The 108,411-nt window shown below is 62.0% G+C and carries 122 protein-coding genes and 3 tRNA genes (1 of these 125 cut by a window edge); 65 read left to right on the forward strand and 60 right to left on the reverse strand.

Going from position 1 to position 108,411, the window contains the following annotated elements; translation table 11 throughout:
* Positions 1–761, forward strand: partial view of a TonB-dependent receptor gene (locus tag ACI2I1_RS07160; RefSeq protein WP_404678554.1) — the 3' portion only. The gene continues 2,086 nt to the left of window position 1, outside the view; only the last 761 of its 2,847 coding nucleotides appear in the window; its start codon lies off the left edge, out of view; it ends in the stop codon at positions 759–761.
* Positions 761–1,801: a phytase gene (locus ACI2I1_RS07165; RefSeq protein ID WP_404678555.1), complete on the forward strand. Its 1,041-nt coding sequence runs from the start codon at positions 761–763 to the stop codon at positions 1,799–1,801. The genes ACI2I1_RS07160 and ACI2I1_RS07165 overlap by 1 nt, the downstream gene beginning before the upstream one ends.
* A gap of 37 nt (positions 1,802–1,838) precedes the next feature.
* On the opposite strand, the gene ACI2I1_RS07170 is transcribed toward ACI2I1_RS07165, so the two are convergent.
* The 6 genes from ACI2I1_RS07170 to hisG all read right to left on the reverse strand — a co-directional run bounded on the left by ACI2I1_RS07170 (position 1,839) and on the right by hisG (position 8,380).
* A complete protein-coding gene (locus ACI2I1_RS07170; protein ID WP_221542017.1) occupies positions 1,839–2,729 on the reverse strand; it encodes an acyl-CoA thioesterase II in 891 nt (296 codons plus the stop codon).
* A 101-nt stretch (positions 2,730–2,830) separates the two neighbouring features.
* On the reverse strand, positions 2,831–4,984 hold the full coding sequence (locus tag ACI2I1_RS07175) for a sodium-translocating pyrophosphatase (RefSeq protein ID WP_404678556.1): 2,154 nt from the start codon (positions 4,982–4,984) through the stop codon (positions 2,831–2,833).
* A 144-nt stretch (positions 4,985–5,128) separates the two neighbouring features.
* Positions 5,129–5,992 carry a thiamine-phosphate kinase gene (gene thiL, locus ACI2I1_RS07180; protein ID WP_404679150.1) on the reverse strand — a complete coding sequence of 288 codons (864 nt, stop codon included), beginning with the start codon at positions 5,990–5,992 and terminating at the stop codon, positions 5,129–5,131.
* Positions 5,989–6,441: a transcription antitermination factor NusB gene (gene nusB / locus ACI2I1_RS07185; protein ID WP_404678557.1), complete on the reverse strand. Its 453-nt coding sequence runs from the start codon at positions 6,439–6,441 to the stop codon at positions 5,989–5,991. Before nusB ends, thiL begins: the two co-directional genes overlap by 4 nt.
* Positions 6,438–7,727, reverse strand: a complete 1,290-nt coding sequence (hisD, locus tag ACI2I1_RS07190) for a histidinol dehydrogenase (RefSeq protein ID WP_404678558.1) — start codon at positions 7,725–7,727, stop codon at positions 6,438–6,440. Before hisD ends, nusB begins: the two co-directional genes overlap by 4 nt.
* Positions 7,727–8,380, reverse strand: a complete 654-nt coding sequence (hisG, locus tag ACI2I1_RS07195; RefSeq protein WP_221542013.1) for an ATP phosphoribosyltransferase — start codon at positions 8,378–8,380, stop codon at positions 7,727–7,729. The genes hisD and hisG overlap by 1 nt, the downstream gene beginning before the upstream one ends.
* 44 nt (positions 8,381–8,424) lie before the next feature.
* Here hisG and ACI2I1_RS07200 point away from each other — a divergent pair, with 44 nt between their 5' ends.
* Positions 8,425–9,489, forward strand: coding sequence for a DUF2332 domain-containing protein (locus tag ACI2I1_RS07200; protein ID WP_404678559.1), 1,065 nt, complete (start codon positions 8,425–8,427; stop codon positions 9,487–9,489).
* A 43-nt stretch (positions 9,490–9,532) separates the two neighbouring features.
* On the opposite strand, the gene ACI2I1_RS07205 is transcribed toward ACI2I1_RS07200, so the two are convergent.
* Genes ACI2I1_RS07205 through ACI2I1_RS07215 form a run of 3 tightly spaced genes read right to left on the reverse strand, consistent with a single transcriptional unit; the run spans position 9,533 to position 11,420 of the window.
* Positions 9,533–10,423: a pirin family protein gene (locus tag ACI2I1_RS07205; RefSeq protein WP_404678560.1), complete on the reverse strand. Its 891-nt coding sequence runs from the start codon at positions 10,421–10,423 to the stop codon at positions 9,533–9,535.
* Positions 10,420–11,151, reverse strand: a complete 732-nt coding sequence (locus ACI2I1_RS07210; protein ID WP_404678561.1) for a glutathione S-transferase — start codon at positions 11,149–11,151, stop codon at positions 10,420–10,422. Before ACI2I1_RS07210 ends, ACI2I1_RS07205 begins: the two co-directional genes overlap by 4 nt.
* Positions 11,148–11,420: a BolA family protein gene (locus tag ACI2I1_RS07215; protein WP_404678562.1), complete on the reverse strand. Its 273-nt coding sequence runs from the start codon at positions 11,418–11,420 to the stop codon at positions 11,148–11,150. Before ACI2I1_RS07215 ends, ACI2I1_RS07210 begins: the two co-directional genes overlap by 4 nt.
* A gap of 79 nt (positions 11,421–11,499) precedes the next feature.
* Between ACI2I1_RS07215 and ACI2I1_RS07220 the strand changes: the two genes are divergently transcribed.
* From ACI2I1_RS07220 to ACI2I1_RS07235, 4 genes are all read left to right on the forward strand, one after another.
* Positions 11,500–12,090, forward strand: coding sequence for a J domain-containing protein (locus ACI2I1_RS07220; protein WP_404678563.1), 591 nt, complete (start codon positions 11,500–11,502; stop codon positions 12,088–12,090).
* An 83-nt stretch (positions 12,091–12,173) separates the two neighbouring features.
* Complete coding sequence (locus tag ACI2I1_RS07225) at positions 12,174–13,325, forward strand: diguanylate cyclase (protein WP_404678564.1); 1,152 nt, start codon at positions 12,174–12,176, stop codon at positions 13,323–13,325.
* Between the two features lie 77 nt (positions 13,326–13,402).
* Entirely contained in the window at positions 13,403–14,485 is a 1,083-nt protein-coding gene (locus ACI2I1_RS07230) for a PAS domain-containing protein (RefSeq protein ID WP_404678565.1), read from the forward strand.
* Positions 14,482–14,838: a response regulator gene (locus ACI2I1_RS07235; protein ID WP_404678566.1), complete on the forward strand. Its 357-nt coding sequence runs from the start codon at positions 14,482–14,484 to the stop codon at positions 14,836–14,838. Before ACI2I1_RS07230 ends, ACI2I1_RS07235 begins: the two co-directional genes overlap by 4 nt.
* Before the next feature lie 59 nt (positions 14,839–14,897).
* On the opposite strand, the gene ACI2I1_RS07240 is transcribed toward ACI2I1_RS07235, so the two are convergent.
* Positions 14,898–15,743 (reverse strand): oxygenase MpaB family protein, encoded by an 846-nt coding sequence (locus tag ACI2I1_RS07240; protein WP_404678567.1) that lies wholly within the window; start codon positions 15,741–15,743, stop codon positions 14,898–14,900.
* Positions 15,744–15,796: 53 nt separating this feature from the next.
* Between ACI2I1_RS07240 and ACI2I1_RS07245 the strand changes: the two genes are divergently transcribed.
* Together ACI2I1_RS07245 and ACI2I1_RS07250 are read left to right on the forward strand one after the other, a co-directional pair.
* On the forward strand, positions 15,797–16,789 hold the full coding sequence (locus ACI2I1_RS07245) for an AAA family ATPase (RefSeq protein ID WP_221542004.1): 993 nt from the start codon (positions 15,797–15,799) through the stop codon (positions 16,787–16,789).
* 50 nt (positions 16,790–16,839) lie between these two features.
* On the forward strand, positions 16,840–19,044 hold the full coding sequence (locus ACI2I1_RS07250; RefSeq protein ID WP_404678568.1) for a transglycosylase domain-containing protein: 2,205 nt from the start codon (positions 16,840–16,842) through the stop codon (positions 19,042–19,044).
* Between the two features lie 22 nt (positions 19,045–19,066).
* Here the strand turns inward: ACI2I1_RS07250 and ACI2I1_RS07255 are convergent, their stop codons facing one another.
* Entirely contained in the window at positions 19,067–19,489 is a 423-nt protein-coding gene (locus tag ACI2I1_RS07255) for a PaaI family thioesterase (RefSeq protein WP_221542002.1), read from the reverse strand.
* Complete coding sequence (locus ACI2I1_RS07260) at positions 19,482–19,949, reverse strand: PaaI family thioesterase (protein ID WP_404678569.1); 468 nt, start codon at positions 19,947–19,949, stop codon at positions 19,482–19,484. The genes ACI2I1_RS07255 and ACI2I1_RS07260 overlap by 8 nt, the downstream gene beginning before the upstream one ends.
* Positions 19,950–20,273: 324 nt before the next feature.
* On the opposite strand from ACI2I1_RS07260, the gene ACI2I1_RS07265 reads away from it, so the two are divergent.
* From ACI2I1_RS07265 to ACI2I1_RS07275, 3 genes are all read left to right on the forward strand, one after another.
* Entirely contained in the window at positions 20,274–20,960 is a 687-nt protein-coding gene (locus tag ACI2I1_RS07265) for an imm11 family protein (protein WP_404678570.1), read from the forward strand.
* Between the two features lie 86 nt (positions 20,961–21,046).
* Entirely contained in the window at positions 21,047–21,760 is a 714-nt protein-coding gene (locus tag ACI2I1_RS07270) for an imm11 family protein (RefSeq protein WP_404678571.1), read from the forward strand.
* Positions 21,760–21,912 (forward strand): hypothetical protein, encoded by a 153-nt coding sequence (locus ACI2I1_RS07275; RefSeq protein WP_404678572.1) that lies wholly within the window; start codon positions 21,760–21,762, stop codon positions 21,910–21,912. The genes ACI2I1_RS07270 and ACI2I1_RS07275 overlap by 1 nt, the downstream gene beginning before the upstream one ends.
* Here ACI2I1_RS07275 and ACI2I1_RS07280 read toward each other — a convergent pair.
* Positions 21,896–22,795, reverse strand: a complete 900-nt coding sequence (locus ACI2I1_RS07280; protein WP_404678573.1) for an NAD(P)/FAD-dependent oxidoreductase — start codon at positions 22,793–22,795, stop codon at positions 21,896–21,898. The two genes, ACI2I1_RS07275 and ACI2I1_RS07280, sit on opposite strands and share 17 nt — an antisense overlap.
* 108 nt (positions 22,796–22,903) lie before the next feature.
* Here ACI2I1_RS07280 and ACI2I1_RS07285 point away from each other — a divergent pair, with 108 nt between their 5' ends.
* Positions 22,904–23,347, forward strand: coding sequence for an Rrf2 family transcriptional regulator (locus tag ACI2I1_RS07285; protein WP_404678574.1), 444 nt, complete (start codon positions 22,904–22,906; stop codon positions 23,345–23,347).
* 116 nt (positions 23,348–23,463) lie between these two features.
* Here the strand turns inward: ACI2I1_RS07285 and ACI2I1_RS07290 are convergent, their stop codons facing one another.
* From ACI2I1_RS07290 to pyrE, 10 genes are all read right to left on the reverse strand, one after another.
* Positions 23,464–24,135 carry a hypothetical protein gene (locus tag ACI2I1_RS07290; RefSeq protein ID WP_404678575.1) on the reverse strand — a complete coding sequence of 224 codons (672 nt, stop codon included), beginning with the start codon at positions 24,133–24,135 and terminating at the stop codon, positions 23,464–23,466.
* A 119-nt stretch (positions 24,136–24,254) separates the two neighbouring features.
* A complete protein-coding gene (locus ACI2I1_RS07295) occupies positions 24,255–24,392 on the reverse strand; it encodes a hypothetical protein (RefSeq protein WP_404678576.1) in 138 nt (45 codons plus the stop codon).
* A gap of 18 nt (positions 24,393–24,410) precedes the next feature.
* The gene (gene ruvX / locus ACI2I1_RS07300) at positions 24,411–24,881 is read right to left on the reverse strand and encodes a Holliday junction resolvase RuvX (protein WP_224811197.1); all 471 of its coding nucleotides are present in this window, start codon (positions 24,879–24,881) and stop codon (positions 24,411–24,413) included.
* Entirely contained in the window at positions 24,878–26,158 is a 1,281-nt protein-coding gene (locus ACI2I1_RS07305; protein WP_404678577.1) for a DUF3089 domain-containing protein, read from the reverse strand. The genes ruvX and ACI2I1_RS07305 overlap by 4 nt, the downstream gene beginning before the upstream one ends.
* A 1-nt stretch (position 26,159) precedes the next feature.
* Entirely contained in the window at positions 26,160–27,305 is a 1,146-nt protein-coding gene (locus ACI2I1_RS07310) for an AI-2E family transporter (RefSeq protein WP_404678578.1), read from the reverse strand.
* Entirely contained in the window at positions 27,302–28,177 is an 876-nt protein-coding gene (gene lepB / locus ACI2I1_RS07315; protein ID WP_224811200.1) for a signal peptidase I, read from the reverse strand. Before lepB ends, ACI2I1_RS07310 begins: the two co-directional genes overlap by 4 nt.
* Positions 28,174–28,575 (reverse strand): holo-ACP synthase, encoded by a 402-nt coding sequence (gene acpS / locus ACI2I1_RS07320; RefSeq protein ID WP_404678579.1) that lies wholly within the window; start codon positions 28,573–28,575, stop codon positions 28,174–28,176. Before acpS ends, lepB begins: the two co-directional genes overlap by 4 nt.
* A gap of 13 nt (positions 28,576–28,588) precedes the next feature.
* Positions 28,589–29,329 carry a pyridoxine 5'-phosphate synthase gene (locus tag ACI2I1_RS07325; protein WP_221541989.1) on the reverse strand — a complete coding sequence of 247 codons (741 nt, stop codon included), beginning with the start codon at positions 29,327–29,329 and terminating at the stop codon, positions 28,589–28,591.
* On the reverse strand, positions 29,326–30,303 hold the full coding sequence (locus ACI2I1_RS07330; RefSeq protein WP_404678580.1) for a serine hydrolase domain-containing protein: 978 nt from the start codon (positions 30,301–30,303) through the stop codon (positions 29,326–29,328). Before ACI2I1_RS07330 ends, ACI2I1_RS07325 begins: the two co-directional genes overlap by 4 nt.
* An 80-nt stretch (positions 30,304–30,383) precedes the next feature.
* Positions 30,384–30,965 (reverse strand): orotate phosphoribosyltransferase, encoded by a 582-nt coding sequence (pyrE, locus tag ACI2I1_RS07335; protein WP_404678581.1) that lies wholly within the window; start codon positions 30,963–30,965, stop codon positions 30,384–30,386.
* A 213-nt stretch (positions 30,966–31,178) separates the two neighbouring features.
* Between pyrE and coxB the strand changes: the two genes are divergently transcribed.
* From coxB to ACI2I1_RS07410, 15 genes are all read left to right on the forward strand, one after another.
* Positions 31,179–32,264 (forward strand): cytochrome c oxidase subunit II, encoded by a 1,086-nt coding sequence (gene coxB / locus ACI2I1_RS07340; RefSeq protein WP_224811203.1) that lies wholly within the window; start codon positions 31,179–31,181, stop codon positions 32,262–32,264.
* Positions 32,265–32,305: 41 nt separating this feature from the next.
* Positions 32,306–34,024, forward strand: a complete 1,719-nt coding sequence (gene ctaD, locus ACI2I1_RS07345; protein ID WP_221541986.1) for a cytochrome c oxidase subunit I — start codon at positions 32,306–32,308, stop codon at positions 34,022–34,024.
* Positions 34,025–34,106: 82 nt separating this feature from the next.
* Complete coding sequence (locus ACI2I1_RS07350; protein ID WP_404678582.1) at positions 34,107–35,078, forward strand: alpha/beta fold hydrolase; 972 nt, start codon at positions 34,107–34,109, stop codon at positions 35,076–35,078.
* Between the two features lie 67 nt (positions 35,079–35,145).
* Entirely contained in the window at positions 35,146–35,970 is an 825-nt protein-coding gene (locus ACI2I1_RS07355; protein ID WP_404678583.1) for a TolB family protein, read from the forward strand.
* Between the two features lie 29 nt (positions 35,971–35,999).
* Entirely contained in the window at positions 36,000–36,920 is a 921-nt protein-coding gene (locus ACI2I1_RS07360) for a heme o synthase (protein ID WP_404678584.1), read from the forward strand.
* A gap of 123 nt (positions 36,921–37,043) precedes the next feature.
* Positions 37,044–37,607: a cytochrome c oxidase assembly protein gene (locus ACI2I1_RS07365; protein ID WP_221541983.1), complete on the forward strand. Its 564-nt coding sequence runs from the start codon at positions 37,044–37,046 to the stop codon at positions 37,605–37,607.
* A 77-nt stretch (positions 37,608–37,684) separates the two neighbouring features.
* Positions 37,685–38,509, forward strand: a complete 825-nt coding sequence (locus tag ACI2I1_RS07370; protein WP_404678585.1) for a cytochrome c oxidase subunit 3 — start codon at positions 37,685–37,687, stop codon at positions 38,507–38,509.
* A 71-nt stretch (positions 38,510–38,580) separates the two neighbouring features.
* Entirely contained in the window at positions 38,581–39,180 is a 600-nt protein-coding gene (locus tag ACI2I1_RS07375) for an SURF1 family protein (protein WP_404678586.1), read from the forward strand.
* A gap of 51 nt (positions 39,181–39,231) precedes the next feature.
* Complete coding sequence (gene thrC / locus ACI2I1_RS07380) at positions 39,232–40,623, forward strand: threonine synthase (protein ID WP_404679151.1); 1,392 nt, start codon at positions 39,232–39,234, stop codon at positions 40,621–40,623.
* Positions 40,623–41,510, forward strand: a complete 888-nt coding sequence (locus ACI2I1_RS07385; RefSeq protein ID WP_404678587.1) for a class I SAM-dependent methyltransferase — start codon at positions 40,623–40,625, stop codon at positions 41,508–41,510. The genes thrC and ACI2I1_RS07385 overlap by 1 nt, the downstream gene beginning before the upstream one ends.
* A gap of 10 nt (positions 41,511–41,520) precedes the next feature.
* Entirely contained in the window at positions 41,521–41,892 is a 372-nt protein-coding gene (locus tag ACI2I1_RS07390; RefSeq protein WP_404678588.1) for a dihydroneopterin aldolase, read from the forward strand.
* On the forward strand, positions 41,892–42,197 hold the full coding sequence (locus ACI2I1_RS07395; RefSeq protein WP_404678589.1) for a Rossmann fold domain-containing protein: 306 nt from the start codon (positions 41,892–41,894) through the stop codon (positions 42,195–42,197). Before ACI2I1_RS07390 ends, ACI2I1_RS07395 begins: the two co-directional genes overlap by 1 nt.
* Positions 42,194–42,436 (forward strand): MoaD/ThiS family protein, encoded by a 243-nt coding sequence (locus tag ACI2I1_RS07400; protein ID WP_404678590.1) that lies wholly within the window; start codon positions 42,194–42,196, stop codon positions 42,434–42,436. Before ACI2I1_RS07395 ends, ACI2I1_RS07400 begins: the two co-directional genes overlap by 4 nt.
* Positions 42,429–42,902, forward strand: coding sequence for a molybdenum cofactor biosynthesis protein MoaE (locus ACI2I1_RS07405; protein ID WP_404678591.1), 474 nt, complete (start codon positions 42,429–42,431; stop codon positions 42,900–42,902). The genes ACI2I1_RS07400 and ACI2I1_RS07405 overlap by 8 nt, the downstream gene beginning before the upstream one ends.
* A gap of 75 nt (positions 42,903–42,977) precedes the next feature.
* Positions 42,978–43,403, forward strand: a complete 426-nt coding sequence (locus ACI2I1_RS07410; RefSeq protein ID WP_404678592.1) for a hypothetical protein — start codon at positions 42,978–42,980, stop codon at positions 43,401–43,403.
* Positions 43,404–43,409: 6 nt separating this feature from the next.
* Here the strand turns inward: ACI2I1_RS07410 and ACI2I1_RS07415 are convergent, their stop codons facing one another.
* A complete protein-coding gene (locus tag ACI2I1_RS07415; protein WP_404678593.1) occupies positions 43,410–44,090 on the reverse strand; it encodes a Crp/Fnr family transcriptional regulator in 681 nt (226 codons plus the stop codon).
* Complete coding sequence (locus ACI2I1_RS07420; protein ID WP_404678594.1) at positions 44,087–44,614, reverse strand: hypothetical protein; 528 nt, start codon at positions 44,612–44,614, stop codon at positions 44,087–44,089. Before ACI2I1_RS07420 ends, ACI2I1_RS07415 begins: the two co-directional genes overlap by 4 nt.
* A gap of 181 nt (positions 44,615–44,795) precedes the next feature.
* Between ACI2I1_RS07420 and rplU the strand changes: the two genes are divergently transcribed.
* The 3 genes from rplU to ACI2I1_RS07435 all read left to right on the forward strand — a co-directional run bounded on the left by rplU (position 44,796) and on the right by ACI2I1_RS07435 (position 46,281).
* On the forward strand, positions 44,796–45,251 hold the full coding sequence (gene rplU / locus ACI2I1_RS07425) for a 50S ribosomal protein L21 (protein ID WP_221541972.1): 456 nt from the start codon (positions 44,796–44,798) through the stop codon (positions 45,249–45,251).
* A 12-nt stretch (positions 45,252–45,263) separates the two neighbouring features.
* Positions 45,264–45,533, forward strand: coding sequence for a 50S ribosomal protein L27 (rpmA, locus tag ACI2I1_RS07430; protein ID WP_006833595.1), 270 nt, complete (start codon positions 45,264–45,266; stop codon positions 45,531–45,533).
* 208 nt (positions 45,534–45,741) lie between these two features.
* Positions 45,742–46,281: a GNAT family N-acetyltransferase gene (locus tag ACI2I1_RS07435; protein WP_404678595.1), complete on the forward strand. Its 540-nt coding sequence runs from the start codon at positions 45,742–45,744 to the stop codon at positions 46,279–46,281.
* Between the two features lie 66 nt (positions 46,282–46,347).
* Here ACI2I1_RS07435 and ACI2I1_RS07440 read toward each other — a convergent pair whose 3' ends face one another.
* Positions 46,348–47,220: a metal-dependent hydrolase gene (locus ACI2I1_RS07440; RefSeq protein ID WP_404678596.1), complete on the reverse strand. Its 873-nt coding sequence runs from the start codon at positions 47,218–47,220 to the stop codon at positions 46,348–46,350.
* Positions 47,221–47,333: 113 nt separating this feature from the next.
* Here ACI2I1_RS07440 and ACI2I1_RS07445 point away from each other — a divergent pair, with 113 nt between their 5' ends.
* Entirely contained in the window at positions 47,334–47,924 is a 591-nt protein-coding gene (locus tag ACI2I1_RS07445) for a TetR family transcriptional regulator (protein ID WP_221541970.1), read from the forward strand.
* Between the two features lie 16 nt (positions 47,925–47,940).
* Here the strand turns inward: ACI2I1_RS07445 and ACI2I1_RS07450 are convergent, their stop codons facing one another.
* Positions 47,941–48,675, reverse strand: a complete 735-nt coding sequence (locus ACI2I1_RS07450) for a YgfZ/GcvT domain-containing protein (protein ID WP_404678597.1) — start codon at positions 48,673–48,675, stop codon at positions 47,941–47,943.
* Positions 48,676–48,714: 39 nt separating this feature from the next.
* Here ACI2I1_RS07450 and pyrC point away from each other — a divergent pair, with 39 nt between their 5' ends.
* The gene (gene pyrC / locus ACI2I1_RS07455) at positions 48,715–49,761 is read left to right on the forward strand and encodes a dihydroorotase (RefSeq protein WP_404678598.1); all 1,047 of its coding nucleotides are present in this window, start codon (positions 48,715–48,717) and stop codon (positions 49,759–49,761) included.
* On the opposite strand, the gene rarD is transcribed toward pyrC, so the two are convergent.
* Positions 49,739–50,647: an EamA family transporter RarD gene (gene rarD, locus ACI2I1_RS07460; protein ID WP_404678599.1), complete on the reverse strand. Its 909-nt coding sequence runs from the start codon at positions 50,645–50,647 to the stop codon at positions 49,739–49,741. The genes pyrC and rarD overlap by 23 nt on opposite strands.
* A 182-nt stretch (positions 50,648–50,829) precedes the next feature.
* On the opposite strand from rarD, the gene ACI2I1_RS07465 reads away from it, so the two are divergent.
* Positions 50,830–51,291: a glycine zipper 2TM domain-containing protein gene (locus ACI2I1_RS07465; RefSeq protein WP_404678600.1), complete on the forward strand. Its 462-nt coding sequence runs from the start codon at positions 50,830–50,832 to the stop codon at positions 51,289–51,291.
* Between the two features lie 112 nt (positions 51,292–51,403).
* Here ACI2I1_RS07465 and astD read toward each other — a convergent pair whose 3' ends face one another.
* The gene (gene astD, locus ACI2I1_RS07470) at positions 51,404–52,852 is read right to left on the reverse strand and encodes a succinylglutamate-semialdehyde dehydrogenase (protein WP_404678601.1); all 1,449 of its coding nucleotides are present in this window, start codon (positions 52,850–52,852) and stop codon (positions 51,404–51,406) included.
* Between the two features lie 81 nt (positions 52,853–52,933).
* A complete protein-coding gene (locus tag ACI2I1_RS07475; protein WP_404678602.1) occupies positions 52,934–54,331 on the reverse strand; it encodes a protein adenylyltransferase SelO family protein in 1,398 nt (465 codons plus the stop codon).
* A gap of 79 nt (positions 54,332–54,410) precedes the next feature.
* Between ACI2I1_RS07475 and ACI2I1_RS07480 the strand changes: the two genes are divergently transcribed.
* From ACI2I1_RS07480 to ACI2I1_RS07495, 4 genes are all read left to right on the forward strand, one after another.
* Positions 54,411–55,280, forward strand: coding sequence for an alpha/beta fold hydrolase (locus ACI2I1_RS07480; RefSeq protein ID WP_404678603.1), 870 nt, complete (start codon positions 54,411–54,413; stop codon positions 55,278–55,280).
* Positions 55,277–56,380 carry a glycosyltransferase family 4 protein gene (locus tag ACI2I1_RS07485; protein ID WP_404678604.1) on the forward strand — a complete coding sequence of 368 codons (1,104 nt, stop codon included), beginning with the start codon at positions 55,277–55,279 and terminating at the stop codon, positions 56,378–56,380. The genes ACI2I1_RS07480 and ACI2I1_RS07485 overlap by 4 nt, the downstream gene beginning before the upstream one ends.
* Positions 56,381–56,516: 136 nt before the next feature.
* On the forward strand, positions 56,517–57,290 hold the full coding sequence (locus ACI2I1_RS07490) for a tetratricopeptide repeat protein (RefSeq protein ID WP_404678605.1): 774 nt from the start codon (positions 56,517–56,519) through the stop codon (positions 57,288–57,290).
* 17 nt (positions 57,291–57,307) lie between these two features.
* Positions 57,308–58,660, forward strand: a complete 1,353-nt coding sequence (locus ACI2I1_RS07495) for a PQQ-binding-like beta-propeller repeat protein (RefSeq protein ID WP_247710637.1) — start codon at positions 57,308–57,310, stop codon at positions 58,658–58,660.
* Positions 58,661–58,678: 18 nt separating this feature from the next.
* Here the strand turns inward: ACI2I1_RS07495 and ACI2I1_RS07500 are convergent, their stop codons facing one another.
* Genes ACI2I1_RS07500 through ACI2I1_RS07510 form a run of 3 tightly spaced genes read right to left on the reverse strand, consistent with a single transcriptional unit; the run spans position 58,679 to position 61,172 of the window.
* Positions 58,679–58,981: a putative quinol monooxygenase gene (locus ACI2I1_RS07500; RefSeq protein WP_221541960.1), complete on the reverse strand. Its 303-nt coding sequence runs from the start codon at positions 58,979–58,981 to the stop codon at positions 58,679–58,681.
* Positions 58,982–59,004: 23 nt separating this feature from the next.
* Complete coding sequence (locus ACI2I1_RS07505) at positions 59,005–60,375, reverse strand: glutamate--cysteine ligase (protein ID WP_404678606.1); 1,371 nt, start codon at positions 60,373–60,375, stop codon at positions 59,005–59,007.
* A 41-nt stretch (positions 60,376–60,416) separates the two neighbouring features.
* The gene (locus ACI2I1_RS07510; protein ID WP_404678607.1) at positions 60,417–61,172 is read right to left on the reverse strand and encodes a 16S rRNA (uracil(1498)-N(3))-methyltransferase; all 756 of its coding nucleotides are present in this window, start codon (positions 61,170–61,172) and stop codon (positions 60,417–60,419) included.
* 130 nt (positions 61,173–61,302) lie between these two features.
* On the opposite strand from ACI2I1_RS07510, the gene ubiA reads away from it, so the two are divergent.
* From ubiA to ACI2I1_RS07525, 3 genes are read left to right on the forward strand one after another with little or no spacing between them, the layout of a single operon-like run.
* The gene (ubiA, locus tag ACI2I1_RS07515) at positions 61,303–62,220 is read left to right on the forward strand and encodes a 4-hydroxybenzoate octaprenyltransferase (protein ID WP_404678608.1); all 918 of its coding nucleotides are present in this window, start codon (positions 61,303–61,305) and stop codon (positions 62,218–62,220) included.
* Positions 62,220–62,840: an SOS response-associated peptidase gene (locus ACI2I1_RS07520; RefSeq protein WP_404678609.1), complete on the forward strand. Its 621-nt coding sequence runs from the start codon at positions 62,220–62,222 to the stop codon at positions 62,838–62,840. The genes ubiA and ACI2I1_RS07520 overlap by 1 nt, the downstream gene beginning before the upstream one ends.
* 1 nt (position 62,841) lies before the next feature.
* Entirely contained in the window at positions 62,842–63,294 is a 453-nt protein-coding gene (locus tag ACI2I1_RS07525) for a tRNA (cytidine(34)-2'-O)-methyltransferase (RefSeq protein ID WP_404678610.1), read from the forward strand.
* 59 nt (positions 63,295–63,353) lie between these two features.
* Here the strand turns inward: ACI2I1_RS07525 and ACI2I1_RS07530 are convergent, their stop codons facing one another.
* A complete protein-coding gene (locus ACI2I1_RS07530; RefSeq protein ID WP_224811228.1) occupies positions 63,354–63,725 on the reverse strand; it encodes a VOC family protein in 372 nt (123 codons plus the stop codon).
* A 127-nt stretch (positions 63,726–63,852) separates the two neighbouring features.
* On the opposite strand from ACI2I1_RS07530, the gene soxR reads away from it, so the two are divergent.
* Positions 63,853–64,290, forward strand: a complete 438-nt coding sequence (soxR, locus tag ACI2I1_RS07535; RefSeq protein ID WP_404678611.1) for a redox-sensitive transcriptional activator SoxR — start codon at positions 63,853–63,855, stop codon at positions 64,288–64,290.
* A 61-nt stretch (positions 64,291–64,351) separates the two neighbouring features.
* Positions 64,352–64,924, forward strand: a complete 573-nt coding sequence (locus tag ACI2I1_RS07540) for a sulfite oxidase heme-binding subunit YedZ (RefSeq protein ID WP_404678612.1) — start codon at positions 64,352–64,354, stop codon at positions 64,922–64,924.
* Here the strand turns inward: ACI2I1_RS07540 and ACI2I1_RS07545 are convergent.
* From ACI2I1_RS07545 to ACI2I1_RS07555, 3 genes are all read right to left on the reverse strand, one after another.
* Positions 64,909–65,415 carry a hypothetical protein gene (locus ACI2I1_RS07545; RefSeq protein ID WP_404678613.1) on the reverse strand — a complete coding sequence of 169 codons (507 nt, stop codon included), beginning with the start codon at positions 65,413–65,415 and terminating at the stop codon, positions 64,909–64,911. The genes ACI2I1_RS07540 and ACI2I1_RS07545 overlap by 16 nt on opposite strands.
* Before the next feature lie 83 nt (positions 65,416–65,498).
* Positions 65,499–66,026, reverse strand: coding sequence for a SixA phosphatase family protein (locus tag ACI2I1_RS07550; RefSeq protein WP_404678614.1), 528 nt, complete (start codon positions 66,024–66,026; stop codon positions 65,499–65,501).
* Complete coding sequence (locus ACI2I1_RS07555) at positions 66,023–68,773, reverse strand: ATP-dependent DNA helicase (RefSeq protein ID WP_404678615.1); 2,751 nt, start codon at positions 68,771–68,773, stop codon at positions 66,023–66,025. The genes ACI2I1_RS07550 and ACI2I1_RS07555 overlap by 4 nt, the downstream gene beginning before the upstream one ends.
* 101 nt (positions 68,774–68,874) lie before the next feature.
* Between ACI2I1_RS07555 and ACI2I1_RS07560 the strand changes: the two genes are divergently transcribed.
* A complete protein-coding gene (locus ACI2I1_RS07560) occupies positions 68,875–69,981 on the forward strand; it encodes a mechanosensitive ion channel family protein (protein WP_404678616.1) in 1,107 nt (368 codons plus the stop codon).
* A 14-nt stretch (positions 69,982–69,995) separates the two neighbouring features.
* On the opposite strand, the gene ACI2I1_RS07565 is transcribed toward ACI2I1_RS07560, so the two are convergent.
* Positions 69,996–70,700, reverse strand: coding sequence for a TetR/AcrR family transcriptional regulator (locus ACI2I1_RS07565; RefSeq protein ID WP_404678617.1), 705 nt, complete (start codon positions 70,698–70,700; stop codon positions 69,996–69,998).
* Positions 70,701–70,801: 101 nt separating this feature from the next.
* On the opposite strand from ACI2I1_RS07565, the gene ACI2I1_RS07570 reads away from it, so the two are divergent.
* The 3 genes from ACI2I1_RS07570 (at position 70,802) to ACI2I1_RS07580 (ending at position 74,557) form a co-directional block, all read left to right on the forward strand.
* Positions 70,802–71,677 carry an NAD(P)H-binding protein gene (locus ACI2I1_RS07570; RefSeq protein ID WP_404678618.1) on the forward strand — a complete coding sequence of 292 codons (876 nt, stop codon included), beginning with the start codon at positions 70,802–70,804 and terminating at the stop codon, positions 71,675–71,677.
* Between the two features lie 11 nt (positions 71,678–71,688).
* The gene (locus tag ACI2I1_RS07575; RefSeq protein ID WP_404678619.1) at positions 71,689–72,573 is read left to right on the forward strand and encodes an oxidoreductase; all 885 of its coding nucleotides are present in this window, start codon (positions 71,689–71,691) and stop codon (positions 72,571–72,573) included.
* Between the two features lie 355 nt (positions 72,574–72,928).
* On the forward strand, positions 72,929–74,557 hold the full coding sequence (locus ACI2I1_RS07580) for a lysine--tRNA ligase (RefSeq protein ID WP_404678620.1): 1,629 nt from the start codon (positions 72,929–72,931) through the stop codon (positions 74,555–74,557).
* Positions 74,558–74,573: 16 nt separating this feature from the next.
* Here the strand turns inward: ACI2I1_RS07580 and ACI2I1_RS07585 are convergent, their stop codons facing one another.
* A complete protein-coding gene (locus ACI2I1_RS07585; RefSeq protein ID WP_404678621.1) occupies positions 74,574–75,242 on the reverse strand; it encodes a prolyl hydroxylase family protein in 669 nt (222 codons plus the stop codon).
* 100 nt (positions 75,243–75,342) lie between these two features.
* Here ACI2I1_RS07585 and ACI2I1_RS07590 point away from each other — a divergent pair, with 100 nt between their 5' ends.
* Positions 75,343–75,897, forward strand: coding sequence for a cytochrome b (locus ACI2I1_RS07590; protein ID WP_404678622.1), 555 nt, complete (start codon positions 75,343–75,345; stop codon positions 75,895–75,897).
* Positions 75,898–75,964: 67 nt separating this feature from the next.
* Here ACI2I1_RS07590 and ACI2I1_RS07595 read toward each other — a convergent pair whose 3' ends face one another.
* Positions 75,965–76,831, reverse strand: a complete 867-nt coding sequence (locus tag ACI2I1_RS07595; protein ID WP_404678623.1) for an RcnB family protein — start codon at positions 76,829–76,831, stop codon at positions 75,965–75,967.
* 155 nt (positions 76,832–76,986) lie between these two features.
* Between ACI2I1_RS07595 and ACI2I1_RS07600 the strand changes: the two genes are divergently transcribed.
* Positions 76,987–77,574 (forward strand): pyridoxamine 5'-phosphate oxidase family protein, encoded by a 588-nt coding sequence (locus ACI2I1_RS07600; RefSeq protein ID WP_404678624.1) that lies wholly within the window; start codon positions 76,987–76,989, stop codon positions 77,572–77,574.
* A gap of 72 nt (positions 77,575–77,646) precedes the next feature.
* Positions 77,647–78,474 carry a substrate-binding domain-containing protein gene (locus tag ACI2I1_RS07605; protein WP_404678625.1) on the forward strand — a complete coding sequence of 276 codons (828 nt, stop codon included), beginning with the start codon at positions 77,647–77,649 and terminating at the stop codon, positions 78,472–78,474.
* Positions 78,475–78,528: 54 nt separating this feature from the next.
* On the opposite strand, the gene ACI2I1_RS07610 is transcribed toward ACI2I1_RS07605, so the two are convergent.
* Positions 78,529–78,966: a peptidylprolyl isomerase gene (locus ACI2I1_RS07610; RefSeq protein WP_404678626.1), complete on the reverse strand. Its 438-nt coding sequence runs from the start codon at positions 78,964–78,966 to the stop codon at positions 78,529–78,531.
* 295 nt (positions 78,967–79,261) lie between these two features.
* Between ACI2I1_RS07610 and ACI2I1_RS07615 the strand changes: the two genes are divergently transcribed.
* Positions 79,262–80,332, forward strand: a complete 1,071-nt coding sequence (locus ACI2I1_RS07615; protein ID WP_404678627.1) for an endonuclease/exonuclease/phosphatase family protein — start codon at positions 79,262–79,264, stop codon at positions 80,330–80,332.
* Positions 80,333–81,031: 699 nt separating this feature from the next.
* On the forward strand, positions 81,032–81,541 hold the full coding sequence (locus ACI2I1_RS07620; RefSeq protein WP_404678628.1) for a hypothetical protein: 510 nt from the start codon (positions 81,032–81,034) through the stop codon (positions 81,539–81,541).
* On the opposite strand, the gene ettA is transcribed toward ACI2I1_RS07620, so the two are convergent.
* Positions 81,534–83,207 (reverse strand): energy-dependent translational throttle protein EttA, encoded by a 1,674-nt coding sequence (ettA, locus tag ACI2I1_RS07625; RefSeq protein ID WP_221541938.1) that lies wholly within the window; start codon positions 83,205–83,207, stop codon positions 81,534–81,536. The two genes, ACI2I1_RS07620 and ettA, sit on opposite strands and share 8 nt — an antisense overlap.
* Positions 83,208–83,344: 137 nt before the next feature.
* On the opposite strand from ettA, the gene ACI2I1_RS07630 reads away from it, so the two are divergent.
* Positions 83,345–84,706 carry a M20/M25/M40 family metallo-hydrolase gene (locus ACI2I1_RS07630; RefSeq protein ID WP_404678629.1) on the forward strand — a complete coding sequence of 454 codons (1,362 nt, stop codon included), beginning with the start codon at positions 83,345–83,347 and terminating at the stop codon, positions 84,704–84,706.
* A gap of 21 nt (positions 84,707–84,727) precedes the next feature.
* Here ACI2I1_RS07630 and ACI2I1_RS07635 read toward each other — a convergent pair whose 3' ends face one another.
* The 4 genes from ACI2I1_RS07635 to ACI2I1_RS07650 all read right to left on the reverse strand — a co-directional run bounded on the left by ACI2I1_RS07635 (position 84,728) and on the right by ACI2I1_RS07650 (position 88,019).
* Positions 84,728–85,996: an MATE family efflux transporter gene (locus tag ACI2I1_RS07635; protein ID WP_404678630.1), complete on the reverse strand. Its 1,269-nt coding sequence runs from the start codon at positions 85,994–85,996 to the stop codon at positions 84,728–84,730.
* Between the two features lie 106 nt (positions 85,997–86,102).
* Positions 86,103–86,179: transfer RNA gene (locus ACI2I1_RS07640), tRNA-Pro, on the reverse strand.
* Positions 86,180–86,209: 30 nt separating this feature from the next.
* Positions 86,210–86,286 (reverse strand) — tRNA-Ile (locus tag ACI2I1_RS07645).
* Between the two features lie 80 nt (positions 86,287–86,366).
* The gene (locus ACI2I1_RS07650; RefSeq protein ID WP_404678631.1) at positions 86,367–88,019 is read right to left on the reverse strand and encodes a sensor histidine kinase; all 1,653 of its coding nucleotides are present in this window, start codon (positions 88,017–88,019) and stop codon (positions 86,367–86,369) included.
* A 239-nt stretch (positions 88,020–88,258) separates the two neighbouring features.
* On the opposite strand from ACI2I1_RS07650, the gene ACI2I1_RS07655 reads away from it, so the two are divergent.
* Together ACI2I1_RS07655 and ACI2I1_RS07660 are read left to right on the forward strand one after the other, a co-directional pair.
* Entirely contained in the window at positions 88,259–88,720 is a 462-nt protein-coding gene (locus ACI2I1_RS07655; RefSeq protein WP_221541934.1) for an Lrp/AsnC family transcriptional regulator, read from the forward strand.
* A 35-nt stretch (positions 88,721–88,755) separates the two neighbouring features.
* Positions 88,756–89,145 carry a GFA family protein gene (locus ACI2I1_RS07660; protein ID WP_404678632.1) on the forward strand — a complete coding sequence of 130 codons (390 nt, stop codon included), beginning with the start codon at positions 88,756–88,758 and terminating at the stop codon, positions 89,143–89,145.
* Positions 89,146–89,176: 31 nt separating this feature from the next.
* Here ACI2I1_RS07660 and ACI2I1_RS07665 read toward each other — a convergent pair whose 3' ends face one another.
* From ACI2I1_RS07665 to aroQ, 5 genes are all read right to left on the reverse strand, one after another.
* Positions 89,177–89,746, reverse strand: a complete 570-nt coding sequence (locus ACI2I1_RS07665) for a TMEM165/GDT1 family protein (protein ID WP_404678633.1) — start codon at positions 89,744–89,746, stop codon at positions 89,177–89,179.
* A 283-nt stretch (positions 89,747–90,029) separates the two neighbouring features.
* On the reverse strand, positions 90,030–90,464 hold the full coding sequence (locus ACI2I1_RS07670) for an NUDIX hydrolase (RefSeq protein WP_404678634.1): 435 nt from the start codon (positions 90,462–90,464) through the stop codon (positions 90,030–90,032).
* Positions 90,465–90,485: 21 nt separating this feature from the next.
* Positions 90,486–91,835 (reverse strand): acetyl-CoA carboxylase biotin carboxylase subunit, encoded by a 1,350-nt coding sequence (accC, locus tag ACI2I1_RS07675; RefSeq protein WP_404678635.1) that lies wholly within the window; start codon positions 91,833–91,835, stop codon positions 90,486–90,488.
* 10 nt (positions 91,836–91,845) lie between these two features.
* Complete coding sequence (gene accB, locus ACI2I1_RS07680) at positions 91,846–92,337, reverse strand: acetyl-CoA carboxylase biotin carboxyl carrier protein (RefSeq protein WP_404678636.1); 492 nt, start codon at positions 92,335–92,337, stop codon at positions 91,846–91,848.
* 75 nt (positions 92,338–92,412) lie between these two features.
* On the reverse strand, positions 92,413–92,847 hold the full coding sequence (aroQ, locus tag ACI2I1_RS07685) for a type II 3-dehydroquinate dehydratase (protein WP_404678637.1): 435 nt from the start codon (positions 92,845–92,847) through the stop codon (positions 92,413–92,415).
* Between the two features lie 107 nt (positions 92,848–92,954).
* Here aroQ and ACI2I1_RS07690 point away from each other — a divergent pair, with 107 nt between their 5' ends.
* Positions 92,955–93,341, forward strand: coding sequence for a hypothetical protein (locus ACI2I1_RS07690; protein WP_404678638.1), 387 nt, complete (start codon positions 92,955–92,957; stop codon positions 93,339–93,341).
* A 74-nt stretch (positions 93,342–93,415) separates the two neighbouring features.
* Here ACI2I1_RS07690 and ACI2I1_RS07695 read toward each other — a convergent pair whose 3' ends face one another.
* Positions 93,416–93,754, reverse strand: a complete 339-nt coding sequence (locus ACI2I1_RS07695; protein ID WP_404678639.1) for a hypothetical protein — start codon at positions 93,752–93,754, stop codon at positions 93,416–93,418.
* Between the two features lie 471 nt (positions 93,755–94,225).
* On the opposite strand from ACI2I1_RS07695, the gene ACI2I1_RS07700 reads away from it, so the two are divergent.
* Positions 94,226–95,008, forward strand: coding sequence for an alpha/beta hydrolase (locus ACI2I1_RS07700; protein WP_404678640.1), 783 nt, complete (start codon positions 94,226–94,228; stop codon positions 95,006–95,008).
* Positions 95,009–95,374: 366 nt separating this feature from the next.
* On the opposite strand, the gene ACI2I1_RS07705 is transcribed toward ACI2I1_RS07700, so the two are convergent.
* The 3 genes from ACI2I1_RS07705 to ACI2I1_RS07715 form a co-directional block, all read right to left on the reverse strand.
* On the reverse strand, positions 95,375–95,680 hold the full coding sequence (locus tag ACI2I1_RS07705) for a UrcA family protein (RefSeq protein WP_221541927.1): 306 nt from the start codon (positions 95,678–95,680) through the stop codon (positions 95,375–95,377).
* A gap of 190 nt (positions 95,681–95,870) precedes the next feature.
* Complete coding sequence (locus tag ACI2I1_RS07710) at positions 95,871–97,229, reverse strand: ADP-ribosylglycohydrolase family protein (protein ID WP_404678641.1); 1,359 nt, start codon at positions 97,227–97,229, stop codon at positions 95,871–95,873.
* Positions 97,230–97,367: 138 nt separating this feature from the next.
* Positions 97,368–98,288: an MBL fold metallo-hydrolase gene (locus ACI2I1_RS07715; RefSeq protein WP_404678642.1), complete on the reverse strand. Its 921-nt coding sequence runs from the start codon at positions 98,286–98,288 to the stop codon at positions 97,368–97,370.
* Positions 98,289–98,361: 73 nt separating this feature from the next.
* Between ACI2I1_RS07715 and ACI2I1_RS07720 the strand changes: the two genes are divergently transcribed.
* The 3 genes from ACI2I1_RS07720 to ACI2I1_RS07730 are packed head-to-tail and all read left to right on the forward strand — an operon-like array spanning position 98,362 to position 99,977.
* Positions 98,362–98,673, forward strand: a complete 312-nt coding sequence (locus tag ACI2I1_RS07720) for an ArsR/SmtB family transcription factor (protein WP_404678643.1) — start codon at positions 98,362–98,364, stop codon at positions 98,671–98,673.
* Between the two features lie 4 nt (positions 98,674–98,677).
* Entirely contained in the window at positions 98,678–99,196 is a 519-nt protein-coding gene (locus ACI2I1_RS07725; protein ID WP_404678644.1) for a rhodanese family protein, read from the forward strand.
* A 7-nt stretch (positions 99,197–99,203) separates the two neighbouring features.
* Positions 99,204–99,977: a sulfite exporter TauE/SafE family protein gene (locus tag ACI2I1_RS07730; protein WP_404678645.1), complete on the forward strand. Its 774-nt coding sequence runs from the start codon at positions 99,204–99,206 to the stop codon at positions 99,975–99,977.
* Positions 99,978–100,034: 57 nt separating this feature from the next.
* Here the strand turns inward: ACI2I1_RS07730 and ACI2I1_RS07735 are convergent, their stop codons facing one another.
* The gene (locus ACI2I1_RS07735) at positions 100,035–100,730 is read right to left on the reverse strand and encodes a winged helix-turn-helix transcriptional regulator (RefSeq protein ID WP_404678646.1); all 696 of its coding nucleotides are present in this window, start codon (positions 100,728–100,730) and stop codon (positions 100,035–100,037) included.
* Positions 100,731–100,872: 142 nt separating this feature from the next.
* Between ACI2I1_RS07735 and ACI2I1_RS07740 the strand changes: the two genes are divergently transcribed.
* Together ACI2I1_RS07740 and ACI2I1_RS07745 are read left to right on the forward strand one after the other, a co-directional pair.
* The gene (locus tag ACI2I1_RS07740) at positions 100,873–101,223 is read left to right on the forward strand and encodes a DUF1428 domain-containing protein (RefSeq protein WP_404678647.1); all 351 of its coding nucleotides are present in this window, start codon (positions 100,873–100,875) and stop codon (positions 101,221–101,223) included.
* Between the two features lie 24 nt (positions 101,224–101,247).
* Complete coding sequence (locus ACI2I1_RS07745) at positions 101,248–101,619, forward strand: DUF1428 domain-containing protein (RefSeq protein ID WP_404678648.1); 372 nt, start codon at positions 101,248–101,250, stop codon at positions 101,617–101,619.
* 19 nt (positions 101,620–101,638) lie between these two features.
* On the opposite strand, the gene ACI2I1_RS07750 is transcribed toward ACI2I1_RS07745, so the two are convergent.
* Positions 101,639–103,123, reverse strand: a complete 1,485-nt coding sequence (locus tag ACI2I1_RS07750; protein WP_404678649.1) for a sensor histidine kinase — start codon at positions 103,121–103,123, stop codon at positions 101,639–101,641.
* A 201-nt stretch (positions 103,124–103,324) separates the two neighbouring features.
* Here ACI2I1_RS07750 and ACI2I1_RS07755 point away from each other — a divergent pair, with 201 nt between their 5' ends.
* The 3 genes from ACI2I1_RS07755 to ACI2I1_RS07765 all read left to right on the forward strand — a co-directional run bounded on the left by ACI2I1_RS07755 (position 103,325) and on the right by ACI2I1_RS07765 (position 105,709).
* Entirely contained in the window at positions 103,325–103,522 is a 198-nt protein-coding gene (locus ACI2I1_RS07755; protein WP_404678650.1) for a hypothetical protein, read from the forward strand.
* A 158-nt stretch (positions 103,523–103,680) separates the two neighbouring features.
* Positions 103,681–104,976 carry a class I SAM-dependent methyltransferase gene (locus tag ACI2I1_RS07760; protein WP_404678651.1) on the forward strand — a complete coding sequence of 432 codons (1,296 nt, stop codon included), beginning with the start codon at positions 103,681–103,683 and terminating at the stop codon, positions 104,974–104,976.
* 94 nt (positions 104,977–105,070) lie between these two features.
* On the forward strand, positions 105,071–105,709 hold the full coding sequence (locus tag ACI2I1_RS07765) for a cation diffusion facilitator family transporter (protein ID WP_404678652.1): 639 nt from the start codon (positions 105,071–105,073) through the stop codon (positions 105,707–105,709).
* A 75-nt stretch (positions 105,710–105,784) separates the two neighbouring features.
* Here ACI2I1_RS07765 and ACI2I1_RS07770 read toward each other — a convergent pair whose 3' ends face one another.
* The 3 genes from ACI2I1_RS07770 to ACI2I1_RS07780 all read right to left on the reverse strand — a co-directional run bounded on the left by ACI2I1_RS07770 (position 105,785) and on the right by ACI2I1_RS07780 (position 108,353).
* Positions 105,785–107,281 (reverse strand): sulfotransferase domain-containing protein, encoded by a 1,497-nt coding sequence (locus ACI2I1_RS07770; RefSeq protein ID WP_404678653.1) that lies wholly within the window; start codon positions 107,279–107,281, stop codon positions 105,785–105,787.
* A 260-nt stretch (positions 107,282–107,541) separates the two neighbouring features.
* Positions 107,542–107,955 carry a holin family protein gene (locus tag ACI2I1_RS07775; RefSeq protein WP_404678654.1) on the reverse strand — a complete coding sequence of 138 codons (414 nt, stop codon included), beginning with the start codon at positions 107,953–107,955 and terminating at the stop codon, positions 107,542–107,544.
* A gap of 321 nt (positions 107,956–108,276) precedes the next feature.
* Positions 108,277–108,353 (reverse strand) — tRNA-Pro (locus tag ACI2I1_RS07780).
* Positions 108,354–108,411 lie beyond the last annotated feature (58 nt).

Below are 108,411 nucleotides of genomic sequence, written 5' to 3' on the forward strand. Positions count from 1 at the left end.
GCCCCGGTCCCTATCAGCAGGCCCCGCGCTTCGCTGTGGAAGAGGCGGATGACGGCGAACGTGAAGGCGAATTCGGCAATCCCGAATTGCGCCCGGCCGAAGCCTGGAACCTCGACGCTGCTGCCGAATACTACTTCGACGGTAATGGCGCGATCTATGCCTCGCTGTTCTACAAGCACATCGAGGACTTCTTCGTGGAAACCGTCTTCGAAGCCGACGACGGCCCCTATAACGGCAGCTTCCGCGGCATCGACTTCGACGAAGCGACCATCTGGTTCAACGGCGACAAGGCCGATGTCGCCGGGGTCGAGATCGGGGCATCGAAAGCGTTCACCGGCGCGCTGGACGGGATCGTCATCGGGGCGAACTACACCTTCACCGACAGCGATGGCACGGTGACGCTGGAGGCGGCAGAAGGGCCACGCTCGATCACTCTGCCGACGACCAGCAGGCACACGGGCAACCTTTCGCTGGGCTATGACAAGGGGCCGATCGACGTGCGCCTTTCGGGTACCTACCGCGACAAATACCTCGATGAGCTGAGCCCGGAACCGGAACTCGATCGCTATGTCGACGATCACTTCCAGCTCGACCTGAGCGCAAAGTACCGCTTCAACGACAACATCCAGCTCTTCTACGAATGGGTAAACATCAACAACGCCAAATACTTCGCGTACAACAACCTCGGCGATCGTCGTAATATCTTCCAGTATGAAGAGAACAACTGGACGATGAAAGCCGGTGTAAGGATGACTTTCTGATGCTGCGGCCAATTCACATTCTCGCCCTGGGATCGCTCGGACTTGCGAGCGCTTGTGCCACGGTCCCGATCCAGGGAGATCCTGCGGTAGCCGTGTTCGCGAAAGCGGAGACGGCGCCGGTGGGGACTGCCAATGAAGACGCTGCGGACGATCCGGCGATCTGGCGCAATGCGGCGAATCCGGAACAGAGCCTCATCGTGGGGACTGACAAGAAGGCGGGTCTCCATGTCTATGACCTGCAGGGTCGGCAGCTGTCGTTCCTGGAGCAGGGCGGCCTCAACAATGTCGCCCTGACAGAACTTGCCGATGGTCGGATCCTGGTGGCCGCCAGCGATCGGAGCGATCCTCTGGCCGCGCATGTCAGTCTCTCCTTCCTCGACCGCGACAGCGGCGTGTTGTCGCCCGCTGGACGGATCGCCGTCGGTCCGGGCGAGGGGTATGGGATCTGCATCGCCAGGGCAGCCGCGGATGGCTCGGTGACCGTCTACAGCGCCCCCAAGGAAGGGACGATTTATCGCACCCTGCTGAATATGGCAGGTTCCCAGATCACCGGTCAGTCGGCCGTGATCGGCACGGTCGCCAGCCAGCCCGAAGGCTGCGTTTTCGATGACCGCACGAAAATCCTGTATGTCGGCGAGGAAGCAGCGGGCATCTGGGCTTTCGACACGGCAGCAGCCGATATCGACGCCAGCAAGCGCCTGATGGCCCGCGTCGATAATCGCATGCTTGTGGCCGACGTAGAAGGGCTTGCGCTTTTCCCCGAAGGAGAGAAGGGTGGCATGGTCGTGGCCTCGAGCCAGGGCGATAACACATATGCAGTGTATCAATTGCCGGAGATGACACCCGTGGGCCGTTTTCGCATCGCAGCAGACCGCTTCGGCAGCACCGAGGAAACCGACGGTATCGAGCTTGCATCCGGCAGTTTCGGGTCGCTTTATCCCGGCGGCCTGTTCATCGCTCAGGACGGGCAGAACGAGCCCGAGGCGCAGAACTTCAAACTGGTATCATGGGCCGAGGTGATGGACGCGCTCAAGCGCTGATCCCGGCACTGACGCATTTGGAAACCGGCGCGACTGATCAGTTGCGCCGGTTTTTTCGTATCACGCCTTCCTGCGCCACGCTGGCCACGAGTTGGCCTTCGCGATTGAAAATACGCCCGCGATTGAAGCCGCGTCCGCCGCCGGACCAGGGGCTGTGCGTCGCATAAAGAAGCCATTCGTCCGCCCGCGCCGGACGATGAAACCACACGGCATGGTCGAGGCTGGCGCCTGTAAGCTCGTTGCGGGCCCAGCTAAGTCCGTGGGGAAGAGCCGCCGTTCCCAGCAGCGTATAGTCGCTCGCATATGCGATCACGGCGCGGTGCAGCGATCGATCGTCCGGCAAGGGAGCAGCGGCGCGAAACCAGCTGTAGGCACGGGGAGGCTTCTTTCCCGGAGTCATCCAGTGCAATTCACCACTCGTGCGCATCTCGATCGGGTTCGGGCGGCTCATCCAGCGGCGCTGGGCCTCTGAAAGATCGCTCTGGCTGGCGAGGAATTTGTCCCGCATTTCCCGGTCGGTAGGAAGATCTTCGGGTGGTGCCACATCGGGCATCGGGCTGTCTTCGTGCTCCAGCCCTTCTTCTGGACGCTGGAAACTGGCCGTCAGGTTCAGGATCGGCGAGCCGTCCTGGCTGGCCACGACGCGCCTGTTGGCAAAGCTGCGTCCGTCGAAATCGGCAGCGACCGAATAGTCGATGTCGGTGCCTTCGCGCCCACCGCGCAGGAAATAGGCATGGAGCGAGTGGGCTTCCATGCCCTCCGGTGCCTGCGCCTGAGCGGATTGGAGAGCCTGGGCAACCACCTGGCCGCCGAATACTCTTCCCACGCCGCCAGGCTGCTGGCTGCCGGTAAAGGTTTGGGTGCCCGCCGGTTCGACGGTCAAAAGGCGGACAAGGCCGGCAACGAGCTCTTCTGGAGTTTTTGTCATATTCACGCTGCGCGATGTGCTTGCCGTTTACGCAAGGGTCAAGAAAAAGGCGGCGCGATTACCGATCGCACCGCCCGTTTCCGCTAAAACTCGCCGTGTCTTCAGCCAGCTGCGAGAGCAGCCAGCAGCAGCAAAGCGACGATATTCGTGATCTTGATCATCGGGTTGACGGCCGGACCGGCCGTGTCCTTGTAAGGATCACCCACCGTATCTCCGGTTACGGCTGCCTTGTGCGCTTCGGATCCTTTGCCGCCGTGATTGCCGTCTTCGATATATTTCTTCGCATTGTCCCATGCGCCGCCGCCCGCGGTCATGGAAAGCGCGACGAAGATGCCGCCGACGATCACCCCGAGCAGCAATGCCCCGAGAGCCGCGAAGCCGTTTTCCTGACCCGCGATGAGCGTGATGAGGAAATAAACCACGATCGGCGCCAGCACTGGCAGCATCGAGGGGACGATCATCTCCTTGATGGCGGCCTTGGTCACGAGGTCCACCGTGCGGGCATAATCCGGCTTGCTGGTCCCGGCCATGATCTCGGCATCGCCCGCGAACTGTTCACGCACGTCCTTCACCACGTCGCCCGCGGCGCGGCCGACGGCGGTCATTCCCATTGCTCCGAAGAGGTAGGGAAGCAGCGCGCCGAGCAGCAGACCGACGATCACATAAGGGTTCTCGAGGCTGAAATCGACGTCGGCATTGGGAAAGAACTCGGCCAGATCGGTGGTATAGGCCGCGAAGAGCACCAGTGCGGCAAGCCCCGCCGATCCGATGGCATAGCCCTTGGTCACTGCCTTGGTGGTGTTGCCCACCGCGTCGAGCAGGTCGGTCTTTACGCGAACGCTATCGTCGAGACCGGCCATTTCGGCGATGCCGCCCGCATTATCCGTTACGGGGCCATAGGCATCGAGCGCCACGACCATGCCCGCCAGCGCGAGCATGGCGGTGGCCGCATAGGCAATGCCCATCAGTCCGGCGAGCTGATAAGTAACGATGATGCCGGCCACGATCAGGATGGTCGGCAGTGCGGTCGATTCCAGACTGATGGCGAGGCCCTGGATCACATTGGTGCCGTGGCCCGTTTCCGAAGCCTTGGCGATCGAGCGGACCGGGCGATAATTGGTGCCGGTGTAATATTCGGTGATCCAGATGATCAGGCCGGTGATGGCCAGACCCACGATGGAGCAGTAGAACAGCGCCCAGCCAGTGAACGACTTCACCTGTTCCGACACGCCTTCTTCCGATACAGGCGCACCCGGGTCGATATTGACCGGCGCGCCGCCGATGACCGTGTCCAGACCGCCCAGCGCGACATGGATCGCCACGCCGATCAGCGGAATCGACAGGATGGCGGTGATGACGAAGCCCTTGTACATCGCGCCCATGACATTTGTGCCGCCTTTCGACAGCTTGACGAAATAGGTGCCGATAATGCTGGTCAGGATGCACGCCCCGCCGATCAGCAGCGGGAGCGCCATCATCGGCAGCAACAAATCGCCCAGACCCTTCAGCAACAGCGCAGTGAGAACCATGGTCGCACCCACGGTGACGACGTAGGTTTCGAACAGGTCCGCTGCCATGCCGGCGCAGTCGCCGACGTTATCGCCCACATTGTCGGCGATGACCGCAGGATTGCGCGGATCGTCTTCGGGAATGCCCGCTTCCACCTTGCCGACGAGATCGGCGCCGACGTCGGCAGCCTTGGTAAAGATACCGCCGCCCAGACGCGCGAAGATGGAGATCAGCGAAGCACCGAAGGCCAGGCCTACGAGACCGTCGATCACCTCGCGGCTGTTGGCGGCATGTCCGGCAGGGCCGACGAGATACCAGAAGAAGACAGCGATCGCGAGGAGCGCGAGCCCGGCCACCAGCAGGCCGGTGATGGCACCTGCGCGGAAGGCGAGGGTAAGTCCCTGCTGCAATCCACTTTGCGCGGCTGCCGCGGTGCGGACGTTGGACCGTACGGAGATGTTCATCCCGATGAAACCGGCAACGCCCGACAGGATCGCCCCGATGACGAAACCGATTGCGGGAATTATACCGAGAAAGAGAAACACCAGCACTGCGACAACCACGCCGACGATGGCGATGGTCGTGTACTGACGCTTGAGATAGGCCTGCGCGCCTTCCTGGATTGCTGCGGCGATCTCCTGCATCCGTTCATTGCCTGCCCCTGCGGCAAGTACCTGGCGACTGGTGACGAAACCGTACACGATGGCCAGTAAGCCCAACACGATGGATATGAGTACTAGATCCACGAAACTCTCCCCTCCTGCTTATATGTTTCGCTTCCAGTGGGAGACACCGGCGTAGCGTGGCAGGAAGGTATAGGCGGCATGGAATTGCTGGCAAGGGCCTTGCCGCGCAGCGATCCTAAAGCGCCGATCAGATCCAGAGCAATGTCAGTGCGTGTAACCCAGAGAGCCGGACGGCGGGACGCCGTCGAGAAGGACCGGATCGGCGGATTGATCACGCACTTCGCCGATTGCGGTTACCGCGTACTCGCTCGCCAACCCTTCGGGCCCGGTGCACAGCAGCACATAATCGTCGCCCCATCTCGTCGCGTCGTCGAGGCGCCCCTCCGGCGCCAGCGGAGCGATCCTGGCCTGATCGAGCGCCAAGGTCACCTTGCTGGCGGCGGCAATTCGGGATGCGTCGAGCAACAGGCCATCCGAAACGTCCATCATCGCCGACACGTGCGGAGCAAGGGCCTGTCCAAGTTCCAGCTGCGGGACCGGACGGCGATAGGCGCGGTCATCGCCATCCGTGTCATCTCGCATCGCTTCGTAACCCAACAGGGCCATTCCGATCCGGCCACCCAGATAGACGACATCACCCGGTGTGGCGCCGGACCGCGACGGGACCGGTGTGTGTGTTGCGCGCCCGATCGCGGTGCACCCCCAGACGCGCCTGCCCTCCGCCCTGACGGTATCTCCGCCAAGCAGCGGGACATCGAACGCGTTCAGAATTTCATCGAGGCCAGCCACGAAACGATGGTCGTCCATTCCCAGCATGTGGGAAATCAGGACGCCCACTGGCTCGGCGCCCTTGGCGGCCAGATCGGAGAGGTTCACTGCGACAAGCTTCCAAGCAATGTCCGCGGGGTCCTGTCCTTCGAGGATGTGCACTCCATCCACTAGGGTATCGTGCGTCAGGACAAGGGATTCGCCTCCGAACCAGAGCACCGCAGCATCGTCTTCCAGCCCGCGCGCGGCCCGATGGCTGGCAAGCGCGCGGAGAGAAGAGATGAATTCGGCTTCGTTCAGCGTCCTATTTCCTTGGCTACCGCATCGAGAATACCATTGACGAACTTGGCTTCGCGATCGTCGAAGAAGGCTTTGGCGACGTCGACGTATTCGCTGATGGCTGCCGCCTTGGGCACATCGTTGCGCGCAAGCAATTCGTAGGTTCCCGCGCGCAGGATTTGCAGCATCGTCTTGTCGAGGCGGGCCAGCGTCCAGCCGGATGCGAGGCGCGTGATCAGGAGGTCGTCGATTTCATCCCGGCGGGCATCGACGCCTTTCACCACATCGTCGAAGAAGGCGACATCGGCCTCGGCGTATTCCTCGTCCTCAATCACCTTTCCCAAACGGTGCTGGTGGAATTCATCGAGCAGACGGGCGGTCTTGGTGCCTTCCATCTGCTGCTGATAAAGGGCCTGTACGGCACCGAGGCGGGCGGCACTGCGCGACTGGCTGCGGGGATTCTGGCTCACGAAAGCCTCCTAGAAATGGATAGGGCGTGCGCGGGGAGGCCTTCTGCCTCGGCCAGGCGCACGGCGGCAGGGCCGATGGCTTTCAAGGCAGCTTCGGACGCGCCGATGAAGCTGGTGCGCTTCATGAAGTCGAGCACGGAGAGACCGCTGGCGAAACGCGCGCGGCGACCGGTGGGAAGGACGTGGTTCGGCCCGGCGATATAGTCGCCTACGGCTTCGGGAGTCATCCGGCCGAGGAACACGCTGCCCGCATGGCGCAACTGTTTGAAGATCGCCTCGGGATCTGCAGTGGCGATCTCGACATGCTCGGCGGCGAGGCGGTCCGACAGCGCCGGGGCTTCGTCGAGACTGTCCACGAGCACGACCAGCCCGTGGTCATCCCAGCTTTGCCTCGCGGTCTTCGCTGTCGGCAGCTTGAGAAATTCCAGATCGATCTGGTCCATGACCCGGTTCGCCAGGCCACGGTCGTCGGTGATCAGGATGGACTGGCTGGTCGGGTCATGCTCGGCCTGGCTGAGCAGATCGGCAGCCAGCCATTCGGGATCGTTGTCCTTGTCGGCGATCACCAGGATTTCGCTTGGTCCGGCAACCATGTCGATACCGACCACGCCGTAAAGCTGGCGTTTGGCTTCTGCCACCCAGGCATTGCCCGGGCCGACCACGACGTCGACGCGCGCGATCCGTTCGGTCCCGTAGGCCATGGCAGCGACGGCCTGCGCGCCGCCGACGCGGTAGATCTCGTCGACGCCCGCAATGTGCGCAGCGGCGAGGACGAGGTCGTTCATCTCGCCTTTGGGGGTGGGGGTCGTGACCACCAGACGCTCGGCGCCCGCGACCTTCGCCGGGATGGCGTTCATCAGCAGCGAGGAGGGATAGGATGCGCGACCACCCGGCACGTAAAGTCCGGCTGCCTCCACCGCACCCCAGCGCGCGCCGAGACGCATGCCGATATCGTCGGTATAGTCGCGGTCTTCGGGCAACTGGCCTTCGTGATAGGCGCGGATGCGGGCGGCGGCTGTTTCCAGCGCCTCGCGCAAGTCCGGCTCCAGCCCGTCATAGGCGGCGCGGCAGGCCTCTTTCGAAATCGACCAGTCCGCATCGCTTGACAGATTGTGCTGGTCGAACCGGCGCGTGTATTCCACCAGTGCCCCGTCGCCGCGCTCGCGCACTTCGTTCAGAATGGCGGAGACGTCGCGCCCGACCTGTGCATCGCTTTCGCGGCGGTCGCGGACGATTTTGGCGAACTTGGTTTCGAAGTCCGCATCACTCGTGCGAAGAAGCTGCATCAGGCGGCGCTCCTCTGTTCGCTATCGGCGCGGAAAGCTTCGACCAGGGCGGAAACCCGCGGATCGGTCTTGAGCGCGGCACGGTTGACGATCAGCCGCGCGGTGATGTCCATGATATGGCCGGTTTCGACCAGCCCGTTTTCCTTCAGCGTCTGCCCGCTTGAGACGAGGTCGACGATCCGGCCCGCGAGGCCCAGTTCTGGGGCAATTTCCATCGCGCCGTTCAGCTTCACGCATTCGGCCTGGATACCCTGGCGCTCGAAATGGCGGCGGGTGAGGTTCGGGTACTTGGTGGCCACGCGCAGATGGCTCGCGCCGTTGGTCGCGCTGGCGCCTTTCGGTTCGGCCACGGCGAGGTGGCAGTGGCCGATGTCGAGATCGACCGGAGCGTATAGCTCGGCATAGTCGAATTCCTCGATTACGTCTGAACCGACAATGCCCAATTGCGCCGCGCCATGCGCCACGAAAGTCGCCACGTCGAAGGCGCGCACGCGGATCAGGCGCATGTCGTCTCGGGTGGTCGCGAAGGTCAGTGAACGGTTCGCCTTGTCGTGAAAGGCATCTTCCGGCACGACGCCCGCGCGTGCCATCACGGGCAGCGCCTCATCGAGGATGCGCCCCTTGGGAATGGCGAAGGTAAGACTGTCTGTCATTGCGTGGCGGCAGATAGGGATATGGAGCCGAAAGGGCAACGAATATGGCAGACGGCGCAGTGATGGATACCGTTTCGGTGGCGGAAGCGATCGAATGGCAGGCGAACCACGCGCAAAAAGCAGGCGCTCCCGGCACGGCGCAGGTCGTGCGCGCACTGCTGGCGCTGGAAGACAGCGCGGCGGCGACAGCGCGGCGGATCTTCGCATGGCAGGGGCTGTCCCTGCGCGATGCCATGCCGCTGCGCATCGCTGCGGGCCTGCACAATTTGTTGCTGACCGGCGAGGAGCCGCGGCTGGAAGATGTCTACGCCGGGCGGATGCCTGCGCAGGAGCAGGTCGATGCGCTGGTCCGCGAAATCGTAGAAACACATGATTTCCAGCTCATGCCCTGGCTCGATGGGCCGCCTCAGACGAACGAGGCCGGGCGCTCATCCAGTTTTGCCGCGGCGCTGCTCTGGCTGGCCGCCGGGCGAACCACTGCGCAGTTCGAATGGCTCGAAATCGGAGCGAGCGCGGGTATCAACACCATGCTGGGCCGCTATCATTATGATCTAGGCGGGGTCACCACCGGTCCGGGCGCGAGCCGGATGCGGATTGCACCGGAATGGCGCGGCGCGCCTCCGCCGGCGACAGAGATCGGATTGGTCGACGCACGCGGCAGCGATATCGCCCCGGTCGATCTAACCGACGAGGGACAGGCGCTGCGCCTCAAGAGCTACGTCTGGCCTGAAGCGACGGAGCGCATGGCGAGGATCGACGCCGCCATCGCTTTGGCTAGACGGATGCCGCCGGAAATCGAGCGGATGGATGCCGGCGAGTGGGTGGAAAAGGAGCTCGCCAAGCCGCAGGACGCAGGCGTCACCCGCGTTCTCGCGCACTCGATCATGTGGCAATATCTGCCCGATCTGACTCAGGACCGGATCGAAGAAACGCTGGCGACGGCGGGCGAACGAGCGACGAAGGACAAGCCGCTGGCGCTTATCTCGCTCGAGACCAATCGCGAGACTTTCGCGCATGAATTGAAGGTCCGCTACTGGCCCGGCGGCGAAGAGGCGGTCCACCTCGCCAATGCCCACCCGCATGGCGCGTGGGTCGAATGGCTAGCCTGAGCATTCCGCCTCCGGCCAGCCTGCAACTCACCCATGCCGACGTTCAGGGATAGGTGACGGTCTTGGGCGCGCCGTCGGGCAGCGGGATGCGCTCGTCATTGTCCTGCGGAACTTCGGGGAAGCGGCCATTGCGCCAGTCCTCTTTCGCCTGCTGGATACGCTCGCGGCTGGAGCTGACGAAGTTCCACCAAGCATGGCGCTCGGTCTGGAAAGCCTCGCCGCCCAGCAGCACGACCCGCGCTCCGCTCTTGCTCTCCAGCGTCATGTCGCGGCCTGGCTGAAGCACCGCGAGTTCATAAAGCTTGAGCGCGTGCCCATCGACATTCGCCTCGCCGCCCACCAGCATCACCGCGCGTTCGTCGGCATCGTCTTCCAGCGGGATCGCGCCGCCTGCGCCCAGCACGATTTCGGCATAGATCGTATCGGCATAAGTGGTGACGGGCGCCCGCTCGCCCCATAATTCGCCCATGATGACGATGGCCTTTGCCCGACCATCCTCGATCACCGGCAGGTCCGACACGGCTTCGAACGCCGGGTCGATTTCTTCCTTGCCATCGGGCAGGGCGAGCCAGGTTTGCATGCCATAGAGCTTGGGCCCGGCCTCACGTTCTTCTTGCGGCGAGCGTTCGGAATGCACGATCCCCTTGCCCGCCGTCATCAGATTGACCTGCCCCGGCCTGATGGTCGAGAAACTCCCCAGGCTGTCGCGGTGGTCGATGGCGCCTTCGAACAGCCATGTGACGGTGGCAAGATTGATATGCGGATGCGGGCGCACATCCATGCCGGCGCCGAGATCGAGCTGCGCCGGGCCGAACTGGTCGACGAAAATGAAGGGCCCCACCATGCTGCGCTGCTTGGAAGGCAGCACGCGCCGCACCTGAAATTGGCCCAGATCGTGGGTGGTCGGCGTCAGCGTCAGTTCGAATTGGCTCATTTCCCGTCCAGTTCCTCATAATGACGGAAGATGCCGTCCTCGTTGAAGGCAAGGCGTTTATCGCTGGCTAGATACGCTGCCACACCATCGATCCGCGCCACCGCATCGCGCACTGCGACCAGGTGCGGATAATCGCTCTCGACCGATTTCATGCGGTTGGGGAAGGCATAGCGCAATCCTTCGATCAGTTGGAAGAGCGAGGTGTCTACATGGCTCCATCGCTCGCCCGCCATGAAGGGTCCGTCGATCTTGCCACAGGCCGCTTCGAAGTGATCGAAATATTTCGGGATGCGCTCTTCGCGGAATGATTTTGCAGCCTGCGCGGCGGCGTCTTTCTGGTCGTCGTAATAGAGCGATCCGGCGACCGGATGATGCGTGTCATGCACTTCGGCGACGATATCGGTGATCGTCAGCTGCATCTGGATCAGGTGCAGGTCTATGCCGCGGTCGCCAGTGCCGAGATCATAACGGTCGGTCAGCCAGAAGAGGATATGCGCGACCTGCGCGATGGCGAAGTCGCTTTCCCGATCGACGAGATAGGGCGGGGCATAGGGTGCAAATTCCGAGGATTTCTCCCGCGCTTCCATGTCTTCGACCAGCGCCTGTGCATCGCTGTCCCGCGCGCGGTCGCGCCATGCAATACCGGCAGCGGCCATGAACACGCGAACGAATTCGCCGCGGCCCTGGATCGAGGGCCAGTACCACAAATCATAGGGTGCATCCGTCATGGCGTCGGCGCCGATGCCTGGATTGCGAGCGCATGCACACGGTCGCCCGGAATGTCGCCCAGCGCCCGGTTCACGGCGCGTTGGCGTTCGACCCGGCTCATGTCGGCAAAGGCAGGCGCTTCGATCACCACGGTAAAGTGCGATTCTCCGCTGTCATCATCTCCGGCATGGCCGTGATGTTTCGCGCTGTCGTTGACGATTTCCAGCCTGGTCGGGCTGAATTCCTCGGTCAAAAGGCGTTCCATTTCCTGCTGGACCGTTTCGGCCATCGGCTGAATTCTCCTGTTCAAAGCCTTGCTTCGTATCGAAGGGTTTGCATCCGGCAAATCCTTCACCATTCTAGAACGAATGCGCCAGTCAAAGTTTCACGGAAGATATGAACATACCGGCCGGATATGCGATCACCCGGCCTGCAACGAGCCGGGAGAATTCCGCGCACCGGGCAGCGGCCACCGTTTCGACGGGCCCGGCCAATGGCGCTGGATGTGCCTTGATCATGTGCGCGAATTCAATGCCGGCTACGACTGGTTCGAAGGCATGAGCGCGGAGGAAATCCTCGTTGCTCAGGGTCCGGTAAGCGGCTGGCGCACCGAAAGCCCCAGCTTCCGGCCCACTGCGGGCGTCGACGGCATGCCGCGCTGGGCCGATTACACCGATCCCCTCGATGCGATCTCGGCGCGGGCCAGCGGGATCAAGAGCCGCGCCCGGCGCGAGGCGGAAATCGCCATGGACGGAAGGTTCAGCCGCGAAGAGGCCGAGGCGCTCGAAGTGATGGGGCTGGGAACCGATACGGACAAGAGCAGGCTGAGGCGGCGATATACGGAGCTCGTCCGGCGCTATCATCCCGACCGCAACGGCGGCGATCGCCAGTACGAATCCCGCCTCAACCGGGTTGTCGAGGCTTATCAAACGCTTCGCAAGGCCAGTGCCATCGGGTAAACCGGAGGTGCCCGCGAAGTTACCTCCGGGTTTCCCTTTTCACGCTTGCACAAGACGCCGCTTTTGGCTTGGGTATGCCCGGCATGACCGGGGCGTATATTCTCAGCATCAATATGTTCGTTGCGGCCCTGTTTGCCGTCGCCTTCTCCGTCGTGGCTTCTACCAATCCGACAGTGCGCGGGGCGCGGTGGCTGGCTGCGGGTTACGGTATCGGAGTGCTGGACGTTGCTCTGGAGTTCAGCCTCCCATGGCTGGTCCACCCGGATCTTGCCGTCTTCAGCATCTACGTCGCCTATCTTGCGGCGCTGTCCTGCGGCGTAATCGGCGTGGCGACGCATTATGGGGCTAGTCCGCCCACCCGCGCAATCCTGGCCATCTGGATTTTGGCCGCCGGGCTCATCCCGGCAATGATAGGCCTGCCATATGGATCGGGGCCGCGGTCGTTGCTGTATCAGACACCATACGTGTGTCTGCAGCTTCTGATGACATGGGTGGTTCTGCGATCCAGCCGCCAGATGGCGCTGGACAAGCTGCTCGCAACAGTGAGTTTCCTGGTCGCCGGGACCTATCTAGTGAAGGTTGCCGTCGCCTGGCGGATCGGCATTGCAAGCGGGCCGCAAGGCTATCTGTCGTCGGACTATGCGGCAATTTCACAGACACTCGGGGCCGTGTTCCTGATCGCGCTGGCGCTGGTCCTGCTGCTGGTGATCATGCGCGACACGACGCTGGAAATGGTCGTGCGGTCCGAAACCGATCCGCTGTCCGGCCTGCTCAATCGTCGCGGGTTCACAAGGCATGCGGAAAGGCTGGTAAGAAAGGCGAAGCGCACCGGCCTGCCGCTGTCTCTCGTGACGATCGATCTCGACCGGTTCAAGGCCATCAATGACGGTTTCGGCCATGCCGCAGGCGACATGGTGATCGCGGATTTTGCCGGCCTGCTGGCGCAGTCGGTCGATGGCAGCGATCTCGTCGCCAGAATGGGCGGGGAAGAATTCGCCATCCTGCTCCCCGGTCGCGGCGCGGAAGAGGGCGGCCGGATCGCGGAAGATATCCGATTGGCCATCTTGCAGGAATTGCCCCGGCGCGATGGATTGCCCGACACTGTGACGGCATCCTTCGGCGTGGCCGAACTGGCCAATATGGACCAGCTTTCGGATCTCAGTCGTAAATCGGATGCCGCATTGTACAAGGCGAAAACGATGGGGCGCGACAGGGTTTCGATCGCATTGCAATGAGCAGGGTCGGGGCAGACTGCCGCTGTAAGGGAACTAGCCTACCCTTGCGTCATTTGGGTCGTGGAGGAAAACCGTAAATGTCAGACGATACCAGCCGATCGGGACTTAAGTCCTCAAATCAGGCTCACCGACCGATTTATCCATCCGACGCGCAGCGGGATGCCTTCGATGGCTCGTCCGGGCTGTTGTTCGAACAGGCCATGGGGCAGACGCGCATGGCGGTTTGCCTTACCGATCCTCGTCTCGAAGACGATCCTATCGTGTTCTGCAACGAAGCTTTCCAGCAGCTCACCGGCTACCGCGAAGTGGAAATCCTCGGGCGCAATTGCCGGTTTCTTCAGGGGCCCGATACCGATCAGGCGCAGGTCGCCAAAATCCGCGAAGCCATTCGCGATGAACGCGTCGTCGTCGTCGAATTGCTGAATTACCGCAAGGACGGCTCAAGCTTCTGGAACACCCTTCATCTCGGCCCGATCTACGATGAAGAAGGCAATCTGCGGTATTTCTTCGGCAGCCAGTGGGATGTCACCGACATACACCAGTCCCGTGCCGAGGAACGGCATGCGAAGGCGATGGCGAGAGAGGTCTCGCACCGGCTCAAGAACGTTTTCGCCGTAGTGGGCGGCATCGTGAACATAACCGGCCGGTCGATGGATTCCCGGGATGTTGCGAAAAAGATCAACGAGCGCATTCAGGCGCTTGGCCGCTCCTACGAACCGACCCTGGACGAAGCCTCGCTCGGCACCATTCATGTGGGGCAAGCGATCCGGTCCGTTCTGGCACCCTACGATCCCGAAGGCGACCGGTTCATTTTCGAAGGGAATGGCGTGCGGACCGAACCCAATGCGATTTCCGCAATCGGGCTGACGCTTCACGAGCTCGCCACGAATGCGACCAAATATGGCGCGCTGTCCAATCGCGAGGGCACCATCACCGTCCATTGGCAGCACATCAAGGACAAGATGGACAATTCCGCGCTGGAAGTGACCTGGATCGAACAGGGCGGACCGCGGATCGAGCGGGAGCCGGACATGGACGGCACCGGGTTCAATATCTCCAAGACCCTCCTCAATCATGCGCGCGGCGTGCTCGAAACTGAGTGGCCTCCCGAAGGACTGCAGGCGCGCATTCTGGTACCTCTCACAAGAAGATCGCTATGAGCCTCACCTACCTGGTTCTCGAAGACGAACCGCTGATTGCCATGGACCTCGAATTTGCAATCGAGGACATCGGGCATCAGGCCGTCATCGCGGTGAACAATGCCGAAGCGCGCCAGGCGGTGGCGGATCACACCATTGCAGGCGCCATTCTCGACGTCAGTCTGGGTGATGGCGAAACCTGCGAACCGACCGCGAAATTGCTCAGCGAGGAGAACATTCCCTTCGTCCTCCATACCGGCGATCTTGACCGTGTGGGCGAACACCTTCGGGCGCTAAACGCCCCGGTCCTGCCCAAACCGCAGGCTGCGGACGATGTGATCGAAAAGCTCGTCGGGATGGCGGAAAAGGCCTAATTGTCCGCGCGGCGGCGATCGGCAGCCAGCGATTATCCGGTAACAATTACCCGGCCTCGTCAGCTCTGGCGGAAGGCCCACCGCAGGGTCTTGGCCGTGCCCCAGGTCATCGCCCGGGCCGACAGGGCCCCCAGCGCGGGGCGCTTGAGACCCAGCATCGACCGGGCAAAGGGCGGCAGCAGCGCCACGCTTTCGCTGACGATCGCTTTCTGCAGCGCGGGCGGGGCGCCTTCGGGCTTTATCGACACCACGAATTGCGCGACCTCGCGCGCCTGCGGGCTGGTGCGCAGATCCTCCCGCAGCTCGCGGAAAATCGCTTCCGCTTCCCTGCGGTTGGTGGGAATGGGATCGGCACCCAGCGCCTCGGCAACAGCTGCGAACTGGCGGTAATATTCGTCCTGCTCGCGGCCTGGCATGTCGGGGCGGGTCACGCGCATGTAGCCCGCAAGGAAACTGGTCGCCTCCGCCACATGGACCCAGGCCAGCGTGCGCGGATCGATGGCGGAATAGGGCGAACCGTCGGGCAGGGTGCCTTTCACGTGTCTGTGAATGCGATTGACCCGCTCGATCGACTGCATGGCAACCTCGCGGTCGCCGAAAGTCGTGTCGGTGATGAAATGGGCGGTGCGCGCCAGCCGGCCGTGCATATCGCTGCGGAAATTCGAATAATCGAGCACACCCTGCAGCGCATGCGGGTGCAGCATCTGCAGGAACAGCCCGCGAATCCCACCCACCATCATGCCCACGATATCGGCGTGGACCATGCGGATCGGGCTGTCCTTTTCGAACAGGGCATCCTCCGACACCGGGCGCGGCTGGGCCTTGGCATCGCCTTCGTTGAAGGTGGCGCGCACGGTGCCGACTATGCGCTGGCGTAGAAATTCGAGGGGATCGGGCCGGTTCACAATCCCAATATAGGCTTGGCGTTGCCGAGATAAATGCCTAGGTCGCTTGAGCGATGAACGATATGACCGACAAGAGCTTCGAACCTTCCGAAAAGACCGTCCTGCCCGCGCCCGACATCGAGGTCGATGTGCGCGAGACTTTCGGGATCGATATCGACTGGAAGGTGCCCGCCTTTTCCAAACCCGATCCGCGCACGCCGGACCTCGACGACGCCTATGTCTTCGATGCCGACACCACGCTCGCCATCCTGGCCGGTTTCGCGCATGATCGCCGGGTGATGGTCCAGGGCTATCACGGCACGGGCAAGTCGACCCATATCGAACAGGTTGCCGCGCGCCTCAACTGGCCGTGCATCCGCATCAACCTCGATGCCCACATCAGCCGGATCGACCTCGTCGGCCGCGATGCCATCGTGCTGCGCGACGGCTTGCAGGTCACCGAATTTCGCGAAGGACTGCTGCCCTGGGCGCTCCAGCACCCGGTCGCATTGGTGTTCGACGAATATGACGCGGGCCGCCCCGACGTTATGTTCGTGATCCAGCGCGTGCTCGAACAGCAGGGCAAGCTGACCCTGCTCGACCAGAACCGCGTGATTCGTCCCGATGCCAATTTCCGCCTTTTCGCCACAGCCAACACGGTCGGGCTCGGCGATACGAGCGGGCTCTATCACGGCACGCAGGCGATCAACCAGGGCCAGATGGATCGCTGGAACATCGTCACCGCGCTGAACTATCTGCCGGCCGAGACCGAGCAGAAGATCACCGAGGCGAAGAACCCCGATACCGATCCCAAGATCCTGGCCGACATGATCAAGGTGGCTGATCTTTCGCGCCAAGGCTTCATCAATGGCGATATCAGCACGGTGATGAGCCCGCGGACCGTCATCACCTGGGCGCAGAACTATGCCATCTTCAAGGACGTGGGCTTCGCCTTCCGCCTCTCCTTCCTCAACAAATGCGACGAGGAAGAGCGGATGCTGGTGGCCGAATATTACCAGCGCGTCTTCGGTGACGATCTGCCCGAAAGCGTCGTTGGGAAGAGTTAATCCTGCTGCCACTATGCATAACTGTGTTATTAATATAGCACAGTGAAGCCATGGCCTTGTTTGATTCCATCTTCCGCAAAGAGCGTACCGAGCCGGAGCCGCCCGCGCATCGGGGCTATTACGCGCTCAGCGACGACTGGGACGATGACGATGCGTGGGACGACCGGCTCGACGATCTCGACCACGCCGCCGCCGCCGAGGAACGCCGGCGGCTCAAATGGTGGCAGCGCGATCATTGGCTCGGCCGCCGCAAGCGCTGGTGGATCGTCCGCATCCTGGCCGCGCTGGTCGCCCTGTTCATGGTGCTGGTGGCCTGGCTGGCGATCACCGCGCCGCTCAACAAATCGCTCGAACCGATTGCCGCGCCGCAGATCACCCTGCTGGCATCCGACGGCACGCCCATCGCCCGCAACGGGGCCATCGTGGATGAGCCGGTGGATATCGACACGCTGCCGCCGCATGTGGTCGAAGCCTTCCTCGCGATCGAGGATCGGCGGTTCTACGATCACTGGGGCGTCGATCCGCGCGGGATTGCCCGTGCGGCCTTCACCGGCACGGGCGGCGGCTCCACCATTACCCAGCAGCTGGCGAAATTCACCTTCCTGACGCCCGAACGCAGCCTGTCGCGCAAGGCGCGCGAGGCGCTGATCGCCTTCTGGCTCGAAGCGCGGCTGACCAAGGACGAGATTCTCGAACGCTATCTGTCCAACGCCTATTTCGGCGATAATGTGTACGGCCTGCGCGCAGCCAGCCTCCACTATTTCTACCGCAAGCCGGAAAACCTGCTGCCCAATCAGGCGGCCATGCTGGCGGGCCTGTTGCAGGCGCCCAGTGCCTATGCGCCCACCCGCCATTATGACCGCGCGGAAAAGCGCATGCAGCTGGTGGTCCAGTCCATGGTTGCGGCAGGTTACATCACCGAAGCGGAAGCCAGGGCCATGCGCCCGCCAGCGCTCGACGTGCGGCTGAAAAGCGATCTGCCCACCGGCACTTATTTCGCCGACTGGGCGCTGCCCGAGGCGCGCAAGCTGTCGGAAACCGGCTATTCGCGCCAGGCGCTGACCACCACGCTCGATGCGCGATTGCAGAACATCGCGCGCCGCGTCACCAGCCGCGCGCCGCTGGGCAATGCGCAGGTGGCGCTGGTGGCGATGCGCACCAATGGCGAAGTCGTCGCCATGATCGGCGGCAAGGATTACGAAAAATCGCCCTTCAACCGCGCCACGCAGGCCAAGCGCCAGCCGGGATCGACGTTCAAGCTGTTCGTCTATCTCGCCGCGCTGCGCGATGGCTGGGACCCTGATGATACGATCAGCAACCGCCGGATCGAACAGGGCGGCTATCGCCCGGAAAATTCGGGCGGGCGCTATTCCGAAAGCCTGACGCTGCAGCAGGCCTTCGCGCAATCGAGCAACGTCGCCGCCGTGCGCCTGTTCGGCGAAGTGGGCAGCGCCAAGGTGATCGAGACCGCGCGCGACCTAGGCGTCACATCGCCGCTGGCCAAGGGCGATCCCAGCATGGCGCTGGGCACCTCCACCATGAGCCTGCTCGAACTAACCGCGGCCTATGCAGGGGTGGCAGGCAATGCCTTCCCGGTCGAACCGCGCGCCTTTGCCGTGCCCGAACGCGGCTGGCTCGAACGCATGGTCGATGGCCCCTCCAGCCTGTCGGGCTCGACCGCGCGCAAGATGGAGCAATTGCTGGGCGGCGTGATCGACGGCGGCACCGGGCGCAGCGCGAAGCTGTCCATGCCCGCTTTCGGCAAGACCGGCACCACCCAGAACAACCGCGATGCCTTGTTCGTGGGCTATGCCGGGGATCTGGTGGTCGGCGTGTGGATCGGCAACGATGACAACACCCCGCTCAAGGGCGTGTCGGGCGGCGGAATGCCCGCGCGCATCTGGCGCGATTTCATGAGCCAGGCCTTAGGCACCAGCGCTGCCCCCAGCCGCCCAGCACCGACCGACCTGCCCGATCCGGGCGGCCCGGTCGAACCGCTCGACGTGCCCGATCTTGGCGATATCCCCATCGGCGACGGCAATTCGCGCGTCCGCATCAGCAATGGCGAAGCCGTTTTCTCGACCGAGATCGACGGCGTGCCGGTGGATATCCGCGTGGGCGAAAACGGCATCGGGGTCGATGAACAGGCGATCGAGGAAGCCCGCCGCGCCGCCGAACAGCGGCGCGAGCAGGCCGAACAACGCTATGAAGATGTCCGGCGCGAATTCGACCGCGAGCTTACCGAGGGCAATTAGCCCCCAGCATCAGCCCCAAGCATCAGCCCTCAGGCTCGGCCATCAGCACATTCATTACCGCCGTGGCGATGGGGCGGGACCGGTCGTCCTGCCATGCCTCGACCGTCAGATTGGCGCTCCGCCGCCCCAGCTTGGTGATGCGCCCCTTGGCGAAGCTCGCCTGGCTCTTGCCCGCGGCCAGATATTGCACGGTGATGTTGATGGGTTTGAGCACCGCATCGCGCCCGATCCGCGCCAGCTCGGTGCGCAGCGCGGCATAGCCCGCCGTCTCCAGCAGCCCGCCGGTCGCGCCGCCATGGAAATGCTCGGGGCGGCCCTCGACCGCCTCGACGAATTCCACCGTCATCACCGGGGCATCGTCTTCCCACTCGGACAGCTTGATGCCCAGCGACCTTGCATAGGGCGTCAGCAGCTCGATATCGGGATGGTCCTTCGCCTCAGCCACCGGGCACCTCCCGTTTCACATTGGCGCTGATCTTCATGAAGACGCCCTGGATATGCGCGACCGGATCATCGGCATCGCCGTCATGCGCCAGCCCGCGGACGAAGGCGGCGCTGCGCGTGATCCGATAGCATTGCGAGCGGCCGAACACCGCCGCACCGGCGCGGGCAGGGCGGACGTAATCCACCCGCAGATCGAGCGTGGCAATGGGTTCGAAGCGGTCCGCGGCCTTCCAGATCGCGATCCCGCTGGCCATGTCCATGAGGCTCAGGATCGGGCCGGATGCCAGCACCTGCTGCCCTTCCTCGCCCAGCAGATCCTCGCGCCAGGGCAGCTCCAGCTCGACCCAGTCCTCCCCGTGATCGGCATAGCGCATGCCCAGCCAGCCGGGATGCCCGCGGCTGGTCAGGAACGGGGTCGCCGTGACGGGATCGAACTTGGGCTGGTTCACGCTATCATTCATTTTTCAGTCACTTGCGTTGGCAAACCCACGTAAATTCAGCCCAGTAGCTCTGCGGCATTCGGGGCCTATTGTCCAACCTCAAATGCCAGCTTCCTTTCCCTGGTTGCGGAATATCCACGCCCGGCAGGTTAGCGTGGCAAGGCCCCCCTTCAGCATCTTTGCCGCTTGCGCACCGCCGGACATCGGGCTTTATAGAACCGGTATCGAATTGGGGGGAATTGGTGCAGGGGGCGCTCTCTCAGCGCTGAAAACTGGGTTCGCAAAGCTGCTTCCGAATGCGCCGTGTGCATGCGTTCGGCGGCTGGTCGTCGCTTTTTGCGTACATTGGGTTGGGGTAAAGGCATGGTCTATTCGCTGGGAGCGAAAGGCGTTTACGAGTTCACGCCGCGTTCGGCGATCCTGGGTAACGAGCAGCGGGGCTGGGATCAGCTCCAGTATCTCGAACCCGAAAAGGTCGATCGACATGCTGCTGCGCGCAGGCGATTCGTAATCGGGTATGGCTATGCCGTTGATCCCGATACCGCACCCCATAAGGTGCTGTGGCCGGACAAGCGCAAGCCGCCGCCCGATTATGCGCTGGGCAATAATGAGATCATGCTGGTCTCGCCCCGCTTTCGCGATCTGGTCGAGCGTTTCGAGCCGGATGTGCACCAGTTCCTGCCGGTGCGCATGCTGCGCCACGAAAACGATACCGAACCGTTCGACACCTTTTACTGGTTCGTGTGCTGCAACCTGCTTGATACGCTCGACCCGGATCTGACCACGTTGACTTGGGAGGGCTCCTACGAGGAGCGAATGGAGTGCGGATTGCGACGCGGCTTCTGGCATTTCGACCAAACCGTCAAGCCGGAGCAGAAGCCGGTGTTCAGCCTGAAAGCGATCGGCGACCATCACCTATGGCGCGATGCCTATCACGTACGAAATTTTGTCCACTGCTCGGACGCTTTCGGCGAAGCGCTGCTGGCCGCCGAGCTGACTGGGTTCGAGCTTTGGCAATACGAGCAGGTTTGAGGGGCGAGCTGCTTCCAAATGCGCCGTGTGCGTGCGTTCGGTGGTTGGTCGTCGCTTTTCGCGTAAATCGGGTTGGGAATAAAGACATGGTCTATTCGCTTGGCAAAAAGAGTGTGTACGAATTCACGCCGCGTTCCGAGATCCTAGGCAACGAGCAGCGGGGTTGGGATCAGCTTCAGTATCTCGAACCCGACAAGGTCGATCGCCGCGCTGCTGCGCGCGATCAATTCGTGATTGGGTATGGCTATGCCGTCAATCCCGATTCCGCACCCGAAAAAGTGCTGTGGCCTGACAAGCGCAAACCGCCGCCCGATTATGCGCTGGGCAATAACGAGATCATGCTGGTCTCGCCCCGCTTTCGCAACCTCGTAGAGCGCTTCGAGCCGGATGTGCATCAGTTCTTGCCGGTGCGGATGCTGCGCCATGAGAACGATGTCGAGCCGTTCGACACCTTTTATTGGTTCGTGTGCTGCAACCTGCTGGATACGCTTGACCCGGAACTGACGACGCTCACTTGGCGTGGCAGTTACGATGAGCGGATGGAGGATGGACTTAGGCGCGGATTTTGGAGCTTCGACTCGGCCGCCGAGCCCGAACAAAAGCCGGTGTTCAGCCTGAATGCGATCGGCGACCACCACCTGTGGCGCGATGCCTATCACGTACGAAATTTTGTGCACTGTTCCGACGCGTTCGGCGAAGCGCTGCTAGCCGCCGAGCTCACCGGGTTCGGGCTGCGGCACTACGAGCAGGTTGGTAATGCATCGCTTACGCGAAGCGAGACTGAAGGAGGCGTGGCCTGATGGTCTACGCCTTTATCCCGGAGATGGAAGCCGACGGTAATTCGAAGATGGGCTTGGAGCCATTCAACTCCGACATCTGCCGCCTCGATCATAAAGCCGGCACAGCGTCGGCTTACCGCGCACCACCGGCTATCCTCACGCCGCCGCTCTGACAGAAGCCTGATGCGCTCCGATGCCCGCCAGCACCCCCGCTGCGGAGGCAAGCGTGGCATTGTGCATCGGCGTGGCGCCATCGCCCGCCGCCCATACCCCGGCGACCGAGGTGGCGCCCCATTCGTCGATCTTGACGTAAGGTCCGGTTGGTCCATCCTCGTGCACGCATCCGAGCATCGCGGCGAGCGGCGTGGCGGGCCTGGTTCGCGGCGCCGTAAACACCGCCGCTACTTCCACGAGCCGTCCATCCGCGAGGCGGACGCCGTCGAGGGCGGGCGCTTCGCCCATCAGTTCCACCACCGGAGTACGCTCGATGGTGATGCCGCGAGCGGCGAAGGCATGGATCTCGGCCGGTTCGGGCTCGAATTCTCCCTGGGTGAAATAGGTGGTCGGCCCCCAGTCGGGGATCAGGACGGCCTGATGCGCGGACATAGGATGGGCCGCGATCACGCCGAGCGGCAGGTCCCGCATTTCGTATCCGTGGCAGTAAGGACAGTGGAGCACGGTTTCTCCCCAGCGCTCGCTCATGCCCGGTATCGGCGGCAACTCGTCCGCGACGCCGGTTGCCAGGACGAGACGCCTGGCGCGGTGTTCGCTGCTGCCCGCCACCTCGATGGCGAATCCATCGCCGTCGGCACGGGCAGCGATGGCCTCGCCGGAGATTACCTCGGCACTGGGATAGCGCAGCAATTGAGCACGGGCATCGCGGATGATCGCTGCAGGTGCCCGGCCATCCTGTCCCAGAAAGCCGTGGGCTTCGTCTGCAAAGCGGTTACGGGGCATCCCCGCATCGATCACGAGCACCTTCTGCCGCGCCCGCGCCAGCTGCATCGCAGCCGACATTCCTGCAAAACTGCCGCCCACCACAATCACATCGTACATGTCGTCACCTTTCACATAACATTACCTGTTACATGATAGGCTTTCAGACCTTTTGCAACATCGAATGTGACATGATATCGCGATGGTACCTAATCGGAGTTCGAAAATTTGGACGCGCGCCTTTCCCGAATGCTTCACCTGCTGATCCACATGGGCCGGATGGACGGACCTTTGACGTCCGATGCGGCTGCGGTGATGCTGGGCACCAATCCGGTCGTGATCCGGCGGACGATGGCAGGGCTTCGCGATGCCGGTTACGTGCGCTCGGTCAAGGGCCATGGGGGAGGCTGGTCGCTGACATGCAAGCTGCACGAGATCACCATGCTCGATGTGCACCGCGCGCTGGGGGAGAACCGGATTTTTGCGCTCGGCCCCGCCGATCCCGACCCGGCGTGTCTGGTGGAACAGGCCGTCAACGCCTCACTGGAGAGTGCGCTGCGCGAGGCGGAGATATTGTTGCTGGAACGCCTGGCCCATGTCTCGCTGGCCGATATCGCCGCTGACTTCGACCAGCGTTTCGGGGAGCTGCCGCCTGACGATCGGGCGAACTAACGCAATGCTTCTGGAAAGGCAGACCAGCACTTCCGTAGCAAAGCTGGCAGTTCAGGCAATAATGGCCCGGATATGCTGGACTTCGACGCCCAAAACGCGATTGCGGGGATCCTCGCTCATTGCGCTTCGCCCGCGATCCGGCATTCTTCGAGCGCGAAGACATCTTTCATGCCGATATCCATGATCGCTTGAGCTAGCGCATCAGACACGAATATCTTGTTATAAAGCGCTTCCTCGAACCAGAGGTCTGGCCCTTCTAGTGCCGCATCGCGAAGAACAACTTCATCCTCGATCCAGTCATCAACTTTCCACCGCTGTTGACCCGTTTTCTTTACGACCACAAATTTGGAAACTTTTTTGCTCGACTCTGGGACTAAGGTATCCTTGCGGCATCCGAAGTTCAGCAAGAAGAACTCGCCGGGATAGGGGGTTTCCAGATCCGCCTGATAAATGGTAAACGGCAGCAAGCCGCCTTCGCCCAGATCGAAACGGGCCAGAACTTCGGCGAGCTTGCCCTGCACGGCGTAGAACGGGCCCGCCATGAAGATCTCTTTCACCTTCTTGAAGCGCTTTTGATCCCATACCGCTATGGCCTCAGGGAATTCCGATCGCTCAAGCGCAAAGCCCTCTCGATGACGCCTTGATGCAGCGTGAACGTCATCGGGCGAAAGCGGTATCTCCAGAGAAGCGGGATTCCATTCATGGCCAAAAAACTTGGTTCGCGCGCCCTGCTTCAAGCCGATATTATGATTGCTCAGCACGCTGCTCATCCACACTTTGCTACTCATGCCGCTATCTCCAAGCAGAATGGCCGTTCCGGCCATCCGCCTTCGTCGTCATTGCTTGGTGCGATAGCCACTTGGATGCTCTGGAGATAGTCTTCTTACGTGACCCGCCCGCCAGCGTCCTACCAGAGCGTGTAGACGGTCAGCATGAACAGGATCACCAGCACGCAGAACGCCGCCGCGCGTCCGGCTGCCGACAGGAAACCGCCTGTCTGGTCATCGCAGTTGTCTGGCTGCTCGAAGACTTTCAGAAAACTCATATCCGTTTTTGCTCCCCATCAAAAACCGCCACCTGCCAAAGCGTCTATCGCACCCTGCAGAATGATCGCAGCGGCGTGGCTGTCGACCTTCTCTGCCCTCTTCGCACGGCTCATGTCCTGGCCGATCATGGCGCTGAGCGCGCTCGAGGTCGACCACCTTTCGTCCCATAGAAGGATGGGAAGTTCAAGCGCCTGGGAAAGATTTCGGGCATAGGCGCGGCTCGCCTGCGCGCGCGGGCCCTCGCTGCCGTCCATGTTGAGCGGCAGGCCGATCACGATACCCTTGATATTCCGCTCGGCGACGATCTCCTTCAGCTTGCCCGCATCCTTGGTGAACTTGCTGCGCGGCACGGTCTTGCCCGCTGTGGCATAGCGCCAGCCGGCATCGCACACGGCCACACCGATGGTCTTGGTGCCGAGATCGAGGCCAAGCAGCGCGCCGCCTTCGGGCAGCGCATCGCCATATTCCAGCGCGTTGGCGGTAATCACGCTTCGGAGGGAGCCGGCGTAGCCGGTGCAGCCAGCGCGCGGACCCGGCGCAGCACGTCTTCCTGCAGATTCTTCCAGAACAGCGGGATGTCGTAGACGTGGTAATTGCCGCCCGGCAGCACGCCGGGGCCAAGATCGGGCGGATCGCCGATCAGCAGCAGGCCGCGTTCGTCGCAGCGGGCGGGAATGGCGCCCACGATGAGCTCGCCCGAGCGCAGATCGGCGCTGGGCTTGAGCGTGCCGAGATTGGCCTCTGCCGGGGCCGAGCCGCCGGTCGCCCCGGTCAGCGGATTGACGCACAGGATCGGCCCTTCGCCGCGCGGCTGCCCGTCGAAACCGGGGGTGGCCTGGTACCGGCTTTCGAACAGATCGGCATCGCCGTCGTCGCTGAAGGCGGAATAGGCGATCAGGCAGCCGGTCTGTGCGGGGGCGGCGCAGGCCGGAAGGGGCAGGGCGGGCAGATCGTGTTCGATCGAGATCGGCCAGCCGATGGCATAGACCGCGGCGATCCGGTCGCTCAGCCCGCGCGCCTCGGCCCGGTCGATCAGCAGGCGCAGGATATGGATCGCGCCCTGGCTGTGGCCGGCCAGCACGATGGGCTTTTCGGGATCGACGCTGTCCAGGAAATAGTCGAACGCCTGCGCCACATCGGCATAGGCCGCGTCGATCGCCTGCTGCGCCTCGGGCCGGTCGGTCAGGAAGGCCCCGGCTGCCGCCTGGCGGTATTTCGGCGCCCAGATTTCGTCGGCCCGGTTGAAGGGGCTGGCCAGCCCGCGCAGGAAGGTTCGCGCCCGGCTGTTGGTCGCCGCATCGTCCAGCGTGGCGTTCCAGGCGGTGCCTCCGGCTTTCAGGAAACTGGTCGGCGGAACGAAGAAGACGGCGAAATCGGGGATTGCGGCCGGATCGGCGGCTTCTCCGGTGACGGAACCCGTTGTTCGGGCGTCAGCGGCCCGATCAAGAGGGCGTTCGGGGCCAATTCCGGAACGATTTGGGGTGCTCTCTGCGGTCGGATTGGTAGCTGCGCCAGCCTCGTTTTCGGCAGGCTGGGCGATGGCCGGCTGGTACCGCGCCGGGTCGCTCGTCCCCAGGCCGGGCCGCGAATACCACATCTCCGGATCTTCATAGGCATTGGCGGCCAGCGCCTCCTGCTCGACGAAGTCTCCGCGAGGAACAAAAGCGATTTCAGTGGCTTCGCGCGACCATATCGACAGCGCGATAGCCCCGCCGATGACGATCACGATGAGCAATGCGACGATGAAAAGGAACTTGCGGACCATGTCAGGCAGCTTCCGGCGCGGCGTGGGGTTCGACATCTCCCTTGCGGCGCGCCGACCGCCGTTCGAGCGCCACCTTGATCATCGCCAGCAACGGATCCGCCAGCGCCAGCCCCAACAGGCCGAACAGCACCCCGAAAATCAGCTGCGCAGAAAGCACCAGCGCGGGCGCCAGATCGACGGTTTTCTTGGCGATCATGGGCACTAGCACATAGCCGTCGAAGTTCTGGACGAGGAAATAGACGAAGATCGTATAGAGCCCCATGTCAGTCCCGCCGGAGAAACCAACGAGGACCATCAGAATGCCTGAAATAATGGCGCCGATGTTCGGGATGAAGGCCAGAAGGCCGGTCAGCAAACCCAGCAAAGCCGCCATAGGGACCGAGCCGGTCCCGATCACCATCCCGCCGAATGCGAGCATGATCCAGGTAAAGAATCCCTCGAAGGCCATGCCCACCAGTCGCCCGGCCATCAGGCGCCGCAGCGTATAGGCCTGGTGGCTCAGCGTGTCGTAGAACCCGCCGCGCTGGCTCGCGGGCACGATCCACGCGACGCCGCGCTCGTAAATGCGTGGGTCGATTGCGAGGTAAATGCCGATAATTATGATCAAAAATAGTGTGGTAAGTCCGCCGAAAATGCCGCCGATCGCTTTGGTTACCGTGCCGACACCGCTTGCCATGCTGCCGGCGAAACTCTGGATGTCGCCGGACCGGATGGCGAAGCCCTTCGACTGGAGGAAGCCGATCAGCCGCCCGAGTTGCTCATTAATGATCGACGGGAATTGGGCGGCCTGCTGCGAGATCTGCGATCCGGCGAAATATCCCAGCCAGATAAAGAATGCCGTCACCAGCAGCAGCACGATGGCTACCCGCAAGCCGCGCCCGACAGGAATGACCTTGGCCAAGAGGCGCGCCCCGCCGTCGACCATGCAGGCAAAGACCATGGCGCCGAAAATCACCAGCAGCGACTGGGAGATGTGGATCACCAACACGATCAGCCCGATGACAAGCCCCCAGACGAGCGCGCGGCCAGCTTCGAACCGCAGCTTCGGATCGCCGATATAGGTCGGGCTTGCGCCCGGATCGTCGTGATAGGCAAGGTCGCTCGTATCGACCTGCTCGTTTGCAGTCTCCGACGATTTATCAGTCATTCCGTGCGGTTCCCTGTCTGCGCCGGGCGGAGCGTGGTCCAGGCACGGCCTTCACGCAAGCTTGTAAACCAGGAGATGGGGTTGAGCGTCGTCGTGCCATCGAGCGAGAAGGTGATGAATTCCGCCCGGCCGCCGATATTGGTCAGCGGAACCGGCCCCAGCAGGCCCCGCGAGGAATTGAGTTCGCGGCTGTCGGCCGAATGGTCGCGGTTGTCGCCCATTACGAACACGGCATCGTCGGGAACGGTGATCTCGGCGAAGTTGTCGAGCGGCTGATTGAGGTGGTCGATTATCAGGTAGGTCGCCCCATTGGGCAGGGTTTCCCGGTACACCGGCACCCGGCAAACCGGCGTTCCATCGTCGTTATTCACCAGGAAGGTGGGATCGCCAAATCCGTAGCAGCGCGAATTCTCGTCGACCGGGAGGTCGAGCGGGGGCTCTGCTTCCTGCCGGATCGGATTACCGTTGAGAATGATCTGGCCGTTCTGAACCGCGATCCGGTCGCCGGGTAGGGCAACAACCCGCTTGATGTAATCCTCGTCCCGCTCGGGGTGAACCGGGATCACGATATCGCCATATTCGGGCGTAGAGGCGAACAGCCGCCAATCGCCGCGCGGCGCTAGATGAAAACTGATCGAGGACCAGTTCCAGCCATAGGGATATTTGCTGACCACCAGCCGGTCGCCGACAAGCAGGTTCGGCAGCATCGATTCCGAGGGAATGTAGAAAGGCTTGGCGATAAAGCTGTGAAACGCGAAAACTGCCAGCAACATCAAGGCCAGGCCGCGAATTTCTGCGATCCAGTCGACGCGCTTGTCGTCCTGCTTGTTCTTCTTGGTCTTGTCGGTCACTGCGGCGGTATCTGCACTCATTCGGGAAGGGCTTCGATGATCACGAATGCCTGTGCCCATGGATGATCATCGGTGAGAGTTAGATGAATGCGCGCCTCATGGCCCTGCGGCACCATTTCGGCAAGCCTTTCCGCCGCGCCGCCAGTCAGATGAAGCGTCGGCGCGCCAGATGGGGCATTCACTACGCCGATGTCCTTGTGAAATACGCCTTGCGAGAACCCTGTCCCGACCGCTTTGGCAAAGGCTTCCTTCGCCGCCCAGCGCTTGGCAAAAGTGCCGACCCGGGTGAAGGGACGCTTGTCCGCCTTGGCACGCTCGACATCGGTAAAACACCGCTGCTCGAATTTCTGGCCCCAACGTTCCAGCGAATTGGCGATGCGGTCCATATTGGTCAGATCGTTGCCCATGCCGATGATCATCTGAGCGTTCCTCTCATCTGGCCTCGTCCATCAATTCGCGCATGTGGCGCACCGCCTGCTCCAGGCCAACAAACACAGCTTCTCCAACGAGATAGTGGCCGATGTTGAGTTCGGCGAGCTGCGGAATGGCGGCAATCGGCTGCACGTTTTCATAGGTGAGCCCATGGCCAGCATGCGGCTCGATGCCGTTCTTCGCCGCTAGGGCGGCCATGTCGGCGACGCGCTTGAGCTCCTGGGCCATCCTTTCGTTATCGCCGTCCAGGTGGGCGTGGGCATACTCTCCAGTGTGGAATTCCACCACCGGCACACCAAGCCGCAGAGCAGCGTCGAGTTGTCGCTCTGTCGCCTCGATAAACAGCGAGACGCGAATGCCTGCATCGCGCAATTTGGCGACGATCGGCGTCAGCGTATTGTGCAGTCCCGCCGCATCGAGCCCGCCTTCAGTCGTGCGTTCCTCGCGCTTTTCCGGCACGATACAGGCTGCATGCGGAGCATGACGCAGCGCGATCTCCAGCATTTCTTCCGTCGCAGCCATCTCGAGATTGAGCGGCAGGTCGGTCGCTTCCTGAATACGCCGCAGATCGGCATCCCTGATATGGCGGCGATCCTCGCGCAGATGGGCAGTGATACCGTCGCCGCCGACACTCGCCACGATTTGGGCAGCGCGAACCGGATCGGGATGGTCGCCACCGCGCGCATTGCGAATGGTGGCGACGTGATCGATGTTCACGCCCAGGCGGAGGGGAGGGGTCATTGACATGCAACTGCGCTCAATATGTCGAAGGTAAAGCCGTTCCCGGACCACACTTCGCCGAAGGAGAAGATATCTTCTCCTTGCTCTGTGGCCATTGCGACGATGATGCCGCTGTCGGGCAGGATGAGATTGCGAATCTGATATTTGCCGATGGCACCGCGGCGCTCGACAATCCGGACATCGCCGATACAGCCGGCGAGAGGCGCGGCGAATGCCCATTGGCCCAGAGCCATGTACCCAAGCGCCGGATCACCGGTCCACATCGCTTGTAATGGTTCCTCGGCGAGGAGACGTTTGGCGAGCAGGGCCCGGTCAAATCTGACCATATCCGAAAGCGGCCCAATCAAGCCGCCCGCTGCGCCGTAGCGAGGAAGGATCTTTCGATAGAGTTCGTCAGAACTTGCAAATTCAAGCGTGTCGCCGCCGCCCAGAAAGCGTGTTCCAGTTAATCCGGCTGGGCCGGCGACCATGTCGGAGACAAGTTTCTCGAGAGAATGTCCCGTTACAATCTCGAGGGCCGCACCAAGCACGATGTAATCGCAATTGTTATAGCTATAGCCCGTCTCCGGAGGCTCGCCCAGCGTGCTCGTACACCAGTCCAGAGTCGAGGGAAGGTCGCTCGTGTAGAACGCAGGCCAATCACCCGATGATCCAGCTTCGTCGGGATTGGGAAGAGGGGACCGATGCTGAAGCAGTTCACGCCAGGTGACGCTACTGCCTACGAGACGAGGGATGTAGCGTCCGACTGGTTCGTCGAGCGACAGCTTGCCCATGGCGACCTGTTGCATGGCCAATGTGGCCACAACTTGCTTGGTCACCGAAGCCCAGGGCCAGGGCTGATCCGCTGCCATCGGCCCAAAGGTGCGGCTCTGTATGTCCTTGCCGCCCAAAGAGAAGGCGATTTCGCCGCGAAAACCATTGGCCTCGGCCAGCCTGGAAATTGCGGTGTCAGCCGCGTTTGTAGCATTCGTCACTCCCTCTCCGGGCACCCCGCCAACTGACGCGCAAGCGCCAAGAAGAGTGAGCGCAGAGGCAAGGAGCAAGGGGCGAAAGATCAAGCCTTGCGGCTTCCGGGCTTGGTGATTTCGATGGCCGCCAGCGCCTCGGGCACCTCGTCTTCGGCATAGGTCGGGAAATTGATGTGAATGAGCGGGAAGAACGGCACGCCCGGATCGGCGGACCCGTTGCTTCTATCGACCAGAGCAACCTCGGCGATCACTTCGCCGCCTTCGCGCTTTACCGCTTCGATGGCTTCCTTGCTGGAGAGACCGGTAGTGACGACATCTTCCACCATCAGGACCTTGGCACCCGGCTCCAGACGGAAACCGCGCCGCAGCTCGAAAGTGCCCTCGGGACGTTCGAGGAACATGGCGTCTTTACCCAGAGCGCGTCCCATTTCCTGGCCGATGATGATGCCGCCCATTGCAGGGCTCACGACCACATCTATCTGATTGCGGATATCTCGCGGTATCTTCTGGCCAAGCGCAAAGGCGAGTCGTCCGGCGCGCTCGGCGTTCATCAGCACGCGTGCGCACTGTAGATAATGCCCGCTGTGGCGTCCGCTGGAGAGCAGGAAGTGACCTTGCAGCAGGGCGTCGCTGGCGCGGAATTCGGAGAGGATTTCGTCTTCTGTCATAGTGCGAAAACCCAAAGCGCCTCGCGACGATTTGCGCAAGAGGCAAAGGAGGATGTATATTTTTATCCCGCCGCGGCTTGAGGCTGGCTCAAACCCTGCCTATAGGGCGCATCGCAACCGGGCCTCGCTTGAGGGGCGGATTCCTGCGTGCTTGCGGAGTTCGCAAAGCGTCGCATACCGACAGACGACACGACACGAAAGAGTTCCAACCTAATGAAAACTCTCGGATTTCACCGGATCGTAGCCAGCCTGGCGATGGCCGTTTCGCTGCTGCTTGGCGCACAGGTGGCGTTGGCGCAGACGACTCTGGAGCAAGGCGACCTCGTCGGCCCTGTTCCCGATGAAACTCCCTCGGCAGCGCTTGAGGCAGTCGATCCTGCCGAAGCTGCGGATGTGGCCGATCCCGATGCAGTAGCAGCGGGCAGCGGAGCTTACACACCGATGAAGCCGACCGCAGGCAAGGGGATGCCGGTGGATGCGGGCATCGACATTCAGCCTCAGTATTCGCAGACTGGCGAGTTCGCTTACGCGCTCCACTCCGGCCTGATCTGGGTCATGGTGCTGATCTGTGCCTTCGTGCTTGCGCTGATGCTCTACGTCGTGATCCGTTTCCGCCGGAAAGCGAACCCGGTACCGTCGAAGACGAGCCACAACACGCTGGTCGAGGTCGTCTGGACGGTCGTTCCCGCGCTTATACTGCTCGGCATCGCCATCCCTTCGATCACGCTGATTGCCAAGCAGTATGAAACGCCGCCCAAGGACGCCATCACCATCAAGGCGATCGGCTATCAGTGGTACTGGGGTTATGCCTATCCCGACAACGGCGACTTCGAGATCGTTTCTAACATGCTGGATGCCGATGAAGCGGATGCCCGCGGCGAACCGCACCAGCTTGCGGTCGACAATCGCATGGTCGTCCCCGTCGGCGTGCCGATCCGCCTGCAGGTCACCGGCGCCGACGTTATCCATTCGTTCGCCGTGCCGAGCCTCTGGTTCAAGATGGACGCCGTTCCGGGCCGCCTGAACGAAAAGATCTTCCAGGTCGATGAGCCCGGCGTATACTACGGCCAGTGTTCGGAACTGTGCGGCGCACGCCACGGCTATATGCCGATTGCAGTGGAAGCTCTGCCGATGGACCAGTACAACGCCTGGGTTCTTGCTCAGGGCGGCACGATTGCCGGTGCGGAAGAAGAAGGTGTAGAAGCCAATCCTTCTGCCGCTCCGCTGCAGGAACCCGAAAGCAGTGAACCCGGCGCGCCGGGTGCAGGTGCGGCACCGGTTGCACCGACCGAAGCGTAATAGTAAGCTTTTTCTAATATACGAAGCCGAGAGACCAACCGATGGCTACCACCGCCGATAACTTCCAGGCCCACGCCGACCACGCGCACGACGATCATGCCGACCACAAGCCCGGCTTCTTCGCGCGCTGGTTCATGTCCACCAACCACAAGGACATCGGTACGCTCTACCTGATCTTCGCGATCATCGCGGGCATCGTCGGTGGCGCTATTTCGGGTATCATGCGCGCAGAGTTGCATGAACCGGGCATCCAGTACCTCCAGTTCTGGGCCGAGTTCATGGGCGGAAACGCCGATTTCGATACCTCACTGCACATGTGGAACGTGTTCATCACGGCCCACGGCCTGATCATGGTCTTCTTCATGGTCATGCCGGCGATGATCGGTGGCTTCGGCAACTGGTTCGTCCCGCTCATGATCGGTGCGCCTGACATGGCGTTCCCGCGCATGAACAACATTTCGTTCTGGCTGACCGTAGCGGGCTTCTTCTCGCTGATGTTCTCGCTCTTCGTGCCGGGCGGCACGGGACCGGGCGCAGGTACGGGCTGGACTGTCTACGCTCCGCTCTCGACCTCCGGATCCTCCGGCCCGGCAGTGGACTTCGCGATTTTCGCGCTGCACCTTGCCGGTGCTGGCTCGATCTTGGGAGCAACCAACTTCATCACCACCATCTTCAACATGCGTGCGCCGGGCATGACCCTGCACAAGATGCCGCTGTTCGTTTGGTCGGTGCTGGTTACTGCCTTCCTGCTGCTGCTGGCGCTTCCGGTGCTTGCCGCTGCAATCACCATGCTCATCACGGACCGTAACTTCGGCACGACGTTCTTCGATCCGGCCGGCGGCGGCGATCCGATCCTTTACCAGCATCTGTTCTGGTTCTTCGGTCACCCCGAAGTGTACATCATGATCCTGCCCGGTTTCGGCATGATCAGCCAGATCGTGGCGACCTTCAGCCGCAAGCCGGTCTTCGGCTACCTCGGCATGGCTTATGCCATGGTCGCGATCGGCGTGGTCGGCTTCATCGTCTGGGCGCACCACATGTATACCGTGGGCCTCGACGTGAACACGAAGATGTACTTCACCGCGGCCACCATGGTCATCGCGGTCCCGACTGGCGTGAAAATCTTCAGCTGGATCGCGACGATGTGGGGCGGTTCGATCGAGTTCAAGTCTCCCATGGTGTGGGCGCTGGGCTTCATCTTTCTCTTCACCGTGGGCGGTGTGACCGGCGTCTATCTCGCCAATGGAGGCGTGGACGATGTGGTGCACGATACTTACTTCGTCGTTGCTCACTTCCACTACGTGCTTTCGATGGGCGCCGTGTTCTCGCTCTTCGCCGGGTTCTACTACTGGTTCCCGAAGATGAGCGGCCGCATGCACTCCGAACTGCTGGCGCACCTCCACTTCTGGGGCTTCTTCGTCGGCGTGAACGTGATCTTCTTCCCGCAGCACTTCCTCGGATGGCAGGGCATGCCGCGCCGCTATCCCGACTATGCGGAAGCCTATGCTTATTGGAACGAGATCAGCTCGATCGGTTACGAGATCATGGCCGCTTCCATGCTGCTGTTCTTCGCCAACATCATCTATGCTTTCGTGGCAGGCAAGAAGGCTGCTCCGAACTATTGGGGCGAAGGCGCGACGACGCTGGAATGGACCTTGTCCAGCCCGCCGCCGTTCCATCAGTTCAGCGAACTGCCGGTGATCGAAGAGCATCACGATTACCACAACCACATCGGAGAGGCGAAGCCGGCACACGGCTGATCTCTTCCGAGACTGGACAAGACAGAGCGGCCGGTCCCATGAGGGGCCGGCCGTTTTCTTTTGCGCGGATGAGGGAGTGACCATGCCAGAGATGCGAATGATCGATGTCGGCGAGGTGCAGCTGCGATGTGCGATCGAAGAACCTCGGGATGGCCCCGGCGATCTCGTCATTCTGGTGCATGGATTTCCCGAAAGCTGGTACAGCTGGCGGCATCAGTTGGGTCCGCTGGCAGAGGCCGGCTTCACGGCCTGTGCGATCGACGTGCGCGGCTACGGTGGTTCAGACAAGCCGCACCCCATCGAGGCCTATGCCCTCGAGCGGATCGTCGGCGACCTGGTCGGCCTCAAGATGGCACTTCAGCCAGACCGGCCTGCAATCCTTGTCGGCCATGACTGGGGCGCGCCGATCGTCTGGAATACGGCGCTTACCAACCCCGAACACTTTCACGCAGTCGCGGGCATGGCTGTGCCCTTTGCGGGAGTACCGAGCCGCCCGTTCACCGAGGTCTTCCACCAGCATTTCACCTCGCAGGGCAAGTTCTTCTATCAGGAATATTTCCAGGAGCCGGGCGTCGCTGAGGCGGAAGCGGAAAGAGACCCCCGCGATTGGGTTGAGCGCATGATGTATTCCATCAGCGGCGACGTTCCTCCCGGTGACTATTTCAGCAAACCTTACGGAGCCACCTTCCTGGAAGGCCTGCCCGATCCCGAGCCGATGCCATGGCTCAGTAAAGCCGATCTCGACTATTACGAAAACGAATTCCGTCAATGGGGCTTCCGCGGCCCGCTCAACCGATATCGCAATCACGTCGCGGACTTCGAATGGCTTCAAGAATGGAAGGGCCAGCAGATCGAACAGCCGGCGCTCTTCATCGGCGGCACGCGCGATCCCGCGACATTTCTGTTCGGCGCGGTCAGCGACCCGATCGCACTGATGAAAATGAGTGCACCGAAGGTCGAAGGGCATATCCTCGACAATGTCGGGCACTGGACCCAGCAGGAGAGCCCGGACGAAGTCAATCGGCTGCTAATCGACTGGCTCGACCGGCTCTAAAAGGGTGAAACGCTTCCCCGCCTTTTCTCCGCTATACCTTGCCGTTCTGGGTTCGTGTGCACCCTCGATGCCCGTACAGACTTCTCTCCTGAACGAGGAAGCCGAGATCGTCGCACCGGGCGTCATAAGCACAGCGGAAGCCGAGGAGGTCAAGCTGGCGGAACGGCCCGACGGGCTTCAGCAGGTATGGGGAGCGGTGGGACGCAGTGGACGCGGCCGTCTGGATCTCTGGGAACGTCACCGGGCGGCTGATGGTCAATGGTCGCCGCCCGCACGCCTCGCCATTAACGGTTCGGGAGAAGATTTCGACCCGGCCTTTTCGCCGGACGGAACACGGCTTTATTTCCATTCCGACCGTCCCGGCGGGAAGGGTGGCACGGATATCTATGTTTCCAAACGGTTGGGCGCCTTTGGCTTCAACCCGCCACGAAATCTGGGCCCGTCGGTCAACAGCGCAGGCGATGAATGGGCGCCTTGGCCGCTCGCGAAGGGCAAATTGCTTTTCGCTTCGGATGGCTGGGGCGGCGCAGGAAAACACGATCTGTTCATGGGCGATCCCGCTAATCCCGAAGGTCCACGCAATTTCGGACCTGCAGTCAACGGACCGCTCAGCGAATTCGATCCGACTCTTTCCACCGATGGGAAAACGCTGCTGTTCAGTCGCGGTCTCTACGGGCCAACGGGAGAAGATTTTGCAGTCTGGAGGTCGGATATTGTCGGAGGCGAGTGGCGCGAGGCAAGGCCCGTAGCCATAGGTTGCGGCAGCTACACGATCGGCCTAGCGTTTCTGCCGGATGGGGATTTCAGCTTCTCCAGCAGATGTCCGTCCGCGGAGATCGGAACCATGGTGATTATGCGAATGTCACGAGACGGATTGGACAGCGCTTCGTAACGGACTATAGGCGGGATCACGAGATTCCCATGACCGACGCCGTCTCATCATCCCAGCTCCCCGCGGACTGGCGCGATTTTTTCGCGCTTACCAAGCCGCGCGTGATGACATTGGTCATCTTCACCGGCCTCTGCGGTCTGCTGGCCGCGCCCGGTTCGATTCACCCTGTCATTGCCTTCACTGCGATCTTCTGCATCGCCATTGGCGCGGGAGGGGCGGCGGCTCTCAATCAGTGGTGGGAAGCCGACATCGATGCGGGCATGAAGCGCACCTCCAAGCGTCCGCTTCCCTCGGGCCGCATGAACCGCACCGATGCGCGCGACTTCGGTATATTACTGTCAGCAGCCTCGGTCATGATCATGGGGCTGGGCGTGAATTGGCTCGCTGCTGCGATTCTCGCTATCAGCATTGTCTATTATGCGGTCGTCTACACAATCTGGCTGAAGCCGCGTACGCCGCAAAATATCGTCATCGGTGGCGGGGCGGGTGCCTTTCCTCCGATGATCGGCTGGATCGCGGTAACCGGCGATATCACGCTGATGCCGGTCTTGCTGTTTGCGATCATCTTCTTCTGGACGCCGCCACATTTCTGGGCTCTCGCCCTCTTCGTGCAGAGCGATTATGCCAAGGTCGGTATTCCCATGATGCCGGTCGTGAAGGGTGAAAAATCCACCCGCCGCCAGATCATCGCCTATTGCGTGCTGCTGGTGCCCATCGCCGCTGCGCCATGGCTGATCGGCGGGACCGGCGCTATTTACGGTGTCACGGCCATCGCGCTCTCGCTGGTTTTCCTGCTGATGAGCGTGCCGGTTGCGTTCCGCACCGCTGTCGAAGGCGACCGGATGATGAAGGAAAAGCGCCTGTTCGCATTCAGCGTGTTCTACCTCTTTGCGCTTTTCGGAGCGCTCGTCGTCGACCGCCTTGCGGCACATTACGGAGTTTTCGGATGACGCCCGAAGAAGAGAAAGAATATCGCCGTCGGCAGAAGAGCCGCAATCTGGTTCTTGGCGGGATCCTGCTGTTCATGGCAGTGCTGTTTTATGCTATCACCATCGTAAGAATGTGAGGCCCCTATGACGACCGCGACCTTGGAATCCCGGAAGAACCGCACGGCGCTATTGGCGTTGGTTGGTGCTGCGGCGATGCTGGGGTTGGGTTACGCAGCGGTGCCGCTTTACCAGTTATTCTGTCAGGTTACCGGATTTGCCGGAACCACGCAGCGCGCCACTGAAAGCGACGCGGCAATTGCCGAACGGTTTGCAAAATCTTCGGGCGGGCAGGAGATTTCGATCCGGTTCGATGGAAATGTTGCGCCAGGCCTTGGCTGGAGCTTCCACCCCGAACAGGTGACCGACACCGTGACCATCGGCCAGCGGGACATGGCGATCTATCTGGCGAAGAACAATACTAACCGGCCCATTACCGGCACGGCGACCTTCAATGTCGAGCCGGAGCAGGCAGGAGCTTACTTTAACAAAATCCAGTGCTTCTGCTTCACCGAGCAGACGCTGCAACCCGGGCAGGAAGTTCGCATGCCCGTACTTTATTTCGTCGATCCGAAAGCGCTCGATGATCCGAATATGGATGGGGTGGAGCAGATCACCCTTTCCTACACTTTCCACGAAGCGAAGGAATAAGGGCCTTCTGCCCCTAGACCCGCAGGCAAACGCGCATTAAGGGCCTTGCGCTAAGCGAAACCCAGGACACAGGTACAATGGCTGGTAACGTCAATCACGAATATCACATCCTCGAACCCGACATCTGGCCGTTCATCGGTTCGTTTTCGGCGCTGATCTTTACCAGCGGCATGGTGCTGTACATGCACGAAATGCCTTCGGCACACCTCGTGCTCGGCCTCGGTATCGCGGGTCTGATCGCCACATTCTTCAGCTGGTTCTCGAACATCGTGAAGGAAGCCGAACGCGGCGATCACACTCCGATCGTCCAGCTGCACATGCGTTACGGGATGATCCTGTTCATCGCGTCGGAAGTGATGTTCTTCGTTGGCTGGTTCTGGAGCTGGTTCGATTTCTCGCTCTTCCCTTCCGAAATTTCCGAAGTGATTGGCGGCGAATTTCCGCCCGCAGCGATCGAAGCTGTCATCAATCCCTTCGGTCTTCCGCTTCTCAACACGCTGATCCTGTTGTGCTCTGGCACGACCGTCACCTGGGCTCACCATTCGCTGATCCACGGCGACCGCGAAGGCCTCAAGAAGGGCCTCTGGCTCACCATCATCCTGGGCGCGGTGTTCACTTGCATCCAGGCTTATGAATACGCCCACGCACCCTTCGCTTTCGGAGGAAACACCTATAGCTCGGCCTTCTACATGGCGACCGGGTTCCACGGCTTCCACGTGCTGGTGGGCACGATCTTCCTGATCGTCTGCCTCGTACGGACCTACAAGGGCCACTTCACCCCGCGCCAGCACTTCGGTTTCGAAGCGGCTGCCTGGTACTGGCACTTCGTCGACGTCGTGTGGCTGTTCCTCTTCGCCGTCGTCTACGTCTGCGGCGGCTGGGGCGCAGCGACGCACGGATGATCTCCGAACAGTACGGATAGAATTTGGGGCAGCCCGGTATACCCGTGGCTGCCCCTTTCGGTTTGGAACCAATGGCCAATCGTCTTCCCATAATTCCCACCATCATGGTCGGCGCCGCGATTGCCGTAATGATTGCGCTCGGCTTCTGGCAATTGACGCGGATGGACGAGAAAGAGGCTATGCTGGCCCGGTTTGCTCAGGCGCAGACTTTGGATCCTCCGGTTTCTTTCCCGCGTAAGGGCGAAGATATCGACAATGCGCTTTATCGCCGCAGTAGCGTCACCTGCGCCGAGGTTCTCTCGCAGCGGACAACGCCCGGCCGTAATGAGGCAGGGCGAAGCGGGATTGCACAGATGGCGCGGTGCCGGCTTGGCGGCGGCGGAGAAGCGGAAGTCGCGTTCGGATGGACGCCAACGCCCCAGGTTGTCGAGTGGAGCGGCGGGACAGTCCAAGGAATTGTAGGTCCGGCGGGAACTGAGGCACGACTTGTTGCCAACACTGCGGCCGATGGGCTCGAGCCCTTGGCTCGACCAGACCCCGCTGACATTCCCAACAATCATCTCGCCTATGCTGGGCAATGGTTTTTTTTCGCGCTCACCGCGCTGGTAATTTACATCCTAGCCTTGCGACGCAGAACGCAGGGCGGCGGCACGCGCGCTAGGGACGATTAAAGAGCGGCTTGCTTGCCCGCGTGGGCCAGCGCGGCTAACCGCATCCGCGCAATGAAATACGTCTCCACCCGTGGCGAGGCTCCCAGCCTCGATTTCGCCGAAGTTACGCTGGCCGGACTGGCCAGCGATGGTGGGCTCTATGTGCCCGCAAGCTGGCCGCAATTCTCTGCCGATGAAATCGCCGCAATGCGGGGTTTGCCCTATGCGGAGCTTGCGGCGAGGGTGATGGAGCCCTTCGTCGGCGACTGCCTGACGCCAGAGCGTCTGCGTGAACTGACCGCAATGGCCTATGGCCGTTTCGCGCATAAGGCGGTCACTCCGCTCGTGCAGTTAGATGAGCAGCATTGGGTTCTCGAGTTGTTCCATGGGCCGACATTGGCGTTCAAGGACGTGGCGTTGCAGATGCTGGGCCTACTATTCGAGGAATTTCTCGGCCGCGAGGAAGGCAGCCTCACCATTGTGGGGGCAACCAGCGGCGATACGGGCAGTGCGGCGATCGATGCCGTGGCCGGTCTCGATAACGTCGAGATATTCATGCTTCACCCCAAGGGGCGGGTGAGCGATGTTCAGCGCCGCCAAATGACCACGGTGCGCGCGCCCAATGTCCACAATATCGCTATCGACGGCTCGTTCGACGATGCGCAGGCGATGGTGAAGCGCATCTTCGCCGACAAGGAAGTGACTGCAAAACACCGCATCGGCGCGGTCAACTCGATCAACTGGGCGCGGCTTATGGCGCAAGTGGTCTATTATTTTGCGGCCTCGCTTCAGCTGGGCGGGCCGGAACGCAAGCTCGCCTTCAGCGTGCCGACGGGCAATTTCGGCGACGTCTTCGCAGGTCATGTGGCAGCGCGAATGGGCCTGCCGATCGAACGGCTGATCGTGGCCACCAATGTCAACGATATCCTTCACCGCGCGCTCAGTGAGGGCGATTATTCGGCAGGATCCGTCACACCTACCGCATCGCCGAGCATGGACATTCAGGTCAGCTCCAATTTCGAGCGCCTGCTGTTCGACGTGGGCGGCCGCGACGGGGCGGCGATGGCGCAGCAGATGCGCGGCTTCGACACGGAGCGGGCTATGCGCCTGACCGATTTGCAGACACGAGGCGCTTCGGCCCTGTTCTCAAGCGCGCGGGCCGATGAGGACGACACGCTTCAGGCGATGCGCTGGGCCTGCGAACATTGCGGCGAGCTTCTTGATCCGCATACGGCCATCGGTCTCCACGCGGCGAGGCAGGCTGATTTCGATCCTTCGATACCAGTGGTAACCCTGGCGACTGCACACCCTGCCAAGTTCCCCGATGCTGTCGAGCGCGCAACCGGTATCCGGCCCGGCCTGCCTGCGAGAATTGGCGATCTCTTCGCGCGCGAGGAAAGCTACGTCGAACTGCCGGGCACCTACGATGCGGTGCGTGACCACATTCTCGGGAATGCCGCCTGATGGCCGATTTGCAGCGTGAGCCGGTGCTGATGGTGGGTGAGGGATGGAACAGCTATCGACTCCTCGATAGCGGGCATGGGCGCAAGTTCGAAGCCTATGGCGATTACCGCTTTGTCCGTCCTGAACCGCAGGCGATGTGGACGCCGCGGCTCGACGAGTGGGATGCTCATGGCGAATTCGTGCCCGGCAGCGACGAGGATGGCGGCGGACGCTGGCAGTTTTCCAAGGACGTGCCGCAAGATGGCTGGGAATTGGGGTGGGGGGACGATGTCCGCTTCACGGCGCAATGTACCCCCTTCCGCCATTTGGGCTTCTTTCCCGACATGGCACCGGTCTGGACCTGGATGGGCGAGCAGCTTGAGGGCCGAACCGATGCGGAAACCATGAACCTTTTCGGCTACACCGGAGTCGGGACCCAGGCTCTGAGCCGCCATGGCCGGGTCACCCATGTCGATGCCAGCAAGAAGTCGGTCGCCCAAGCTCGTGAGAACGCAGCCCTGGCAGGGCTCGACGATCGCCCGGTGCGCTGGCTCGTGGAAGATGCGATGAAATACACCGCGCGCGAGGTTCGCCGCGCCCGGCGGTACGATGGCATCATCCTGGATCCGCCGAAGTTCGGTCGCGGGCCCGATGGCGAAGTCTGGCGGCTCGAGCAGGGCCTGCCCGATCTGGTCTCAGACTGCCGCCAGTTGCTCGATTCCGACAGCAGCTTCCTTTTCCTCACAGTATACGCGGTACGCATGAGCAGCCTGGCGCTTGGCGGGCTCCTGAAGGAGGTATTCGCCGGTCTGCCCGGCAAGATCGAACATGGCGACCTTGCGGTTCAGGAAGAAGGCGGGCGCTTACTGCCGACTGCCATCTTCGCTCGCTGGTCCAATCCGCGCTAAGACCCGAACCATGAACGATTCGCTGATCCTCGAAGTTGCCGATTTCGAACATGATGTCCTCACCGGCATCTATTCCGAGGAAACTGGCAAGCCCCAACCGCTTCGCTTCACGATCCAGGTGCGGATGAAGCCCCTGCGGCACTATGATCCCGATACGTCGCTGGACGACTCGAAGAATTATATGGACCTGAAATTTGCCGCCTCGGATGCGCTGCCGGAAGGTGTGCACTTCAAGCTGATCGAGGCCGTCGCCGATCATGTCTGCGAAACGCTGTTCCTTCAGGACAAACGTATAGAAGCGGTGACCGTGAAAATCGTAAAGCTGGCCATTGCCGAAGCGGGCGAGAAGATCGGTATCACGCTTCATCGCGAGCGCTCCTGATGCAGCAGATTGCGGTCGAGGGTTTGCCGGACGACCCGCTTCAGGCGGCGGGAATTTTTCACAATAGCTGGCTCGCCGCGATCGAGCGGTCCCTAGGCGAAGGCAGCAGCGTCACGATTTGCGTTCCCTCGGCCGACCATACTCATGAAGAATGGCGCAAGGCAGCAGTCGCCATGCTGGCGCGCAAACACACGCCGCATCGCGTGAATATGGTAGCCGGAAGCGGGGCCCAAGCGAAAGCGGTTGTCGAGTATCTTGAATCGGCTCACGCTGTGACGGGCCAATATCTCGAGACTTCCGTATGAGCGTGACGGTAGTTTTCCTTGGCCCCTTGGCGGATCTCGCGAACGGGCAGGAGCTTGAGGTTGCAGGTCCGCTCGATTGGGCCGGTTTGCTGAGAGCCGTGGGGCCGGACATCGCGCGAGAAATTCAGGCCGACCGGGTTAACGTGGCGTGCGGGGGAAGTGTGCTGGCCGACAAGAAAAGTCTTCAGGCCAAGGACGGTGATGAAATTGCTTTGTTGCCGCCGGTTAGCGGTGGCTAGGCTGACTTTATCCACGCCCCTCGATGTGAGGGTTCTCGCCAAGGGCATGTCGGTCGGCGAAGCGTCGGCGGCATTCAGCGCTGCCTATCCTGAAGCCGGGGGCATCGTGTCGTTTTTGGGTAAAGTGCGACCCGGCGATGACGTTCGGGCGCTGGAGCTTACGCATTACGAGCCGCTAACCAAATCGGGAATGGACGATCTTGCCCGCTCTGCACTCGAGCGATTCGCACTCCACGGTATCCTGGCTTGGCACCGGATCGGTGTGATGGTTCCGGGAGATGCGATCGTCCTCGTCGCTGCCGCAGCACCGCATCGCCGAAACGCATTCGATGCTGCCGATTTTGTGATGGATCATCTCAAGTCCGCGGCCTGGTTCTGGAAACGCGAGCGGCGGGCCGACGGCTGGCACTGGATCGAACCGCGCGAGGCCGATCACCAGGACAGGCAAAGATGGGAGCGGAGATAGTCGCGCTGTTTTGATCTCGATCAAGGAAGCTGCTCCCTAAGGCTTGCATAGAGGTCTCCACAAAGGAGACCTGAAATGTCCAAGCATTTTACCCGCGAACTCGTCGAGCAGCAGGCGCTGATCGTTGCCGAGCCCAAGCCGCGTCACGAGGTGGACCGGAGCTTCGAATTGCCCAAGGGGCTCTATGCGGTGACCGTTTCGCTCTATCTTGGTTTCCTGCTGGTGATGGCGAGCGGGCTGTCTACGCCGGGCCTCGTCATTCCCATGGCGATCTTTGTAATATTCATCGTCGCTGGCTTCGGCGTTCCGGCGCTTTGGGCCAAGGTGGGTCCGCCCACGAAATCGAAGCAGATGAATTTTGCGAAGCTTCGGCGTGAAGGCATCGCCACCCTGACGGGCCGCCTCTCGGCTCGGGATGCGAGCGTCCAGATGCTGATCTTGCCGATCATCATCTTCTGTTGGGGAGTTTCGACCGTCCTTATCGCATCTGCTGTGCGCTGAGGGCCTTCAGGGGAGAGGGAGGAGCGCGGGGTCGACCAGTTCGATCCCGCGTTTCTTCACCTTGCGGATAGCTCCGGCTCGCTCGAAGCGTGTCAACATGCGGCTCACCGTTTCTATGGTGAGCCCAAGCATGTCCGCCAGTTCGCCCCGTGATAAGGGCAGCTCGAAATAGGTCGCGGGATGGCATGGGGAATCGCTGGCGGCACGGGCCATCGAGAGGAGCGTACCCGCAACACGTTCACCCGCCGACGCATTTCCGGTCAGGGAAAGTAGTTCGCGGCTGGCGAACAAGTCTTCCTGAGTACGCCGCAGCAGGGCGTGACCGAGTCGCGGATAGCGTTCGATAGCCTGCGAAAAGGCGGGGCCAGCAAAGACGCAGAGTTCACTCTCCGCCAGCGCCACCACGTCGTGATGTACATAAGGCCCAAACATTTCGCCGACGAAGCCGCTGGGGTGGACGAGCGAGAGAATGCGTTCGCGCCCGTCTGCGCTCGTAGACGTGATTTTCAGCGCACCGCTTTTCAGCGTGGCACAAGCCAGTTCATCGGTTCCGGCTGCAAACAGCGTTTCGCCCGCTTCGAGAGTTCTGATCCGGCCAGCCTTGGCAAGCTCATCTCTCTCATCCTCGCTCAACACGGCGCAGGCGGCGCGATCACGCACCGGACAGGTGGCGCAGGCGAGGCTCATCGGACGCGGGCGCGCAAGTCTTCGAGAATCGCATCTTCTTCGGCGACAAGATCGATCACGCGGCCACGCGCGGTCTCTATTGCGGCCGTGTCTTCTGCGGCGACCGTGGCTGAAGCGTAGAGCGCATCAAGCTCGCCCAGCGGAACAGCTGCGCGGCTGCGTGCCGAATCGAGCTCGGCCAGCACCACCTGCGCCGCTGCCCAATTGTCGCTGTCGACAGCGCTTCCTCTCGCGGACGACACGATTCGCGCCGCGCGGGGGCGGACGGCAAGAAAATCGCCATGTGCCTCTTCAGCCGCTGCAAGAAGCGATTGAAGGCGGGCGGCAAGACCTCCCGTCAGATCGACTTCGACAGGTGGCACGTCGATCCGGGCCGGCTCTCCGGTATCGAACTGTCCCTCTGCGCGCTCGACGTCTCGGATGGCGAGAGAAGGGTAATCGCTTTCTGCCGTCGCACAGGCGCCAAGCAGGAAAATGAGGATAGTGAGTGGGGCGGCAGTTGCATATTGCGGCATGGGCGCCACATAGCATGCGTCAGGCAGGGTGCCAGAGTGAAAGGCAAAAAAGGCAATGCTCCAGCGTTGACTTGGGCCAGCCTTTCGCTTAACGGCACGCTTCTTTCCGGGCCTACTAATCAGTGGGTCGACGGGCGCGCCGTAGATTCGCAAGGATGCGGCACAGCAATTTGAACGAGAGACACGTACCATGTTCGCAGTAGTGCGCACGGGCGGCAAACAATACCGAGTTGCCGCCGGAGACAAGATCGCAGTTGAAAAGCTGGCTGGCGAAGCCGGCGAAACCATCACGCTGGGCGACGTTCTGCTCGCTGGCGAAGGCGACAAGCTTGCCGATGCGGCGAAGACCGTCGTTTCGGCAGAGATCATCGCGCAGGCGAAGAGCGAAAAGGTCCTCGTCTTCAAGAAGCGTCGCCGTCACAATTATCGTCGCAAGAACGGCCACCGTCAGCAGATGACGCTTCTGCGCATCACTGCGGTCGGTGATTCGAAGGCTGAAAAGAAGGCGGCTCCCAAGAAGGAAGCAGCCAAGGCCGACGAAACTCCGAAGGCTGAAGCGAAAAAGGCCGCTCCCAAGAAGGATGCGGCTCCCAAGAAGGCTCCTGCCAAGAAGGCAGATGCCAAGAAGACCGAAGCCAAGAAGTAAGGAGCCCGGACCATGGCACATAAAAAAGCAGGCGGTTCGTCGCGTAACGGTCGTGATTCGGCCGGTCGTCGTCTTGGCGTGAAGAAGTTCGGCAGCGAGAACGTCGTGGCCGGCAACATTATCGTGCGTCAGCGCGGCACCAAGTTCTACCCCGCCGTCAATGTCGGCATGGGCAAGGACCACACGCTGTTTGCGCTTACCGACGGTGTCGTCCGATTCCACTCGGGCAAACTCGGCCGCAAATACGTGTCCGTCGACCAAATGGCGGAAGCAGCCGAATAACCGGACGTTCCGATAACGGGATCGTTCACACGGGACGGTCCCAGCCGGTTTAACGATCCGGCAGACGAAGAGGGAGATGGGGCCGACCCGTCTCCCTCTTGTCGTTTCTCCCTCTTCATCATCGCAGGCGAAATTGCGTTTCGCCGCCACGCAATTGTCACGTGTCCGGCCTAGGAGCCCGGAGCGTGGATGAACCGGGAGAATACCGATGTTCCATGTTACGAAGAGGCTGCTGCTGCGGCCTGCCTGGCCTGAAGATGCAGAAGCCTTGTTTGGGGGAATCGCCGATCGAGGCGTCGTCCGCAATCTCGCACGGGCGCCGTGGCCCTATCTTCCGGAACATGCCCGGCAATTCGTGGCAATGGAAAAAAATCCTATGACGCCCAGCTTTTTGCTGACGCTTCCCGGCAGCGATGGGTCGAGCATTATCGGCGGCGCCGGCCTTGGCGACTTGGATGGCGGAGTCGAACTGGGTTACTGGATTGCACGTCCTTACTGGGGGCGGGGCTACGCGACAGAAGCTGCTCGGGGCGTGCTCGAAGTCGCCAGGCTTCTTGGCTACGAGCGTGTTCAGGCGGGACATTTCGTTGACAATCCGGCTTCGGGCAAAGTGCTCCGAAAGCTTGGATTTCGGCCGACCGGCAAAACAGTTAAGCGCCACAGTTGCGGCCGCGGCGAGGAAGCGGAATGCGTAACCTATTTGCTCGATCTGGCCGCCGATGATGGGCCGAGCTTACAAGCAGCCTGATTTCTAACCAAAAAGGCCCCCGGATTTCGTGTTCCGGGGGCCTTGTTGGTATCTGAGGAGCCTAGCTTATTCAGCGGGGCTGAGCGCCGCCTGAAATTCGCCCTCATACTTGCCGATCAGCGCGCGATCGTCGTGATCCCAAGGATGGAAACCTGGCTTGAAATAGGCGAGCCATGCCGGAACGATGCGGCGTACTACCCCGGGCGAGATTGCGAGGTATTTGAACATACCCCACTTGGCCTTCCATCCCGTAATCCCGTCCTGCGCGAGCAATTCGAGCGAATCGGTCCAGCGGTTACGGAAGAAATGAAACGTGACCAGCAGCATCATGATCGTGCGCAGTTTATATCGCTTCGCCTTGGACCAGTCCTTGGTCGCGTGGTTCCACGTATCGTATGCCACGCCCTTGTGTTCGATTTCTTCCACGGCGTGCCATTCCCACATCGCGCGAACTTCCGGATCGGCGTTATCGAAATGGGCTGGGTTGGCGAGAAATTCTGCGGCCATCATCGCAGTATAGTGTTCGAGCGCCATGGTCGTGGCGAGGTTGAAGATTACCGGCCTCTCCTTCGTCATCGCCAGCAGCTCTTCTACTCGCTTGTCGATCGCCTTGATGTCGTAGCCGTGGTCTGCGGCTAGGCGATTGAAGGCGATGTGCTCGCGAGTATGGTTGATTTCCTGCCGTACGAACGCTCGGATTTCGGCTTCTAGCCGAGGATCGGCACCTTCGCGGTGGGCCTTTACTGCTTCGATGAAGAAAGCTTCACCGCGCGGAAAGGTCGCCGACAGCGCATTGTGCCAAGCTGTTCCGAACGGGTCTCCAGCCCACCAGCGCCGAGGCGCGGCAGCACGGTTGAAGCGCTCGTCACGCACCGTGATCGTCAGATCGGCGGGGGTCGGAGCGGAAGGATTTGCTTGTTTGGATGCCAGTGCGTTCAAGGCAATCTCCATCATCACTTACAGCAATGTAAATTAGGACTTACTGACATTAATGTCAATAAGTGGCCCCTCCGGGGTTGCGAAAGGCAAATGATGCGATAACGCTTTGGGCAATGGCTACTCGCAAGCGTCTTTCCCCGGAGGAATCCCGTCTGGCGGCCCTAGAGGCGGCTCGGCTGCTTCTGATCGAGATGGGTCCGCAATCTGTTACGCTTAAGGCCGTCGCGTCGCGGATCGGGCGGACACACGCCAATCTGCTTCATCATTTCGGGTCCGCGGCCGGATTGCAGAAAGAACTTGCGCGCCATCTGGCGGAAACGGTGTGCTCGACAATCGCCGACGCCGTACGCGCAAGCAGGGCCGGCCTCGGTCGGCCGCGCGAGGTAGTCGATCTCGCATTCGATGCTTTCGACAAAGAAGGTGCCGGAGCGCTTGCCAGTTGGATGATCCTGACCGGGAACGAGGATGCGCTTACACCGATTGTCGAAACCATTCATCAGTTAGTGGACGAAATCGCACCGGAAGAGGCGCTGCATCTGGCGCAGCCTTTGCAGGTTCACGAGGAGACACTCGGCCTTGTCCTGATGGCGCTTGGCGATGCGCTTATCGGAACTGCTCTTTCCCGGTCGCTAGGGCTTCCGGATACCGCAGCCCGCGATCGGGCCGAAAGAATGCTGACAGGCGCTCTGGAAACTCAGACCTGAAAGCGACCGGCGCAAGTCACTCGGTGAGAGATGACGCCATCCATTCGGGCGCTGCGTTACGTTCTATGTCAGCAACTCTCACGTGGTCTACGGCGAGATCGAGGTCCTCATAAGAGACTTTGCGGCGTTTTTCGTCCGACCGATCGAGCGGGACCACCAGCAAGCGCCGATTGACCTTGCTGCGCCAGTTCATACGCGCAGTGTTTTCCTGCCCGATGTAGCAGCCTTTGTCGAAAGCGACGCCGTTGAGTTCCACCGCGTTGGTTTCCAACCAAAGAATGTCGGCCAGTTCATCGCGTCCCTCTGGTACTCCGAGCGAAAGCCGATGGGCGCGATAGCGTTCATCGGCTGCGGCATCGTTGTCGGTCGAAGGAGCGATCCATCGCTGACCGAGCGATGCGAGCCGCGGGTCGGGCGCGCCTCCATCACCGACGTGCTCTTCCCAGTGAACTGCGACTGTTTCGTCGACCTCAATATCGATCTTGCGCCGCAGCCTGTAGAGAGAAAGCCTTTTGGCAAGTTCTTCTGCATGTTCGGCTTCGCAGTCGAGCAACAGCGTGCCACCGGCAGCCGGCCACACCAGCATGTCGAACATGGCTTTGCCCTGAGGGGTCAGGAGCCCGGCGTAGACAGGCAGTTGTTTCGTTACGTCATTCGTCAGCAGTCCCTGGAGGAAAGCTGGGACATCCTCGCCATCATCCTGCGGGCTGACACGGATCACGGCGCGGTTCATCAGGCGTGTTGCTGTCATGGGTGACAGATAGGCCCCCTGCGGCCATAGGCAACCATCATGACCAATCCCGCCGACTCACTCACCATCCGCCGACCAGACGACTGGCACCTCCATTTTCGCGATGGAGCTACGATGCGGGCCGTGGTCCCTCATACTGCGCGCCAATTCGCTCGAGCGATCGTCATGCCCAATCTCTCACCTCCGGTGACCACGACCGCTTTGGCGAGGGCTTATCGCGAGCGGCTGCTCGAGGCGGTCCCAGAGGGCAACGACTTCACACCGTTGATGACTGCCTACCTCACCGACCAGACCGATGCAGACGACCTGGCTGCAGGCTTTGCCGATGGCGTCCTCACGGCGGCAAAGCTCTATCCGGCAGGCGCGACCACCAATTCCTCTCACGGGGTGACGGATATCGCCAACATCGAAGGCGTGCTGGAGCGAATGGCGGCCATCGGCATGCCGCTTTGCGTTCATGGCGAAGTCACTCATGCCGATATCGATATTTTCGATCGCGAGGCAGTTTTTATCGATCGCATCCTCTCGCCGCTGGTCAATCGTATCCCCGATCTAAAGGTCATCTTCGAGCACATCACCACCAGGCAGGCAGTCGAATTCGTCGATGGTGCCGGGCCGAATGTGGGGGCGACGATCACTCCCCAGCATCTTCATATCAATCGTAACGCCATACTCGTCGGCGGCATCCGCCCTCACATGTTCTGCCTACCGGTTGCCAAGCGGGAGGAACACAGGCTGGCGCTCCGCAGGGCGGCCACATCGGGCTCGAAAAAATACTTTCTCGGCACCGACAGTGCGCCGCATCATCGCCATGCGAAGGAAAGCGACTGCGGGTGCGCGGGTATCTTCAATGCGCCCTATGCTTTGGAAAGCTATGTTGAGGTGTTCGATGAAGAGGGCGCGCTGGGGCAGTTCGAAAGTTTTGCCAGCTTCAACGGGCCGGAATTTTACGGACTGCCCGTGAATGAAGGCAGCGTTACGCTGGAAAAGGTGGACGTTGCTGTGCCTGAAGAAGTCGATGGAGGAGACGCATCCATCGTACCTTTCCATGCTGGCGAAAAACTTAAATGGCGGCTGGTTTCCTGACGCGGGAGCGCGACCACAGGTCCCAGACGAAAATGGCTGCGGCCCCCCAGATGCAGGCAAAGCAGGCAATCTGAGCGGTCTTCAGTTCTTCTCCGAAGACAGTCAGCCCCAGCACGAAGACTATACTGGGTGCGAGGAACTGGATGAAGCCGAGGGTGGAATACGGCAATCGCCGCGCGGCAATCGCGAACATCAAAAGCGGAATGGCGGTCAATACTCCGCCAAGCATGATAGCAAGGCTGAGACCGATGCTCTGGGAAAGGCCGGAGCCTGCCGGCAAACCGGCATAATACCAGGTCACGCCGGCAGCAGGAACCAGCAGAACCAGCGATTCTATCGTGAGGCCGGGTAATGCCCCCACGTCCACCTGCTTGCGAATAAGGCCGTAGGATCCGAAGCTCAGCGCCAGGGTCAGGCTGATCCAGAGCGTGGTCAGTGCGCCGCCGAGGAGCAAGGAGACACCCACGCCAGCTAGTCCCACAGCCAGCCATTGCATCCGCGACAGGGTTTCCTTGAGAAGGAGCGTGCCGAGGAGCACGTTAACCAGCGGATTTATGTAATACCCAAGGCTTGCTGCATAGACATTGCCGTTCTGGATGGCCCAGACATAGACCACCCAGTTGACCGCGATAAGCGTCGCCGAAAGAAGCAGCCATCCCATTGTTTTCGGGCTTCTGAGCGCATCGCGAAGTTGAGCAAATTGCTTACGGACTAAGACGATCAAGAGGCAAAGCGGAAGCGTCCAGATAATTCGCCAACCAACGAATTCGAGCGCCGGGACCTCTTTCACGAGAAGAAGGTAGAGGGGGAGGAAACCCCATATAACATAGGCCCCCACGGCAGCGCCGAGGCCAGTCTTGGGATGCTCTTTTGTTGTCGGTTCCATGAATAGCTGCCGCGTAGGCCCGCCACCTTCACGCGGCAAGCATCATCTTGTCCCTGTCAGATACACGCCTCGTCGATAAATTGGATTCTTCCAGATCGGTTGCGTTCCGTTCAGGTAATCGAACCTAATCATGAACAGCAGACAGGGAATTACGAGTCGAACACGGCCGAAAGGACTAACCAATGCCCAAGCTCATCAAGACACTTTCAATCGCAATTGCCACCACTGGCCTTTCGCTGGGTATTCCGGCAGCGGCCGCAGTGCCGTCTCACTCCGCTCCGCAGGCTCATTCGATTGCGACGGGCGATATGGTTTATGAGCACGGCAAAAAGTGGAAACGGAACCGCGATTACCGGGGCGACCGTTATTATGGCGAACGCCGCCCCTATTACATGGGTTATGATCGCAATTGGGGGCAGCCCGTTCGCCGCGATACGCGGATATGGCGCGGGCGTGACGATCGCTATTATTGCCGCAAGGACGATGGCACCACCGGCCTGCTGGTCGGAGCAGGGGTGGGCGCGCTGATTGGCCACGAAGTTGCGGGCCGAAATGGCGATCGCACCTTGGGAGCAATCCTTGGCGGCGCAGCCGGCGCCCTGCTTGGCCGCACAATCGACAGATCCAGCACGCGCTGCGGCTGATTTGAACAAGCTTCAGGCTGTGCCCACCCGCAGCCTGGAGGCGGCCTTCGGGTCGCAGTGGGCGTCGTCTGAACCCTTGCAAAAAGGGGCGGGCGGCGCCCTTTCCCGTGGGCTATTTGTGGGCATCTTTCGACTTGCGGACCGGCTGGCTCGTATCTTTCAGGCCAATGCCGATGCTCGCCCGTGGCTGGTCCGTCTCGGTGCTTGCGACAGGATAAGCACAGTAATCCGCTGCATAGAAGGCGGCAGGGCGATGGTTGCCCGACAAGCCGATCCCCCCAAACGGAGCCGCTGACGATGCTCCGTTGGTTGGCTTGTTCCAATTGACGATCCCGGCCCGTATTTCTGCCCAGAAACGCTCGAAATCCATCGGGTCACCACCGATGAGCGATGCCGAGAGACCATAACGGGTGCTATTGGCCTCTGCGATTGCGGAATCGAAGTCGGCGACTCTGATAACCTGCAGAAGGGGGCCGAACAGTTCCACGTCGGGGCGGTCGGCAATCGCGGTCACGTCGATGATGCCAGGCGTGAGGAAAGGAAGATCGGCATTCGGCCGGGTCATCGCCAGAATATCCTCGCCGCCGCGTTCGAGCAGGGCCTCGCGGCTCTCGACCAGCAAATCGGCAGCTTGGTTGTCGATCACCGTGCCCATGAATGGCTGCGGATCGGCGAAAGGCTCGTCGACGAGCAGGCGCTCGGCCAGAGTTTTGACCGCAGGAACGATCTGATCGTAAAAACTGTCCGGCACGATCAAGCGGCGGGCAGCGGTGCAGCGCTGGCCCGCCGTTGTGAAGGCAGACTGGATGATGGTGACTGCCGCGTCTTCGATCTTGGGAGTCTCGAGCATCACGATGGGATTGTTGCCGCCCATCTCTAGCGCAACGATCTTGCTCGGATCGCCAGCAAGCTTCTTGTTGATCGCAATCCCGGCCGGGGCCGATCCGGTGAACAAGAGCCCGTCGATCGACGGATGGGCGACCAGCGCTTTACCGATATCGGCTCCGCCATGCACGCATTGAACGACGTCCTCCGGAATTCCAGCCTCATGGAAGAGCTTGGTCAGGAATTCGCCGACCGCCGGGGTCTTCTCGCTGGGTTTGAAGACGACGACATTGCCGGCAATCAGGGCAGGGACGATGTGGCCGTTCGGCAGATGTGCCGGGAAATTATACGGGCCGAGGACGGCCATCACGCCGTGGGGCTTATGGCGCAGACCGGCGCTTCCCTGAAGTGCGCTATCGAGTTTTTTCTGGCCGGTGCGCTCGGCAAAGGCGGTAATCGAAATCTCGACCTTGTTCTTTACGGCTTCGACTTCGGTGCGCGCTTCCCACAAAGGCTTGCCGGTTTCGCGAGCGATCAATTCAGCGAACGGATCTGCATGCTTCAGCACTTCATTGGCGAACCGGCGGACAAGTTCCATGCGCCTCGCCGTGGATTCGCGGGCCCAACCGGTCTTGGCTGAAAGCGCCCGTTCCATCGCGCGGTCGACATTGCCGACCTTGCCGCGCCAGATCTGGTTGCCGGTTGCCGGTTCGGTCGAAATCATCATGTCTGACACTGGAATACCTTGTCCTTGAACCCGTTATCTTAGTTGCAACGGCCTATGTGCCTTAGGGAAGGCGCCGTCAAATCGCGAACGCTAGCCATTTCCTGCCGGTTCCAGAGCAGGACCATGCGCATCTCCCATCCTGCGAATGCGGTCCACCTTATCTTGCAGCGGCTGCCAGTCGTCGCGCTGATCTATGGCAGACCAGATTGTTTCGACCTCTTCGATCAGCATGCTCTCGGCGCTGCTTTCCGACCAGTAAGGATGATCGTTTTCTACCGCGCGATAGCGTGACAGAATTTCACCAAGCTCTCCCACTGCGTTGCGGCCGCCGCGATGGCGATGGAAAAACACGTCAGGTTGGTCGCCACTCGCCGACAATTGCGCTTCGCAGGCTCCTACCAGTCTGCCGTCTTCTGCCACGCCGCGGCTTTCGACGCCAAGACGCCAGCACCAGCGTTTGCCCACTGCAGTCATGTAGAGCGGACCAAACCGCTCCATCGCGGCAATCAGTGGCGGCGCGTCCGCGATCAGGCGCAGCGCAATGGCAAGCTGGCCGCAATTCCAATGTAGCGCTTCGGGCTGGCGGCCAAATGCATAAAGGCCGCCGTGATCGAAATAGGCAGCGGTGAATTTGGGATCCCATTTGGGCAGGAAGCGCCAGGGCCCGTAGTCGAAACTTTCGCCGGAAATGTTCATGTTGTCGGTATTGAGGACGCCGTGAACAAATCCGGCGACCATCCAACTGGCAGCAAGATCGGCCAGGCGTTCGACTACTAAATGCATGAGCTGCACGGCAGGCTGCTCGCTTCCCGGTGCATCAGAAGGCGGCGGCGGGCCTGGAAACTGTGTGAGACAGTAATCCACCAGCGCTTTCATGTGCTCGCTGTCCTCGAGTGTGAGCAAGCGCTGGAAAGTGCCGATGCGGATGTGGCTGTGACTTAGCCTTGTCATGACGGCCGAACGGGTGGGCGAAGGCTCGTCTCCGCGCACCAGTTCTTCGCCGGTTTCGACGATGCTGAAAGTTTTCGAGGTGTTGACGCCGAGCGCTTCCAGCATTTCGGTTGCCAGAATTTCCCGCACGCCGCCTTTCAGTGTCAATCGTCCGTCACCGGCGCGGCTCCACGGCGTCTGCCCCGAGCCCTTGGTGCCAAGATCGAGCAGACGGCTCTCTCCATCGCGCATCTGAGCGAACAGAAAGCCGCGTCCGTCGCCAAGATCAGGGTTGTACACGCGAAACTGGTGGCCGTGGTAGCGCAGGGCGAGGGGCGTAGGCAGGTTTTCCGCCAGTGGCTGAAACTTCCCGAAGTGCCCCAGCCAGTCCTCTTCCGAAAGCTGCTCCAATCCGACCGCCTGCGCCCAGCGGTCGTTGCGAAACCGCAGGATCTTCTCCGGGAACGCAGCCGGGGCGACTTCATCCGCGAGCCATTCGGCGAGGGGGGAAATGGGTGTTTCGGGGCGATAGGGGGCTGGGCCGGGTGCACTGGGCATGTCACTGGGATGGGCATCGGACAGGCTCCATGCAAGTCGTCTCTCGAAATTTGCGCAAAGCCGCGCTACCGGAGCGCTCATGGAAAGCGATTATAGCGAACGCAGCTGGCAGAGCCCCGATGGGCTGGAGCTGTACTTCCGTGACTATCCCGGGGGCGATAGCGGCAAGACCACGGTCGTCTGTCTGCATGGGCTTACCCGGAACAGCCGCGATTTCGAAAGCCTCGCGCCGCATATCGCGGCCAAAGGACACCGGGTGATCGTGCCTGACATGCGCGGCCGCGGACAGAGCGCCTATGCCGAGGATAGCGCAACCTATGCGGTGACCAACTACATCTCGGATGTCACGGCACTTCTGGCGCAGGAGGAAGTGGGCAAATTCATTTCCATCGGGACTTCGATGGGCGGGATCATGACCATGTTGATGGCCCAGTTCGCGCCCGAAAAAATTGCCGGTGCGGTGCTCAACGATATCGGCCCGGTAGTCGATGCGCAGGGTATCGAAGGTATCCGGACCTATCTGGGCAAGGGAGGCAGCTTCCCGACCTGGATGCACGCGGCCCGGTGCCTGGAGGAAGTGCATGGGGGATCGCACCCATCTTTTGATACGAACGACTGGCTGGGCATGGCGAAAAGAACCATGACCTTGTGCAACAACGGCCGCATCGCGTTCGATTACGACATGAAAATCGCAGATCCCTTCAATGATGCGGACCAGAATGCCGTGCCACCCGATCTGTGGCCGGGTTTCGAAGCGCTGGCCGACAAGCCGCTGGTTCTGGTTCGCGGCGCATTATCCACCTTGCTGAGTACGGATACTCTGTCCGAGATGCAGCGCCGCGCACCTGATGCCGATACGGTGATCGTGCCCGATGCCGGCCACGCCCCTACTCTCGATGAACCTGAAGTGCGGAGCGCGATTGATGCGCTGCTCGCCAGCGTCGGATGAGCGCTCCGACAGGCGATTTGCCGCCACATCTGCTTCACGTCCTCCCCAACGCCCATTCGGTCGAATTGATCGGCGCATTCGGCGGCAAGCTGCGTCATACGCTTGTCACTCCCGACGGGGCCTTGCCGAAAGGATTGCGGGCGAGCTCCTACATCAAGCCCGCGAATGACTTCCCTGCTCTCAACGGCATGAAACTGCCAGGGCGCATGCAGAAACTGGCGCGGGCAATGACCCCCTTCGACCTGGTTTTGACCCATGGCCCGGACGCGCTAGATGTCGCCATGGCGCACACCATGTTCAAGGATGTGATGAACCTTCCCGCACTCATCCATCATGAGGATGAGCCAGATACAAAGCGCAGCCTGAAGCTGACGTGGTATCGGCGCATTGCGCTTGGCAAATCGGCGGGTATCGTCGTGCCGGGTGAACGGCTGGAAGAGGCCGCGCTGGTCGACTGGCAGCAGCCAATGGGCCGGGTGAAACGGATCGGCCCGGGCATCGATACCAAGGCTTTCGCCAAAAAGCCCAAGCGCGACGGTTTCCGCCTGATCAAGCATGCCGGCGAGATGTGGGTCGGAGCATGGCCTGAGGGCATGGAGGCAGAGGGCGTGATGATGCTCTTGCGTGCTTTCGCCGAGATGGCGCCAGAATGGCAGCTGATCGTTCTGGGTGAAGATATCCGTACCAATGCGGTCGAAACCGAGATCGACCGGCTGGAACTGGTCGATCGGGTCTATTTCCCGGGAATACCTCGCGAGACGAGCAGGGTCGTCGGGCTTTTCGATATCTTCGTGCAGACCGAGCCTGCCCGGGTGTTTCCGGTGCATATGGCCGAAGCCATGGCGGCGGGCGTGCCGGTGCTGGGGTTGCGTGACGGGGAGACAGAGCATCTGCTCGCGCAAGCCAATCGCGAATGGCTGTTCGATAGAGGGGCTCAAAGCACGTTGGCTGCCAACTTGCGCAGCTTTGCCGAGGACAAGCAGCTGCGAAGCGCAATCGGCGAGGCGAACCGTCTGCGAGCGGTGCAAGAGCTGGACAAGGCAAAAACCACCGCCGCCTTCCGCCGTCTTTACGCCAGCGCGATGAAACGAGAGTTCTAGCCAGCTTTGCCTTTCATGTCGGGTTCACGCGGGCGGGGACAGGCAGTGGCGTGATTTGCCCTAGGCATTGCTCATTCGCGGCGGGGTGCCTAAAGACCCGCGCAACCGAATTTCAAGGACCGGAGACCGCGCCGCAGTGGCACGCACACCCAAGACCGAACTGAGCCGCGAAGAGAAACGGGCGAAAGCCGATGCGGCCGAACAGGAAGCTCTGATGCGCGAGGTGGACGATGCCGTCCGCCAGGGCGATCTCGAAAGCTTCATGGGCACTTATGGCAAGGCTCTTCTTGCAGTTGTCGTCCTCGGCCTCGCTGCCTTTGGCGGATATCTTTACTGGCATAACCAGCAGGAAGCCGAGATCGAACGGTCGAGCGAACAGCTCGTCACCGTGATGGATCAGCTGGATGCCGGAAACATCGAAGCCACCGCCGGCCGCCTGGACGGCTTCGAAGGGTCCGGCACTCCTGCAGTAAGTGCAAAGATGCTTTCGGCCGGGATCGCGGCTGAGGAGGGCGATACTGCCAAGGCCGGGAAGCTGTTCGCAGAAGTGGCCGGCAACGAATCCGCTCCGCAGGCGCTCCGCGATCTTGCGACCGTCCGGCGCACCGCGACCCTATTCGACAGCATGAAGCCTGAAGACGTCATCGCGGCGATGAAGCCGCTTGCAGTCCCGGGCGAGCCTTTCTTTGCCAGCGCCGGTGAATTGCTGGCCCACGCCTATCTTGCGCAGAACAAGCGGAGCGAGGCGGGCGCCCTTTTCGCGCAGATCTCGCGTGACGAGAATACACCCGAATCGGCCCGTGCCCGCATGTTGAACATGGCCGGTATCCTGGGTGTGGATGCTGTCGACGATGTTCAGGACCTGCTCGATACACAGCGGGTTAACGATCCCTCGCCCAGCGGCGAGTGACACGAAACGGAAATTTGATGAGCCAGACCATGACCAAGACCATTTTGCGCAGCGCGCTTCTATCAGCTGGCACGCTCGCCCTTGCGGCTTGCAGCGGCGGCCTGTTCGGCGGGGGTGACGGCAAGAAGACCACACCGACGCTTGGTGAACGCCAGCCGATCCTGTCGCGGATCGAAAGCGGTGCCAAGGTGGATCCGGCACTGGCTGGAACTGCTGTGGTGCTGCCCGCAGCGCAGACCAATGCGGCATGGGGCCAGGCGGGTGGCACAGCCAGCAAGAGCTACGGCCACCTGGCTCTCTCAGCGACGCCTACGCAGGCTTTCACGGCGCAGATCGCAGGCTCCAGCAACAAGCGCCGTCTTGGCGCTGCGCCCGTTGTCGGCGGCGGCAAGCTGTTCGCTGTAGGCACCGACGGTCAGGTCACGGCGTTCGACGCGCAGACCGGTGCCAGAGTGTGGAGCTATCAGGCCGATCTTACCGATGATATGCGCCCCTCGGCGTTCGGCGGCGGCGTGAGCTTCGACAACGGCAAGATCTATGGCACCGATGGCGCCGGCAATGTTTTTGCGCTCGACGCCAGTAATGGCGCGCAGCTCTGGAAAGTGAAGCCCGGCGGCCCTTTGCGCGGATCGCCGACCGTCGCTTTCGGAAATATCTTCGTGATGAGCCAGGACAATCAATTGTTCGCGCTCAATGCGGCCGACGGCAAGCTGGCGTGGCAGGAGTCCGGCTCCACCACCATGGCAGGCGTATTCGGTGTCGCCGCGCCGGCAGCCGGTAACGGTACGGTGGTCAGCGGTTACACTTCGGGCGAACTCGTGGCTTATCGCTATGAAAACGGCCGCAGCCTGTGGGCCGATGCCCTGGCGCGTACGTCGATTTCGACGCAGGTCGGCGCCTTGTCCGATATCGACGCCGATCCGATCATCGACAATGGTCAGGTCTTCGCACTGGGCCAGGGCGGCCGCATGGCGGCCTACGAGCTGGTCACCGGCCAGCGCCTGTGGGAACTCAACGTAGCCGGTATCAGCACGCCCGCGATTGCCGGTGACTGGATTTTCGCTCTCACCGATGATGCGCGTATGATGGCAATCGCCCGCAGCACCGGCAAGGTGCGCTGGCTGACCCAGCTTGCCCGTTTCGAAAACGAGGAAAAGAAGAAGAATCCGATCTTCTGGCAGGGACCGGTTCTCGCAGGTGGCAACCTGTGGGCGGTCAATTCGGACGGTGAAATCTGGACGGTCAGCACCGGTGAAGGCTCTGCTTCGCTTTACCGCGAACTGGGCGAGCCGATCAGTCTGCCCCCGGTTGTGGCCAACGGCACGCTTTACGTTCTGGACGACAGCGGCCGCATTACCGCTTTCAGATAGGCCTGAGGCCTGGCGGGGTCAGCCGAGGGGCTGGCCCTCGTCGGTTTCATATACTCTGAAATCGCGGGACAATGGCGGATTGGCCGCCATGAATTCCTGAAACTCCGCCATGTGAGCCGAGCGGCCGTGTGCATCTAGGGCGGCCTGATCGCGCCAGCGTTCGAACAGGATCAGCCTGTCGGGATCGGCGAGATCGCGCGCGAAAGCGTAATCGAGGCAGCCATCTTCTGCCCGGCTGGCGCGGACCATATCGACCAGCGCCTTCTGCATCGCTGCATCGAGCGTGCGGCCCAGTTGGATGGTTCCGTTGATCTGGATCATACCGCTTAGTCCCTAGTAGTTGATTAGAAGCTGTATTTATAGACGCGGCTGATGTCGCCGTTCCATTCGCCGTTATAGCGGTCGAGCAGTACCTGGGCCGGAACCTTCCCGGTCGCCACGATCTCGTCGAGTGTTTCGAGGAAGCCGGTCTCGTTGTCTCCCGAAGAATTCAGGCGCGCGCGGGTAGCAAGGCCTGACCGGGCGATCGCGAGGACCTCTTTCGCGAGATCGCGCAGCTTGCCTCCGCCCGGTATGGCCGCGTCCAGCGCTTCCTTGGGGACGGCGTTACGGAGCGTCTCACGCTCTTCCATCGTCCAGTCCTTGACCAGATCCCATGCCGCATCGAGCGCGGTCTGATCGTAAAGCAACCCGACCCAGAACGCGGGCAGGGCACAGATCCGGCTCCACGGCCCGCCATCGGCACCGCGCATTTCGAGGAAGCTTTTCAGGCGAACTTCCGGGAACGCGGTCGAAAGATGGTCCCACCAGTCGCTTTGCGTGGGTTTCTCGCCCGGCAGGACTTCGAGCTTGCCCTCGAGAAAATCGCGGAAACTGAGGCCCGCAGCGTCGATATATTTGCCGTCCCGGAAGACGAAATACATGGGCACATCGAGCATGTAATCGGCCCAGCGCTCGTAGCCGAAGCCATCTTCGAACACGAATGGCAGCATGCCCGTACGGTGCGGGTCGGTGTCCGACCAGATATGGCTGCGATAGGAGAGATAGCCGTTCGGCTTGCCCTCGGTGAAGGGGGAATTGGCAAACAGCGCAGTTGCCAGCGGCTGGAGGGCGAGGCCGGTGCGGAACTTCTGCACCATGTCCGCCTCGCTCGAATAGTCGAGATTGACCTGAATGGTGCAGGTACGCAGCATCATGTCGAGCCCGAGGCTGCCGACGCGCGGCATGTGCCGCTTCATTATGTCGTAGCGCCCCTTGGGCATCATCGGCAATTCTTCACGGGTCTTGTCGGGCCACATGCCGAGCCCGAGAAAGCCGACCTCACAGTTCTCGCCCACCTTCTTGACCTGCTCGAGATGGCGTCCGGTCTCGGCGCAGGTATGGTGCAGGTTTTCCAGCGGCGCGCCCGAAAGCTCGAGCTGGCCAGCCGGTTCGAGGCTGACCGTGCCATCGTCGCCGCGCATGGCGATGACCTTGCCGCCTTCTTCGACCGGTTCCCAGCCGAATTGCCGCAGGCTCATCAGGATGTCGCGGATGCCGCCGGGTTCGTCATAGGACGGGGCGCGGTGGTCGCTTCGGTGAAAGACCAGCTTCTCGTGCTCGGTTCCGATTCGCCATGCCTCTTTCGGCTTTTCGCCCCCTCGCATCGGCGCAACCAGCTGGTCGCGGCTTTCGATGATCGGATCGTCCTTGGCAGAGGTGTCGCGCGTGCTCATAGCGCTCGCGTTAGGCAAGCCGACCTTGCGAGGAAAGCAATTTATTCCTCCCCGATCCAGTCCCCCGCTTCGGCCATCCATACGGCTATTCCAGCGAGCGCCGCCGTTTCCCCGCGCAGGATGCGGGGGCCGAGGCTGATTGCGCGGACCGACGGATGGGCGCGGATCGCCGCGCGTTCCTGATCGGTGAAGCCCCCTTCCGGCCCGGTCAGCAGGGCGGCAGGGCCATCGGCATAGCAGAATGCGTCTGCGGCCGCTTCGCCGCCTTCCTCATCGGCGAAAAACAGGGTCCGGTCCTGCGGCCAGTCGCGCAGCAGCGCGTCGAGCTTCTTCGGCTCGGTAACGTCCGGCAGGGCGGTGCGGGCGCATTGTTCGGCTGCTTCGGTGACGATCGTGTTCGCCCGTTCCGGATTGAGCTTGTCGGCCACGCAGCGACTGGTGACAACCGGCTGGATGCGCGCGACGCCGAGTTCGGTCGCCTTCTCCAGAACCAGGTCGAAACGGTCCTTCTTGAGCAGGGCAGCGCAGAGCCAGAAATCGGGCACTTCCTCGCGCGGGCGCAGGTTCTCCCGCGGGGCCAGCGTAACGTGACGCTTGCCAGCGTCGATCACCTCGGCGGCCCATTCGCCGGTCCGGTTGTCGCACAGGATCACGGTGTCGCCCGGTGCGATCCGCATCACCTTACCCAAATAATGCGCCTGATTTCCCTCGACCCGGATTTCGCTCGCGTCGGAGAGGGTTTCATCGACGAACAGGCGGGGGGCACTCTTGGGCGGCCAGGCGGGTGTTGCAGACATGGTGGCGCTCCTAGCCGACATGGGCATAGGCGCGAAAGCGCGAATGCTCCCTTCAATACGGTAGCCGGAGGTAAGCTGCATCACCAAAGCGGGGATGACGGGGCGGGGCGGGAGCGCTAGGAGCCGTGCGATGTCCGAACCCGTCGCTCCGAACGATATCGTCCCCGACACCGAGCATCGGGGGCTGACGGCCCGCCTGCCGCAGCGCCCTCGCGATCTTGCCCAGCTGGCGCGCTTCGACCGCCCGATCGGCTGGTGGTTGCTGTTCTGGCCCTGCGTCTGGGGTGTCTGGCTTGCCGGGGCCGGGTGGCAACTGGCGTTGCTTGGTTGGATGCTGCTGGGCAGCATCGCCATGCGCGGAGCGGGCTGCGTCTATAACGACATCGTCGATGCCAAGCTCGATCGCCAGGTCGCGCGTACCGCCAGCCGACCGGTGGCGAGCGGACGGGTATCGAAAAAACTGGCATGGGGATGGCTTCTTGCCCTGAGTTTCGTGGGGCTGGTGGTGCTGCTGCAATTGCGGTTCGAAGCGCAGCTGATCGCCTTGGCGAGCCTCGTGCTTGTGGCCGCCTATCCCTTCATGAAGCGGATTACCTGGTGGCCGCAGGCCTGGCTCGGGCTTGTGTTCACCTGGGGGCTGCTGGTCGGCTGGACCCAGCTGCGCACGGATAATCTCGATGCGCTTGCGGCCATGTATGCTGGCGCGGCCCTGTGGGTGATCGGTTACGATACGATCTACGCCTTGCAGGATCGCGAAGACGATGCGCTGGTGGGCATCCGCTCTTCCGCGCTGAGGCTGGGCGGCCATGTGACGGGAGGGGTCGCTCTGTTCTATGCGGGCGCAGTGACGCTGTGGGCACTGGCCTTCTGGCTCTACCGCGCGGACTGGGTGGCGCTGCTCGCGCTCATCCCGGCGGCTGGCCATCTGGCGTGGCAAGTCGCGACGCTCGATAGCGGCGATCCGGCCAATCCGCTCGAACGCTTTCGCTCCAATCGCTGGACGGGTGCCCTGGTCGCCGCCGCCTGCTTCGTGGTGGGAAATGCCTGATGTGCAATCTTTACCGCATGACCAAGAACAAGAACGAGGTCGCTGCCTGGTTCGATGCGATTAACGACCTTGGCGGCGCAAACACCGCTGATGAAGTCTTTCCCGGCTATCCGGGGGCAGTGGTTGCCGATGGCCGGCTGATGCAGATGAGCTGGGGTTTCCCGCTGGTGCTGAAGGGCAAGAGCGGCCAGCCGCTCAAGCCCAAGCCAGTCAACAATGCGCGGACCGACAAGCTCGACAGCGCTTTCTGGCGCGCAAGTTTCGAGCAGCGTCGCTGCCTGATCCCGGTAACCGCATGGGCGGAAGCCGAAGGGCCGAGCGGTGGCAAGACGCGTAGCTGGCTCAGCCGCCCGGATGCTGAGCTGTTTGCGGTTGCGGGCATCTGGCGAGATACCGATGAATGGGGAAAGTGCTATTCCATGGTGATGACCGATGCCTGCGGCGTGGCGGCACAATGCCACACGCGCATGCCCGTGTTGCTGCAGAGGGCGGATCATGGGCGTTGGACCGGAGGTACGCCGGACGAGGCCCATGCCCTGTGCCGGCCATGGGAAGGCGAGCTTGCGCTGGATCGGACGCGTGAGCCGTGGTCCGGCCGGGGCCAGATGGGATTGCTCTGACATGCGAATTGCCCTTTTCGAGCCTGAAATCGCGGGCAATGTCGGTGCCGTCATGCGCCTTGGCGCGTGCATGGGCGCGGGCATCGACCTGATCGAGCCGCTCGGCTTTCCGTGGGAGGACAAGCGGGTGCGCCGCGCCGCGATGGATTATATCGACCATGTGGAAGTGGTCCGACATTCATCCTTCGAGGCGTTCCGAGAGGCCCGGCAGGGCAGCCGCCTCGTGCTCTTCACCACGCGCGCCACGCAATCGTCCTATGCTTTCGATTATCGGGCGGATGATATCTTGCTCTTCGGCAAGGAAAGCGCCGGGGTCACCGACGATGTGCGCGCATCGGTCGACGCGAGTGTGCGCCTCCCGATGCGGCCGCAGGTGCGCTCGCTCAATCTCGCGACGAGCGCGGCAATCGCCCTGACCGAGGCTTTGCGGCAGACCGGGACCCTTCCGGCCTAACATTGCGCTGAGGCTTCCTGGCGGAAGAAGCCGCAAACAAGGGGCAGCGCAGGATGATGTCATTCATAGCTGACCACCTCGAATTCAATGCCGTCCCAATCGAAGAAATAGAACCGCCTGCCCGGCTCGTAATCATCGTGGCCGAATGGTTCGAGACCATGCCGTTTGACTATGGCTTCCGCGGCATCGAGATCGGATACGGTGAAAGCCACGTGGTTGAGCGGGTTGCCCTTGGTGTACCCTCCCGAAACGTGATCGCCAGTATATAGCGCGATGTAGTCATGTTCTGCCCCGACATGGACCGAGCGCCCGTATTTCATCGAAGGACCGCGCCACCGCTCCTTCCAGCCGAGCATATCCATCAACAAAGCGGCGCTGCGTTCGGGATCGGTTACCGAGATGTTGGCATGTTCGAGGCGTCCGGTAGGCATCGTGCATCTCCTTTAATTTGCGCCGCGCCCCTTCCGGGTGAAGAGGCTGCGACAAAAGCGATGCACAACTCTATGCAACCTCAAGCTGACTTGAGGTCAAGCATGAATGAATCTATCAGCGTGATTGATGAAAGCGAACGACCTACTGCCCATTGGCGAACTCGCCCGCCGCACCGGCCTCTCCGTGTCTGCGATCAGATATTACGAGGAGAAGGGACTTGTCGAAGCGCTGCGTACGCGCGGTAATCAGCGCCGCTTTCCGCGGAGCGACATCCGGCGCTTGAGCTTTATCCTGATCGCCCAGCAACTCGGCCTGTCGCTCGGTGAAATCGAGGAATCCCTGGCCGCGCTGCCGCAGGGGCGCACGCCCAATGCAGCCGACTGGAAAAACATCAGCGGAGAGATCCGCCGCCGGATCGATGCGCGGATCGCTTCGCTAGAGAAAATGCGGGAGGATTTGGACGGTTGTATCGGCTGCGGCTGCCTGTCGCTGAAAAAATGCGCGCTCTACAATCCGCAGGACGAATGGGGAAAGACGGGTAGCGGGCCGCGGGTCTTGCGATAGGGCAGCCCTGCCAGCATAGCGGCCGACTTATCGCATGATCGGAAGTCAATTGACGTCAGCATTGAAATCCCGCCCGTTTCTCTGGTTCGTCCTCGCCCTGCCGGGGCTGTGGATCGTGTGGCGCTGGGTCTTCACGCCCGATGCTTATGGCTATGGCCATGCGATCGGCGATACGGGCGACTGGGCCGCATGGCTGCTGCTGGTGACCTTGGCGGTTACTCCGGTTCGCCTGCTCTTCCGCAAGCGCAAATGGGCGCAGTGGCTGATGAAACGCCGCCGCGATCTGGGCGTGGCAAGCTTCGGCTATGCGCTGATGCATACCGTGATCTATCTCTGGAAGAAGGGTTCGGCAGAACTGGTTCTGGCCGAACTGGATCAGCGGTTCATCGTGGTGGGCTGGCTCGCCTTCGCGCTGTTTCTACCGCTGGCGCTGACTTCGAACGATTCCTCGATGAGGGCGCTGAAACGCAGGTGGAAGACCTTGCACCGGCTGGTCTATCCTGCTGCCGTGCTGACCTTCCTGCATTGGGTCTGGTCGGCATTCGACCCGACCACGGCCTGGATCCACGTGGGTATCCTGGCCGCGATCGAGGGTCTCAGAGTGCTGTTGCAGCTACGTCAGAGAGTGACGTAGTTGCGGAAACGGGCAACTTCCGCTTCGTCGACATATTTGCCGATTTCGCGGTTGAATTCGTTCATGTCTTCATAGGGTCGATATTCCATGAACTCATGCTCCATCTTCTCGGTCATGCCGGGGATGAGCTTGATGTCTTCTTCGCTGCCGGTGTTGAGATTGACCGGAACGAACAGCGTTTCGCGCAGTGTCGCAGCCTGATCTTCGTCAAGCGTTTCCATGAGGACGGTGTTGAACGCGGTGACGTTTTCATAGGGCTGGCCGGCCACGATGGCTGCGGCGAGCTCGGGGGTCACGCCGTCCATTGCGGCTAGCTGCTCTTCGGTAACGGTGTTGGCATCCATCACCGTGGTTGCGGCGGTGGTTTCCGCCGTGTCGGCAGCAGGTGCTTCAGCGGTCGCGGTTTCGTCGGTCGCTTCGTCATTCGCGCCCGAACAGGCGGCAAGGGCCAGCGCCGAACCGGCAAGGACGGTGAAAGTCAGTTTACGCATTGTCATTCCTCTTATTGCGAAGGGCTCGCATTAGCAGGTTCAAGGCGTAATGAAAGGGAAGTCTTTCCTCTATTCATGCGCCTTCAAAATTCGGGGCCGAGTTCGGGATCGAGATCGCGCGGCCGAGCGAAATGGACCAGTTTCCCGCACCCTTCGCGCAGCTGCGACCAGTCGTCGATATCCAGTTCGAACACGGCGAAACTCGCGGTGGGGAATTTGACCTTCGCCTCGTCGAACAGCGCGTTTTCGTTTTTAGGTGCCACGAGTTCGAAAACCATGTCGCCGAAGCCGGGATTATGGCCGGCTACCAGAAGCGATCCGGCGTCATTGGCGGTTTCGCTGATGACGTCCATGATGGTTTCGGTGCCGGCAAGATAGAGGCGGTCGTCCCATTCGGCCGCCGGTCCGATCGCTGCCTGTTCCAGCGTGGTCTTCACCCGCTTCGCGGGGCTCGCCACCAGCCTTTCCCACTTAATGCCGTGATCGCGGATATGCTGGCCGATCAGTTCCGCGCCCTTGCAGCCGCGCTTGTTCAGGCCGCGGTCGAAATCGCGCTTGTCGCTCTGGCCCCAGTCGGACTTGGCATGCCGCAACAACCCGAGGACTTTCACGATTCTTCCTTTTCCGCTGGAGCCGTGTCGGCATCGGCATTGTCTCCAACACCCTTCGTCACGCGCTGTAAAGCTTCCGCAAGCGTCAGGCGTATAATGGGCGTGCCCTCGGGGAAGGCCGACAGCAGGCGGCTGGGGAAGGCGGGGGACAGGACCACGAAATGACCCGAATCCTCGCGGCTGCGGATCAGGCGGCCGAAAGCCTGTGCAAGCCGCGCCCGAATGATGCGGTCGTCATAGCGCTGCGCCCCGCCGGCCTCTTCCGCCGCGGCGGCCCGGCGTGCGCGGTGAAGGATGGTGGGGCGGGGCCACGGCACGCTTTCCATCACCACGCAGCGCAGGCTGCGGCCGGGCACGTCCACCCCGTCGCGCAGGGCATCGGTGCCGAGCAGGCTGGCGCGCGCATCGTCGCGGAAGATGTCCGTCAGCGTGCCGGTGTCGATCGGGTCGACATGCTGGGCATAGAGCGGCAGGCCCGCGCGCGCCAGGCGGTCGGCGATACGGCCATAGACCGCCCGCATCCGGCGGATCGCAGTGAACAGCCCCAGCACGCCGCCGTCACAGGCTTCGATCAGCCGGGCATAGGCGCCCGCAAGTGCCGGAATGTCGCCCCGCTTGATATCGGTGACGATCAGCACTTCGGCGCGGCCCGCATAATCGAACGGGCTGTCCGCCTGCGCCGTCCTGGGCATGAGTTCGAGATGCGGCGCGCCGCTCTTGGCGATCGCGTGTGGCCAGTCGGGCCCGGTTTCGTCGCGGTCGGTCAGTGTGGCGCTGGTCAGCATGACGCCATGTGCGGGTTCCAACACGACCTTGGCGAACGGCTTCATCGGGTCGAGCCAGTGGCGATAGAGACCCACATCGAATTCGCGGGCATCGTTGCGGTCCACTGCAAGCCAGTCCACGAATTCGGGATCTGCCGGCCCTCCCAGCCGCCCCAGCAGCGCTTCCCACGCGGCGATCAGATCGATGCGCCAGCTGAGCGAATGCCGCGCACCTTCGATCCGCGCCCGGCCCTGACCATCGAGCCAGTCGGGAGCGTCCTCCAGCACGGCCTCCAGCCGCCCGGCCAGCTTGAGCAGGGGCGTGCGAAGCTGCGCCAGCGCCTGCGCGGCGGTGCCCGCGGCCTCCACCAGTTCGCCGGGAAGCTGCGAGGTTTCGGTCTCGATGCCGTAGCCCGCCTCCTGCCCGCTCTCATCGCGCGCATAGGTGGTGGCGCGAACCTGCGCGAGCAGCGCCTCGAGCGGGCCCGAAGGCGAGCTTTCCGCCAGCCGGCCGAGCCAGCCATCGGAAGGCAGGGCCTCGGCAGCCTCGACGGCGGCCTCCACTGCTTCTCCGCCAGCCTCGTCATAGCTCGCAACATCGGCCAGACGCGCCGCCAGACCGCGCCGTCGGCCGCGCGAATTGCGCTCCGGCCCGATGATCCAGCGCCTGAGTTCGATCGCTTCCTGCCCGGTCAGCGCGGCCGAGAATGTGCTGTCTGCGGCATCGAACACGTGATGCCCTTCGTCGAACACGATGCGGGTAGGGCGGCTGGCAAGATCGCGCCCGCGCGCCGCATTGACCATCACCAGCGCATGATTGGCGATCACCAGATCGGCCTGCGCCGCATTGCGCGCGCTGCGTTCGATGAAACACTTCCGGTAATGCGGGCAGCCCGCATAGACGCACTCGCCGCGCTGGTCGGTCAGCGCCGCGATCCCGCGCTTGCGGAACAGCGTGCCCAGCCAGCCGGGCAGATCCCCGCCGATCATGTCGCCGTCCTGCGAATAGGCGGCCCAGCGCGCCACCAGATGGGCCAGGATCGCCGGGCGCCCGGCAAAGCCGCCCTGCAGCGCATCTTCCAGATTGAGCAGGCAGAGGTAGTTCTCGCGCCCCTTGCGCACCACCACGGGCGGCGAGCCATCGGGCCGGCGGGCAGGCCAGGCCCGCGTGCTTTCGCGGCGCAGCTGGCGCTGGAGGTTCTTGGTATAGGTGCTGACCCAGACGGTCCCTCCCGATGCGCTCGCCCAGAGCGAGGCGGGGGCGAGATAGCCCAGCGTCTTGCCGATCCCGGTGCCCGCCTGCGCCAGCAGGATATGCGGGCGTTTCTGCCGGTCGCGCGGGGAGAAGACATGCCCCGCACCGCGCGCGAACAGCCGCTGCCCTTCGCGCCGCTCCGCGCCTTCGCCGGTCAGCCGTTCGAGATGCGCCTCGATCTCCGGCTCCTCGATCAGAACCTGCGAGGGCTGGGGCCGTTCTGGGGTTTCCTCCCATTCGGGCAGCCGGGTGAAGAGCCATTTCTCCGCCCGCTCCGGCCTGCGGATATGCGGGGCGAGCACATTGGCCCAGGGCCAGCGCAGCCGGGTGAGCGATTGCAGGGTGGACCACGCCCCCTCGCGCTCCGCCCAGTCCTCGCTTTCGCAGGTGGCGATCAAGGCGCCAGCCGCATTCTGCAGCAGGAGCGGGACCGCCGCATCGTCGGCGGGTTCTTCCAGCCCCAGCGCATGGGCCAGCCCCTTGGGCGTCGGCACGCAGAATTTCGCCGGATGGACGAAGGCGAACAGTTCGAGCAGATCGAGCCCCGAAAGGTCGGGATAGCCCAGCCGGCTCGCCACCAACGGCGCGTTCAGCAGCAGCAGCGGCGTGTCCGCAGCTGCCATCACCGCTTCGCCCTTGGAACAGCCGCGCGTCGATCCGTTGGCATCCCGCAGCCAGGTCCCGGCGTGGCTGGCGTGAAGGGAAGGGAGGGGCAGCGGCTGGCTCACAGCTGCGCGTTAGAACACAAACGGAACGGGGGGCAAGGCCCGTACCCGGCGAAGTTTCTTTCGCACTTGCAGCATAATTGTTGATCCCATAGCCTTGGCCCATGCCTCAGTGGATAAACGAACATCTCGCTTTCCTCCCCTGGTGGGTCGCCGTCGGCCTCGTGGCGCTGGTCACCATCACTGCCGCGGTTCTGGTCCATGCCGCCGCTTTCGGCCTGCTGCGCCGTTTTGCCCGGTCGAGCGAAAGCCAGTCCGACAATATCGTGGTGCGGAAGCTGGCCCAGCCCAGCCGCTGGGCGATGATCATACTGGCGCTGGTCGCGGTTTCGTCGATCTTTCCCGTGCTGCACGAAATCTGGGACCGGATCGGCGGGGTGGTCATGCCGCTTTTCATCGGCTGGATGGTGCTGGCGATCCTTCACGCGCTGGTTGAAGTCGCCATCCTGAGGAATGACGATTCCATGGCCGACAATCGCCGTGCGCGCCGCCGCCGCACCAAGCTCGCGCTGTTCAATCGCATCGCCACCTTTATCATTGTCTTCGTGGTGATCGGCCTGATGCTGCTGGCGATCCCGGGGGTGCGCGATATCGGCGTGACACTGGTGGCTTCCGCCGGCCTTGCGGGTCTCGCAGTCGGCGCGGCAGCGCAGCCGGCGCTCAAATCGCTGATCGCCGGGGTGCAGATGGCGCTGACCGAGCCGGTGATCGTGGGCGATGCCGTGATAATCGCAGGCGAATGGGGCTGGATCGAGGAAATCCGCACGACCTATGTCGTGGTCAAGGTGTGGGACGAACGGCGGCTGGTGGTGCCTACCTCCAAATTTCTCGACGAGACGTTCCAGAACTGGACCAAGACCACCGCGCAGCTGATGGGCACGATCATGGTCTATGTCGATCCGGTCACCCGGCTCGATCCGATCCGGACGAAATTCGAAGAGCTGGTCGAAAGCAATGCCCGCTGGGACGGGCGGGTGAAGCACATGCAGGTCACCGAGCTGACGCGCGACGCGATCGAGGTTCGCTTCCTCGTCACGGCCAAGGATTCCCCGACGCTCTACGACCTGCGCTGCGATATCCGCGAAGCGCTGATCCAGTGGCTGGCGGTGGAAATGCCCGAAGCCATCGTCCGCAGCCGCCTGGCCCCGGTCGCCCCGCTGGACATTAGCGGCTTTCCCTCAGGCGAAGCATTGCAGCAGATGGCGCGGTAAGCGCCTCCCTCTCCTCAGCGCTCTACCAGCCGCTCCAGCCATTCGCCCAAAAGCGCGCGTTCCGCCGTTGACAGCGCTTCAGCATTGTCGATGTGCGCGCGCAGGGCGATGGCGTGGGACACCGGGCCGGATGCTTGCGAAGCTGCCGTCTCGTCCACGATCGCAGCAATCGCCGCGTCACGGGTCAGGGCAAGCATCTGCTCGTCCCGTTCCTCGGGCGGCAAGGCCAGAAAGGTGGTCACGATGCCGACGGCGGATGCATGGACGAGTGCGACAGACCGCTCTTCCGCGACACGAAGCCGGCCAGCCCGCGCGATCTGCGCCACGCGGCGGCGCAGGGCCGCCATCCCGGCCAGCGACGCAGGCGACTGCGCCAGGGGCGAACCGATCTCGTTCATGATCGCGAATACCTCCGGATTCTCGAGCCCGAAGGCGACATAGCGGCTCCACCCCCGCCGCAGCTCCTCGACCGGATCGGGATGCGGCTGATCGGCTTCCTTTTCCGCCACGAACCGCGCCAGCCTGTCTTGCGCCACGGCGTCGAGCAGCCCGCGCTTGTCGCCGAAGATGCGGTAGAGCGTGGGCGGCTGGATCGCCGCTTTCGCCGCGACCGCGCGCGTCGTCAGCGCAGCGGTTCCGCCGCTTGCGATCAGCTCGGCAGCAGCATCGAGCACGGCCCGCCTCGTATCGGTATCGGTGTCGGTGGCGTCCATCGTCATGACCAATCATTATCGACGATACGGGAACAATGATAGCGCCGATTGCGTATTGCTGATATCGCTGATAACTGAAAAGCGATATCATTGGAAGGAATGCAGCCATGATCTTGGTCACAGGCGCCAATGGCCATCTTGGCCGCGCAATCGTCGAACATCTTTCGCAGCGCACAGCGCCGGCGCATATCATCGCCGCTTCGCGCGAGCCGGATTCGCTCTCGCCGCCCGATGGCGTCGCCGTGCGGCGCGCCGACTTCGCCGATCCGGCCAGTCTGCCCGAGGCTTTTGCCGGGATGGATCTGATCGAGATCGTCTCGGTCGACAAGCTCGGAGAGGAGGCGCGCAGATTGCACCGTAATGCGATCGTCGCAGCCAGCGACGCTGGCGTCGAACGCATCTTCTACACCTCCCATGCCGGCGCTCGCGAGGGATCGCTCTTTCCGCCCGCCGACCAGCACGCCAGGAGCGAAGCGGACCTCGAGGCAAGCGGCACGCCGTTCACGGCGCTGCGGCATGGCTTCTATGCCGAGAGCTGCCTGCAGATGATCGGCGAGGATCTGAAGGGCAACAAATTGCGCGTGCCTGAGGATGGCCCGGTCTGCTGGACCGCCCGCGATGACTTGGCACAGGCGGACGCGGCACTCCTCGCGGGCGAGGCGACCTTCGACGGGGCGACCCCGCCGCTGACGGCGTCGCGCGCTTGGACCATGGCCGAGATTGCTGAGATCGCCTCGCAGATCACCGGCCGCGCGATTCGCCATACCGTCGTGTCGGACGCGGAATGGAAAGCGGCGAAGGTCGATGCCGGCGTGCCCGAACACTACGCCGAAATGCTGCTGGGCACCTTCCGCGCCTCTCGCCGGGGTGATTTCAGCACGGTGGACCCGGCGCTTGAAAACCTCCTCGGTCGCAAACCCACACCGCTACGTGACGTGCTCGCTGCCGCGCTGGCTCCGGCCCCCCAAACCAATCACGCATAAAGGAATTGCCAATGCTTACGACAGCCAACGCCATCGCCAATTCGGGCACCTTCGCCTTGGGCCATCGTACCGTCCACCGGATGGGTTACGGCGCGATGCAGCTTGCCGGACCGCATGTTTTCGGCCCGCCGAAGGATCGCGAGGGCGCGATCGCCGTGCTGCGCGAGGCGGTGGCGCTCGGCATCGACCATATCGACACGAGCGACTTCTACGGCCCGCACCACACCAACCGCGTGATCCGCGACGCGCTTGCCCCCTATCCCGAGAATCTGACGATCGTCACCAAGCTCGGCGCGCGCCGCGATGACGAAGGTGCCTGGCTCCCGGCGATGGAGCCGCAGGAACTTATCGATGCGGTCGAAAGCAATTGCGACAATCTCGGGATCGAGCGGATCGAAATCGCGAACCTGCGGCTGATGTTCGGCGAAGGCGACGCGGGGCCCACTCCCGGCGATGTGAGGCCGATGCTCGAACCTCTCATCGCGCTGAAAGATCGTGGCCGGATCGGCGCGCTGGGGATCAGCAACGCCTTGCCCGAACAGGTTGAGGCGGCGCGCTCCATGACCGAGATCGCCTGCGTGCAGAATATGTATAATCTCGCCAATCGCGGCGACGACGATCTGATCGATCACCTCGCGGGTGAGGGGATCGCTTATGTCCCGTTCTTCCCGCTCGGCGGCTTCGATCCCCTGCAGTCGGACACACTGGAAAGTGTGGCAAAAGACCTTGACGCAACACCAATGCAGGTCGCGCTCGCCTGGCTGCTGCAGCGGTCACCAAATATCCTGCTGATCCCCGGCACGAGCTCGGTCGATCACCTGCGTCAGAACGTCGCAGCAGCCAATCTGCATCTTCCTGAGGAAGCTGTGGCCACGCTGAACGGAATTGGGAAGTAGACGCCTGCTTTCCGCCTAAAGTCGGCTTCCGGGCTCCGTGAAGTGCTCCTGTGAGACACTGAGAATCTCGCGCAAAGCGGCCCGGACGCCGATGTTCGAAATGATGTGATGTGCTGGCTGCCGTACGGCCATGACCCGCACCTATCCACTTTCCTACACGCACAGGGCCGATTAGCCACGAGCGCGTGAGTCGTCCCGCATCCCATTCTTCGAGCACCACTTCGGGGAGCTTCTCAACCGCCACCGATTTTGCCCTCTGGACCGTGCTCCATGTGCTCCATCCTGTAGGATTTGCCGAGAGGGAATCCGACATTTGGCACTTGCAACCACGGCGGCCAGCGGCAAGAGGGTGCGCATGAGCATGACCGATCTTATCGAAGCCGCCCGCGTGTCCAAGGCCTGGCCGTTCCAGGAGGCGCAGCGGCTGCTCAAACGCTATCCGAGCGGGGCCAAGCCCGACGGATCGCCGGTCGTGTTCGAGACCGGTTATGGCCCCAGCGGCCTCCCGCATATCGGCACTTTCCAGGAAGTGCTGCGCACCACGCTGGTCCGCCGTGCCTTCGAGGCGATGATCGGCGCGAAGCCCGAAGACGGCAAGACGCGCCTGATCGCCTTCAGCGACGATATGGATGGCCTGCGCAAGGTGCCCGACAATGTGCCGAACCAGGCGCTGTTGCAGGACAACCTGCATCTGCCGCTGTCGCGCGTACCCAATCCCTTTGACACCGAATACGACAGCTTTGCCGCGCACAACAATGCGCAGTTGCGCGCCTTTCTCGACCAGTTCGGCTTCCAGTACGAGTTCATCGCGGCGAGCGACCGCTACAATTCCGGCGCCTTCGACGAGGCGCTGCGCCAGGTCTTGCGGACCAATGACGCGATCCTCGACATCATGCTGCTGACCCTGCGCGAGGAACGGCGCAAGACCTATTCGCCGGTCCTCCCGGTCAGCCCGCAGACGGGCCGCGTGCTGCAGGTGCCGGTCGAGGTCGTCGATGCGGAAGCCGGGACCATCCGCTTTACCGACGAGGATGGCGCGGTGGTCGAGCAATCCGCGCTTGGCGGCATGTCCAAGCTGCAATGGAAGGTCGACTGGGCAATGCGCTGGTACGCGCTGGGCGTCGATTACGAGATGTACGGCAAGGATCTGACCGACAGCGGCGTGCAGTCTGGCAAGATCGTTCAGGCGCTGGGCGGCCGCAAGCCCGAAGGCCTGATCTACGAGCTGTTCCTCGACGAAAAGGGGGAGAAGATCTCCAAGTCGAAGGGCAACGGTCTGACCATCGAGCAGTGGCTCGATTACGGCAGCGAAGAGAGCCTGGGCTTCTACATCTTCCCCAATCCCAAGAGCGCCAAGCAGCTGCATGTGGGCGTGATCCCGCGGGCGGTGGACGATTACTGGCAGTTCCGCGAGCGGCTGGCCGAGCAGGAGCTCGACAAGCAATTGGGCAATCCGGTGTGGCATCTGGCCCGCGCGAATGGCGGGTTCGAGGCGGCGGAAGCGCCCGGAGCGGGCGACAGCCTGCCGGTGACCTATGGCCTGCTGCTCAACCTTGCCAGCGTGCTGGGCGCGGAAGCCAGCGAGGAATCGCTGCGCGACTATCTCGAAAGCTACATCGGGGCGGGCCGGATCACGCCCGAACTCGACACGCTGATCGGCACGGCGGTGGCCTATACGCGCGACTACATCGTACCGACCCTCTCGAAGCGCGCGCCGACGGCGAACGAGGCGGAGGCGCTCAAGGCGCTCGATGCCTATCTCGCCGACGCGCCCGCCGATACGAGCGCGGAGGATCTGCAAACGCAGGTGTACGAGATCGGCAAGCGCGAGGAATACGGTTTCGAGAACCTGCGCGACTGGTTCAAGGCGCTTTACCAGACGTTGCTCGGCAGCGATCAGGGGCCGCGCATGGGCAGCTTCATCGCGCTTTACGGGATCGAAAACAGCCGCAAGCTCATCGCCGAGGCGCTGGCGCGCGGCTGACGGCCCCGATCTGCGCCTATTTGTGGGCGCGCGTGCGGTACCATTTGGTCAGCACGTATTTGGAGCCCTCGATGACCGGCGTGCCGGCGTGCATGGTGTCGAGGTTGGGCGTGCCATCCGGGCTGGCGTTGTTCCAGATGAGAAGCACGCCGGGCTTGGGCTCGATCGAGGCGCCGACATGGGTGAAGTGGGTATGCCCACCCTGCGGCACCTTGTTGAGGAATGCCATAGCCGTCCAGCACCGCTGGCCGCCGCGCTTGCGCTCTTCCTTCCAGTATTCCTGGTCGGTGTAGAACCAGTCGTTATGTGGCTTGAATTCCTGACCCGGAAGATAGCGCTGGCCCTGGATCGCCTCGCCATTGACGGACGGCAGGCCCAGCAGATCGTCGATCCGGCGTGACACGCCTTTGACGAAGGGATCGTTGGGGTGGAAATTGCCCGAATAGGAAGTGCGGAACTTTTCGATATAGGCGGTCTCATGCAACTCGCTCGGCCGTGCCACAACGTCGATCATTGTGATGAACCGGCGGCATTCCTCCGGGCTGAGGAAATTGGCGACTGCAAAAATCTCGGCCTTGTCGGTCGGCACCTTGTAGATGTCGGGATCGCTCTCCAGTCGCTGGCGTACCTTGGCACCGATGCGCTTGAGGGCATCCTGATCGGGAATCGTCGTGGTCTTCGTCATGATCAGAATCTTAGCGACCGGGCCTGCCACTTCAACCCATCTTGCAGGCGGGCGAGACTAGGCTAACGTTCGCCGATAAAGTTGGGAAAGGAAGTTATATATGAACACCGCCGATTCCGCGCGCCGTTATTCGGTTGGTGCGATGATCTTTCACTGGGTCATTGCCGTCGCCGTAATCGTGAACTGGCGGCTCGCCGAAAACGCGCATCACGCGCAGTCGGGGGCGGAAAGCGCGGCAATTTTTGCCAATCACAAGGCGCTGGGTATCCTCATTCTAGTGTTGACCGTCGGCCGTCTGCTGTGGCGCTGGACCCACCCGGTACCGCCGCTTCCATCCGATCTGGCGCAGTGGGAAAAGACGCTCGCCCGCGCAGTACACGTCATCTTTTACGTATTGCTCATCGCGTTGCCACTCGGCGGCTGGATCGCCAATTCGCTGGCCGGGCGCGAGATCGACATGTTCGGCCTGTTCACCATTCCGCCGCTTCCCGTGGGCGACAATCCGGATGCAGCAAAATCGATCTTCAGCATTCATGCGACGGGTGGCAGCATCTTCATCTATCTGATCGCGCTCCATATCCTTGGCGCGCTCAAGCATACCTTCTTCGACAAGAACGGCGGTATCTTCCGCATGCTTCCCTTTGGCAAAGCCTGACCAACACCACAGAAAACCCCCGCCGGTTGCCCGGCGGGGGTCTTGTATCTTTCGTTCTGCGGTCAGCTTACCAGAAGAAGTCGTAGATCACGTCGACCACTTCGCCGCTGTAGACGTCAACCAGTAAGACGTCGTCGTAGTACCGGACCCAGCGATAGGGGCCGTAGACCTCGGGCAGGCGGTAGCGCCACGGATCGTTGACCCAGTAGCGGTTGCCGAAGAACTGGCTGCCCAGGCGGAAGCCGATGTTCAGCCGGCGATAGCGATAATCGCGATAGGGGGCGTAATAGCGCCCCAACCGGTACAGGCCGCGGTTGTTGGCGCGATGATGGCTCCAATTGTACCGATTATTCTGCCGCCAGCGCCGTTGGTCCCACCGGTCGTAATCGCGCCAGCGGCTGCCATCGTAATAGCGCGAGCGGCGGTCATCCCGTCGGGCCTCGCGGTAACCCTGACGATAGGCATCGCGGCGATCCCTGCGATCCTCCCGGGCGTCCTCGCGCCGGTCGCGATAGCTGCGGTTGCGATCGCCATTGTAGTCCTGGTTGCGGTCTCCGCCATATCGTCGATCACGGCGATTATCGTCGTCCCTTTCGCGGGGCCGGTCCCACTGCCGGTCACGATAGGCTCCCCGCTGGTTCTCATCGTCGCGCGCGCGCCGCGCGGCTTCGCGAACGGCATCGTCTCTCACGGAACGGAAATCGGCGCGCCTGTTTTCATCGCGTCGTTCGCCGCGGTCTTGGCGCAACTGTTCCCTGCGCTCGCCCCGGCGTTCCTGCCGCCGTTCGGCCCGGTCCTGATTTCGGTAGCCGCGGTCGCGTTGGCTGAACTGCGCCGCTTCGGCGGCCTGTGCCGGGGTCGGCAGGGCGGTGATCGCGAGCGTTATGGCGAGTGCACCGAGCGCGCCACCGCTCATCAGTCTGATCAATGTCATGGAGCCTGTCCTCATATTTTCGAGTGCCGCTCCACACCTGCGGCCGTTATCGATGGGATTTACCTATCAGATCAGGCTGACCCGTGTCTGAACCGCCGCGAGGTGTGATTGTTCATTTTATTGCCAGAAAGAATGAATGCGGACCACTCTGAGCGATGGCGCGTTACGTGCCCATGCCAATGACACTTGAAACAGTTCGCCAGGATATTGAGGATCGCCTGCTGGAGGCGGCCAGCAACAGGCGGTCACCCATGCATACCCCCGTGGTCGCCACAGCGGATGCAGATGCGCGGATCATGGTATTGCGAAATTTCGACACCAGCGACTGGACGCTGAGATTTCACACCGACGCCCGCTCGCCCAAGGTCGAAACGCTGGAAGACAATGCGGCGGTCGCCGTGCTGTTCTACGACCGGGACGAGAAGGTGCAGATCCGTTGCAGGGGCCAGGCGCGTATCGAGACAGAGAGTTCGCTTGCAACCGCTGCCTGGAGCGAAAGCGACACCTATGCGAGGCGTTGCTATCTCGGCGCGCCTCCGGGCGAAGAGCGAGAGCAGCCGTCGAGCGGATTGCCCGACGAGATTGAAGGAAAGCGCCCGACTGAGGAAGAACTTGCTCCGGCGCGGAAGAATTTCGCAGTCATGGTCGTGAAGATCGAGAGCGCCGACTGGTATTTTCTCTCCAACGATGGCCACAAGCGCGCGATATTTACCAATGGTAAGGGGTGTTGGGTTACGCCCTGAGGCCAGCCTACAAGCCGCTCCTCAAGAACGAGCGGAAATGTTAGCGATATCTAATATGGGGGGATGATCTAAATGAAAGCCGGCGACCGCATTCTTATGCTGTTCGACAATACCAACCGCGATTATGTTTCGCGGCTGCACTCTGGCGCTACCCGTCAGGCGGGTACGATGGGCGTTAAAATACAGCTCGAAAATCTGCACACCACCGGTCGCAATGCGCAGGAGGCAATTGCCGAGGAAGGAGTCGGGGGCGTGGTCCTGACAGCGCCGCTGTCCGATGATCGGCATCTCATGCTGCAAATCGAAAAGCGGAACATTCCCTTTGCGCGTATCGCTCCGATGCTCGATCCGGGCCGCGGCATCACCATCGTGATGGATGAGTATGAAGCGGTGCTAAGCGTCACCAGATTGCTGCTCGAAGCAGGCCATCGCAAGATCGGAATTATCCGCGGCCCGCGCTCGCATCTGTCCAGCATGCGGCGCTACAACGGCTTCACCGCGGCTCTGGGTACCAAAGGGGTCAAGATCGATCCCGCCCTCATGGTTGAAGGGGATTACACGCGTCAGTCCGGTGTAGACATGGGCACGAAGCTGCTTGCTGCAGAGCCCACGGCGGTTTTCGCCAGCAATGACGAAATGGCAGCGGGGCTTGTCGATGCTGCCCGGCGTGCCGGCAAGTCGGTGCCGCAGCAGCTTTCCGTCGTCGGGTTCGACGATGATCCGATCGCGAAGTCCATGAACCCGCCGCTGACTTCGGTGCGGCAGCCGCTGGAAGAAATGGGGGCCAAGGCCTGCGAATTGCTTGCCAACTGCGTGGCAGGCAAGGGAGACGCGAAAGCGCACGCCGAAATCCCGTTCCAGCTGGCCGAGCGCAGCTCGGTCGCTCCGCCAGCAAGCTGACCGGATGAGGAGGGGCGGCAATGCGGACCTTGCGCATGCCGCCCCACGTGAAAATTACGCGGCTTGCTTGATGTCGCGCAGGGTAACGTCGAACGTCACGTCCTGACCCGCCAGCGGGTGGTTTCCGTCGGCCTTGATCGCCTCGTCACCCACTTCGAGGATGTAGAGAGTCATCGGCTGGCCATCGGGCGTCTGCGCATTGAGCGCCATGCCGGGCTGCGGTGCAGGTTCGGGGGGAAGGTTGGCGCGCGGAATGTCGATCACCAGTTCCTCGCTACGCGGACCGAAGGCGTTGTCGCTGGCGATGTCGACGCTCTTGCTGTCGCCGACTTCCATGCCCGTGAGAGCCTCTTCGATCTGCGGGAAGATCTGTCCGGCGCCGAGCTGGACCTGCTGGGGGCCCGCTTCTTCGGTATTGCCGACCACTTCGCCGTCGCCCCGCTTGAGGACATAGTCGATGGTCACGGTGTCACCGTTGCTTGGAGTAGTCATGGGAATCCTTTGAATTTCGTGTTCGCGGCGCCGAGAGAACTGCGCCGTCCGGAACAGCACCCGCGAACCGGGCGCCTTGAGCACTATTGTGTCAAAGGATGGTGGAGCATGTCAAACGAGCGTCCGACAAGGAGGAATCGCGCGGTTTACAGCGCCGGTGAAAGTGGATGCCGGGACATGGACGCTTTCCGTTTCTCCCTGTAGCGCCTGCCTCTCGTCGTCTGCTTAGGGGGGGCTTGTGTCTAGGATAATCGGTACGGGCGCCCATGGGTGGCGCAAGTTAAGCATCTGGGTCTTGCGTATTTTCGCCATCGCACTGGTGGCGGGGTCGCTCATGAGCACGACCGATTTCAACCAGTGGTGGATCCGCATCTGGGATTTCCCGCGGATCCAGATCCTGCTTGCCATGATCGCCAGTGCCTTTGTCTTGTGGTTCGTCGACAAGGCATGGCGGCCCTGGGTACCCTTGGCGCTGATCGTGGCCAGTACCTGGCAGTTCTACCGTGTTCTCCCTTATACGCCGCTGGTGCCGGTCGATATCGCGCAGGTCGCCGAGGGCGAGGGCCGGGGGGAGGGTTGCTTCAGCCTGCTTACTCTCAACGTCCTCCAGAAGAACCGCGAATACGGCCGCACGATCGACCTGATCCGGGGCCTCGATCCCGACATCGTCCTGCTGACTGAGACCGATCAGGCCTGGGCCGATGCCGTGGCGGGCGTGCTGGAAGGCTATCCGGGGCGGATCGACCGGCCGCTGGACAATACCTACGGCATCATGTTCGCATCGCGCCTGCCGATGAGCAATGCGTCGATCCAGGATCTGGCGCAAAAGGACACGCCTTCGGTCTTCGCCACGCTGCAAGCCGGCGGGCACAGCTTCCGCGTGATCGGTCTGCACCCCCGTCCGCCCAAGCCGAAGCAGGATACGGAAGAGCGCGACGCGGAAATCGTCGTCGCCGCCCGCATGGCGCGCGATCTGGCGATGCCGGTGCTGGCCATCGGCGATTTCAACGATGTCGCGTGGTCCGACACCACGCGCCTGTTCACAGACATCGGCGGCTTGCTGGACCCGCGCAAGGGCCGCGGCACCTATGCCAGCTTCCCTGCCAGCATGGTGTGGCTGGGCTGGCCGCTCGATCACCTGTTCGTGACCGAGGAATTCCTGCTGGGCGAGATGGAGGTCGGCAAATCGGTCGGCTCCGACCACCGCCCCTTCATGGCGCGCCTGTGCCTCGACCCTGAATCGGCCCGCAGCCGCAACGAAAACGTCGAGGGGCCCAGCGCCGAGGACGAGGACGAGGCGAACGAGGTGATGGAAGAGTTCGAGGAGGACACGGCGAAGGACCGTGTGGAGGGAGAAGAGGGGTAGGGGCGGCTGCCGGTCCATCCGACTTACTCGCTGTCGCCTCGCTTAAGGACGTAGTCGACGATCACCGTGTCACCGCTGACCGCGACCAGTCATGGACATCCTTTGAACTTCGTGCGTACGGTGCGAGGGAATTGCGCCGTCAGGCTACGCACCCGCGGTTCGGATGACTTGCGCGCGGTTGTTTCAAACGAGGGCGGGGTGGCAATTTTACTGGGGCGACATTGCTAGCGATACCTAAGCCTGATGCGACGTAACTTGAACGAAAGCTTTATCCCCAGCCGATTTTTGGCGATAGTTGCTAGTTTGTTCTTGGTTGATGTACGAAGGATTTACAGCTTGAGTTGGAGCGTTAGCCAAGGCGCCCACCAACCTTGACTGAGATCGGTGGGCGGCATCCCCAGTTGGTTAACCTCCTTTTGGAGTGCTGACTGGCCCCGCACGGCACACCACCAGACGGAAACATACGCGTGTGTGGAAGTCAGTCCGGAAGCCATTGACGGGGACTAATCCGAAAAATGGCCGCGAATCCCGCTCACCTTTCAGGTCGGCGGCGCGCCGCGACCTGGGAGATCGGTTATGCCGAAAACCCAAGTCGAGGTGAAAGTTGAGACGAAGATTGATATTGCTGCCATCGCTAGGTGGATAGTGGTGTTGGTTTGGCTCTTGACCTAACCGGGGGGCGGGGAAACCCGCCCCTTTTTGTTGAGAGAAAGCGTTGTGGACCACGAACCTGATTATTTGCCCGACGAGTGGCTCGTTGAGTTAGGCAAGGTTGTTAAAGCGTGGTCGACATTCGAAAGGATGTTCGACCTCATGTTACAAAAATTGGCTGGGTATAACGACCCGATAGATCCAACGTTTACGATCCTCACTTTTCATTCAAGCTTTCCGCAGCGTCTAGATATGTTTAGTTCTTTGTGTGCTGCGCACCAAGAAACAGAAAAACACCTGAAAAATTACAAGGCCATCGTGGCACAAGTCCGAGAAGCCCAGGGACTGCGTAATATTTTTATGCACCAACTTATTGGTCCGGGCGAATCCGGTGAAATGCGAATAAGCAAGATGTCCGCAAGAGGTCAGCTCAGAATGGAAGTGAGGCCAATCGAGCTTTCGGAAATTAGTGAGGCCCACAAAAAGATATTTGAAGCGGGAAGAGCCGTATACAAGCTAGTTTTGAATACGGCTCCGTGGGAAGGTCCTCCTACCTAGTCAACTTCTTATACGCCAACCTGGTCGGACGATCCGCAGCATCGCCCAGGCGGCGACGCTTGTCTTCCTCGTAAGCCTCGAAGTTGCCCTCGAACCATTCGACGTGGCTATCGCCTTCGAACGCGAGGATATGCGTTGCCAGGCGGTCGAGGAAGAAGCGGTCATGGCTGATGACCACGGCGCAGCCGGCGAAGTTTTCGATTGCCTCCTCGAGCGCGCCCAGCGTTTCCACGTCGAGATCGTTGGTCGGTTCGTCCAGCAGCAGGACGTTGCCGCCCTCCTTCAGCATCTTGGCCATGTGGACGCGGTTGCGTTCACCGCCCGAGAGCTTGCCGACGTTCTTCTGCTGGTCCGCGCCCTTGAAGTTGAACGCGCCGACATAGGCACGGGTCGAAGTGTCGTGGCCGTTGACCTTCATGTAATCGAGGCCGTCCGAAATCTCTTCCCAAACGTTGTTCTTGGGGTTCAGGTGATCGCGGCTCTGGTCGACATAGCCGAGGTGGACGGTCGAGCCGATTTCCACCGTGCCGCTATCGGGTTCTTCCTTGCCGGTCAGGATCTTGAACAGGGTCGATTTACCCGCGCCGTTCGGCCCGATCACGCCGACGATGCCGCCGGGGGGCAGCATGAAGCTGAGGTTTTCGAACAGTAGCTTGTCGCCGTAAGCCTTCGTGATGTTGTTGGCTTCAATGACCTTGCCGCCCAGACGCTCGGGCACCTGGATGACGATCTGCGCCTTGCCGGGACGCCGGTCTTTCTGGCTTTCCTGCAGTTCCTCGAACTTGCGGATACGTGCCTTGGACTTGGTCTGGCGCGCACTGGGCGTCTGCCGGATCCATTCGAGTTCGCGCGACAGGGCCTTCGAGCGCCCGGATTCCTCGCGGCTTTCCTGCTCCAGGCGCTTGGCCTTCTTCTCGAGATAGGTCGAGTAGTTGCCTTCGTAGGGATAGTAGGACCCGCGGTCGAGTTCGAGGATCCATTCCACCACATTGTCGAGGAAGTAGCGGTCATGGGTGATCATCAGCACCGCACCGGCATATTCCTTGAGGTGGTTTTCAAGCCACTGGACCGACTCGGCGTCGAGGTGGTTGGTCGGTTCGTCCAGCAGCAGGATGGAAGGCTTCTGGATCAGCAGGCGGGTGAGGGCGACGCGGCGCTTTTCACCACCCGACAGGTCGGTCACCGGCCAGTCACCCGGCGGGCAGCGCAGAGCTTCCATCGCGACTTCGAGCTGGTTGTCCAGCGTCCACCCGTCGACCGCATCGATCTTGTCCTGGAGTTCCGCCATCTCGGTGCTGAGCGCGTCGAAATCGGCGTCTTCCTCGCCCATTTCCATGCCGATCGCATTGAAGCGCTCGACCATGTCGGCCACTTCGCGGGCGCCGTCCTTGACGTTTTCGAGCACGGTCTTGCTCTCGTCGAGCTCGGGCTCCTGCTCCAGATAGCCGACGGTGATGTTCTCGCCCGGCCAGGCTTCGCCGGTGAAATCGGTGTCGATGCCGGCCATGATCTTGATCAGCGTCGATTTACCCGCGCCGTTGGGGCCCACGATGCCGATCTTCGCGCCCTGATAGAACTGCAGGTTGATATTGCTGAGCACCGGCTTGTTGGCACCGGGGAAAGTCTTGGTCATGTCCTTCATGACAAAGGCGTATTGCGCGGCCATCGGGCGAATCCTTGGATTTGATCTGTAAGAACGGGAAAGTTGGGGGCGCAGATAGTCGTGGCGGCGCCAATGGGCAAGGTCGCAGGGCGATAAGACAGGGCTTGGCTTTGCCGCTGGGAGTGATAGCTAGCCACGCCATGACCAGATCGCTCATCGCGCTTGCCGCGCTTTCGCTCTCCGTTCCCGCAGCCGCCGACCGTGCCGACCAGGCGCTGGAAAGCGACACGATCGCCTGGGATTTCGTCGAAGGCATCACCACCGAAATCGGGCCGCGCATGCCCGGTACCGAACAGGAGGCGAGGGCGCGCGTCTGGGCCTTGGACTGGCTGCGCGCCAATGGCTTTGCCAATGTCGCCAACGAGCCGTTCGAAATGGACACCTGGGTGCGCGGCACGGAAACCGCGCAGATCGTGGCGCCCTATGCCCAGCCGATGGCGATCACCGCTCTTTCGACTACGTCGTCAACCGGCCCGGAAGGGATCGAGGCAGAGGTGGTTTACTTCCCGTCCTATGCCGATCTCGAAGCTGCCGCGCCGGGTAGCCTGAAGGGCAAGATCGCCTTCGTCAGCCACCGGATGCGCGCGGCGCAAGATGGTTCGCATTATGGCTTTGCCGGACCGGCGCGCTGGACGGCTCCCTCGCTGGCGGCAAGCAAGGGCGCGGTGGCCACGGTCATCCGTTCTGTCGGGACCGACAGTCACCGCGTGCCCCACACTGGCACCACGACCTTTGCCGAAGGCGTCCGTCCGACGCCCGCAGGCGCGCTGTCCAATCCCGATGCCGACAATCTCGAACGCATGTTCGCCCGCGCCGATGGCCAGCCGATACGGATGAAGCTGGTGATGACCCCGCGCGATCTCGGCACGACCGAAAGCGGCAATGTCGTTGGCGAAATCGTGGGCCGCGATCCGTCGCTGCCGCCAGTCCTGCTCGCCTGTCATCTCGACAGCTGGGATCTGGGTACCGGCGCGATCGATGATGGCGCGGGCTGCGGGATCGCTGCGGCTGCGGCGAACCATGTGGCCGCGCAGGGCCAGCCGCTGCGCACGATCCGCGTGCTGTTTGCGGGTGCGGAGGAAACCGGCCTGTGGGGTTCGCGCGCCTATGCCGCGGCGCATGCTGACGAGCCCTTCTTCGTCGGTCTGGAAAGCGATTTCGGGGCCGACCGGATATGGCGCATCGAAACCAATTTCACACGCAACGATCCCGAACTTTTCCGACAGCTGGCAAGCGCAGTGGCCCGCTTCGGTGTCGCCCCCGCAGCAGGCGTGGCGACTGGCGGGGCGGATCTCAATGTCGTACGCGATCAGGACGGCGCGCTCATCGATCTGCAGCAGGACGGGACCCGCTATTTCGATCTGCACCACACCGCCGACGATACGCTGGACAAGATCGATCCTGCGCAGCTGCGGCAGAATGTCGCAGTGTGGACTGCGGTGGTGGATGTGATGGCCAATCACCCCCAGCCGATCCGGCGCGAAGAAGGCAGCGCCGAGTAAGGCGCGCCGCGCCGGTTCTGGTCAGCGCGTGAATTCGCGCTTGATCAGGCGGGGTAGCAAGGCAAGCTGGAAGGCCGCGCGGGCCAGCAGGAAAAGGCTGAACGACAGCCACAGGCCATGGCTGCCGAGCGGCCAGCTCAGCCACAGGGCCAGCGCATAGACCAAACCAGCGCCAACCATGGTCAGCAGCAGCGCCCGCGTCCAGCTGGCGCCCACGAAGATACCATCGAGCACGAAGCCCGCGAGGCCCGCAAAAGGTATCACGATCAGCCACGGGGCAAGGCTCTGCGCCTCGATCCTTACCGCTTCGGTCGCGGCAAAACTCGCCAGGATCGGGTCCGCCAAAAGGGCAAAGGCCCCGGCAAGCAGCGCCGCCGCCGCCATGCCGCGCCACAGGATCGCCCGGATATAGAAGGTGAAACCCTTGCGGTCTTGTGCACCCGCCCGCTCGCCGTTCAGCACCTGTGCCGCATTCTCGAACCCGTCGAGCAGCAGGGCGGTGAAAACGAAGAGCTGATACAGGATGCCGTTGGCGGCCAGCACCACCGCGCCGCGCTCTGCCGAAAGGCGGGTCAAGCCGGCCATGGCGATCACCAGCACCAGCGTGCGCAGGAACAGGTCGCGATTGACGGCAAGGAAGGGTTTGAGCGCCGACAGGCTGGCGATGCCGCCGCTGCGGATACTTTCGATCAGTGAACGGCCGGTGGCGCTTCCCAGCAGGATCGCCGCCAGCAGCGCCAGCTTGGCGAATTCGGCAATGAAGCTCGACCAGCCGATACCGGCAATACCCCAATCCAGACCGAGCACGAACCATAGGCCGAGCCCGACATTCAGCAGATTATAGAGCACCTCGACCACAAGCACGGTCTTCATGCGGCGCTGGCCAACCAGGAAGCCGATCGCCGCGAAGTTCGCCATGACCGCCGGGGCGCTCCAGTAGCGGATATCCGCATAGACATCCGCTGCCTCGCGCACCGAACCAGTCGCGCCCAGAGCATCGAGGGCGAGAGGGAGTACGAACGGTTTTACCAGCAGGAGCAGGAGCGCGATCGACAGCCCGACCAGCAAACCGCGCAGGAGCACCATGGCCTGAGCCTGCGCGCCCGAGCGTGTGCCTGCCTGCGCCACCAGCCCGGTGGTGCCCGTCTTGAGGAAATTCATGACTGTGAAAAGGACGGCGAACAGCCGCGCCCCTACGTCGACCGCCCCTTGAGTGGGCGCGTCGCCCAGTTGGCCCACGATCCACATGTCGCCGATGCCGATCAGCGCCGTGGCGACATTCGTCACCATGGCAGGCAGGGCAATCGCCCAGATCGCCCGTGTATCGAGGCGCGCTTGGGAAGGAATGGGGGCGGGGCCGGCGGTCAGGTCAGGCTCCTTGCAATCGATCGACGTGTGGTCGGGGAGACAAGATTCGAACTTGCGACCCCCTGTACCCAAAACAGGTGCGCTACCAGGCTGCGCCACTCCCCGACACTAACGTCGATCTTCAAGCCGGACGGTTGGTAGGCCCGGCAGGACTCGAACCCGCGACCTAGCCGTTATGAGCGGCCAGCTCTAACCAACTGAGCTACGGGCCCCCAAGGGACCGTCCGTGAAGGCTCGAACCGCCGCCTAGCCGCGTGTGTCGTGAAGGGCAAGCCGCGAAAACGCGCTTTTGTCACCCAGTGGCATTTTCCGGTGCAGAAAGCGGCTCGTCTGCAACGCATAATGGCAGGGACAGGATCATGTCGGCGCCGCTGCAGACAAGATCACCCCCCGCCGCGCGTGCTTCTGCCCGGGCGAGGCGGAGAGAGAAGCCGATGCCAAATATCCCGGCGCTCAGAACACCGCTGGAGCTGCGCGATTCGATGGTGAAAATATCGGCCGAATTGCGCAGGGCAGCGGGGATTTCGGCGGCAAGCCGTAAACACTGGGCCTGCGCCAGTAATTCGATCCTGATCGTCTCGCCAGCACCCACAGAGCCTGCGAGCGTTGCCAGTAGGCGCCATGCCAGGCGCTCTGCCTCGGTTTCCGCAAGCGCGACAGGGGCAGTGCGATCGCCCAGATCGGCCTCGATTCGCGCGACTTTCGGCTGGAGGACACCCTGCAAGTGTGTGACCTGGGTCTTGAGAATCCGCGCGAAATCGCTCGATCCCGGCTCCAACTCCAGCGTATTCGTCTCCAGCCGGGCGAGCCGTTCCAGCTCTTCCAGGCCTGCAAGGACATGCGCCGCATCACCCGCTATGGTCGCCGCAATGGAGCGATAGGCATGCGGCACTGCGCCGATGACCTGCTGCTGGATCATTTCTGCATAACCCTGCATCGCGTTCACCGGGGTCCGCAATTCGTGCAGCACCTGCCGCAGCCGATCAGCCTGTTCGCCGCCCTCGGTAGCAGCTTCGCCGAAGCGGCGGAAAAGACCGACATAGCCAAGGAACCGGCCATTGCCGGGGTCGAATCGCGGGGTGGCATCGACGATCCACTTGCCTTCGATGCGCGGCGCCCCGCGCAGCGCCACTAGCGTGTCGCGCATGGGTTGCCGCCGCGCGATGGCTTCCACGGTGCTGCCCGAGCCCAGTTTCTTGAGGTCGGTTCCATAGACCATGGGAAGAATCTCTTCTTCGGTCCATTCGATCCGGCCTTCGGAACTCGCTTCGAACAGGAAATGGTCAATCTGTTCGGGGGCCGCCTTGGGCGCGGATTTCTTTTCTGAAGCAGCTGCACCGGGCGCATTGCGATCGTGGATGAAGCCTTCGATCCGTGCGAGCAGAGCCTTTACATCTTCCTTGCCCGGAAGGACCCGCGCAGGGTCCTTGGGCGCAGGCGCAGGCGCAGGCGCAGGGGAAGGCTGCGGAGACGGTTGGCGGTCTTCCGGCTCGGCGACGGGCTCGGGGCGGGGCAGCGCCCTGTCCGCAACACCGAGATGGTCGAGCACTCTCACTGCGGCGGGGGGTAAATCGCCGCGGTGCCGCAGGAACCCGCGGGCGCGGATCGGCAGGGAGGGTATCAGTTCGACCCATTCTTCCGGCCGAAGCTGCGCCCGGGCAAGGGCAGCGGCTGCGATATGGGGATGTTCTTCACCGAACCATTTCACCAGATCGGGGTTGCGGAAACGCCAGCCATGCTCCGCCACCAGCGCAACGCGCTCCGTTGTGGGAATTTCCTCGCCAAGCGCGATGAGCCGGAGATATGCCGCAGTTTCCAGCGCCGGATCGCCGCCTTCCGACCGTTCGCCGAGCAGGTCGATCAGCTGGCGAAACTGCGTCATTGCCGCACGCCTGCCGGATGCGCGCAGGCGCAACACGGTGGCAAGGCGGTCGTCGAAATGCATTCTATCTCCATGAGTGCCGCATCGACCCGCCAGTCCATAAGGCGCGCGATCGGCAAAGCCTTTGTATCAGTAAATGGTAAAACTGTCGTTTACCGAGAACCGTATCGGCCGCCGTTGCAAAAGCATTCGATTGCTGGCAAACAAAATAATGTTAGCCATTCGGATCATTACGCCACACCAACATTTCGTGTGCGGCTTATCTTTCGATAGGCGTATCTCTGGCTTGAGGAAAGACTGGCATGGCCAATATGGACGATATTGATCGTCGCTTGCTCGCCGAATTGCAGGACGAGGGCAGAATTACCAATGTCGAGCTGGCGCATCGCGTCGGTCTCACCGCACCTCCCTGCCTGCGCCGTGTACGCGCGCTGGAAGAAGAGGGCGTCATTCGCGGCTATCACGCGGAACTCGACCCGTCGAAGCTCGGTTTTTCGATCACGGTCTTCGCGATGGTCAGTCTCAAGAGCCAGGCCGAGGACTCACTGCGCGAATTCGAGGTCGCGATGAAGGATCTGCCCGAAGTGCGCGAAGTGCACATGCTCAACGGCGAGATCGATTTCATCATCAAGATCGTCAGTCGCGATTTGCAGAGCTTCCAGGAATTCCTGACCAGCAAGCTGACGCCCGCGCCCAATGTCGCCAGCGTGAAAACGTCGCTGACGATCCGCACCAGCAAGAACGATCCGGGGGTTCCGCTTTGAGCGGAGCCCTTGCGGGACACTGCCTCTGCGGCGCCGTGACAGTCGAACTGGACGGCGTCGGCAGCAGCGTTGAAATCTGCCAATGCAGCATGTGCCGCCGCTGGGGCGGGGCCTATTATGCCGCGCTGACCGGCGATTCCGTGACGGTCGCTGGCGAGGATAGCGCCAGGGTCTATCGCTCCAGCGCCTGGGCGGAGCGTGCTTTCTGCCGGACTTGCGGCAGCACCCTGTGGTTCCGTTTTCTGCCCACGGGCAACCGCAGCTTCTCCGCGGGCCTGTTCGACGGGGCTGCAGGGCTTCCGATCGAAAAAGAGATTTTCGTCGACGAGCGGGCGGACTGGTGCCGGATAGAAGGCGGCCATCGCCGGATGACGGGCGAGGAAATCATGGCGGAAGCCAAGGCGGCAGGCTTCACTTTCGACTGATCCTGCCGCCCTCGGCGCCCGTCTGCATGGGCTAGAGCGCGAGTGCGTCAGCCACGACCCAGATACCGATCGCGAAGAACAGCAGCGCGGCAATCGTGCGGACGAGCCGCAGCGAAACCCGCTCCACGATCGCGCGCCCGAAATAGACGGCGGGTACATTCGCCAGCATCATGCCCAACGTCGTGCCCAAAGTGACCAGCAGCACGCTCTGGAACTGTGCGCCAAGGGCAATCGTGGCGACCTGCGTCTTGTCACCGATCTCGACAATGAAGAAGGCGATGGTGGTCGTCAGGAACGGGCCGAAGCGCGCAGCCTTGGGCTCTTCGTCTTCGTCCAGCCGGTCGGGCACCAGCGTCCAGGCGGCCATGGCCAGGAAGCTCACCCCGACCGCGATGCGAAACCACTGTCCTTCGAGCAGATTGGCAATCGAATGCCCGACCAGCGCCGCCAGCGCGTGGTTGGCCAGCGTCGCCACCAATATACCCATGACGACGGGCAGGGCCTTGCGGAACCGGGTGGCCAGCACGATGGCCAGCAGCATGGTCTTGTCGCCGATTTCGGCCAGCGCCACGACTGCGGTGGAGGTGAACAGGGCTTCCAATGATGATCTCCGGGCCGGGCTTCAAGACTGCAACGGCACCGGACCTCCCGCCCGGCCGGACGGAAGTCAGGTGCCATTGGTCTTGCCCGAACGAAACCATTCGAACCCCTGCGCCACGCCCTCTCGGACGAGTATGTTGACGCGAGGGAACTGCACGAGGCAGCGGGCTACTCCCCAGATGACGCGGCGCGCCTAGCAAGGCACGCGCGGCATTGCAACGCACGCTGGCAGGAAGGCCGCGGTTTGGCCCGCACCGCCGGTGTCACGCACCCCGCAAGAGGGGTTACGGTCCAGACGGTCCACACTCTGCGATGTAATCGGCCAGCCGCGTCTGCAGGGCGGGGACGGCATCTTTCCGGGTGAGGAAGCGCTCCACGGTCATCATCTGCCAGCGCTGCCCCTCGCTCCCGAATGTGATCTGTTCGATCTCGCGCGTCAGCAAGGGAGCGACCAGAAAATGGCTGTCTATGCCGCCGGAGGGACTGGGGTAGCGGCGGCTCCAGACGATCCTGCCGACAGGTATGTGGAGACCGAATTCCTCACAGGCCTCGCGCATGGCGCATTCGGCAGGGGTTTCGCCGGCTTCTCTCCCTCCGCCCGGCAAATCCCACAGGCCGGGGAAGGGAATGCCTGGCTTGTCGTCGCGGAGATAGGTGAGCAGCCGATTTTCGCATTTCAGGACGATTTTCGCGCCTGAAAAGTCTCCGACGGCCGCCATTTCAGCGACGCAAGACCGCTCTCAGATCTCGCGCGTCTTCAGCCATTCTTCGAGCCATTTGATCGAATAGTCGCCGCTCTTCACGTCGTCCTGTTCGAGCAGCGCCTGGTGCAATGGCACGCTGGTCTTCACGCCTTCGATGACCATTTCCTCCAGCGCGCGCTTCAGGCGCATCATGCACCGTTCGCGGTCGCGGCCATAGACGATCAGCTTGGCGATCATGCTGTCGTAATAGGGCGGGATCGAATAGCCCGCGTAGATGCCGCTATCCACGCGCACATGCATGCCGCCTGCCGCGTGATAATAGGTGATCTTGCCGGGGCTGGGCGCGAAGGTGAACGGATCTTCCGCATTGATGCGGCATTCGATCGCATGGCCCGTGAAGGTGATGTCGTCCTGCTTGCAGGACAGGTCCTTGCCATCGGCCACGCGGATCTGTTCGCGCACCAGATCGATGCCGGTGATCATCTCGGTCACCGGATGTTCGACCTGCAGGCGGGTGTTCATCTCGATGAAGTAGAACTCGCCGTTTTCCCACAGGAATTCGATCGTGCCCGCACCGCGATAGGCCATGTCGCGCATGGCAGAGGCGCAGACTTCGCCCATCCGCATCCGCTCTTCATGGCTGATGACGGGCGAGGGCGCCTCTTCGAGCACCTTTTGGTGGCGGCGCTGGAGCGAGCAATCGCGCTCGCCCAGATGCACGGCATTGCCGCGCCCGTCGCCGAAGACCTGGAATTCGATGTGGCGCGGATTGCCGAGATATTTCTCGATATAGACGGTGGCATCGCCAAAAGCGGCTTTCGCCTCGCTGCCGGCCTGCTGCATCAGGGTTTCGAGCTGGTCTTCGCTTTCGCAGACCTTCATCCCGCGGCCGCCGCCGCCCGATGCCGCCTTGATGATGACGGGATAGCCGATTTCCGCAGAGATGCGGCGCGCCTCGTCGAAATCCGACACGGCGCCGTCGCTGCCCGGCACCAGCGGCAGGCCCAGGGCGCCCGCGGTGCGCTTGGCTTCGACCTTGTCGCCCATGGTGCGGATATGTTCGGGCTTGGGGCCGATCCAGGCAATGTCGTGCGCTTCCACGATCTCGGCGAACTTGGCGTTTTCCGACAGGAAGCCATAGCCCGGGTGGATCGCATCGGCCTGCGCGATTTCGGCGGCCGAAATGATGTTGGCGACATTGAGATAGCTGTCGCCCGCTGCCGGCGGACCGATGCAGACGGCGTGGTCGGCCAGGCGCACATGCATGGCATCGGTATCGGCGGTGGAATGCACCGCGACCGTCTCGATACCCATTTCATGTGCGGCGCGGTGGATGCGCAGCGCGATTTCGCCGCGATTGGCGATCAATATGCGTGAAATGCCCACGAACCGGCCCTTATCCGACGACGACGAGCGGCTGGTCGAATTCGACCGGCTGCGCGTTTTCGACCAGGATCGACTTTACCGTACCGGCCTTTTCGGCAGTGATCGGGTTCATCACCTTCATCGCTTCCACGATGAGCAGGGTCTGGCCTTCCTTCACGCTGTCGCCGACCTTCACGAAGTCCGATGCGCCCGGTTCGGGGGCGAGATAGACCGTGCCGACCATGGGCGACTTGATCGCACCGGCGGTATCGGCGGCCGGGGCAGCGGCGTCGCCGGCGGGGGCTGCAGGCGCTGCCGGGGCGGCGGCAGGTGCCGCGGCGGCCACGGGGGCCGGGGCAGCTGCGGCCATGGCCACACCGCCGCGCGATACGCGGATCTTGCGCTCGCCGTCCTCGACTTCGATTTCGGTCAGCCCGGTGTCGCCCAGCATCTCTGCCAGTTCGCGTACGAGCGAGGTGTCGACATTCATGCCGGAATTACCGGCGCCTTTGCGATCGGCCATGAAATGGTCCCTTGTTAGTTTTCGCCCGCGCCTATGCTACCGCTCGCCGCGCAAGACAAGGGGCAGGGCGGGGTTTTAGAGAGCCGCAGCCTTCTCCAACGCTACGGAATAGCTGCGCGCGCCGAGGCCTTTCACGCAGTCTGCGGCGGCCATCCCGACATAGGACAGGTGGCGAAATTCCTCGCGCGTCTCCGGATCGGAGAGGTGAACCTCGATCACGGGCACCTCGATCGCCTTGATCGCATCGAGCAGCGCGATCGAGGTGTGGGTGTAGGCCGCCGCGTTCAGCAGCACGGCGCGGGCTTCCTGCCGGTTGGCGTCATGCAGCCAGTCGATCAGCTGGCCTTCGTGATTGGTCTGGTGAAAACTGATTCCTAGTCCCAGCTCTTCGGCCTGCTGCGCCAGCATCTCCTCGATATCGGCGAGCGTCTGGTGCCCGTAGATCTCCGGCTCGCGCTGGCCGAGAAGGTTGAGATTGGGGCCGTTGAGGACGAATACGGTGTCGGTCATCAGCGCGCTATGAAAGGGCGGCGCGATGGCTTCAACATGTTTCGAGCTTTGGCGGGATTATGTGCGGCGGTGCGCGAGCACGGAGCGGTTAGGAATGGGCGAAACGAATGTCTGCCGATGGGTGGTTGGAGGGTAAAAGCCGACATTCCGCTAACGACCCGATTGCGGTCATCAGCGGCTTCAGTCAGAATGAATTTATGGACGAAACTGAAATCTTGGAGAAACTGCATCGCCTTGTAGTGACTGATAGTCACTTGGAGCGGAACTCGCTCGCGCTGGAGCTTTCTGACAAGAAGGAAACAAGGCTTTTTCAGCTTCTCGTAGAATTGATTCAACGGCCGGAACTCATAAAGAATCGTGGAACGCTGGTACATTGCCTTAGAAACTACGATTGTTCGCCGATAGTCAGCACACTGGTGGAACTCGCTGAAACCGGTAACTTCGAAGTCTCCGCGGAGGCAGTGATTATCTTGGATGAACAGCGGCTCCGTTAAGCGATTTCTGAAGGCCGCTTTCCACCCAATTGCGGACCTTGGGCAAGTTTGCAGCATTGCCTGACAGCCGACCTTTATCGCTTGGACAGCCATTCGGCTAATTCCTCAGCCCAACTATCATCGCCTTCAAGATTGAAGCGGATCCACCGATCGAAAGTTGAAAATCTCATCTCTCGCGAGGAGACCGTCGATCCTGTGTTTGCAGCTACCACCTCGGCCATTTCGTGTAATCCCTGATGAAATGCCCAAGCTCCTAAACTAAGCCATTCATCATCATTATTGCCGAGACGTTCCTCAAGCGGCCAATAGATCGCGTTAAGAGCAACCAGAGGGTTATCCCCAAGCACCACCGACAGGGGCCACAGCTCCTTTACTCGCTGGAATAATTCTCGCGGGTCGACACTCTCTGCCATGCTTCTTTGTAATACCGCATCGTCCGCTTTCCACCCAAAGATCAGACCTCAGGATCTTTTCGCGCAGAGTCGAAAGCGGACGTGAGGAGCGGGCAGTGGCGTGTAACCATCTTCGCACTCCATCCCCACTCACACTTGCAACCCAAAATCCCAGGAAATCGCAACTCTCGCTCCATGGATTGGTTGGGCATAATGGCCGCCTTCGGCACGCCTACGGCTCGCAATGAAGAGGTAATCTTTCAAACGTCATTGCGAGGAGCCGCAGGCGACGCGGCAATCCACCTCAATACCCGCCATCTTATCCATTTCCCTATGCGGCGTCTTTCTGCCATTTTGATCGCCGATGACGGTCGATGGTTCGATCAAAGTGGGGGTTGTAAGGCTGTGAAACGATCTGATCACTTTATGCGCGCAGTTTTGCGACTTGGGCTGGCTTTCTTCGCTTCACCGCTCGCCGCGCAGAACGCACCCGTGTCGCAGCCGCTCATCATCGGTACTTCCTACACTGCCGAGATCGAGGATGCGGAGCGGCGTATCAATGTGGTGCCGCCTGCCGGTTACGATGCCGGGGAGGCGGCCCATCCGCTGGTGGTCGTGCTGGATGGCGGGCTGGCGCAGGATTTCTTCCTCGCACTCGGCATGGAACGGTGGAACCAGCTCTGGCAGCGCAGCGCGCCCGCCATCTTCGTGGGGGTGGAAACCGTCGATCGCCAGCGCGAATTGCTGCCGCCGACGCGGAATGCGGAGGAGCAGGAACGCTATCCCACCGCCGGAAACAGCGCCGCGGTCAGGGCGTGGCTGGCCGATACCGTCCTGCCCCTGCTGCGGTCCGAGTACCGGACCGATGGCCGCGCCTATCTGATCGGTGAAAGCGCCGCCGGGCATTTCGTGGTCGAGACATGGGCACAGACGCCCGGGCTTTTCGACGGCTATGCCGCGCTCTCGCCCAGCCTCCAGTGGGATGACCAGTCGCTGTCGCGCCGTGTGGCCGGGGCGGAGGCGGAGAATAGCCCGCCGCTCTTCCTGTCGCTGGCGGATGAGGGCGGGGCAACCGAAGAGGGCATCCTGCGGCTCGCGGCAGGCTCGAAGGCGTGTTTGGCCGATCGCCGGGGGGATGTCGTCCATGCCACCACGCTCCACCGCCTGCTGCCCGAGGCGCTGCAATTCCTCTTACCCACCGGCGCGGACTGGCTGGCGGAATACGGCCTCAAACTAAATTGCACCCCGCTTCCCGATGGGGATGAGGCGCAGTAAGTTCGCGGGAAGGGCAGCCAGCAATTCGAAGCTGCGTGTCCAAAGAACCGGGCCGCCTGCGAAAGCCGTTTTCCTACAGCCTCGCTTTCTGCCACCACGGCGGGAATCACCCGGCGAGAGAGGAGGCTTCACGTTGCGGTCGGCACGGAATTTGGGAGGAAGCGTCGGTGCGGCTGGAAGTTGACAGAAGCCGTGTGACTTAAAAGCCAGAAGCGGCGGAAATGCAGGCGTTTTTTAGGATGGCCGAGTTTTTGTTTCGCCGCCTGTCGGTGTCAACCGGATGGGCATGCAAGCCAGGACCCGAACGGCGGTCACGCACACAAAAAACCGGGCGCGAAGGCCCGGTTTTCTGGTCTGGTGTAAGGGTCAGCGCGCGTTGTAGGCCAGTTGGCGGGCGCGGCGGCTTTCGAGTTGGGCGAGCGCCTTCTCGGTCACGTCGGCGACGCATTCCTTGTCGACGATCCGTCCCGAGGTGGTGACCGAAGTCCGTACTTCGCAGGCGCGCTTTGCGGCGTCGGCGATCCGGGTGCGGACCTCCTCGAAATGGGCGGGGTTCGACAGGTCGAGATCCGCGTGAGAGATGCGTACTTCGATCTCGTTGGGCGCGGCGCTCGAAGGGGCGGCGGAAAGGCACATGGCCGAAGCCAGGGCAGGGATAAGCAGGCGGCGCATAATCGTTCTCCAAACAGAGTGATTAGGGTGAGCGGCCTCCCAAGACATGATGATTGTGCGGTGCAGCATGATTCTTCGCAAGTGCAAAAAATCTCGTGCTGCTTGCAGTAAATGCAAGAGTATTGCTGGCACCGGGCATTTGCCGCAATTTTGTTGGCTTCCCCAGCGCTACGGGTGAGACAAACGCTAGTCAGGGCTGCGGGATGATCCAGCGGTTACTTGCGCGGTCGATGCTGCCGCCGGCTTCCTCGGTCACGGCGCGGTCCACGATTTCGAGGCTGCGTTCGCCCATGGCGGCGAAATCGTCATAGCCGTCGTTCGGGAAGCCCTTGCGCGTGCGGTGGATGTGGAAACTGCCCGACAGCGGCATGCCGAACGCCTCCTCGATTGCCGCGCGGCCCATGATCGAGCCGATCAGCCCGCCCCAGGTGGCGGTGGGATTGTCCGAATCCCAGCCCGCCAGCGTGCCTATGCGGATGGTGTCGCGCAGATCGCCCTCGCCGTAGAAATAGCTGACCAGCCCGGCGGCGAAGTTGATCCCGCCCGCAAAGCAGCCGTTGCAATAGAGCCCGCGCGCCGAGATGTCGTAGCCATCCTGCATCTCGACCTGATAGCGCTGGTAAACCGCATCGCGCGCTTCTTCCCAGCTGGCGCCGCTTTCATACTGGGCGAGCACGAAACGGTACATCGCCAGCGGATATTCGCCTTCGGGCAGCACGCGGCTGGCCTCTTCGGCGATGCCGCGCAATTGCGGCCCCAGCGGGCGCGCGGGATCGACCCGCGCGGACAATGCGTGGAGAGCGACATGGAAGCGGGCGATGTCCGCCGCCTCGCCGCGCGCGGCGGTGCGGATCGGCAGATCGGCCATGCGCAGCGCAATGTCGGGGCGGCCCGGCGCGAACAGGCCGAAAATCTCGGTCGAAAGCTGGGCGTCGATCATTTCCCAATGCTCATTGAGCGCGGGGTCGGAGGTTTCGGGAGGCAGCGTCCCCGCCAGCATCAGTTCGTGCGCCCGCTGGTTGGAGACCCAGAGATAGTTCTGATAGCCCGTCTCGTCGGCGCCATAGGGGGTGGGCTTGTTCTCGTCATAGATATGGTCGATCCACGCCTGGCGGATTTGCTGCGGCGTCAGCATGCTGGTCCGGTGCTTCAGCAGCGCGTCCTGATAGATATATTCGATATCAGTATCGTCATCCGCGCCCCAGCTTTCGCCCGGCGTGCGCAGCACGAAATCGATGGTCGGCGAGATCGGGCTGGGCTTGCCGGGATCGAAGATGCTGGGCTGATCGGGCTGGCCCCAATCCTCGCGCGTGTAGAATTCGCCATGCGGCCCTTCGCCGCCGATCTTGTCCATTTCAGTGACGAGGCCGGTCCAGTTGGCGATGCTCTGCCCTAGCCAGAAGCCTTCCATGCGGCGGGCATAGGCGGCCCGGTCGATTTCCAGCGTGGCCGTTTGCGCCGTGGCCGCGCTGTGCGGGGAGGACACCGTGCCGGCGGTGGCGCAGGCGGCCAGAAGCAGGGGCAGGGCGGGCAGCATCAGTCGGCGCAAAATCTCTCTCCTCCACGGGGCGATGGGCGGCGTGTCTTGCCTGCACCGGTCGCCCCTGTTCTCCTTGGACGGCGGTGTAGCGAAGGGCGCACCTTACGCAAAGGGAGAGTTGTGATCGTTCACAATTGCGTCAACGCGCTATTCAATTGAGGTCTGCCCCGAGCCTTCGCCTGCGACCGGATCCGATGTCTGCCCACCCGTCCACTTCACCGGGATGCGCAGATAGGTGACGCCGTTATCCTGCGCCTCCTCGAACCGGCCGGCGCGGATGTTCACCTGGATCGAGGGGAGCAGCAGCTTGGGCACGGCCAAGCCCTGGTCGCGGCTTTCCCGCAGAGCGACGAAGCCGTCCTCGTCCATCCCTTCGGCCGCATGGACGTTGGCGCGCAGCTGTTCGCCCACCGTGGTTTCCCAGCGATAGTCGTCGCGGCCGGGCGCCTTGTAATCGTGGCACAGGAACAGGCGCGTCTCGCGCGGAAGCTCCAGCAGGCGGCGGATCGAGCGGTAGAGCGTGCGCGCATCGCCGCCGGGGAAATCCGCCCTGGCGGTGCCGAAATCGGGCATGAACAGCGTGTCCCCGACAAAGGCGGCATCGGCGACGAGATAGGCCACATCGGCGGGCGTATGACCGGGCACATGCATGACGCGCACCTCCAGTTCGCCGATGGCAAATCGCTCCCCATCCCCGAACAGCCGGTCGAAATCGGAACCGTCGGTCGCCAGATCCTCCATCGCAAAGACCGGGCGGAAGATCTTCTGCACATCCTTTATCCGCGCGCCGATCCCGATCCAGGCACCGGTCCGCGCCTTGATGAAGGGGGCTGCCGAGAGGTGATCGGCATGGGCATGCGTTTCCAGCACCATGGCGATCTGCCAGTCGCCTTCTTCCGCAAAGGCAAGGATGCGTTCGGCCGAACCGGTGTCGGCGGCGCCGCTGGCAAGATCGAAATCGAGAACCGGGTCGATCACCGCGGCCTTCCGCGTCGCCGGATCTCCCAGCAGGTAGCTGATCGTATGGGTCGCTTCGTCGAAAAAGGCTTCGATCACGGGCTTGGTCATATTCTTCGCTCCATCAGGCCTTGCTAATATATAAGGTTATGCTAAATAAGCAAGTGCTTAAGGAGACGGGGCGATGCTGCACTCGATGGATCTAAAAACATTCGAAGCCAAGGCGGGCATGGTCGCAGGCTCGCTCAAAGCGATGGGCAACGGCCGGCGGCTGATGCTGCTGTGCAAGCTGGTCGAGCACGGCGAGATGACGGCGAGCGATCTGGCCCGTGAAGTCGGCCTGTCGCAGCCCGCCTGTTCGCAGCATCTTGCAAGGATGCGCGAGGAGGGCCTCGTCTCCTATAGGCGTGAAAGCCAGATGCTGTGGTACGCGATTGCCGACCCGCGCGTCGAGACGCTGCTCGCGCTGCTGTACCAGCTTTATTGCAAGGACTGACCGAATGACCTGTGTTTCCCTTACTCCCGCCGAAGCCGCGCGCATGATCGATGCCGGGGCGAGGCTGGTGGATGTCCGCGCGGCGGACGAACATGCGCGCGAGCGTATTCTGGGCGCTGCCAATCTGCCGCTCGAGCGGATCGAGGACCTGCCGCACGGCGAGACGCCGGTGATCTTCCACTGCAAGTCGGGCATGCGCACCGATGCCAATGCCGCGCGCCTTTCCGCCGCCGCTGCGGGCGCGCCTGCCTATCTGATCGGCGGCGGGATCGACGGCTGGCGCAGGGACGGGCAGCCGGTGCTGGCCGACAGGAGCCAGCCGCTCGAGATCATGCGCCAGGTACAGATCGTGGCGGGTATCCTGATCCTCACCGGCGTCATCCTGGGCTTCCTGTGGACGCCTGCATTCTTCGGCCTCGCGGGCTTGGTCGGCGCGGGCCTGCTGCTGGCCGGATCGACCGGCTGGTGCGGTATGGCCCATTTGCTGGGGGCGATGCCGTGGAACCGCCGGGCGGCCGACTGACACGGCAATGGACATGGGCGCGATCGCCGCGGGCCTTGCTGCCGGATGGGTCATCGGGCTCATCCTCGGGCTGGTCGGCGGCGGCGGGTCGATCCTCGCCGTGCCCCTGCTGGTCTATGTCGTCGGGGTCCAGTCGACCCATGCGGCGATCGGGACCGCGGCCGTCGCGGTCAGCATCAACGCCCTGACGAGCCTTGCCGGCCATGCCCGCGCCGGGCGCGTCAAATGGCGCTGTGCCTCGGTATTCGCGCTGGCGGGTATGGCGGGCGCGGCCTTGGGCGCAGAGATCGGCAAGGCGGTCGACGGGGACAGGCTGCTGGTCCTGTTCGGCCTGCTGATGATCGGCGTGGGGCTGACGATGCTGCGCAGGCGGCGTGCGGCACCAATGCCCGACGTGCGCCTCGACCGGGCCAGTGCGGGCACGCTGCTGCCCCGGCTCGTCCCCATCGGCCTCGGCACCGGGCTTGCGGCAGGCTTTTTCGGCATCGGAGGAGGCTTCCTGATCGTGCCGGGCCTGATCCTGGCGACTGCCATGCCGCTGGAATTCGCCATCGGAACCTCGCTCGTGGTCGTCAGCGCGCTCGGGCTGACCACGGCGACATCCTATGCGCTGTCGGGGCTGGTCGACTGGGGCATCACCGCGCTGCTCGTGGCAGGCGGACTGGTAGGCGCCGTGACCGGCATCGCCCTCGGCAAGAAGCTGGGCGCGCGCGAAGGGCTGCTGGAACGCGGCTTCGCAGCGCTGGTGATCGCGATCGGCGGCTATGTGGCGGTGTCGTGAAATTCGTGGGCAGCGGGTTGCAAGCCCCGCCCAAGTCCTCGTGCTACCGAGGCTCTCCTAGCTGATCTTCTCCGGCAACTCGAAAATGTCGATGAAGCGCTGGGCGGCATCGGCATTCCCTTCCATTGTCACGCCGACCTCATCGGCGCGCACTCCGCCGTAAAACATCGCTGCCAGCGCCGGGGCAGCGGGGGCGGTGAAAATAGCATCGCATCGCTCGGGGGCGGCGCGGGCGACGGGAAGCGTGCCGTGATTCAGTTCGGCAACGAATTCGGCATCGGGGAAACGGAAGCCGATCCGCATGCTCTGCCCCTGCGCCCTTGCCGGATCGAACATCGTGCGCAGCGAGAGCAGGAAGCTCACCGGGGAAAGCGGCAGCGTCGGATCGTGCTGCGGGGACATGGCGGCCCAGCGGCCGATTTCCTGGATCATCGGTTCGGCGGCATAGCCCCAGCGCGTGAGTTCATACACCTGAGCCGAGTGGGGCGGGGGCAGCTTGCGCTTCGCCAGCACTCCGGCCGCCTCAAGCGTTTCGAGCCGTTCAGTCAGTACCTTGGCCGAAATGCCCGGCAGGCTGGCCCTCAGATCGGAAAACCGCCGCGCTCCGAACATCAGTTCCCTTACCACCAGCAGCGACCATCGCTCGCCCACCAGTTCCATGCCGAACGCCGTCCCGCAGGCGTCGCCATACCAGCGGCCGTGCCCGGCCACATCGCTCTTCGACCGACCCCTCGTTTCCTTTTGTAACTTCATAGTTGCTTTTAGTAACCATTGGGCGCAGATTTCTCAAGTGCCGAGTCGCGACAATGGTGTCTGCGATACGGACCTGCCCGGCGGCGATCGAACGGCGGCTGCGAATTTTGCAATTGCCGCAGGACCGAAGAGGAGAAGCGAAATGTATGTCAGCGGTTTCGTCCAGCCCGTGCCCGATGGAAACAGGGACGCCTATATCGCCTCTGCCAGGACCGGATGGGCGCTGTTCAAGGACTATGGCGCGCTCTCGATGATGGAAAACTGGGGTGACGATGTCCCCGCGGGCAAGCAGACCGATTTCCATCGCGCCGTCGCGCGCGAAGAGGGGGAAAGCGTCGTCTTGAGCTGGGTGGTCTGGCCCGACAAGGCGACGGCCGATGCCTGCATGGCTACGATGGAAACCGACGAGCGCTGGCAGGAAATCGACATGCCCTTCGACGGCAAACGCATGATCTTTGGCGGGTTCGAGACCATCTTCGACGCCGCCGCCTGACGGTAACATAACGGGAGACGAGAAATGTATGTGAACGGATTCGTGCTCGCAGTTCCTGCCGCCAACAAGGAGGCCTACCGCGAGGTCGCCGAGAAATTCTGGGACATCGTGAAGGACTATGGTGCGCGGTCGCAGATCGAATGCTGGGAAGTGGACGTCAAGGATGGCCACACCACCGATTTCCGCCGCGCGGTTCAGGCGCAGGAAGGCGAGCGTATCGTCTTCAGCTGGGTGACCTGGGACGACAAGGAAACCGCCGACGCCAGCCACGAAAAGATGATGGCCGACCCGCGTATGGAAGAACATTTCGGCTCGGCCGACGGGAGCGAAATGCCCTTCGACGGCAAGCGCATGATCTATGGCGGGTTCGAGCCGATCGTGTGGAAGGAGGCCTGAGCGGTAAGGCCCGGCGTCACTAGGCCCGCTTGAACTTGGCGAACTGCCGGCCGTATTCCGCCGATTGCGGGTCCTTCGGGACATGGATGGCGAGGCTGCACTTCAGTCCGCCAGGAAGAAACTCCATCGTCACATCCGCTTCGCCGCCGGAGTGTGATCCGCGTTCGATCAGGCGCGTGCCGAAGCCCTTGTGCTCTGGCTCGGCAACCGGGGGGCCGCCGCTTTCCTGCCAGGTCAGGTGCACGATATCGTCATCGCCAGCGCTCTCGACCGACCAGTCTATCGCAACCGTGCCATCGTCCACCGACAACGAGCCGTATTTCACCGCATTGGTGGCTAGCTCGTGGACCGTCATCGTCAGGCCCAGCGCGGTTTCCGGATCGAGCAGATGGTCGGACCCGTCCATGCCGATGCGCCCGGTCAAGTCGCCCAGCGAGGCACCGAGCGTCGCGCGGAGCAGGCTGCGCAAAGAGGTCGGCCGCCAGCTCCCCTCGGTCAGCAGGCCGTGCGCTGCGGACAGGGCGGACAGCCGCGCGGAAAACTGCTCCACGGCGCTGCCCGCCCCCGGGACCGACCTGAAGGTCTGCTTCGCGAGCGCGTGAACCACCGCGATCGTGTTCTTCACCCGGTGCTGCAGCTCGTTGATCAGCAGGTCCTGCCGCTCCTCGAAAGCGACCTCTTCGGTGATGTCATAGCCCTGGACGATGATCCCCGAAATTTCGTTTTCGGGGTTGAGGATAGGCTGGAAGATGAAGTTCAGATAGCGCAGCGTGCCGGTCTCATCATCTGCGGTGTTCAGAATGACCTTTTCGCGGCGGCCAATGTAAGGTTCGCCGCTGGCGTAGACCTGATCGAGAATGGTGATGAACCCCTGATCGACCACTTCGGGCAGCGAATCCTCGACCGTCCGTCCCACGATGTCGGATCTGCCGACCAGCTCAAGATAGGCCGTATTCGCCATCTCGAAGACATGGCCCGGTCCGCCCAGAACGGCGACGAAACCGGGAGCCTGGTCGAAGAATTCGGTGAGCCGCCTGCTTTCCCTCACCAGGGTGACGTTCCGCGACTGGACCTTTTCGGCCCGGCGGATGAGGTCCGCCTGCTTGCGATGCTGCCTCAGTTCCTGCAGCTCTGTGACGTCCACAGTGTGCTGCAGGATGAGTTTGACCGCACCCGCATCATCGAGCAGCGGCGTATGCGTCGCGCTCCAGTAATGGGTTTGCATCCCTCCATCGGGCGCGGTGATATCGTAACGGATAAGGGCGAGCTCATCGACCTGCCCCGTCCGCAGGACGCGTTGCAGGGAATCGTCGAGCAGCCGGTAGCTTTCCGTCGCGGGATCGCTGGGAAAGGCCTCGAACAGTGGCTTCCCGATGATATCTTCGCGCTCGCGCATGGTCGCGCCGAGATAGGCATCGTTCACCCACACCAGCCGGAGGTCCGGGTCCATCACCATATAGGGGTTCGGCGATTTTCCGAGAAGCGCGGCGAAATCGATGTTCAAGCGAAGTCCATTCTGATGCTTACGATACTGCAGATACACGGCGCCTAATGTACTGCGGCAACCGAGTCACCCCGTGTGACCATGAAGAATAATAGCTACTCGCGCGCTTTTGTTTCCTGCAAAATCGCAGCCGTGACCGGCACTTACGGTCCGAAATAGCGCACACTTGAGCGAACACGGTGATTTCATTATGATTTACACATGACCCAGGAAGAGCGCGAACTTCGTCACGAGCTAAGAAATGCCGAGCAGGACAAGCTCGCGCTCAAGAAGATGCTCAACCGGGCTGCCGACGAAATCGACGAACTGGCAGATGCCGACTGTTCGCAAGTCTCGATCGAACACGCCCGCTCGCAGGCCAAACGCCTGCGCAAGGTGAGCGGATTGAAAAAGAAATAGCATAGAAGTCCACCCCCTCTGTCCTTACTCGTTTGGACTGATGGAAAGATAGGAGCGGCTCGGCACAATTCTTGATGTCGATCGGCAGGTGTTCATGCTAGCGAAAATTCGCGGCGCCCATTCGCCCTCAAATTTCTCGCTTCGTTGGACCTCCCATAATGACATCACGCCACACCACTGGCCTTCTCTCGCTTCGCGACCATGACGAAAGCAGACCCGATTCTGCCATATCCGATGTCCTCTACCGTATGGCCTTCGGGGCGATCGGCTGGCCCTGGCTTCTGCACAGCCTGTGGGGCGGAACGAAGCGCAGCAAGCGCGATCTGATGGACCGGGTCTCGCTGGATCCGGGCGCTCTGCCCAATCTTGGAAGCTGGAAAGCCGATACCGGATTTCTGCACCGTATCGTGGACGCTGTCGAAGAACTGCAGCCGCGCGTGGTCGTCGAATTGGGGGCGGGCGCATCCACTCTCGTGTGCGCCAAGGCTATGCAAAAAAATGGTCAGGGCAAGCTGTTCAGCTTCGACCAGCACGCCGATTTTGTGACGGCGACCGGAGAATGGCTGACAGGCGAGGGTGTCGAGGCGCACATCAGATGCGCTCCCTTGACGGCTTCGATCGAAGGATGGCCCGGCAGATGGTACGAACTCGGCAATGTACCGGAGCAGATCGACCTGATCATCATCGATGGACCGCCATGGGCCGTGCATCCATTTGTGCGCGGAGCGGCAGAGGTCCTGTTTGAACGCCTTGCGCCTGGGGGAATAATTCTCCTGGACGACGCCGCCAGGCCGGGAGAGCGCGTGGTCGCCCATCGGTGGCGGCGCAACTGGCCTGACATTACCTTCGAAAGGGCCAAGGGCAGCAGCAAGGGCACGTTGGTTGGCCGCAAGGCCGGCGGCAACAAGTCTTCTGTTTCTTCGTACCCGCGTTTCGCCAACGATAACGGGCGGATCAGCTGGCGCCGGGTCGCCGGACTGGCGGCATTGTTCGCCTCGGGCTGGTTTGCGAACGGATGGGTGGGCGATCTTTCAACGCCGGCCAGCGCGGCTTCCTTCGTCAACGAGGCGCAGGAGGCCTACAATGCGAGTCAGGTTCGCTGGAAAATGGCATCGCAAGTAGAAAGCATCGAGCTCGATCGGCGCGAAATTCTCGACGCCACGGGTATCGATTTTCCTGCCTTGCCTTCAGGATGGTCCGTGTTGGACGCACAGCTCTACCCTTCCGATCTCGGCAATTCGGTCATGGTCTCGGTGAAAACGCCGTCGGGCGAAACCATCTCGCTCTTCGCGGCTCAGGCCGAGACTTCCTTCGGTGCGTTGCCGATGATGACAGCTGATAACGGGGTGTCCGTGGCCTTTTGGGAAGAAGGCCCCTTGGCTCTTGGACTGGTCGGCGAACTGGAATCCAGCAGACTGCTCGAGCTGGCAGCTGTTCTGGCGCGCGGCACCTGATTCCGGCGGTGATCGCCATCACCCTTCGCCATACAAAGGACCGACCGCCAATGACCCGGTTGCGGATAGTGACCCGATCTTTCATCTAGGGCCGATGTCGAGCGATTGCTGTTCATCCAAGGGAACCGAGCTTGAGAAGCTTGCAAGGCAGGCCGACCAGCGCCGCGTCCTGATGATCGTGCTGCGGATTAACGCGGTGATGTTCTTCGTCGAGTTTACTGCCGGCGTGATGGCCGGTTCGTCGGCCTTAATGGCAGACGCCACCGACATGCTGGGCGATGCCCTGGTCTACGGCGTCAGTCTTTATGCGCTCTCGAGAGGCGACCGCTGGAAAGCCGGTGCAGCCGTGTTGAAGGGGGTTCTGATCCTGTTGCTAGGCATCAGCATCCTGGTGAATGTCGCCATCAAGCTGAGTACCGGCGTACCCCCGTCATCCACGCTGATGCTCGCATTCGGAGCAATGGCACTGGTCGCAAACCTGGCATGCCTGTCGCTCCTGTGGCGCTTCAGACGGCAGGATGTGAATATGGCGAGCACGTTCGAATGCTCGCGCAACGACGTGATCTCGAACGTTGGCGTGCTCATCGCTGCGGGCGCCGTCGCCCTGACGTCGTCGCCCTGGCCGGATATCGTCATCGGCGCGGTCATGGCTGTGATAATTCTTCGATCCTCGGCCAGAGTACTCAGGGAAGCGATCCCGCAGCTGCGCGCCGAAAAGGCGGAAGTCGGGTAACGACCCAATTGCTGACATCGCCAAGAATCGCCTTTGATGTCTTTGAATGGAATTTGGTTCGCTAAAGATTAGCCGTCAGGATTCCGCATCCAGGGTATTGGCCAGTTCCAGCAATCGGGGCGCCTTGATTTCCCCGACCAGCGCAAGCGCGACCTGATCGTCTTCCCAGTACGCCACTACCATACCATCGTCCGAGTCCATCGAAGGACTGTCACTGATCGAGGTGTCTTCCTCTGCCGCGAACAGCGAAACGCGCTCGTCAGCGGTTGTGACCATCGTCACAACTACCGAATTGCCTAGATCAGAGGGATACAGCTGCGCATCAGTCACAACCCAGTCTTGAGGAAGCTTGGGCAGCTTAATGCCCGTCGCCTTGAGGATGTCCTGCCGGTCGACATTCCTGATTGCTATTTGCGAGGGCATCTTTGCTCGGACACTACTTGCGACGTAGGCCTCTTGGGCTTCGTTCACGAGCGAGGCCGCGTTTGCCGCGGGCGAGAAGCCGATATCTAATTCATTGCCAGCCCAGCCACAGGCAAACACAGCGACCATCGCCGCCATCCGAACAAATCGCTCGCGGCGCCGGTTGTCGTTACTGGGGACCGGTTGCGGCCGATCTGTTTTACTGCCCGTCAATACGGTGGAGAGGGCGAGCGGAGTTTGGGTGCCGCTTGGTTGCGCCGCTGGTGACTGCGCCGCCTTCGCCTCACTGAAATAGCAAGCGAAGAACGGGTCCAGATTTCGATCGATGTAATTATCGACATAGGCGATGTCGTCACTGGAAAGATAATCGACGAAGCCGCCCATCTTGCCGCGTCGCACCTTGAAGCTCTCCGGATTTGCCGGATCTGCCGGGCGAAGGCGTTCGTGGTTGAAGCTGTCGTTCAGTTCCGCCTTGCGCATGTTGCGGAACGATGCACCTTCAACGACCCGCTCGAGAAGGTCTTCGCTCGGAGCGGGGAGACCCAGAAAGGCCGCAGAATCTCGTACGACCTGTTTCGGATCACGATGCATGTCCCTGTAACGGACCCACAGAAAGTCGCGTGGCACCCTTCTTGCCCGCGCCCAGGCGTTGTAGAAGGCGACGACCGCGTCGATGCTTCCCTTCTCTTGGCGGATATAGGTAGAGATGTCGCAATCGATCACCTTCATCCGGTTCTTCGCGTCGAAATAGTATGAAACCAGCACATCCCGCGGGTCGCGGGTAAGCAGCAGGACCTTCTTCCTGCGGTAGCGAGATTTGTCCGTTTCGATCTCGTCCCCGAATTTCAGGTTGGGGTGGTCGTCGTGTGTAAATCCAATATTCGGAATGTCTGACGCGAGCTTCCAGAAGTGCTGGACCTCCATCGGGTTGTCGACATCCAGTCCGTACTGCGCACACACCATGGTCCCGAGCATCGTACGCAACCACGTGCGCCCGGACTTGGGATAGGACAGGACGTAGGCATCTCTGGCCCATTCGCTGGCCGCACGACGCATTACCAATAACGCGCCTCTGTTTCGGATCGAACTTGGCAGCAGCGTTTCCCCTGCGGAAAATGCGAAGTCTCTAATAACCGGACGAATTGCCATCAGTCGGACCCTTTAAAACTGTCCAGCGACGTGTGAGCTCAGTCCATTAACCCTAATTCCTCCCTGGTGCGGGAGCCATAGTCGCAAAAGGGGGGTATCCTTCAGATAGTTCATGGAGGAGTGGCGGAAATGGCCCGCATCGCCTCATCGAATGCTCGAAGCTTTTTGGATGGCAGCAATCCACCAAATAGCAGACACTGCGAACCGCAGATTGCAATGCAACCCCGGAACGGGCCAACGTTCCACATCCCTTCCGCCCCTCACACCTCCGTCCCCTTCGCCTTGCCCCATTGGCGGGCGGCGGTGTAGCCGAGGTAGCCGGTGCCGAAGAGCGCGTAGAGTTCTTCCGGCAGGCCGCTCAGATAGCTGGTGATGCCTGCGCTCACGCCCTGGGCGGCGGCGGGGGAAAAGGCGCTCAGCACGCCCATCGGCAGGGCGAAGAGGATCATCGCATACATCACGTAGAGGAAGCTCGGGCGGGCGCGGCTGGTCCAGGGGTCGGGGCTGCGCACCTCGGCGACGATGGCGGACAGGCGCGCCTCGATCTGGCGCAGTTCATGCGTGCCTTCGAGCTTTAGCAGTTCGAGCTTGGCCTCGGCGCGGGCCTGTTTGTCGGGGATGATCTTGTCGATGATCGAGGCGAGGGGGCCGATGAGCGATTCGATGAGTGCCATGTGGTTTCTCCTTGGCTAAAGAAGTAACCAAATCGGTTCGTGTAGGAAAGGGGGTTCTCGTTTCGGAGTGCCCGAGGCAGCGCAGCGACTCGCGAAAATGGCGCAAATCGGGGCAAAATTCGCTTTTCGGCAGCGCGAAAAAAGTGATCGGGAGCAGGTTCGCGGACGGGCGAATCCTATTTCGCACCCTTTTGTGCGGCATCCGCCGTGTGTTCGGCGCGCAGGCCACCGATCAAGACGGTGTTCGGAGCGTTTTCCGGAACATTGCGGGCAACACCGTGGGCGGCGCCGCGAATGTGGGAGAGAAGGGGGGTAAACCACTGGTCGGGATGACTGGATTCGAACCAGCGACCCCCACACCCCCAGTATGGTGCGCTACCAGGCTGCGCTACATCCCGAAACCAGTGGAGGCGGCCCTATAGGCCCGGCTCATCCACATGGCAAGCACCTGTCTTG

The organism is Qipengyuania sp. NPDC077563, assembly GCF_044901345.1.
GTDB lineage: Bacteria > Pseudomonadota > Alphaproteobacteria > Sphingomonadales > Sphingomonadaceae > Qipengyuania > Qipengyuania aestuarii.

Bases quoted from the DNA above. Each gene is read 5' to 3' on its own strand.
- ACI2I1_RS07165 (WP_404678555.1), top strand. From the start codon at position 761: ATGCTGCGGCCAATTCACATTCTCGCCCTGGGATCGCTCGGACTTGCG.
- ACI2I1_RS07170 (WP_221542017.1), bottom strand. From the start codon at position 2,729: ATGACAAAAACTCCAGAAGAGCTCGTTGCCGGCCTTGTCCGCCTTTTG.
- hisD (WP_404678558.1), bottom strand. From the start codon at position 7,727: ATGCAGCTTCTTCGCACGAGTGATGCGGACTTCGAAACCAAGTTCGCC.
- hisG (WP_221542013.1), bottom strand. From the start codon at position 8,380: ATGACAGACAGTCTTACCTTCGCCATTCCCAAGGGGCGCATCCTCGAT.
- ACI2I1_RS07200 (WP_404678559.1), top strand. From the start codon at position 8,425: ATGGCAGACGGCGCAGTGATGGATACCGTTTCGGTGGCGGAAGCGATC.
- ACI2I1_RS07205 (WP_404678560.1), bottom strand. From the start codon at position 10,423: ATGAGCCAATTCGAACTGACGCTGACGCCGACCACCCACGATCTGGGC.
- ACI2I1_RS07210 (WP_404678561.1), bottom strand. From the start codon at position 11,151: ATGACGGATGCACCCTATGATTTGTGGTACTGGCCCTCGATCCAGGGC.
- ACI2I1_RS07215 (WP_404678562.1), bottom strand. From the start codon at position 11,420: ATGGCCGAAACGGTCCAGCAGGAAATGGAACGCCTTTTGACCGAGGAA.
- ACI2I1_RS07220 (WP_404678563.1), top strand. From the start codon at position 11,500: ATGCGCCAGTCAAAGTTTCACGGAAGATATGAACATACCGGCCGGATA.
- ACI2I1_RS07225 (WP_404678564.1), top strand. From the start codon at position 12,174: ATGACCGGGGCGTATATTCTCAGCATCAATATGTTCGTTGCGGCCCTG.
- ACI2I1_RS07230 (WP_404678565.1), top strand. From the start codon at position 13,403: ATGTCAGACGATACCAGCCGATCGGGACTTAAGTCCTCAAATCAGGCT.
- ACI2I1_RS07235 (WP_404678566.1), top strand. From the start codon at position 14,482: ATGAGCCTCACCTACCTGGTTCTCGAAGACGAACCGCTGATTGCCATG.
- ACI2I1_RS07245 (WP_221542004.1), top strand. From the start codon at position 15,797: ATGAACGATATGACCGACAAGAGCTTCGAACCTTCCGAAAAGACCGTC.
- ACI2I1_RS07250 (WP_404678568.1), top strand. From the start codon at position 16,840: ATGGCCTTGTTTGATTCCATCTTCCGCAAAGAGCGTACCGAGCCGGAG.
- ACI2I1_RS07260 (WP_404678569.1), bottom strand. From the start codon at position 19,949: ATGAATGATAGCGTGAACCAGCCCAAGTTCGATCCCGTCACGGCGACC.
- ACI2I1_RS07270 (WP_404678571.1), top strand. From the start codon at position 21,047: ATGGTCTATTCGCTTGGCAAAAAGAGTGTGTACGAATTCACGCCGCGT.
- ACI2I1_RS07275 (WP_404678572.1), top strand. From the start codon at position 21,760: ATGGTCTACGCCTTTATCCCGGAGATGGAAGCCGACGGTAATTCGAAG.
- ACI2I1_RS07280 (WP_404678573.1), bottom strand. From the start codon at position 22,795: ATGTACGATGTGATTGTGGTGGGCGGCAGTTTTGCAGGAATGTCGGCT.
- ACI2I1_RS07290 (WP_404678575.1), bottom strand. From the start codon at position 24,135: ATGAGTAGCAAAGTGTGGATGAGCAGCGTGCTGAGCAATCATAATATC.
- ACI2I1_RS07295 (WP_404678576.1), bottom strand. From the start codon at position 24,392: ATGAGTTTTCTGAAAGTCTTCGAGCAGCCAGACAACTGCGATGACCAG.
- ACI2I1_RS07305 (WP_404678577.1), bottom strand. From the start codon at position 26,158: ATGGTCCGCAAGTTCCTTTTCATCGTCGCATTGCTCATCGTGATCGTC.
- ACI2I1_RS07310 (WP_404678578.1), bottom strand. From the start codon at position 27,305: ATGACTGATAAATCGTCGGAGACTGCAAACGAGCAGGTCGATACGAGC.
- lepB (WP_224811200.1), bottom strand. From the start codon at position 28,177: ATGAGTGCAGATACCGCCGCAGTGACCGACAAGACCAAGAAGAACAAG.
- acpS (WP_404678579.1), bottom strand. From the start codon at position 28,575: ATGATCATCGGCATGGGCAACGATCTGACCAATATGGACCGCATCGCC.
- ACI2I1_RS07325 (WP_221541989.1), bottom strand. From the start codon at position 29,329: ATGACCCCTCCCCTCCGCCTGGGCGTGAACATCGATCACGTCGCCACC.
- pyrE (WP_404678581.1), bottom strand. From the start codon at position 30,965: ATGACAGAAGACGAAATCCTCTCCGAATTCCGCGCCAGCGACGCCCTG.
- coxB (WP_224811203.1), top strand. From the start codon at position 31,179: ATGAAAACTCTCGGATTTCACCGGATCGTAGCCAGCCTGGCGATGGCC.
- ctaD (WP_221541986.1), top strand. From the start codon at position 32,306: ATGGCTACCACCGCCGATAACTTCCAGGCCCACGCCGACCACGCGCAC.
- ACI2I1_RS07350 (WP_404678582.1), top strand. From the start codon at position 34,107: ATGCCAGAGATGCGAATGATCGATGTCGGCGAGGTGCAGCTGCGATGT.
- ACI2I1_RS07355 (WP_404678583.1), top strand. From the start codon at position 35,146: ATGCCCGTACAGACTTCTCTCCTGAACGAGGAAGCCGAGATCGTCGCA.
- ACI2I1_RS07360 (WP_404678584.1), top strand. From the start codon at position 36,000: ATGACCGACGCCGTCTCATCATCCCAGCTCCCCGCGGACTGGCGCGAT.
- ACI2I1_RS07365 (WP_221541983.1), top strand. From the start codon at position 37,044: ATGACGACCGCGACCTTGGAATCCCGGAAGAACCGCACGGCGCTATTG.
- ACI2I1_RS07370 (WP_404678585.1), top strand. From the start codon at position 37,685: ATGGCTGGTAACGTCAATCACGAATATCACATCCTCGAACCCGACATC.
- ACI2I1_RS07375 (WP_404678586.1), top strand. From the start codon at position 38,581: ATGGCCAATCGTCTTCCCATAATTCCCACCATCATGGTCGGCGCCGCG.
- thrC (WP_404679151.1), top strand. From the start codon at position 39,232: ATGAAATACGTCTCCACCCGTGGCGAGGCTCCCAGCCTCGATTTCGCC.
- ACI2I1_RS07385 (WP_404678587.1), top strand. From the start codon at position 40,623: ATGGCCGATTTGCAGCGTGAGCCGGTGCTGATGGTGGGTGAGGGATGG.
- ACI2I1_RS07390 (WP_404678588.1), top strand. From the start codon at position 41,521: ATGAACGATTCGCTGATCCTCGAAGTTGCCGATTTCGAACATGATGTC.
- ACI2I1_RS07395 (WP_404678589.1), top strand. From the start codon at position 41,892: ATGCAGCAGATTGCGGTCGAGGGTTTGCCGGACGACCCGCTTCAGGCG.
- ACI2I1_RS07400 (WP_404678590.1), top strand. From the start codon at position 42,194: ATGAGCGTGACGGTAGTTTTCCTTGGCCCCTTGGCGGATCTCGCGAAC.
- ACI2I1_RS07410 (WP_404678592.1), top strand. From the start codon at position 42,978: ATGTCCAAGCATTTTACCCGCGAACTCGTCGAGCAGCAGGCGCTGATC.
- ACI2I1_RS07415 (WP_404678593.1), bottom strand. From the start codon at position 44,090: ATGAGCCTCGCCTGCGCCACCTGTCCGGTGCGTGATCGCGCCGCCTGC.
- rplU (WP_221541972.1), top strand. From the start codon at position 44,796: ATGTTCGCAGTAGTGCGCACGGGCGGCAAACAATACCGAGTTGCCGCC.
- rpmA (WP_006833595.1), top strand. From the start codon at position 45,264: ATGGCACATAAAAAAGCAGGCGGTTCGTCGCGTAACGGTCGTGATTCG.
- ACI2I1_RS07435 (WP_404678595.1), top strand. From the start codon at position 45,742: ATGTTCCATGTTACGAAGAGGCTGCTGCTGCGGCCTGCCTGGCCTGAA.
- ACI2I1_RS07445 (WP_221541970.1), top strand. From the start codon at position 47,334: ATGGCTACTCGCAAGCGTCTTTCCCCGGAGGAATCCCGTCTGGCGGCC.
- ACI2I1_RS07450 (WP_404678597.1), bottom strand. From the start codon at position 48,675: ATGACAGCAACACGCCTGATGAACCGCGCCGTGATCCGTGTCAGCCCG.
- pyrC (WP_404678598.1), top strand. From the start codon at position 48,715: ATGACCAATCCCGCCGACTCACTCACCATCCGCCGACCAGACGACTGG.
- rarD (WP_404678599.1), bottom strand. From the start codon at position 50,647: ATGGAACCGACAACAAAAGAGCATCCCAAGACTGGCCTCGGCGCTGCC.
- ACI2I1_RS07465 (WP_404678600.1), top strand. From the start codon at position 50,830: ATGCCCAAGCTCATCAAGACACTTTCAATCGCAATTGCCACCACTGGC.
- ACI2I1_RS07475 (WP_404678602.1), bottom strand. From the start codon at position 54,331: ATGCCCAGTGCACCCGGCCCAGCCCCCTATCGCCCCGAAACACCCATT.
- ACI2I1_RS07480 (WP_404678603.1), top strand. From the start codon at position 54,411: ATGGAAAGCGATTATAGCGAACGCAGCTGGCAGAGCCCCGATGGGCTG.
- ACI2I1_RS07485 (WP_404678604.1), top strand. From the start codon at position 55,277: ATGAGCGCTCCGACAGGCGATTTGCCGCCACATCTGCTTCACGTCCTC.
- ACI2I1_RS07495 (WP_247710637.1), top strand. From the start codon at position 57,308: ATGAGCCAGACCATGACCAAGACCATTTTGCGCAGCGCGCTTCTATCA.
- ACI2I1_RS07500 (WP_221541960.1), bottom strand. From the start codon at position 58,981: ATGATCCAGATCAACGGAACCATCCAACTGGGCCGCACGCTCGATGCA.
- ACI2I1_RS07505 (WP_404678606.1), bottom strand. From the start codon at position 60,375: ATGAGCACGCGCGACACCTCTGCCAAGGACGATCCGATCATCGAAAGC.
- ACI2I1_RS07510 (WP_404678607.1), bottom strand. From the start codon at position 61,172: ATGTCTGCAACACCCGCCTGGCCGCCCAAGAGTGCCCCCCGCCTGTTC.
- ubiA (WP_404678608.1), top strand. From the start codon at position 61,303: ATGTCCGAACCCGTCGCTCCGAACGATATCGTCCCCGACACCGAGCAT.
- ACI2I1_RS07520 (WP_404678609.1), top strand. From the start codon at position 62,220: ATGTGCAATCTTTACCGCATGACCAAGAACAAGAACGAGGTCGCTGCC.
- ACI2I1_RS07525 (WP_404678610.1), top strand. From the start codon at position 62,842: ATGCGAATTGCCCTTTTCGAGCCTGAAATCGCGGGCAATGTCGGTGCC.
- ACI2I1_RS07530 (WP_224811228.1), bottom strand. From the start codon at position 63,725: ATGCCTACCGGACGCCTCGAACATGCCAACATCTCGGTAACCGATCCC.
- soxR (WP_404678611.1), top strand. From the start codon at position 63,853: ATGAAAGCGAACGACCTACTGCCCATTGGCGAACTCGCCCGCCGCACC.
- ACI2I1_RS07545 (WP_404678613.1), bottom strand. From the start codon at position 65,415: ATGCGTAAACTGACTTTCACCGTCCTTGCCGGTTCGGCGCTGGCCCTT.
- ACI2I1_RS07560 (WP_404678616.1), top strand. From the start codon at position 68,875: ATGCCTCAGTGGATAAACGAACATCTCGCTTTCCTCCCCTGGTGGGTC.
- ACI2I1_RS07565 (WP_404678617.1), bottom strand. From the start codon at position 70,700: ATGACGATGGACGCCACCGACACCGATACCGATACGAGGCGGGCCGTG.
- ACI2I1_RS07570 (WP_404678618.1), top strand. From the start codon at position 70,802: ATGATCTTGGTCACAGGCGCCAATGGCCATCTTGGCCGCGCAATCGTC.
- ACI2I1_RS07575 (WP_404678619.1), top strand. From the start codon at position 71,689: ATGCTTACGACAGCCAACGCCATCGCCAATTCGGGCACCTTCGCCTTG.
- ACI2I1_RS07580 (WP_404678620.1), top strand. From the start codon at position 72,929: ATGAGCATGACCGATCTTATCGAAGCCGCCCGCGTGTCCAAGGCCTGG.
- ACI2I1_RS07585 (WP_404678621.1), bottom strand. From the start codon at position 75,242: ATGACGAAGACCACGACGATTCCCGATCAGGATGCCCTCAAGCGCATC.
- ACI2I1_RS07590 (WP_404678622.1), top strand. From the start codon at position 75,343: ATGAACACCGCCGATTCCGCGCGCCGTTATTCGGTTGGTGCGATGATC.
- ACI2I1_RS07595 (WP_404678623.1), bottom strand. From the start codon at position 76,831: ATGACATTGATCAGACTGATGAGCGGTGGCGCGCTCGGTGCACTCGCC.
- ACI2I1_RS07600 (WP_404678624.1), top strand. From the start codon at position 76,987: ATGGCGCGTTACGTGCCCATGCCAATGACACTTGAAACAGTTCGCCAG.
- ACI2I1_RS07605 (WP_404678625.1), top strand. From the start codon at position 77,647: ATGAAAGCCGGCGACCGCATTCTTATGCTGTTCGACAATACCAACCGC.
- ACI2I1_RS07610 (WP_404678626.1), bottom strand. From the start codon at position 78,966: ATGACTACTCCAAGCAACGGTGACACCGTGACCATCGACTATGTCCTC.
- ettA (WP_221541938.1), bottom strand. From the start codon at position 83,207: ATGGCCGCGCAATACGCCTTTGTCATGAAGGACATGACCAAGACTTTC.
- ACI2I1_RS07630 (WP_404678629.1), top strand. From the start codon at position 83,345: ATGACCAGATCGCTCATCGCGCTTGCCGCGCTTTCGCTCTCCGTTCCC.
- ACI2I1_RS07635 (WP_404678630.1), bottom strand. From the start codon at position 85,996: ATGGTGACGAATGTCGCCACGGCGCTGATCGGCATCGGCGACATGTGG.
- ACI2I1_RS07650 (WP_404678631.1), bottom strand. From the start codon at position 88,019: ATGCATTTCGACGACCGCCTTGCCACCGTGTTGCGCCTGCGCGCATCC.
- ACI2I1_RS07655 (WP_221541934.1), top strand. From the start codon at position 88,259: ATGGCCAATATGGACGATATTGATCGTCGCTTGCTCGCCGAATTGCAG.
- ACI2I1_RS07670 (WP_404678634.1), bottom strand. From the start codon at position 90,464: ATGGCGGCCGTCGGAGACTTTTCAGGCGCGAAAATCGTCCTGAAATGC.
- accB (WP_404678636.1), bottom strand. From the start codon at position 92,337: ATGGCCGATCGCAAAGGCGCCGGTAATTCCGGCATGAATGTCGACACC.
- aroQ (WP_404678637.1), bottom strand. From the start codon at position 92,847: ATGACCGACACCGTATTCGTCCTCAACGGCCCCAATCTCAACCTTCTC.
- ACI2I1_RS07690 (WP_404678638.1), top strand. From the start codon at position 92,955: ATGTCTGCCGATGGGTGGTTGGAGGGTAAAAGCCGACATTCCGCTAAC.
- ACI2I1_RS07695 (WP_404678639.1), bottom strand. From the start codon at position 93,754: ATGGCAGAGAGTGTCGACCCGCGAGAATTATTCCAGCGAGTAAAGGAG.
- ACI2I1_RS07705 (WP_221541927.1), bottom strand. From the start codon at position 95,680: ATGCGCCGCCTGCTTATCCCTGCCCTGGCTTCGGCCATGTGCCTTTCC.
- ACI2I1_RS07715 (WP_404678642.1), bottom strand. From the start codon at position 98,288: ATGACCAAGCCCGTGATCGAAGCCTTTTTCGACGAAGCGACCCATACG.
- ACI2I1_RS07720 (WP_404678643.1), top strand. From the start codon at position 98,362: ATGCTGCACTCGATGGATCTAAAAACATTCGAAGCCAAGGCGGGCATG.
- ACI2I1_RS07725 (WP_404678644.1), top strand. From the start codon at position 98,678: ATGACCTGTGTTTCCCTTACTCCCGCCGAAGCCGCGCGCATGATCGAT.
- ACI2I1_RS07730 (WP_404678645.1), top strand. From the start codon at position 99,204: ATGGACATGGGCGCGATCGCCGCGGGCCTTGCTGCCGGATGGGTCATC.
- ACI2I1_RS07735 (WP_404678646.1), bottom strand. From the start codon at position 100,730: ATGAAGTTACAAAAGGAAACGAGGGGTCGGTCGAAGAGCGATGTGGCC.
- ACI2I1_RS07740 (WP_404678647.1), top strand. From the start codon at position 100,873: ATGTATGTCAGCGGTTTCGTCCAGCCCGTGCCCGATGGAAACAGGGAC.
- ACI2I1_RS07745 (WP_404678648.1), top strand. From the start codon at position 101,248: ATGTATGTGAACGGATTCGTGCTCGCAGTTCCTGCCGCCAACAAGGAG.
- ACI2I1_RS07755 (WP_404678650.1), top strand. From the start codon at position 103,325: ATGACCCAGGAAGAGCGCGAACTTCGTCACGAGCTAAGAAATGCCGAG.
- ACI2I1_RS07760 (WP_404678651.1), top strand. From the start codon at position 103,681: ATGACATCACGCCACACCACTGGCCTTCTCTCGCTTCGCGACCATGAC.
- ACI2I1_RS07765 (WP_404678652.1), top strand. From the start codon at position 105,071: ATGTCGAGCGATTGCTGTTCATCCAAGGGAACCGAGCTTGAGAAGCTT.
- ACI2I1_RS07770 (WP_404678653.1), bottom strand. From the start codon at position 107,281: ATGGCAATTCGTCCGGTTATTAGAGACTTCGCATTTTCCGCAGGGGAA.
- ACI2I1_RS07775 (WP_404678654.1), bottom strand. From the start codon at position 107,955: ATGGCACTCATCGAATCGCTCATCGGCCCCCTCGCCTCGATCATCGAC.